The sequence below is a fragment of the Eleftheria terrae genome, from assembly GCF_030419005.1.
GTDB classification, from domain to species: Bacteria; Pseudomonadota; Gammaproteobacteria; order Burkholderiales; family Burkholderiaceae_C; genus Caldimonas; species Caldimonas terrae.
This window is the reverse complement of sequence record NZ_CP106951.1, coordinates 3683198-3794411: the sequence shown is the minus strand read 5'-3', so window position 1 is coordinate 3794411 and position 111214 is coordinate 3683198. Positions and strand designations below refer to the sequence as shown.

Below are 111214 nucleotides of genomic sequence, written 5' to 3'. Positions count from 1 at the left end.
ATCAGCGCGGTCAGCAGGTCGCTGTTGGTGTGGGGGTAGTAGGAGAAGTCCTGGTGCCACTCCACCACGCTGCCGACCTTGGGGCCCTTCATGTTGAGCTTGCTGTAGTGGAACAGCACGTTCTCGCCGATCAGGCCCTGGATGGCGTCGAGCAGGCGGTCGTCCTTGGCCATCTGCCAGAAGGTGGGGTGCTTCTTGGTGGGCGACCAGATGCGACGCACGGTCTGCGTGTCGCGCGGCTCCATCTCGTAGGCCTTCTCGGCGCGGCGCGGGTCGAGCACCTCGTCGATGGCCCGCAGGGCCTGGTCCACCTGCTCGCGGGAGAAGAGGTCCTTGGCCACCAGGTAGCCGTTGTCCTTGTAGAAGCGGATGTCGTCTTCGGAAATCATGGGGAGGGGATTCCTGTGTGGGAGCGGCGGGGCGGCAGGGGCTCAGGCCGTCAGCAGCGCGGGCTGCTGCGCGGGCTGCAGCTCTGCGGCCAGCGGGGCGCCGACTTCCTTGAACTGGATGCCCAGCTTCTCGAACTGCTCGAAGAAGTCCGGGAAGGAGCAGTGCACGTCGGCATAGCCTTCCAGCAGGTTGGGCTGGCGGCAGCGCAGCGAGGCGACGAACAGCGACATGAAGATGCGGTGGTCGCCCCAGCTCGACAGCGACACGCCGCCGGCATAGTGGCTCTCGCCATGGATCTCGAAGCCGTCGTAGACGTCGTCCTTGAACAGCGGCTTGATGTTGACGCCCATCTTGCCCAGCTCGCTCACCATCGCCTTGATGCGCGGCGATTTGTGCAGCCGGGTGATGGAGCCGCCCACCACGCGGAAGCGCCCCTTCACGAAGGCGCCGATGGCGGCCAGCGTGGGCACGATGTTCGGATAGTCGCTGGCGTCGAACTCGTAGTCGCCGCGCAGCTCGTCCTGGTCGTTCACGAGGGTGAGGGTGTTGCGGCTGTCGTCGAAGCTGACCTTGACGCCCAGCGCCTGCACCACGTCGATGATGGCGCGCTCGCCCTGCAGGCTCTGGCTGTTCAGATTGCCCAGCACGGTGGTGCCGCGGAAGATCGCCGCCGCCGCCACCAGGTAGGACGAGGACGTGTAGTCGCCACCGGCGCGGTAGTCGATCGGCTGGTATTCGCCCGGGTGCACCGTGACGGTGGAGAAATCGTCCGAATGCTCCACGCGGATGCCGGCGCGCACCATCGCCTCGATGGTCTGGCGGATGTAGGAAATCGACAGGATTTCGCCTTCGATCACGATTTCGGTCGGTGTCGAAGCCAGCGGCGCCGAAAACATGATGGCGGTGATGAACTGAGAGCTGACATTTCCCGGCAGCACGCAGCGCCCACCATTCAGGCCGCCGCCCCAGTTGACGACCGGCGCATGCCCTTCGTCGCCGATGCAGTGAATGCGCGCGCCCAGGTCGCGCAAGGCATTGAACAGCGGCGCCATCACCCGGCCGCGCAGGATGCGGTCGCCCGTGATGATGGCCGGCGATGCCGCAAAACAGCTCAGCGCGGTAAATACGCGGAATACCAGGCCGGAGCCCAGCGCATCGATGACGCGCTGGCCCGGACGCAGGTCGCGGCCGACACCGGTGATTTTCAGATAGCCGTCGTTTTCCTCGATGACCGCACCGACCGCACGGCAGGCATTTTTCATCGCGGTGGTTTCCGTGCAGCGCAGGTCATTGCGCACATAAGAGACGCCGCGCGCCAGGGTGGCGGTGAGAATGGCACGCTGGGTTTCCGGCTTGGAAGACGGAATGACGGCCTGGCCGGCCAGTTTCTGGGTGGGTGAGACTTGGAGACGCATATTCGTGGCAAATAATGGGGTTCAGAAAGCGGCAGGGCCGCGGCTCGGCAAGACGCATCCCTGCGCGACCCAAAGGCAACGCACGGTGTCCTGCAAATCACAGGGAGAACCGCCGGCGGTCAAGCCGCCGGCACATGTGACGCTGGTCAGGCCGCCAGCTTTTCCGGAATCTGCTGTTGATAAAGTGCCAGTGCATCGACCAGGCGGTCGGCGCCGAAATGAATCACGTCGGTGGCCGGCAGGCCGGTTTCTTCCTCGATCTGCCGGACATATTCGGCCGCTTCCTCCCTCCCCAGGCTGGCGCAGTTGACACTGATGCCCACCACCTTGGCCGGGCGCATGTGCGAGGCCAGCTGCTCGTAAAGGGCGATCAGTTCGTTGAGCGGCCGCAGCGGCACTTGCGGCCAGTCCTTGTGGTGCTGCAGCTTCGCTTCATGGCACAGCACCAGCGCCTGCGGCATCGCGCCGTGCAGCAGGCCCAGCGTCACGCCGCTGTAGGCCGGGTGAGAGATCGAGCCCTGGCCCTCGACGACGATCCAGTCGTGGTGCGGCGCGTTGTCCAGCACCAGCGCCTCGCTGACGCCGGCGATGAAATCGGCCGGCACGGCATCCACCGCCACGCCCGAGCCGCTGATGTAGATGCCGCTCTGCCCGGTGGCCGCGAAGCCGGCGTTGTAGCCCTTCTTGCGGGCCGCCTGCGTGATCTCGATGGCGGTGGTCTTCTTGCCGACACGGCAGTCGCTGCCCACCGTGTGCACCACGTAGTTGCCGAGCTGGCCGACCTTGGCGGCGCTGGTGCTCAGCGCCTCCGGCGGCTCCTTGGTGTCCCAGATGCGGCTGCCGGATGCGGCGGCCAGCGCTTCGAATTCAGGATCCTTGGCAATGCGGAAATGCAGGCCGCTGACCACGTCCATGCCGAGCTTGAGCGCCTGGACGATCTGCTCCCGCCATTCGGCCGGCAAGGCATTGGAGAACAGGCCGACGCCGATCATGAAAACGTCGGGACGATATTCGAGCGCCTCCGACAGCGAATTGACGATGGGAATACCGTGGCCGTAGCCGATGATGTCACCGACATCACGGCCGGCCAGCTTGGTGTCGATGACGGCCACGCAATCCGGGTGGCAATACCTCAGGTAAGACGTGGCGACTTTGCTGGTCGTGGGGCCGAAGCGGCCTTCCGCAAATATAGCGACTCGCCGGTTTTTCAAAGACAGCATTTATGACTCCGCGTGCGCTGGGTGCGTTGAATGATTTTGAGGAGTGGCCACACGGCTGCTTTTCACCCCTGACTGCCGGCCATTGGAGAAGCCGATTCAAAGGCAGTACCGTGCACTGCATGGAATTACAGCACCCCGTTTGGGGGAGTCGCTAGCTGTCAACGTTCTCACCTGCACCTTGGGACATTACTGTCAGCTCTGTCACCTATCGATGCAAATATCCTTACACGCAAGATCGCCGCGGCCGCAGGATCCCGCGCGATTCATGCCATTTTCCGTGACGGCAATATGACGCCGCCCCTCTTTAGCCCATTCAAGAAAGCCCTGCCTTCAAATGCTGACGGGATACTTACGGCGCCGCTTTTCCTTGCTGAATGATCCGGCTTTCACCAGCCTATTCATCCGCATGTTCTGCAACCGCGCGGCAGATGGAATCGTTTATGTGGTCACCGCCTGGTTGCTGCTGAAACTCACCGGCCAGGCGTCGTCGGTGGCGTTTCAGCTGACACTGACCTTACTGCCCAGCGCGCTGTTATCGCCGGTGGTGGGCGTATGGACCGACCGGATCAGTCGCCGCAGCATCGTGATGGCGGCCGACTTGTTCCAGGGCGGGCTGGTGCTGCTGACCGTCGTGCTGCTGATGTTCGATTTCAGCGGCGTCTGGTACGTCTACGCCATGACGGTGGCGGTGGGGATCTCGACGCTGCTGCACCAGATTGCCGCGCGCGCGCTGCTGCGCGAGATCGTCGACAAGGACCAACTGCTGCTCGGCAGCTCGACCATTTCGATCGCGTCGCAGGCCGGCGCACTGCTGGGACCGGTGGCCGGCGGCCTGCTGGCCGCCTACCTGTCCGAGCCCGGCGCGCTGGCCACTGCGGGCCTGCTGTCGGTGCTGGGCGGCCTGAGTGTCGCCCGCATTGCGGCCACCCCCCCGGCGCCGGCCACAGGCCCACGCACCGCCTGGAGCTGGGTCGCGGACTACCGCGACGGCCTGCTCATGCTGCACCGCCACCGCGTGGCGCGCCGGATGTTCCTCGCCTGCCTGGCCTTCTACGTCTCGGTGCCGCTGGTGAACTTCCTGCTGCCGCTATTGCTGGTGCGCCAGTTCCACCTCGACGTCACCGCTTTCGGGATCATCGATGCCCTGTTCGGTGTCGGCAGCATCGCGGCCGGGCTGGCGGTGCACGCGGTGGAACAGCGGCTGGGTGAGCGCCGCATGATGGTGGCGGGGGTCTTCGCCTACGGGGCGGTGCTGGCCGTCTTCCCCTCCTCGGCCCACACGGTGTGGCTGGGCATCACCTATTTCCTGGCCGGCGTGTTCTTCCACAGCGGTGTGGCCTTGATGAGCGAACTGCAGGGGTCGCTGCCGACGCAGGTCCAGGGACGCATCATTTCCCTCTACAACTTCCTGCTCTCGCTGCTGGCCACCGGCAGCATCCAGCTGATCAGCGTGGTCCTCGATGGCACGCCGGTGTGGTGGGCCTATGCGGCCTACGGGCTGATGCTGATGGGCTTCTCGCTGTTGTGCCTTGCTCGCTGGACGGCAGAGCCGGCACAACCGGTGGTCCAGCAGCGCTGAGGCGGGACATGCCCGATGCGGCCGCCCGGGGCAGATCCACCGATGCCCGGCAGGCTGCGGGGCGCACCGGCACTCGACGGGGAGCGGGCTCGCAGCCCGCACAGGCGGTCCCCCGCGAGGGGCGCTGCTTGATGGGCGATCAACGTCGTCCAGGCCCGCCCGGCGGCCCGCTCATGCGGCGAGCTGAAGGCCGGTCCTCCAGCACTGCCGGGCGCCTGCTCGTTCGAACAGAGGACAGCGTCGGCAGAAGCGGCGTTCGTCCGCAGCCGAGAAGCCGACGCCAAGCTTGGAAGAAGGTGCACCTCCGGCTGGCCGGCCCCGGCCGAGAATCGGCCAGCCGGCCCGGGCGGTCCCACCATTGACGAGGAACCGCGGGCACTGGCCGGCATGGCTTCCCGGATCGGGCCGACCCGCGAAGCGGTTAACCGATCTCGACGTTCACCAAGATCGCCCCAGGCCACCCGGCCCAGGCCGCCGGGGACAGCGTGCCGCGCTGGCCAAGCAGGCCCTGGCCCAGGTCTTCAAGCGCGACTGCAGGCCCGCCCCGTCAACCAGTGGCCCGGCATGAAATGCCGGGCGGACCGCAAGAAGCCGCGCACCGGCAGATCAGGCGCCACCCGGCGCCGCGCGCCCGGATCAGTGCAGCACGACCGGCTGCAACATCAGGGAGGAGAAGCGCTCGATATAGGCGTCGATGTCTTCCACCGTCGGCGAGGCCTCGATCAGCGCTTCCACGCCCTGCTTGAAGCTCTCGGCAAGCGCACCTTCTATATAGATCTCTTTGCGCTTGAACTTGTCGACGATCTCATAACCGCCCCGCGTGAGACTGCCCGGCTCGGCGTCGAACTCGGGCGCCGAGGTCGGCACCTCGAACTCGACCACAGCGAAGTTCTCAGAGTTGTAGAGCATTTGCATGACCGTACTCCTTGCAGGAGACCACCCTGCGGAGTGCCGGGGGTTCTCGCGACTCGACGTAGATGAAGCATGACACGCAAATTTCAAGCCACCCCCAGCATCCCGGGTATTCCCTCCCACCCAAGCGGGCAAAAGGCACGCAGCGGGAATTGCGCAGCAGGGGTCAGCTGTCGGTCTGCAACAAGAGTTCCAAGGGGTCACCGCGCCCATCGCTGAGGCGGGCACTGACCGGCAGGTGTTGCCGTGCGGGGTCCAACCACACTTCGGCGCGAGTGTCGTGCGGCTCGCTGCCCTGGCGCACCAGCTTCACTGCCTGCACCCGTTGCTCCCCCAGGGTGACAGGCTGCAGCCCTTCCGAGCGGAACACCCAGACAGCGGCATCGCCCCGTGCACCGACCACGTACATCGAAATGCTGCGGCCGGCGGCGACACGGCGCGGATCGGCCTGTGCGATGGCGGCCAGCTGCACCATCCAGCTCACCCGGTCCTGCGAACCCGGCAGCAGACGGTACTCGGCGTCGGCGGCGCTGAAGGTGATCTTGCCGCGGTCGCGGCGGAACTCGGCCGCCTGCTCCGGGCGGCCGCGGCGCCGGTCGGTGAAGCGGCTGGGTTGCAGGCCGGAAGCGCCCAGGAGCCCGGTGCTGACCTGCTCGATGACGGCACCGAACAGGGCCACCCGGCCTTCGATGCTCAACCGGTATGCGCCAGCCTGCGGCCGCCATGCCAACTCGCCAGTGCCACCCAGCGCGCCGCGCCGCAACTGGTAGACCCAGGTGAAGGCGGCCGGCAGGCGGGTCGAATACAGCGGCGGCGGCTTCACCTCGGCCGCACCACGGGCCGAACCCGCCACAGCCAGGACGGCTGCCGGCAGGGCCAGCAACAGGCGGCGTCGAGGCAGCAGGCCCGGCCGGCCAGAACGCGCAGGAGTCATTGCAGGCTCCTTGAAGGGGTGGGCGTGAGGCCGGGGGGCGCCGCCTCCATAAAATCGCGGGCTCGATACATCGGAACGTCAGACATGAAGCTCGCCACCTACAAGGATGGCTCGCGCGACGGCCAGCTCGTCGTGGTTTCGCGGGACTTGGGCATGGCGCATTATGCGAGCGGCATCGCGACCCGTTTGCAACAAGTACTGGACGACTGGAACTTCCTCCTGCCCCAGCTGCAGGACCTCTCCACCCAGCTGAACCAGGGCCGCGCCCGCCACGCCTTTCCCTTCGACCCGTCGCTGTGCATGGCACCGCTGCCGCGGGCCTACCAATGGATCAGCGCGGAAGCCTACCTGCAGCCCCTCGACGACCTGCGCCAGGCCGGCGCCGGCGAGCTGCCGCCGCCCGGGGGTGGAGAGCCGCTGCTGCTGCAGGGAGCGAGCGACGATTTCCTCGGGCCGTGCGACGACATCGTCGTGCGCAGCGAGGAAGGCGGCATTGATTTCGGCGCAGGGCTGGCCGTGGTCACCGGTGACATCCCGATGGGCGTCAGCCCGCCAGCGGCACTGGACGGCGTCCGCCTCGTGCTGCTGGTGAACGACGTCGGCCTGCGCCACCTTGGGCAGGCCGAGCTGGCGCGGGACCAAGCGCCGGTGCTTGGCCGGCCGGCGGCCGCCTTTGCGCCCCTGGCCGTCACACCGGACGAGCTCGGCAGCGCCTGGCAAGGCGGCCGGGTGCACCTGCCGGTGCGGGTCGACTGGAACGGCCGCAAGGCCGGCGCCTGCGACGCGGGTGCCGGCATGCATTTCCATTTCGGGCAGTTGATCTCCCACCTGTGCAAAACCCGCCGGCTGCGGGCCGGGGCCATCGTCGGCAGCGGCCGCGTGGTCGACAGCGACGCCAAGGCAGGCTATTGCAGCATTGCCGTCCAGCGGGCGAGAGAGCGCCTGGCGCATGGCGAAGCAAGGACCGGCTACCTGCGTTTCGGCGATTCGGTGCGCATCGAGGTCAAGGGGGAGGACGAGGTCTCGGTGTTTGGCGCGATCGACCAGGACGTGGCAGGCCTGGGTTGAAATACGGCCACAGAGGACCTCACTCGAACCATTTGTCGGCTAGCTGTTGCTAAGCCGCATCACTTGTGGACTGAAACGAGCGAATCCTGGGGCTTCCTCAGGACGCAGGCGAGGGGCCATTTTTACAATCGATTCACTCGCCTGCGACAGCTGCAGCTCGTCTCGGCAGCGCCGGCCGGTAGTGCTCCTTCAATCTCTCTCACTCTCTCTTGATAGGAAACGCACAATGAAACGAATCGCTCTCGCGGCCGTTCTGGCCGGCGCGGTAGTGGCTCCGGCCCTCGCGCAAAGCTCCCTGCAGGTTTATGGTCGGCTGAACACCACGATCGAGCGGCAGCGTGAACGAAATGAGACGGAAGTCCGGCTGGTGAACAACGGCTCGCGTCTCGGTTTCAAGGGCACGGAAGATCTGGGCGGCGGCCTGAAGGCCAACTTCCTGCTGGAGCACCGCTTCAATGTCGACGACGGCACCTCCGCGGACGTCTTCTGGAAAGGCGACAGCTGGGTCGGCTTGTCCGGTGGTTTCGGCGCCGTGCGTCTCGGCCGGCAAACGAGCGCGGTGTACTACGCCTCGGCCGACTATGTGAGCCTGCACAACCATGACACGGGCACCTCGTCGGACGCCCTGTATATGTTTGATTGGTCTCGCCCGACCAACAAGGTCTCCTATATCACGCCGAACATGGGCGGACTTCAGGCAGAACTGCAATACAGCCTGAAGGAAGCAGACGGCATCGACAACAACTGGGAAGTTGCCCTCAACTACGACCTCGGGCCCCTGCACCTCGGTGGCGGCTATGTGAAGTCGGGCGATGACAAGCTGGGCGTGGTGCGCGCCTTGTATGAATTCGGCGCCTTCACTTTCGGCGGCTACTACGAACGCGACGATGACGACGACCTGGGCAAGCGCAACAACTTCCGGCTCTCCGGCATGTATGCGATGGGCGCCTCGGAATTCCACCTGAACTTCGGTTTCGCGGACGACTGGGACGATTCCGACGACAGCAGCTCGAAGCAAGCGACGGTGGGCTACAACTACAACCTGTCCAAGCGCACGAAGCTGTACACCTTCTATACCCGGGTCCGCAACGACTCCAATGCTGCTTATCTGACGGGACGTGATGGCGGCGACTTCTCTTCCTTCGCCGTCGGTGTGCGCCACAACTTCTGATCGAAAGTTTTTCGTTCAGACTTTCAGAAGCGGCCCTGCGGGGCCGTTTTTGTTTGGCCATTTGCCGCCCAGGCCAGCGTTTCTGCCACAGAAGTGTTGCACTCTCGCGTCAGTTTCACCGCCTGTGTCCCCTCTTCTAGGGGTTCGTGCGGGGGAAAGCCCCATGTCATTTCTACAATCGGTTCACCGACCCGCGATGCGCTTCGGTGCAAGGTTCGGTCGGAACCTCTTCTCTAACTCTTGAGATACGAAAACATGAAACGAATCGCTCTCGTGGCTGCCCTGGCCGCCATCGCCGCCCCCGCGTTTGCACAAAGCACCGTCCAGGTCTATGGCCGCCTGAACACCTCGGTCGAGCGTCAAAAGGCTGGCGACACCTCCAAGACCGTGATGCAGAACAACAGCTCGCGTCTGGGCTTCAAGGGCTCGGAAGACCTGGGCGGCGGTCTGAAGGCCAACTTCCAGCTGGAGCACGGTTTCGGTGCGGACACTGGCGCAGCTTCTGGCGACATGTGGGGTCGTGAGAGCTGGGTGGGTCTGTCGGGCAACTTTGGTAGCGTGCGCCTGGGCAACATGACCAGCGGCGCTTACTACGCGCTGGCCGACTATGTCAGCCTGCACAACCACGATACCGGCACGTCCGCCGACAAGCTGTACGGTGACGACGCGATCGAGAAGAACCACAAGAAGGCCAACAAGATCTCGTACACGACGCCGTCGCTGAGCGGCTTCACTGCTGAAGTGCAATACGCACTGAAGGAAACCGGCGACGATTCGACCATCGATCTGGCCGCCAACTACGACATGGGCCCCCTGCACCTGGGCGCGGGCTTCATCAAAACCGGTGACGACAAGCTGTTCGGCATCCGTGCTTTGTACGAGCTGGGCGCCTTCACCTTCGGCGGCTACTACGAGCGTGACAAGCTGGACGACGACAAGCGCAACAACTTCCGCCTGTCCGGCATGTACACCATGGGTGCTTCCGAGTTCCACGTGAACTTCGGCGTGGCCGGTGACCTGGGCGACGCTGACGACACGGGCGCCAAGCAGTTCACCCTGGGCTACAACTACAACCTGTCCAAGCGCACCAAGCTGTACGCCTTCTACACGAAGCTGAACAACGACAAGAATGGCCTGTACAGCGCCGGCGGCGACAACGGCAACGTCGCTCCCGCTGACTTCTCGTCCTTCGCCGTCGGCATCCGCCACAACTTCTGATCCAGGCTTGCCTGTATCGACGCTAAAAACGGCCCCTCGGGGCCGTTTTTTTCATGGTGCGCCACGAATCTCGCGGCCGCCGGTCAGGGATAGGGGATGAATCCGCTCTCGTCAGGCACCGCGCCGAAGATCGCCTGGTCCTGCCGGTGCCATGCCGCCACCGCTGCCTCGATGCGCGCCTGCTGCGACGACACGAAATTCCAGCGCAGGTGGCGCGGCTGGCCGGCGGTGTTCTCGGGCCCCAGGTCGAGCGGATCCCCACCGAACAGGATCGCCTGGGTCTTCTCCAGCGCCCGCAGGCGCACCGGGCGCGGCGGCAGCACCAGCATCTCGCCGGTATCGAGCGGATCACCGTCCACGCTCAGCGAGCCGCTGGCCACATACACCGCGCGCTCGGCGTGATCCAGCGGCACTTCGATGCTGCTGCCAAACGGCATCTCGGCCGCGATGTAAAGCGTGCGGCTGGGCACCGGCACCGGCGAGCGCAGGCCGAAGGCTTCGCCCACCACCACCCGCAACTCCACGCCATGGGTGTCCAGCCGGGGCAAGGCGTCGGCGTCGACGTGGAAGAACTGCGGCGGCGACTGCTCCTCGGCCAGCGGCAGGGCCATCCAGGTCTGGATGCCGTGCAGGCGGTGGCCGGACGCCCGTTCGGCCGGTGGCGTGCGCTCGGAATGAGCGATGCCGCGGCCGGCGCTCATCCAGTTCACTTCGCCCGGGCGGATCTCGCGCACCGTGCCCAGGCTGTCACGGTGCAGAATCGCGCCCTCGAAGAGGTAGGTCACCGTCGCCAACCCGATGTGCGGGTGCACGCCGATGTCCATGCCTGCACCGGGCGGGAAGTCGGCCGGCCCGATATGGTCGAAGAACACGAAGGGCCCGACCGCCCTCACCTCGCGCGCGGGCAGCAGGCGACGCACCTTCAGTTCCGCGCTCAGCGCCTTGATCTGCGACTGCAGCCGCACCGGTTCCATGTACCCTCCCGTCCGCGGGCGTCCGCCCGCCCAGTCTTGAACAACCGCTTGCCGAGCTGCCATCATGAGTGAGTTCCCTCATACGCTCAAGATCGTCACCGTGTGGATGGTGGTCGGTCTGCTGATCTTCCTCGGCTTCAAGGTGCATGAGCACCGCCAGCAGCGCACCCGCTTCGAGGCGGATGGCGAGGTGGTCACCCTGCGCCGCGCGGCCGACGGCCACTACCACTGGCCGGGCACCATCAACGGGGTGCCGGTGGACTTCCTGGTCGACACCGGTGCCACCGGCACGGCGCTGCCCGCCGGGCTGGCCCGTGCCGCCCGCCTGGAGACAGGCGGCACGGTCACCTCCAGCACCGCCGGCGGCCTGGCCACCGGCACGCTGGCCACCGCCGACCTGGAACTGCAGGGCGGCGTGCGCGCCAGCCGGCTGCGGGTGGTGGTGCTGCCAGGACTGGACGGCGCGCTGCTGGGCATGGACGTGCTCGGCCGCCTGCGCATCTCCCAGCAGGGGGATACCCTCACCATCGACCTGCGCGACCAACGCTGACCGGGCGGGCACCGGATCTGCCTGTCCTCCCTCGTAGAAAACCTGGGGCCGGCCGGGCGCACACCGCGCGGTCGCTGGCGCACAATCGTTGCTGCACCCCACCCATTAGCAAGGAGACCCGGCATGAGCGACCCACTCCAAGGCATCGGCAAGCTGGTGCCCGGTTTCGACTTCCTGCAGGAGATGGTCAAGAGCGCCAACAGCGCGATGCCCAGCTTCACCCAATGGATCGCGCCCACGCTCGACCCGGCCGAACTTGACAAGCGCATCAGCGAGCTGCGCACCGTGCAGTTCTGGCTGGAGCAGAACGCCCGCATGCTGGCCGCCACGGTGCAGGCGATGGAAGTACAGCGCATGACGCTGTCCACCCTGCAGACCATGAATGTGCCGATGGACGCCCTGCGCGAGTCGATGAAGGTGAAGATGCCGTCGGCACCGCCGACTGCCGCCTCCGCGGCAAGCAGCAGCGGCGCCGGCGCCGACGGCCAGTCCGCAGCGGCCCCGCCGGCGGCAGCGGCCGGGCTGGTGGACCCGATGCAATGGTGGGGGGCGCTGACCCAGCAGTTCGCCACCCTGGCGGCCAACACGATGAACGAAGCGCTGAAGGACCGCGGCGCTGCTTCAGCCAGCCAGTTGATGCAGCAGTCCTTCGAAGCCGCCCAGGAAGGCTTGCGGCAAACCATGGCGCCCTTGACCGAGGCCGCCGCCAACGCCCAGCAGCCGGCAGCCGCCCGCAAGCCGGCCGCTCGCCGCGGCAACGGCGGCAAGGGCGAGCCGGACAGCCCGGACGCCAAGAGCTGATCGGATGCCCCCGCCGGGCGCCTGCCGCCCGGCGCTGCGGCACACTGCGACCATGAAGCGCTATCCCCACGCCCACGCCACCCACCCCGACTGGCGCACCGGCCTGTCGCTGGCCCTGGCCCAGCTGGACGGCCTGCTGCAGCAGGACCTCCATGCCGGTGTGCCCACACTCGGCTTCGTCTACCTCACCGACCACTACGCGGCACATGCCGACGAGATCCTCGCCGGCCTGCAAGCCTATGCGCCGGACGTGAGCTGGGTCGGCTCGGTGGGGATCGGCGTGATGGGAAGCGGGGTGGAGTACTTCGACGAGCCGGCCCTCAGCCTGATGCTCACCGACCTGCCGCGGCACAGCCACGCGGTGTTTTCAGGGGTGCAGCCGCTGCCGCCCGGTTTCGCGGCGCACAGTGCGCTGGTGCATGCGGACGGCGCCGCCCCCGACCTGCAGGAGCTGCTGGCGGAGCTGGCCGGCCGGACCGCCAGCGGCTACCTGTTCGGCGGCCTGGCCGCGTCCCGCACGCGCGCGGTGCAGCTGGCCGACCAGGTGCTGGAGGGCGGGCTCTCGGGCGTGGCCTTCGACGCTTCGGTGGCCCTGGTCTCGCGGGTCACCCAGGGCTGCCAGCCGGTCGGCCCGGCGCGGCGCATCACCGGCGTCGAGCGCAACGTGATCGCCACGCTCGACGGCGAACCGGCGCTGGACTGCCTGCTGCGCGACCTGCAGCTGGACCCTGACAACCCCCGACAGGCCCTGCCCCGGCTGCAGGCGACGCTGGTCGGGCTGAGCGATGCGGCCGTGGCACCGATCGCGCGCCACGGCCAGTTCGGAGCCGACACGCTGGTGCGGCACCTGATCGGCATCGACCCCCACGAGCGCGGCATCGCGGTGGCCGAGCAGCCGGAGGCCGGCATGCAGCTGGCCTTCTGCGCCCGCCATGCCGAGGCGGCGCGGCGCGACCTGGTGCGCATTTGCGCCGAGATCCGAGAGGAACTGGAGCCCGAGGCATGGCCGGCCGCCCCCGCCGTGGCGGCCTCGGCCTTCCATCGCGACGGCCCCGACGGCGCGATGCCGGCCGCGCCGGCCATCAAGGGCGCGATCTACGTGAGTTGTTCGGGCCGCGGCGGCCCCTATTTCGGGGCGCCTTCCGCGGAACTGCAGCTGGTGCGGCATGCGCTGGGCGAGGTGCCGCTGATCGGCTTCTTCGCAGGGGGCGAGATCGCTCGCCACCACCTCTACAGCTACACCGGCGTGCTGACGGTCTTCAGCGGCCCTTGAGCAGCGGCGGCTGCGTGCGGCGCTGTTGCAGCAGGCCGATCCACAGCAGCAGGGGCAGGCAAAGCTCCAGGGTTTCCTCCAGGCTGGCGCGTAGCGCGCTGAGCCATTCGGGGAACTGGAAGCCATAGTCCTCCAGCAGGACGTTCTCGGACCGGTCGATCAGCTTCGACAGGACGATGGTGCCGAAAAACACCGCCACCGTGATGGCCACCGGATGGCGGCGACGCAGCCCGTCGATGACCAGGCGCAGGTGCGCCAGCACCAGGTAGCCGAAGGCGGCGGCCACCGGCAGCAGCACCGCCAGCGCGACCAGCTTCTGCTTCAGCGGTGCGTCGTGCAGGTAGAAGCTCACCTTGAGCACGCTCATGCCGGTCCAGGCCTTGTGCAGGTCGAGCTCGCGCGCACCGAAGGCCAGCATGGCCAGGCTCAGGGCAAGGCGCCGCGGCAGGTCGAGGCCGGGCGCGGGCACGCCCCACAGCAGCAGGGCCGACAGGAAATAGAGCGCCGCGGTGCCACGCTCGATGGGCCCGGTCTCGGCCATGAAGGCCATCAAGGGGGCAAACGGCACCACCGCCCAGGTGGCCGTCGCCAACACGACCACGAGCAGCACGAACTGGACGGACAGATAGGGGCGCCAGGCGCCGGGATAGGAAGCAGCGTTCATCGGGAACTTGCGGGCCAAAAGCTGCCAGTGTAGTGAGGCCGGCAGCCGCCGGTTGGCGCTACAGTGGGCGGGAACGACTTTCCACCATCGACGTCTAAGGGCTCATGACCGCCTTGCCTTGCCTTCGCCCGCATCCGCTGCGGCGGCTGACGGCCCTCCTGCTGCTGGGACTCGCCTGCGCCAGTGGCCAGGCCGGGGAGCCGGCAGCCACCCGTTCGATCTACCAGCAGCGCTTGCCGGATGGCCGCATCCTGCTGACCGACCGACCCGGCGCCGGCACACCGGTGCAGCGCACCTGGACCGTGCCGGCGGAGCCCCCGCTCGATGCACAAGCCCAGGCCGAAGCGCAGGCCCGCCGCGCCGCCAGCCAGGCGGAAGCGGAGGCGGTGAACGAGCGCATCCGGCAGTCGCTCGAACGCCAGCGCCAGCTGGAAGCCGAGCTGGAGATCGAGCGCCTGCGTCGCGAACAGGCCGCTGCCACGCTGGCGGCCGAGCGGGAGCGAGCCGCCCGCGAGCGGTCCGAGCGCGAACGCATGGTGCGCCCCGACAGCGAGGTGCTGGTGCTGCCCGGCTGGCAGGGCCCGCCCTACCACCCGCGCCATCCCGGGCGCCATGTCGGCCGGCCGCCCTGGAAGCCGCCGGTCCAGGAGCCGCCGCCGAGCCGCCCGCCGGAACCGCCGATGAGCCTCAAGCGCTGAGCTGGAAGGAGACGAGGCCAGCGCGCCCTGCCGCCGCCCGGGCCGCAGCACCGTGCGTACGACCCGGTGGCCGACAGGGCCCGCCGGCCGACGGCGGCCGGGCCGGCATGTCGGCCAAACCAGCGACAACCGCGACACCGGCCGCGCTTTGGCGGTCGGAGTTCAGTCAGGTCTCAGCCAGGCGGCGGTACAGTCGCACCACCAGAGCCGCGCCACGAAGGCCGCACGACGGCTGCCCCGCCGTCAGCCGCCCTTGCCGACTTTCGCGCTGCGGCCGGACAGCCCCCAGAGGAGACACATCGATGAATGCCCCCGAGGCGGTGCAGCCCCCGAGCCTCGACTCCGGCACGGCGTCCCCCGCCGAGGCCGGGCTGCGCGAGCGGCAAGCCGAGGTGGTGCGGGCGCTGCGCGGCGTCCTGCCCGACTCCGCGCTGCTGTGGCGCCGCGAGGACACCACCCCCTATGAATGCGACGGCCTGACCGCCTACCGCGAGCTGCCGCTCGCGGTGGCCCTGCCGGACACCGAAACGCAGGTGGCGGCCGTGCTGCGCGTGTGCCACCAGCTCGGCGTGCCGGTGGTCGCCCGGGGGGCCGGCACCGGCCTCAGCGGCGGCGCCCTGCCTCACCGGCTGGGCGTGACGCTGAGCCTGGCGCGCTTCAACAAGATCCTGCAGCTCGATGCGCATGCCCGCACCGCGGTGGTCCAGGCCGGCGTGCGCAACCTCGCCATCAGCGAGGCCGCAGCCGCCTACGGTCTCTACTACGCGCCGGATCCCAGCAGCCAGATCGCCTGCACCATCGGCGGCAACGTGGCCGAGAACTCCGGCGGCGTGCACTGCCTGAAGTACGGCCTGACGCTGCACAACGTGCTGAAGGTGCGCGGCTACACGGTGGCCGGCGAGCCGCTGGAGCTGGGCGCCGATGCGCTCGACGCGGCGGGGCTGGACCTGCTGGCGGTGTTCGTCGGCAGCGAGGGCATGCTGGGTGTGGTCACCGAGGTCACCGTGCGCCTGGTGCCCAAGCCGCTGCTGGCGCGCTGCATCATGGCCAGCTTCGACGACATCCGCCAGGCCGGCCAGGCGGTGGCTGACATCATCGCCGCCGGCATCATCCCGGCCGGGCTGGAGATGATGGACAAGCCCATGACGGCCGCCGTCGAGGACTTCGTGCATGCCGGCTATGACCTCGCGGCCGAGGCCATCCTGCTGTGCGAGAGCGACGGCACGCCGGAGGAGGTGCAGGAGGAGATCGGCCGCATGGTCGACGTGCTGGTGGCGGCCGGCGCGACCCGGGTCGAGGTCAGCCGCGACGAGGCGCAGCGCCTGAAGTTCTGGAGCGGCCGCAAGAACGCCTTCCCGGCCAGTGGGCGCATGAGCCCCGACTACATGTGCATGGACTCCACCATTCCGCGCAAGAAGCTGGCCGACATCCTCCTCGCCATCGCCGGGATGGAAAAGAAGTACGGCCTGCGTTGCGCCAACGTGTTCCACGCCGGCGACGGCAACCTGCATCCGCTGATCCTGTTCGATGCCAACGACCCGGACCAGCTGCACCGCTGCGAGCTGTTTGGCGCCGACATCCTGGAAACCAGCGTCGCGCTCGGCGGCACCGTCACCGGCGAGCATGGCGTGGGCATCGAGAAGCTCAACTCGATGTGCGTGCAGTTCTCGCCCGAGGAGCGCGAGCAGATGCTGGCGCTCAAGCGGGCCTTCGATCCTGCCGGCCTGCTGAATCCCGGCAAGGTGATCCCGACGCTGCATCGTTGCGCCGAGTACGGAAAGATGCACGTCCGCAAGGGCCTGCTGCCTTTCCCCGAGCTGGAGCGCTTCTGAGCGCGCCGACCCCGAGACCGAACCTCCAGGCGCTTTCCGTGAGCAGTTTCCCGTCTTCCCCCGAACTCCAGGCGCTCGTCGAGCGCGTCCGTGCCGCCGCCGCGGAAGGCCGGCGCCTGCGCATCCAGGCGGGCGGCACCAAGGCCTTCTACGGCGAACCCGGCGAGGACGCCGAGCCGCTCGACGTGCGGCCGCTGGCCGGCATCTCCAGCTACGAACCGACCGAGCTGGTGGTCACGGCCCGCTGCGGCACGCCGCTGGCGGAGCTGGAAGCGGCGCTCGCCGAGAAAGGCCAGTGCCTGCCGTTCGAGCCGCCGCGCTACGCCGAGGGCGGCACCGTCGGTGGCATGGTGGCCGCCGGGCTGTCGGGCCCGGCCCGCGCGGCGGTGGGCGCGGTGCGCGACTATGTGCTGGGCGCCACCTTGCTGAACGGCCGGGCCGAGGTGCTCAGCTTCGGCGGGCAGGTGATGAAGAACGTGGCCGGCTACGACGTTTCGCGCCTGCTGGCGGGCTCGATGGGCGTGCTCGGCGTGATCCTGGAGGTGTCGCTCAAGGTCCTGCCGGTGGCCCCCGCGAGTGCGACCGTGCGCTTCGAGATGGACCAGGCCACCGCCATCCGCCGGGTCAATGAGTGGGCCGGCCAGCCGCTGCCGCTGCATGCCAGTGCCTGGTGGAGCGGCATGCTGGTGCTGCGGCTGAGCGGCGCGCATGCCGCGGTGCAGGCGGCGCTGCGCAAGCTCGGTGGCGAGCGGGTGCCGCCCGAGGCGGCCGCCGACTTCTGGGACGGCCTGCGCGACCAGCGCGACGAGTTTTTCCTGCAGGCACAAACGGCGGTCGATGGCGGCGCCAGCCTGTGGCGCCTGTCGGTGGCGCCCACGGCCGCGCCGCTGCAGCTCTCCGGCGAGCAATTGCTGGAATGGGGCGGGGGCCAGCGCTGGCTGTGCACGGCGGCGCCGGCCGCAGCGGTGCGCGACGCCGCACGGGCCGCTGGCGGCCATGCCACGCTGTTCCGTGGCAGCGAGCAGCGCCAGGGCGTCTTTGCGCCGCTGCCGGCACCGCTGGACCGCCTGCACCGCGAGCTGAAGAAGGCCTTCGACCCGCAACAGCTGTTCAATCCCGGCCGGCTCTACCCCGGCCTGTGAGCCCGGGGACACCCCACCATGCAGACCCATCTCGCTCCCGAGTTCCAGGACACGCCCGAAGGCGAGGAGGCGCAGGCCATCCTGCGCAGCTGCGTCCATTGCGGCTTTTGCACCGCCACCTGTCCCACCTACCAGCTGCTGGGCGATGAGCTCGATGGCCCGCGCGGGCGCATCTACCTGATGAAGCAGGTGCTCGAAGGCGAGCCGGTGACCCGCAGCACCCAGCTGCACCTGGACCGCTGCCTGACCTGCCGCAACTGCGAATCCACCTGCCCTTCGGGGGTGCAGTACGGCCGCCTGGTCGACATCGGCCGCAAGATCGTCGAGGAAAAAGTGCCGCGCCCGCGCATGGAACGGGCGCTGCGCACGGCGCTGAAGGAAGGCCTCACCTCGCCGCTGTTCGCACCGGCGATGAAGCTCGGCCAGGCGGTGCGCCCGCTGCTGCCTGCAGCGCTGAAGCACAAGGTGCCGGCGAGCGACCGCAGCGGCCGTGCCCACCTGTGGCCGACGCGCGACCATCCCCGCAAGGTGCTGATGCTGACCGGCTGCGTGCAGCCGGCCATGATGCCCAACATCAACAGCGCCACCGCCCGCGTGCTGGACGCCGCCGGCATCCAGACGCTGGTGGCGGACGAGGCCGGTTGCTGCGGCGCCATCCGCACCCACCTGAATGACACCGAAGGCGGCCTCGACGACATGCGCCGCAACATCGACGCCTGGTGGCCGGTGGTGGTGCGCGGCGGTGTCGAGGCCATCGTGATGAATGCCTCCGGCTGCGGCGTCACGGTGAAGGACTACGGCCACCACCTGCGGCACGATCCGGCCTATGCCGAGAAGGCCGAGCGCATTGGCGCGCTGACGCGCGACCTTTCGGAGCTGCTGCCCGAGCTGCTGCCGGCCCTGCGCCAGCAGCTGCACCGCTCGTCGGCGGCAGGCCCGCTGCCGAAGCTGGCTTTCCACCCGCCCTGCACGCTGCAGCATGGCCAGAAGCTGCGCGGCGGTGTCGAGGCGGGCCTGCGCGAACTGGGCTTCGAGGTGGAGCTGGCGGTGGGCGAGGCGCACCTGTGCTGCGGCTCGGCCGGCACGTATTCGGTGCTGCAGCCGGACATCGCCTACCGCCTGCGCGACCGCAAGCTGTCGCAACTGCTGCCGCACCAGCCACAGGCGATCGTGTCGGCCAACATCGGCTGCATCCAGCACCTGCAGACCGGCACCCAGACCCCGGTGAAGCACTGGATCGAGGTGCTCGACCAAGCGCTCGCCTAGCACGCAGCGCCAGGCCGGCGCCGCCGCAGCCGCGGCGCGCTGTGGGCATTTGTCCTACGCCTGCCGAGCTCCCCGGCCGACAGGCAGGGCGCGCCGCGGCGGGCAAAGTGAAGCTGTCGACGCGGGGCACCTGTCCCGTACGGCTGTGTCAACTTTGAAGAAAGGACTCGCCATGAACCGAGATCAAGTGAAGGGCCGGATGGAAGAAGCGAAGGGCAAGGTCAAGGAAGTGGCCGGCCAGGCCACTGACAACCACAGCCTCGAGGCCAAGGGCCGCGTGCAGAAGAACGCGGGTGACCTGCAGGCCGACTACGGCGACGCCAAGGAGCAGGTGAAGGATGCCCTTCATCGCCGCCACTGACACCCGGGGCACGGCGGCGGACGCGCTGCAGGCGCACACCGATCCGCCGCTGCCGCCGACGGTGCCCAGCCCGCCTCCGGCCCCGCCGGAGGTGCCGCCGCCCGGCCCGGACATACCGGCCCCGCCGGTGAGCGATCCGCCACCGCCGGACAACCCGGTGCCGGTGCACGAGCCGCCGGTGATGCCCACCCCCATGGCCTGAACCCGCCGCCCGCGGCCGCCCGCCTGGCGCGGCTGCCGCGGGCGCCTGCCTTCATTCATCACGGAGAAGCAAGCGATATGGCTCTGCTGAACGACACCTCCCCGCAGGAGCGCCTGTGGGACATGATCCGCGACATCCGCTTCGCGATGGTCACCACCCGCCACAACGACGGCCAGCTGCGCTCCCGCCCCCTGACCACCCAGAACCGCTCCATCGACGAGGGCGCGGTGCTGTGGTTCTTCATCTCGCGCAGCAGCGAGCTGGCGGCCGACCTGCGCGACGACGGCGCGGTGAACGTGGCCTACGCCTCGCCCGACAAGGACCGCTACATCTCGCTGGCCGGCTTTGCCCGCCTGTCGGATGACGCGGCCCGCAAGCAGGAGCTGTGGAACACCGCCACCCAGGCCTGGTTCCCGAACGGCCCGGACGACCCCGACGTCGCCTTGCTGGCGGTGCACATCGACCATGCCGAGTACTGGGATGTAGAGAGCAGCAAGATGGTCCAGCTCTTCAAGATGGCCAAGGCCGCCATGACCGGCCAGCGCCCGCACGACATGGGCGAGCACCGCGAAGTGCGGCTGTGAGCCCTCGCCGCAAATGCGGCCGCGGCCCGGCTCAGGGCCGGCGCTGCAGCGCCTCGCCGTCGCGGATGCGCCGCAGCGCGGGCGACGGCCGGGCCGCCTCGGCGTCGAAAGGGTGCACCGTTTCGCCTACCGCGGCCAGGATGCGGCGCACGTAGGCTCGCGTCTCGGCATACGGCGGCACGCCGCGGTAGCGCTCCACCGTGCCTTCGCCGGCGTTGTAGGCGGCCGCCACCAGTGCCACGTCCCCCTCGAAGTAGGCCAGCAGCCAGCGCAAGTAGGCCAGGCCGCCGCGGATGTTCTCCGCCGGGTCGTAGGGGTTGCGCACCTGGAAGCGGGCCGCCGTTTCCGGAATCAGCTGCATCAGGCCCTTGGCATGGCGCGGCGACAGCGCCACGGTGTCGAAGTTCGACTCGGCTTCGATGATGGCCAGCGCCAGCTGCGGCCAGACCCGGTATTGCGGCGCCATGCGGTTCACCAGCTCCACCACCCGGCGCGGCGCCGCCGCCGGGAGGCGGGCCGCAGCTGCGGTGCGGGCGGCCGGGCCGGGCAGCCGTGGCGCGGCCGGCGCGGCGACCCGCATGCAATCGGGCACCTCCGTCGGCGGGCCGCCCACCGCCTGCAACATGCGCTGCGCCTGTTCATGGCCCTGCTCGGCCGCGGCATGGAAGAAGAACGCCGCCGTCGCATCGCTGCGCTCCACCCCCCGGCCGTTGGTGTACATCCAGCCCAGGCTGAACTGCGATTCGGCGTCGCCCAGGCGGGCCGCCTCGCAGTAGAGCTCGGCCGCCTTGCCGCCGTCGCGCGGCACGCCGTCGCCGTGTTCGTAGGTCTGAGCCTCGGTGCGCAGCACGGCGATCAGCACCTCTTCCGGCGTGTCGCGGGCCCCGGCGGCGGATGGCTCGCCGGCCACCGCGGCCACCGGCAGGCCGGCGGCACAGCAGACCAGCGCCAGCGCGCCGCACCAGGAGGCAAGTGGTGAGGTCGTGAACGGCCGGAAGAAGACGGGCATGGGGGGGCAGCAGGGCGATGTGAGCGGATTGTCGCGGCGCAAGGCAGCGGCGCGTCCCCCCGGATCGCGGTGCCGCGCAGGGTCCGGCGGCTCCCCCGATTGGGGGCCCGGCCGGCAGGCGGGCGGCCACACCCGGTACGATGCGGCCTGCCGCCCGGCCCGCAGGGCCGCGGCGGACGAGCCGGGGCGCGGGACGCCTCGCCGACATACCTGAGGGTCGCATGAAAAAGATCGCTTCCGCGAGTGTCGTCCGCCGGCAGCCGCGCGCGCAGCAAAGCACGGTCGAGCTGATCGAGCTGGACCAGCCCGCCGAGGCTCGCTGCCTCGTCACCGTGCGCCGCGGCTTGCTGAGCGGCAGCGGCGCCCTGAGCGAACTGCAGGACGCCTCGCTGACCGTCGCCCCCGTCTCGCTGGCCGAGGCCCGCCGCCGTGCGCTCGATTTCCTGCAACGCCGCCTGGCCGCAGGCGACGAGCTGTTGCGCCAGGACGGCTTCGACGAGCTACTGGCCGCGGTGCCCCCACCCCTTGTGCCGCGTCCGGCGGCGCCCCCGGCGGCCACGCCAGCCCCGGTCTCTGCGCGCCTGGCGGCCCTGGTGGCCCGCTTCCAGCCCGACCGCTGGAAGCTGCTGCCGCCGGCCCACCAGGCCCGCACGGCCTGGCGCTTGGCCGAATGCGTCGATGCCGGCCGCGCGGCCGAGGCCGGCCAGCAGGCGCTGCGCGCCCTGGTGCCGCGGCTGGTGGACTTGCTGGGCAGCGGCAAGGACCTGCTCGACCTCTGCCTGGCGGTGGCGATCGCCCGCCTTGGCGATGCCGGCGCCGGCGAGGCCATGGCCGAGCTGTCGCGCCGCGGCCGCACGCCGGCCACCCGCCGGGCTGCGCACCAGGCGTGGTGGCTGCTGCTGGCGCCGACCGAGCGCGAGGCCCGCGCCGCCGCCCTGCTGCCGGACTGGCAAGACCTCATGCACCCCGAGGCCCCGGCCGAGGAACAGCTCGCCGCGCTCCAGCACCGCCTGGCCACTCGAGGCCAGGGCTGGACCGATCTGCTGCCGCCCTGGTACGACCTGGCGCTGGCGCAGCCGGCCCGCCATGCGGCCCTGCTGCGCCTGCTGAAGGTGCTGCCGCTGAAGGCCGGCTTCTTCCAGGCGGTGCGGCACCTGTACAAGGCCGCCGAGATCCGCCACGACACCGCCGTGCTGGCGGTGCTGCATGCCCGCTTCGAGAACACGCCGGCCAACTTTCACAACCATGGCGGCAGCGGCAGCTACGGCTTCTTCGCGCCCGACACGCAGCGCTGGGTGAACACGCCGGTGCGTGCCGAGATGGCCATGGCGGGCTCCCGCCTCGCCTACGGCAGCCGCACGCGCGACTACCTGCGCCGGCGTGGCTGGCGCCAGCTGCGCCGGCTCGCCGCGCTGGAGCACACGCAGGCGCCGGCGCTTGCGGTGGCGATGCTGCTGCAGCTGGACGATGCGGAACTGCCACCGGCCCGCGAGGAAAGCCGCTGGCACCACGTCGACGGCCGCTACACGCAAGTGCGGCGCCATTACGCCCCCAGCGCCGGCTGGCTGCTGGTGCCCAAGCTGCTGCTGGCGACCCATCCCGAGCCGGTGCAGCGCAGTGAACGCGCGCACCGCTGGTGGACGTCGCAGCCGCTGCCCACCGGCACGGCCATGCCGCAGCGCAGCGAGGGCCTGCGTGCCATGTGGGATGCCCATCCCGAGGCACTGCTGACGCTGGCCCTGCAGGGCCGCAGCGCGCTGGTGCTGTCGGTGGTGGCGCGGGCCCTGCAGGACCACGCCGACTTCATCACGCGCCTGGCGCCGCCGCAGCTCGAAGGCCTGCTGGGCAGCCGCCATGCCGCCATTGCAGCGCTCGGCTTCGAGGCGGTGCGCATCCGGCTGCAGGACAGCGGGCAGGACAGCGCCGCCGAGCTGCCCTGGCTCAAGCTGCTGGCGCGCAGCCCCCATGCCCCGGCGCGCGACTTCGTGCTGATGCGGCTGGCGGCCGACCCGGCGCGCTACAGCCTCCATGCCGACCTCGCGGTGGCCCTGCTGCTGAGCGCCGACGAGCGCCTGCGCGGCCAGGGTCGTGGCCTGGCCCTGCTGGCCGCCGCGGAGCCGCTGCTGGCCGAGCTGCAAAACGCCCTGCTGGCCGCCGACCCCGGCGCCCCCGGCCTGGACGACAGCGCCACGCTGATCGAAGCCCTGCTCGGCGACCGCCTCGCGCCGGCTGCCGAGCAACTGGCCCGCACCCGCAGCGAACCCCTGCTGTGCCTGCTGGGCCACCCGGCCACCAGCTTGGTCCGGCTGGCCGTCAGCTGGCTGCTGAAGCTGCCCGATGGCGCTTCCCGGGTGCCCGCCGCCACGCTGACCGGCCTGCTGGCCGATGCCGATCCCGCGCGGCGCGCCCAGGGCGTGCGCCTGCTGGCCGCCCTGCCCGACCGCCTGCTGCGCGGCCAGCTCGGGCTGCTGTCCGAACTGGCGGTGCACCCGCATGCCGCGATCCGCGCCGCGGTGGCGCCGGCCCTGCAGCGCCTGGCCATGCAGGACGCCGACCTGGCCCGCCAGCTGGCCGAGCCGCTGCACGTACGGCTGTTCAGTGCGGAGCCGGCCGAAGGCGTGCATGACGACATCCTGCGCTTGCTGACCGGCCCGCTCGCGCCGCAGGCGCCGGCGCGCGACCCGGCCAGCGTCTGGCGCGCGCTGCAGGCCCGCAGCGCCGGCGCCCAGCGCTACGGCGCCTGGGCCCTGGCGGCGCGCGAGGCCGGTGACTTCAGCCTGAAGCAGCTCGCCACGCTGACCCGGCATGCCGACGTGTCGGTGCGCCGCTGGGCCATGCAGGCCATCGACGACGCCCTGCGCCGCCTGGGTCGCCCGAGCGCCGGGCAGGCGGCCGAGCTGCTGCCGGTCGCCGACACCCTGTTCGACGACGCCCGGGCCTGGGGCCAGGCACTGTTCGGCGAGCGGCTGCCGGACGAGTCGCTCAGCGTGGAGCTGCTGATCGCCTGGATCGACCATCCACAGGAGTGGCTGCAAGCCCTGGGCCGCGCCCGGCTGGTGCGCCGCATGGACGCCGGCGAGGCGAGCCTGTGCCTGAGCCGGCTCAGCCAGCACCCGGGCATCCAGGTGCAGCTGTTCGTGACGCAGTGGCTGCTGGAGCTGCCAAGCGGCGACCCGGCCCGGCTGGCGCAGCAGCTGCGGGCGCTCAAGCCCTATTTCCTCACCGTGCTGAGCCAGGTGCACCGGGCCCGCGCCGCCAAGACCCGGGTGATCGACTTCCTGCGCCGCCAGGTCGGCGCCCCCGAGACCGCCGCAGTGGTGGCCGAGATCTTCGCGCGCCAGGTGGTCACCGCCAGCCTCACCGACAAGCCGCAGTTCATTGCCGGCCTGCGCGACATCGCCGCCCGGCATCCGCAGATCGAGCTGCCCTTCCTGCAATGGACGCGCCCCGCGCCCCTGCCTCGCTGAGGCCCGCCCGACATGGAATTCCGCTACAAGTACTTCGGCAGCACCTCGGTGGACGGCAGCGACACGGCCCAGTCCTTCAGCTTCGCGCCCGACACGCTGCGCCCGCCCACCTGGTTCGAAGGCACGCTGCGGCGCGACTCCAGCGCCCACCTGTGCTTTCGCGAGGCGCTGTCGGCGCTGCATGCGGTGGTGGTGAGCGACCAGCGCTATCGCGGCCGCGACCTGCGCGCCTACCGGGAATGGCTGGCCGGCAATGAAAGCGGCCTGCTCGCCCAATTCATGCAGCAGGCCGACACACTGGCCGCACACCTGCGCGAGGTCAGCGAGGAGCTGAAGCAGCTGCGCAGCCGCAAGCAGACGCTGCTGCGGCCGTTCTACCAGGCACGGCAGCGCTACTTCGACTGGCTGTACCAGGCCAACCGCGACGCCTGGTACGTGCTCGACCCAGTCATCACCGTGCACCCCGACCGCCTGCTGTTCGAGGCCTTCAGCCAGGACGAGTCGAGCTATTGCGCCGTCAGCGTCAAGCACGACGTCTTCGAGCGCACTGGCGAGATGGCCTGCGGCACCACCAACATCGACTACTCCGCCAGCCTGTTCGAGGAGTTCCAGAAGATCCGCAGCTACAAGGCCACCCGCTTCACGGTGGAGCCGGCAGGCTTCACGGTGGCCAGCGGCGACGACCCGGCCTTCCACGAGGAGAAGATCGACCTGCCCGACAGCTGGGTGCGCGGCTTCCTGCAGGTGTCCAGCGCGATGACGCTACCGGCCACCGTGCTGGAGCTGCATCCGATGGACCTGCATAACATCTGCGCCACGCTGCGCCAGCACAAGGAGCGTGCCGGCCCGCGCTCGCTGCGCTTCGAACTGCGGCCCGGCGCACCGGCCACCCTGGTGTTCGAGCCCTGGGGGCTGGCGCTGCAGGCGCGCCGCAGCAGCGTCGTCGGCCCGCCGCTGGCCGGGCCGAGCACCGTGCGGCTGTGGGGCCGGCGCCGGCTGCTGGTGCTGGAGCGGCTGATCGCACTGGCCACCCGGGTGCGGGTGCACCTGCTGGGCAGCGGCATGCCGAGCTTCTGGGTCATCGAGATGGACGACATCACCGTCACGCTCGGTTTGTCGGGCTGGACCGCCAACGACTGGTCGGCCGCCGGCCGCTTCGACCTGCTGCAGCCGCGCCACACGGTGGCCGATGCCACCAAGCACCGCATCGGCAGCGCGCTGCAGGCCGCCTGGCAGGCCACGCCGGCCGAGCTGGCACGCGACAGCGGGCTGCACGAGGCGGACGTGCAGGCCGCGCTGGCGCTGTGGGTGCAGGCGGGCCGCGCGGTCTACGACCTGCCGGCGCGCCGCTATGCCTGGCGCGAACTGTCGCGCGAGCCGCTGCCGCTGGAGCAGCTGCGCTTCAGCAGCCCGGAGGAAAGCGCCGCGCTGGAGCTGGTGCATGCCGGCGGCGTGCGGCTGGGCGAGATCCAGGCGGTGGGCAGCGGGCTGCAGATCACCGGCACCGTGAAGGACCACGGCCGGCCACTGGCACCGCTGCTGCAGCTCGACGCCGACCTGCGGCTGCGCGACGGCCGCTGCACCTGCAATTTCCACCAACAGAACCGCCTGCGGCGCGGCCCCTGCGCCCACATGCTCGCGCTGCGCCAGGTGGCGCAGCCCCGGCTCAACGACATGCAGGCACTGCAGAGCGCCTCCACGAAGGAGGCGATGTGAACTTTATGGTTAAACTGAGAGGGAGTGCAGCGCGTTGGCTCTTGCAACCCGGGCGGTGTTTCGCCGCCCCTGCCAACCGCCGTTCCATGCGCCACGGGTGCCGTCTTCACTGTGCCGCGCTGTCCCCTGGTGTGCACTGCCGGTATGGCTTGCCTCAAGCGCAAGTGCACACCAGGGGACGCGCGGCGTCGAGTGGACAGCCCCCGTCCTGCAAGCCCGTTGGGCTCTTCGACGAGAAACGCGCTGCACTCCCTTCTCACGCCGCTTCGGCCTCGCAAGGAGGCCGGCCATGAGCGAGCGGCAACCCACCCGAGCCGAACTGCTCGAACGCATCGAGGCCTCCAGCAAGGACGCGGTCGTGCTGGCCGAGATGCAGCGCCTGGGCTTCTGGCCGGCCGACAGCGGGCCGCCCGGCATCGAGGCGACACTGATCGAGCGCGAGGCCGAGCTGGCGCAGGCGCTGAACCAGCTGCAGGCGGAGCTGCACGAAAAGGGCGACCCGCAACGCGCACTCAAGGCCATGCGCCAGGAGCGCATGGCGCGCGCGCGCGAGCGCCGCGAGGCCACCGCCCAGGCGCGTGAGCGGCGCCGCCATGAACGGGCGCTGCGCTGGCACCAGGCGCGCCAGCAGCAGGCCGGCTACCTGGGCGCAGGGGTGTCGGGCGGCCTGCAGCCACAGGGCCTGGACGATGCGGCCCGCGAGAAGCTGCGCCGCCACGGGCTGCCCGAGCTGCAGACACCGCAGGCGCTGGCCGAGGCGATGGGCATCAGCCTGGCGGAGCTGAAGTTCCTGAGCTTCCACCGCGAGGTGGCCCGCACCACCCACTACCGGCGCTTCGCCTTGCCGAAGAAGACCGGCGGCGAGCGCATCATCTCGGCGCCCATGCCGCGGCTCAAGCGCGCCCAGTACTGGGTGCTGGACCAGCTGCTGGCCAAGGTGCCCTGCCACGAGGCGGCGCACGGCTTCCTTGCGGGCCGCAACATCGTCTCCAACGCCGCGCCGCATTGCGGCCAGACGGTGGTGATCAACCTGGACCTGAAGGACTTCTTCCCGAGCATCGGCTACCCGCGCATCAAGGGCGTCTTTGCCGGCCTGGGCTATGGCGAGGACGTGGCCAGCGTGCTGGCCCTGCTGTGCAGCGAGAACGCCTGTGACGAGCTGCAGGTGGACGGCGAGCGCTTCTACGTCGGCGGCAAGGGCCGCGACCGCGTGCTGCCACAGGGCGCGCCGACCAGCCCCATGCTGACCAACATCCTGTGCCGCAAGCTCGACCGGCGCCTGGCCGGGCTGGCCCGCAAGCTTGGCTTTGCCTACACCCGCTATGCGGACGACCTGACCTTCTCGGCCTCGGGCGAGGCTGCGCAGTCGGTCGGCCGGCTGCTGCGACAGGTGCACCACGTGCTCGAGGACGAAGGCTTCGTGCCACATCCCGACAAGCAGCGGGTGATGCGCGCCGGCAGCCGCCAGGAGGTGACGGGCGTGGTCGTGAACCAGCAGCCCGCCGCCTCGCGCGAGCAGCGGCGGGCCCTGCGGGCGGCGCTGCACCGCGCCCACACCGGCGGGCTGGACAGCGCCCGCTGGCAAGGCGAGCCGGCCACCCGCGAGCGCCTGCTGGGTTATGCGCAGTTCGTGCAGATGGTGAACCCGCGCCAGGGGGCGACGCTGCTGGCCCAGGCCCGGGCGCTGCCCACGGCCGCGCGCCCGGCCGCCAGGGCCCCGGAAATGTTCCGGCAGCATGCCGCCCGCGGCGAGGCGCCACCGCGCGCCAGTGGAGCCGCCTGGTGGCAGCCGGCGCCGCGGCCCGAACCGGTGCTGCAGCTGACGGCCGGCCAGATCAAGGCCCGGCGGGACGAGCGCCTGGCCCGCCAGCGTGCCGAGCGCGAAGGCCGGCCCGTCGAGGCGCCGGCCACCCCGGTCGCCGGCCGCGGCGCGATCGACCTGCGCAAGCCGGCCGACAGCGCAGTCGCCACGCCGCCAGCGGCCCCGCAGGACAAGCTGCCGCCCATCTCCTGGTGGCGCTACCTGCTGCAGGTGGGCCTGCTGGTGAAGCTGGCGGTGACGCTGAAAAGCCCGCTGCTGTTCATGCTCGGCGCCGTCTGGCTGGGCGTGTCGCTGGTGCAGCGCCGGCTCGGCTGGCCGCGCTACCTGCTGGGGCTCGCGCTGAGCGCGGCAGTGGCGTATGCGGTGGGGATGTAGGGCTGGCGAGTGGCCATGGCCATGGTCGTGGCCGCGCCCCGCCTGCAAGCCGGACGATCGCCGCGCCGGTGCCTTGCAAGCCCGGCAGGCGCCCTCACCTGTCGGGCTTGACCCATCCTCTGCGGCCTCCCATGAAGATCGATTTCGTTTCCGACATCTCCTGCCCCTGGTGCGCCATCGGCCTGCACTCGCTGGAGCAGGCCCTCGAGCGCCTGCCCGGCCCGGTGGAGGTCGACTGGCACTTCCAGCCCTTCGAGCTGAACCCGCAGATGGGACCCGAGGGCCAGGAGATCACCGAGCACCTGGCGCAGAAGTACGGCGCCAGTGCCGAGCAGAGCGAACGCACCCGAGAGCAGATCCGCGCGCGCGGCGAAGCGGTGGGCTTCACCTTCCGGATGGACAAGCGTGACCGCATCTACAACACCTTCGATGCGCATCGCCTGCTGCACTGGGCCGGCCTGGAAGGCCGCCAGCGTGAACTGAAGCACGCCCTGTTCGCTGCCTACTTCACCGAAGGCGAGAACCCGGGCGACGTCGAAGTGCTGGTGCGCGCGGCCGGGCTTGCCGGCCTGGACATCGCACGCGCCCGCGAGGTGCTGGACAGCGGCGCCTATGCCAGGGAAGTGCGGGAAGCCGAAAGCCAGTGGCTCGAGAACGGCATCAGCTCGGTGCCGGCGGTGATCATCAACGACCGCCACCTGATCCAGGGCGGCCAGCCGCCCGAGGTGTTCGAGCGCGCGCTGCGGCAGATCCTGTCGGAGCCTGCCGCCTGAGCCCCGGGCTCAGTGCTTGGTCGGGCGCTTGAAGGACTTGGGCGTGTAGACGTTGCCGTTCCAGCTGCCGCGACGGGCCCGCTCGATGGCTTCCTCGGCCACCCGGGCCGCGTCCGGCTGCGGCCGCGCACGCCGCTGGCGCAGCGAGTGCGCCCAGCTGCGAAGGCGCTGTTGCAGCGGGCGCAGCGCCGCATCCATGCGCTGGCGCCGCCGCTCGCCCATCAGCATGCGAAGCAGGAGGACCAGGCAGACGGCCAGGACAGTGCCGGCAAGCAGCTTCTCGAACATGGGTGGTACGCAGCGGTTGGATGGAAGCGCGCCGAAGCGGCCAGCGCGCATGCAGGCCCCATCCTAGCCGCCTTCGGCAGGCCAGGGGAAGGCACAAGCCGACACCTGGCGCCGCCGCGCTGCGGCGAAAGCCGCCATGCCGTGAAGAAGGCCACGGCAGCGGCCCGGCACGGCGGCCGCCGGCGCACCGCCAGCCGCCCCTGCGCCGGCTCACTCCGGCGCAATGCCGGCCTGCTTCACCGCCTTGGCCCACTTGACCGTTTCCTTCGCCGCGAACAGCCCGAGCTCCTCCGGCGTGCCGACCGTGACCTCGAAGCCGCCGGGCGCCAGCTTCTGCTGCGCGGCGGGGCTGCGCAGGCCGGCCGCGGCGGCCTGGTTGATCTTTTGCACGAGCGCCGGCGGCGTGCCGGCCGGGGCATAGAGCGCGAACCAGGCCGTCATCTCGAAGCCCGGCACCACGCTGGACAACGGCGGGATGCCGGGCAGCATCGGGTGCGGCGCCGCCGAAGTGACCGCCAGTGCCCGCAGCTTGCCGCCCTTGACCTGCGGCACCGCGGTGGACAGGTCGCCGAACACCAGCTGGATGCTGCCCCCCACCGCGTCCATGATGGCCGGCGGCACGCCCTTGTAGGGCACGTGCAGCATGTCGAGCCGGTTGGCGGTCACGAAGGCATGGCCCGGGATCAGGCTGCCGCTCGAGCCCGACCCCCAGGCCAGCTTGCCCGGGTTCTGGCGCACATGCGCCACCAGCGCAGCCGCGGTCTGCGCCGGCACCTGCGGGTTGGCCAACATCACGAAGGGAATCTGCGCGAGCCGGGTCACCGGCGTGAAGTCCTTGATCGGGTCGTAGGACAGGCGCCGGTAGAGCGAGGCATTGGCCGCGTGGGTGGTGCTGGTCGCCACCAGCAGGGTGTGTCCGTCAGGCGCCGCCTTGGCGGCCATGGCGGTGCCGATCATGCCGTTGGCACCCGCCTTGTTCTCGACGATCACCGGCTGGCCCAGGCTGCGCGTCATCTGCTCGGCCAGCACGCGGGCCAGCACATCGGTGGCGCTGCCGGGCGGGAACGGCACCACCAGCGTGACCGGCCGCTGCGGCCAGCTCTGCGCCTGCACGGCGGGCAGCAGCCCCAGCGAGGCCAGCAGGACAGCCGCACTGCGCAGCAGGCGGCGACGGGAGGACAAGGGGGACAGCATCGGGTTCTCCATCAAGGTGCACCGCCGGCGGCGCCGCGGGCGGTGGGCCTCAATATAGAGGAGCTGCCGGCTGGCTGCAGTGCAGTGCGGAGTGGCGTGGCCTGGCTGGCACGCCGCGATGAGACGAGCCACCCGGGAGGCCGGGCCCCAGCCCGGCCGGCCATGGCCGCATGGCAGCCGGCCCGGTGGCGCGCCGCCGCATGCCGGCGCCACCGCCGGTTCACTGCGGCGACCGCAGCGGCGCCAGCAGGGCCTGCAGTTCTTCGGCGCTGAACTTGGTGGCGCCCTCGCTGTCCTGCCCCAGCACGCCCTCGGCCAGTGCGGCCTTGCGGGCCTGCCATTCGAGCATGCGCTCCTCGATGCTGCCTTCCACCACCAGCTTGTAGACGAACACCGGTTGGTCCTGCCCGAGGCGGTGCGCCCGATCGGTGGCCTGCTGCTCGACGGCAGGGTTCCACCAGGGGTCGAAGTGGATCACCGTGTCGGCCGCCGTGAGGTTGAGCCCGACGCCACCGGCCTTCAGGCTCACCAGCATTACCGGCCGCTCGCGCGCCTGGAAGCGCCGCACCCGCTCGCCCCGCTCGGCCGCCGGCGTCTCGCCGGTGAGCACCAGGCAGGGCAGCCGCAGGCGATCCAGCTCGGCCTCGATCAGCGACAGCATCTCGGTGAACTGTGAAAACACCAGCACGCGGCGGCCTTCGGCGACCAGCTCCTGCAGCATCTCCAGCAGCCGCTCCAGCTTGGCCCGCTCCATGCCGGGCGGCAGGGCCGCGCCCTTCACCAGCTGCGGATCGCAGCAGACCTGGCGCAACTTCAGCAGGGCGTCGAGGATGCTGATCTGCGCCCCCGCGAAGCCCTGGCGCGCCAGGGCCCGACGCACCAGTTCGTCCGCCGCCACCCGCACGCTCTCGTACAGGTCGCGCTGGCGACCCTGCAGCTGGATCCGCTCGATCACTTCGGTCTTGGGGGGCAGCTCGCTGGCCACGTCCTGCTTGCGCCGGCGCAGGATGAAGGGCCGCACGCGCTGCGCCAGCAAGCGCGCACGCAGGGTCTCGCCATTCACTTCGATGGGCTTGCGCCACTGGCGGGCGAAGCTGCGTGCATCGCCCAGGAAGCCAGGCATCAGGAAGTCGAAGTGCGCCCACAGCTCGCCAAGGTGGTTTTCCAGCGGCGTGCCGGTGAGGCACAGCCGATGGCGCGCCTGCAGCTGGCGCAAGGCCCGTGCGCTGCGGCTGGCCGGGTTCTTCACCGATTGCGCCTCGTCGAGGATCAACAGGTGAAACGGCTGCGCCTGCAGCACCTCGAGGTCGCGCCACAGCAGCGGGTAGGTGGTGAGCACCAGGTCGTGGCGGGCGATGGCCTCGAAACCGAGCGCCCGCTGCGGCCCCTGCAGGGCCAGCACGCGCAGGCCGGGCGCCACGCGGGCCGCCTCGGCCTGCCAGTTGAACAGCAGCGAGGTCGGCAGCACCACCAGGGCTGGCCGGTCGAGCCGGCCGGCCTCGCGCTCCAGCAGCACATGGGCCAGGGCCTGTGCGGTCTTGCCCAGCCCCATGTCGTCGGCCAGGATGCCGGCCAGCCCCTGCTCGCGCAGGTATTGCAGCCAGGCCAGGCCTTCGCGCTGGTAGGGCCGCAGCGACAGGCCCAGCCCGGCCGGCGGCGCCACCGGCCGCGGGCTGCCGCTGTGCTGCAGGCGACGCGCCAGCGCCAGCAGCCCGGCCTCGCCCTGCAGCTGCCAGCCTCCTGCAGCGGCCCCGGCCGGCGCGTCCAGCAGGCCCTGCTGCAGCGCTTCCAGGCGATGCATGTCCCAGGGCGACAGCCGCAAGGGTCCATCGCGACGCTGCGGGTCGGTCAGCAGGTCCACCATGGCGCCGACGATGGCCTTGAGCGGCGCAGCCGGCGCCTCGATGCGTCGCCCCCCCGGCGCACGCAGCAGCACCACGGCCTGGTCGTCGATGGCGGCGATGCGGGATGCGTCCAGCCAGCGCGTGTCGCGCGCCAGCAGGTCGGCCAGCAGCGGCGCCAGGTCCATCCGCTGGCCGTCCACCTCGATGCCCAAAGTCACCAGCCAGGAGCCGGTGCGCCCCGGCAGGCGCAGGGCCTGCACGGTGCGACGAGGCGCCGCGGCGGGCCCGTCGATCTCCTTGCCCAGCACCTCGCCGCTGTCGGCATCGACCACCAGCCGCCAAGCCGTCACCGGCACGCTCTCATGCGCGAAGCCGGGGCAGACCACCACTGACCAGCCCGCGGCCCGCAAGGCCGGCACCTGCTCGGCCCAGAAATCGCCGAATCGTTCTTCCTGCGTCAGCGTCCACAGCGGCCCGCAGCCCTCGCCCGCCTCGCGGCTGCGCCATTGCAGCAGCTGCGCGGGCAGCGGCAGCAGGCCGGTGGCCCAGAGGCGATCCATCGCATCGGCCTCGGCGGCCCGGTCGCGCTGCAGCCACACCGGCCGGCCCTGCGGCCCGGGAACCCGCTCGACCGCTGGCGGCCGGCTGTTCAGCACCGACACCGGTGCCGCGGTCTCCCAGCGCAAGCCCGCATTGCCCCGGTAGGTCCAGTCGACCCGCGCAACGGTGACCGGGTCCCCGCGGGGACCGAAGGGACCGGAGGGCTTCAGGCCGAGCAGGCCGTCGCCCCGGCCGAGGGTCTGCAGCGTGAGGCGGGGCTGGAAACGCGCGGCCTCGGCCTCAGCGGTCCTTGGCCTGCCCGGCAGCGCGGGCGCCGATGCGGCCGGTGCTGGCGGAGTGGGCGCGGGCGCCTGGGGCGCAGGGGACTCGGCCGGCGCATCGGGCGCATCGGGCGCATCGGTCAGTGCCGTGGCCTCGCGCAGCAGGCCCAGCACACGCGCTGCATCGGCCGCATCCAGCTCCGGCAGCCGGCGCAGCTGCTCGCGGTCGGCGTGCAGGCGCAGCGCCTGCGCCCACGCCTGTACGGCGGCGCCGCGCTGCTCGGCATCGGCCCCTTCCTGCAGCCGCAACAGCACCGCCGCCGCATGCCGGCAGAAGCGCCCGACGCGGCAGCTGCAGCGGGCGCTGTAGTGCGGGCGGCCCTGCGCATCGCGGCCCGCGTGCACCGCCACTTCGTAAGGCCGATGGTCCAGGCCGTGCACCCGCGCGGTAGCGCCATGGGCATCCACCTGCAGCTCATGCACCGCACCACCTCCCAGTGCCCGGCCCCCCTGCAGCTCCACCGCGTCGAACAGCCGGCGCAGCATGCCGGCCGTGGGCGGCCACAGGCGCGGCTCGCTGTCGGCAGGCGCAGGAGGGTCTAGGAACTGAGACATCAGACGCGATTCTGCCGGCTGCGCCAGGCCAGCCGGCCTGCTTGCACAGATCGCTGCGCGTGCATCGTATTCACTAGGGATTTGTAGGGATAGCGTCCCATGCGGCCCTCGACGATGTTCAATGACGGAAGCCGCAGATCGCACAAGCGGCTTCTCAAGACAACAAAGACGATCTAGGTGCTGCAGCGTGTCTGCGTCAGGAGGGTGGGGGCCCTGGTCCGCTCCATCGTCACGGCATGCGGCAGTGCGTCCCACCTTCTTCACAAGGAGAACGCTCATGTCCGCCGAGAACCCACCATCACCGCCTGCCGCACCCCGAGCCACCCCCGTGCGCCGCCTTGTCCTTGGCTGGGATGGCCAGGCATGGCGGGTGGTGCGCGAGCAACGGCTCGAGCAGGTGCCGCTGCCGGACCCCCATGCCGAGCCCGAGCGCGGACCACATCCCTGTTTCTGGGTCGAAGCCCGGGACAACCGGGGCCGGGTGTACCACCGCATCGTGATGGACGACCCGTTGCCCGACAGCGGCTCCCCGCCGCCGCACGACCGGTTGCTGGAACTGCTGCTGCCCGATCTTCCCGAGGTGAGTGAACTGCACCTGGTGTCCTGGCCCGGCGGCACCGGGCAGGACGAGGCCGCCGCGGTGCGGCGGGTGCTGAGGCTGTCGCGCCTGCCGGGCAGTGGTGGCGGTGGCGGCGGCAGCGGGGGCACCGGCCAGTCCAGCCATTCAAGCGGCGAACCGCACTGAGCGGGGGGCGCTCGGCAGGCCGCCTTCGATGCGGCGCGGGTGAACGCCTGGCGGCAGTGGCCGCACAGCAGCCGCGGCAGTTCAGCGTCGACAGTTCCGTCTCGGCATTGCAGCAGTCGGCATTGCAGCGTGGGCACCGCGGCCGGAGCACGGAGGCACCATCGCCGGGTATCAGCGCTGGGTAAGAGTGCCGGGTAAGAGTGCCGGGTAAGAGCGCCGGGTGAGCACTGGGTATCAGCACTGGGTATCAGCACTGGGTATCAGCCACGAAGCCGGCGCACCGAAGGACGCACATCGCAAGGCCTCGACGTGGCCGCAACGCTTGGGTCGACCGGAGGAGGCGTGCACGACGAACCGGCCCGGCGCCTGCGTGCCGCATCGAAGCCGGCGGCGCCCCTTGCCGGGCGAGCCGGCCACCGCCCGTGCGAGGCGGCCGCGGCACGCTGCGTCGACACCGGGCGGCCTGCCTTGCCGCCGCCGGTCCTCTGCCGGCTCCTGCACATGGCAGGGCGGACACGTCCGCGAGCCCGCTGCCGGCAGCGGCGCGCGCGCCGAACCATGGCCTGCCGGCGCTCCATTAAGATGGCCCCGCCCCACCCGGGCGCGCCCGCACAGGCCGGCGCTGTTGGCCGCTGTCCACACGCAGCCGGCCAGCGCTGGCCTTGCCGCCACACCTGCCTGCCTCGGGCGGCCTTCGCCCGCATGCCGCATCGCCCTCGTCCAGGAGTCCCGCCCTTGCCAGCCACTGCCGTCGAACCGGTCGCCACACTGACCCGCCCCCACGCACTCGCCCCCCGCTTCGCGACCCATGCCCAGGAGCCGCAACGATGAGCACCGAGCGGTCCACCCTGCCCCTGGCCGGGTTGCGGGTGGTGGAGTTCACGCACATGGTGATGGGCCCGACCTGCGGCCTGCTGCTGGCCGACCTCGGCGCCGACGTCATCAAGGTCGAGCCCCTGCACGGTGACGGCACGCGCCGCCTGCTGGGTGCCGGGGCCGGGTTCTTCTCGCTGTTCAACCGCAACAAGAAAAGCCTGGCCGTGGACGCCCGTGACGCACGGGGCCGCGAGATCGTGCTCAAGCTGGTGGCCGGCGCCGATGTCTTCAGCGAGAACTTCAAGGCCGGCACGATGGCTTCGCTGGGCCTGGACCCGGCCTGGCTGTCTGCCCTCAACCCGCGGCTGGTCTATGTTTCGATGAAGGGTTTCCTGCCCGGCCCCTATGAGCACCGCACGGCGCTCGACGAGGTGGTGCAGATGATGGGCGGCCTGGCCTACATGACCGGGCCCGAGGGCCGGCCACTGCGCGCCGGCGCGAGCGTCAACGACATCATGGGCGGCCTGTTCGGCGCGCTCGGCGTGATGGCGGCCCTCGCGCAGCGCGAGAAGACCGGGCGCGGCCAGGAAGTGCAGAGTGCGCTGTTCGAGAACAACGTCTTCCTGGTCGCCCAGCACATGATGCAGTTCGCCGTCACCGGGCAACCCGCGGCGCCCATGCCGAACCGGGTGTCGGCCTGGGGCATCTACGACGTCTTCCAGGTGCAGGACGGCGAGCAGATCTTCCTGGCGGTGGTGTCCGACACGCAATGGGCGCTCTTCTGCGAGGCGTTTGAACTGCAGGCCCTCAAGGCCGACCCCCGGCTTGCCAGCAACAACCTGCGTGTGCAGGCGCGCGACTGGCTGCTGCCGCAGCTGCGCGACACCCTGGCCAGCCGCAGTGCAGCGGAGATCGCCGCGATCTTCGAGCGCCAGGGCCTGCCTTATGCGCCCATCACCCGGCCCGACGCGCTGTTCGACGACCCCCACCTGCGCGCCACCGGCGGCCTGGCACCCGTGCGCCTGCCGGCCGATGCCAGCAGCGCCGGCCAGGCCATCGACACGCACACCGCCTTGCTGCCGATCGCACTCGACGGCCAGCGCCTGCCCCTGCGCTCGCCGCCGCCGTCCACCGGCGAGCACACCACCGCCCTGCTGCGCGAACTCGGCTACCGAGATGGCGAGATCGCGGCGCTGCGCGAGGCCGGTGTCATCGGCCCCGGCTGAGGCGGGCCGCGGCCCTCAGGACGACGAGGCGCTGCCGGCGGCGGCCAGCCGCCCCAGGGCCGCGCTGGCCGCCTGCACCGCCTGGAGGCGCTGCGACAGGTACTCGGCCAGCCGCACATGCTGGCTGTAGACCACGTTGAAGCGCAGGTGGCCGTCGGCCGGTGCGGGCTCGGCGCGGAAGGTGGTGCCACCGGCCAGCAGGATGCCGTTGCGGTAGGCATCGCGCGTCAGCAGCCCCAGGTCCACGCCGTCGGGCACCCGGCCCCACAGCCACAGGCCGCCTTCGGCCGGATGATCCAGCACGATGCCGGCCTGCCGCAGCTGGCGCGCCGCCACCACGCGGGCGAGACCCAGCTTCTGCTGCAGCCGCTCGATGTGCTTGCGCAGGCGCCCGGTGCTCAGCACCTGCAGCAGCACCTGCTCGTTGAGCGCCGGTGTGGTGAGGATGGAGTACATCTTCTCGCGCAGCAGTGGCTTGAGCAGCTCCGGCTCGGCCGCCAGCCAGCCCATGCGCAAGGCCGGGCTCAGCACCTTGCAGAAGCTGGAGTAGTACACCACCCTCGCCAGGCCCGACAGTTGCGCCAGCCGGGTCGGCTGCCCGGGATGCAGCTGGCCGTGCGCATCGTCTTCGGCAATCAGCACGTCGTGCCGCTCGGCCAGCATCAGCACCCGGTGCAGGTTGGCGGCGCTGCAGCTCCAGCCGGTGGGGTTGTGCAGCACGCTCTGCACGAACATCAGGCGCGGCCGGTGCTCGATGCAGGCCGCCTCCAGCTGCTGCAGGTCCAGCCCCTCGGGGCCGCGCGCCACCGGCACGATGCGCACCCGGGCCTGCCTGAGCCGGCCGAAGAGCAGGTGGTAGCCCGGGTCTTCCACCACCACCGCGTCGCCCGGCTGCAACAGCGCCCGGCAGATCAGGTCGATGGCCTGGGTGCCGCCCTGGGTGGTCAGCACCCGGCTGGCATCGACCGCCACTCCGTTGGACCGCATCAACATCGCCAGCCGCTCGCGCAAGGCCGGCAGGCCTTGTGGCGGGCAGCGCGCCGCCATGCCGCCCACGCACTGCGCGAGCGCCCGGTGCACCAGCGAGGCCGGCACCGCGTCCTCCAGCCAGGCCGGCGGCAAGGCGCCGCTGCTGGCCAGCAGCACGCCGGCCGGCTGGTCGTGCGACTGCTGGGCCAGCCAGACCGCGTCCTGCTCTTCGCCAGCCTCCAGCAGGCCGTCGTGCACCCAGGCCGGGCCGGTTTCGCAAACGAAGTAGCCGGCGGTGCCGCGTGACTCGATCACCCCATCGGCCATCAGGCGGTCGTAGGCACTCACCACGGTGTTGGGGCTGACGGCCAGTTGGGCCGCCAGCTGGCGGATGGACGTCAGGCGCACTCCCGGCGCCAGGCGGCCGGCCTCGATGAGGGCACGCAGGCCGGCTTCGATCTGCTCGGCCAGCGGCACGGCGGAGCGACGGTCGAGCATCAGCATGGGCGCCTCGGCGGGGTGGGACAGCGAGGAAGCGATTGTGGCAAAGACCGCGGCCTCACCTCGGCAGTTGCTCCAGCGCAATGGGGGCGCTGCGGTCCAGCCAGCGCAAGCGGCGCTCCAGGTCGACCAGGTCGGTGGCGTTGCGCAAGAAGCGCTCCTCCGGCGTCATGCTGCGCTGGCGCAGCAGCTGGTACAGGTGCCCGGCAAGGCGGGCGGCGCGGCCGGGCGCGGGGGCGGGGGCGGTCAGCGTGGTGGCGGTCATGGCGGGCTCCTCTCATGGCAGGTGTCGCCACGATAGGCAGGCCCGGCCCGGGCGCGAAGGCACAGCCGCCCGGTACAGCCGCCCGACTGTGTCAGTGCCGGGACAGGTACAGCGGCCGCGCCGCCGGCTTCAGCCCTCCACCGGCTGCAGCGGCGTGTCCAGCACCCGCTGGTAGAAGGCCAGGTCGAGCCAGCGGCCGAACTTGTAGCCGGCCTGGTGCACGGTGCCGGCATGCTCGAAGCCCAGTTGCCGGTGCAGCGCGATGCTCGCCTCGTTGCTCGCGTCGATGCCGCCAACCATCACGTGCACCTCCTGCCGGCGGGCCCGTTCGATGAGCTGCTGCAGCAGCTCGCGGCCCAGGCCCTTGCCACGATGGTCGCGATGGATGTAGATCGAATGCTCCACCGTGTACTTGTAGGCCGGCCAGGCCCGGAAGGTGCCGAAACTGGCGAAGCCCATCAGCGCGCCGGACTCGTCCTCCATGCCGATCACCGGCCAGCGGCCCTGCCGCTTGGCCTCGAACCAGGCCGTCATCATCTCGGGCGTGCGGGCCCGGTAGTCGTACAGCGCGGTCGAATTCGCGATGGCGTCGTTGAAGATGTCCAGGATGGCGCCGGCATGGCGCTCGGGGGTGCAATCGACCAACTGCATGGGGCTCTGCGCGGAAAGCGTTCAGGAAACGGGACGGAGCCGCACTATACGCGCCAGGTGAGCATCGGTCGCGCCAGGCCAGGCCCTGCGCGGTGTGCAGGCCGGTCGCGGCTCGCCGCGACCGCGGTCGAAGCCACTGGATGGACGCGGGTCCGCGGCGGCATGGTGCAGGCAGGGTGGCCGGACCACGCGCATCCTGCCCCTGCCCCTGCCCCTGCCCTTGCCCCTGCCCCTGCCCCTGCCCCTGCCCCTGCCCCTGCCCCTGCCCTTGCCCTTGCCCTTGCCCTTGCCCTTGCCCTTGCCCTTGCCCTTGCCCTTGCCCTTGCCCTTGCCCCTGCCCCGGCACCGGCACCGGGTGCTGCAGCCACCCTCCCGCAGGCGGCAACGCGCTGCCCCGGGGCGCTGTCCACCGCTGCCGGGCACCCGCTCCGGTCGCGCCCCTGTACCACGTGCGGGAGCCTGCCTTCGCCCTCCGCCCTCCGCCCTCCGCCCTGCGTCTCCAGGCCGCAGGCCTGCCCGGGCATGCTGCTGACCTCCATCGAGCCCGCGCAGCGGAGGGCTGTCATAGCCGCCTGCCGCTTGGCCAGCCCCACCACGCCCACCAGCGCGCGGCCATGGCGCCCTGGCATGCCGAGCCAGGCAGGCAGCGCCCGGTGCCCGGGCGGCATGCCGCCACCGCGGGCGACCGGCGCCGACCACTCGGGCGTTCCGGCAGGGACAATGCCGCTCTTTTCCTTCTTGCCGCCCGGCGCAGCAGCAGCGGCGGTCCCCGAGCGATTCATGCCATACCGACTGGTCGCTTTTGATTTCGACGGCACCCTGGCCGACTCCTTTGCCTTTTTCCTCGGCGCCCTGGGCGAGGTCGCGCGCGAGCACCGCTTTCGCGCCCCGGCCCCCGAGGAAGTGCCGCTGCTGCGGCAATGCAGCACCCGCGAAGTGATGCGGCGGCTGCAGGTGCCGGCCTGGAAGCTGCCGGCGGTGGCGCGCAGCTTCATGGGGCGCATGCAGCACTCCAGCCAGCGGGTGCCCTTGTTTCCCGGCAGCGCCGAGTTGCTGCGCACGCTGGCGGCGCACCAGGTGCCGCTGGCCCTGGTCACATCCAACGCCCGGGTCAATGTGGAGGCGGTGCTCGGGCCGCAGCTGATGGCCTTGTTCGCACACGTCGATTGCGGTGCCTCCATCCTCGGCAAGGCGCCCCGGCTGCGCCGCCTGGCACGCCGCGCCGCTGTGCCAGGCGGCCAGGTGCTGTACATCGGCGACCAGGGCGCCGACGCCGAAGCGGCCCACCACGCCGGCATGGCCTTCGGCGCCGTGACCTGGGGCTACGCCACCCCGGAGGCGCTGGCTCAAGCGGGGCCCCGGCACCTGTTCGGCGAGATGCGGCATATCGCCGAGGTGGTGCTTGGCCTGCCGCCCGCTCAGCCGGCCGCGCCGGACTCCGACAGCAAGGCCGCGACGCAGCTCGCCTGAGCCTCGATCGGCGGCCATTCACCCGACCGCGAGCATTCCTGGTACCACACCAGCAGGCCGGGATCCTCCACCGCGTACTCGCCCCGCGGCGAGCGCCAGACCAGCGGCGGCGCATGGTCGCGCAGGCGCTCCAGCGCGGCGATCACCTCCAGCGACGACACCGACATGCCCGGACAACGCTGCTGGCAGAAGGCCTGGGTGTCGGCATCGTCCGGCCGAAAGCGCCGGCCCTCCTCCAGCAGGCGGCCGAGCACCGCCTGCTCCAGCGGGCGCAGCCCCAGGTAGTCGTCGCGGCGCCGCGCGGTCTCGGCAGCCTGCTCGCGCCCGGCCGCCGCCCGCACCTGGTGCTCGAAGCGCCCTTCGGCGTCGTTCAATGGGTTGAGTGCCTCGGCAATGGCCGCGCCGAAGCACCCCGGCCGTTGGCGGAAGGCGCGAAACGCCTCGGCCAGCAAGACCCCGTTCACCGGCCGCAACTCCGGCCGGCGTGCCTCGATGAGGCCCACCACATGATCCACATAGGGCACGCCCAGCTTGGGCAGGCTGTGGATGGTGGCGCCCTGGAACGGCGCGCCGGCGGTGTCCATCAGCCGCAGCAGCTTGTCGCGATGGGAGCCGGCGAGCACCAGTTGCAGCCGCACCGTGCCACGGCGGTTGAGCTCGCCGCTGGCTTGCTTCAACGACGCCATGGCGGCTTCGCCGGGCGGGCTGTCGAGCGCATGGTGGGCATCGTCGATCACCAGGGCGACCGGGCGGGCGCACAGGTCCTGCAGCGCACAGATGGCATCGGTCAGCGTGGTGCCGCCGGCGGTACCGGGCTGGGGGTCGGCGGCGTCCGGCCAGAAGGCCCGGCCCAGGGCGGCCAGCCGGGCCTTGGACACCGAGCCGGCCAGGGCTCGCAGCTGCCAGCCGAGGGCACGGGCAATGGCGTCCACGATGAGCTGCCCGCCGTCGCGGCGACGGTCGGCGCTCAGCTCCACATGCACCACCACCGCGCCGGCCCGCGCCAGCTGCGGCTCGAGGTCGCGGCGCAGGAAGGTGGAGAGGCCGGTGCCACGCGGCGCTGCGAGGAACAGGCCATGCTGCAGGCCACCGACAACGGCATCGCCTCGCAACTGGCGGGCCAGCTCGCTGGCGAGTTCGGGACGAGCGAAATGCATGCGCATGCACCCTTCTACAAGTGGTGCACTTTATGAAGGCTGCAATCCCCCCGTCAAACGGTGAAGGTGACAGGGGCGGCAGGCAAGAGCAGCTCGGACTGCAAGCGGCCGCCGCCGCCGCTGCGGTTGCGGTTGCGGTTGCGCAGACGCAGGCTGCCGCCGCAGCGCCAGCTCAGGTCGCGCGCGATGCGCAAGCCGAGGCCGGTGCCGCCACTGTTTGCAGTGCGAGAAGCCGCGAAGGCCGCCAGCCGGCGCAGCGCGCCGTGGCACCGGGCGGTGCTGGACCACAGCCGTTTTCAAGGTCGTGGGCCAGTCCCTGGCCGCAGGGACGATCGTCAGCGTGCAATGCGGGTCCTTCCTGCAGATGAAGAAGGGAAGAAGGCGGCTCGTCGCCGCCGGCCCCGCATTGCACGCCCGCCGCTGGCCCAGCATGTTGCCGCTGCGTGTCAGCGCCGACACACGGCCCCCGTTCGCCAGGGCTCAGGCGGTCGCCTCGACCTGGTAGCGCTCGGCCAGCGCCCGGCGGTGCAGTCCACGCTCCAGCAGCTGCGCCCGGGTCGCGCCAGCATCCTCGCCGAACAGCGCCTGCACCCGCTGCAAGGTGGCGTGGTGCTCGCGCACCGTGCGCAGCAGCCAGTCACAGCGCTCCAGCGTGCGCGGCGTGCAGGTGCGGCCGCTGAGGTCGTCCTCCAGGTCCAGCAGGTGCGAGCGCCAGCCTTCTTGCAGATAGAGCCCGTCCAGGCTGCCCTTCAGGCCCGCCTGCCAGTGCGCCACGATGCCACCCAGCCAGTCCAGCACCACGCTGCTGGCGCCGCGGGCCGCCAGCCCGGTGCGCAGGCGGCAGTAGGTGTCGATGGCGATCTCCTTCACGCGGGCGAAGCGCGCCAGCGCCGCGTCCTGGCCCTGCTCGCGCTCGACGCCCAGCAGCCAGCCGAACAGGTTGCGCGTCTCGATGCGCTCGGCCAGGTGGAACATCGGCCGGTCGTCGCCGCGGCCGGCCGAGTTGAACTGGTGCAGGGGATCGAAGCGGTACATGTAGCCGAAATCAAACAACCACAGCTGGCGACCATCGTCGAGCAGATTGCCGGGGCTCCAGTCCCATTCGAAGAACCCGTGCAGCAGCAGCTGCCGGCCGGTCTCGAAGGCCTGCTGCAGCTGCCGCTCGGTCCAGTCAGCGGGCGGGGCCCCGTCGATCCAGCGCGAGACCAACAGCCCTTGCCGCAGCGAGCCGTACAGCGGCTGCGAGATGCCGCCGAGCGTCGTGCCGGCTTCCCGCAGCCGGCGCAGCTCCAGGTGGCGCTGCAGTTCATTGACGAAGGAGGTCTCGCCGTCCCGGTTCTGCACCAGGCAGGCCGGCCGGGCCTGCTTCACGGCATAGGCGCCCGCAGGCCCCTCGACCCGGAAGACGCGCGCCGTCAGGCCGGACTCCACCACCGCGGCGGCCTCCGGCGCGCCGGGGGCGAGCCCGGCCAGCCGTTGCGGCGGCAGGGGGCAGTCGGCCGGATCGCCGAAGACCAAGTCGCGGCCTTCGGCCAGGAAACGAAGATGGGCCAGTTGTCGTTGCAGATCGAGGGAGGACATGGTGAGGTCGGGCAAGCGGTAGAGTCGCGGCATTGTGTCGGCCGCCTCGCCAGCGCGCATCCACCTTGGCGGTGGAGGCGTGCGGGTGGAGCCCTTCCTACCTGCCATGAGCCTTGTTTCCACCGTCCTCCACCCCCCAGGTGGCCCCGCCGGCCCGACGCACGACGGGCCGGTTGCGGCCTGCGCGCCGCTGGCCGACGGCTTTCGGCTGCTGTATGCGCCCGACCCGGCCGCGCTCGATCAGCGGCTGGACGGCGCCGCCGGCCCCGAGTGGACCTGCCTGCGGCTGGGCCGCTTGATCGAGCTGGAACAGCTGCCCCACGAGGCCATGCGGCGCCTGCCCGAGGCGGCGGGTGCGGCCGCGCCCTTGCAGCACTGGCTGCAGGCGCGCGCGGAGCAGATGTTCGACCATTTCGAAGCCGCCCTTACCCATGCCTCCCAGGTGCTGCAGGCCTGGCCGGGCGACCTGCACCCGCTGGCCGTGGCGGCCGGCTTCACCCGCGGCCTCTGCCTGGCCGAGCTCGGCCGCCCCGACGAGGCCTTGCCGGTGCTGCAGCAGGCGGTGCGGGCCGCCCGGCGCGACCGGCTGCGACTGCTCGAATGGCTGGGCCTGCATGCGCTGGCCCGCACCGCCGGCGACGCTGGCGACGACGCCCTGGCCGACAGCGCCACCGCGCTGGCGCTACAGGATCCGGCACCGGCCCTCGCCGCGTGGCCGGTGGGCCAGGCGCTGCAGCGGCTGCAGCTGCGGCGAACCCTCGGCCGGCTGCAACTGGAGGAGGCTCGCCGCCTGGCCGAGGCGCAGGCGCTGCCAGAGGGCTACTGGGCCTTCCCGGACCTTCTGCTGCGCGCCCAGCTCGACTTGGCCGAGGGACGGCTCGATGCCGGCCAGGCCGGCTGGCGGGCCCTGGAAAACCGGCTGCGCTTCGACTTCCACTGCCGCCGCTGGCGCTCCGACCTGGGCCTGCTGCGGGTGTGGTGCCTGGGCCTGCAGGACGACCGCAGCGCGCTGGCCCGCGAAGCCGGCGCCTTCCAGTTGCCGGCACCGGGCGCCGACCTGGCCGATTGCCATGCCGCCCTGCAGGCCCTGGTGGCTGACTGCTGGCTCGGTGGCGATGCCGTGCTGCGGCAGGCGCCGGCCCTGCTCGCCGAACTGCAAGGCCGTGGCCTGCGCCGGCTGGTGCGCCGCGTGCAGCTGCTGCAGGCGCTGGCCGGAGTGGCGAGCAGCCTGCGGTCCTGGCTCGAGACAGACGGCGAGCCGGACCGGCTGGAGGCGCTGTGGCTGGCGCCCCGGGTGCTGCCCTGCCTGCAGGCCTTCCTGCGCTCCACCGACAGCGCACGACACCCGGAGGCCCGCGAGCGCGCGCTGGCACTGGCTCAGCGCTTGGCCACCCCGGTGCCACCACAGCCCGCGCCGCCAGCCAACCGTCCACCGCCGGCCGGCCTGACGCCGCAGGAGTGGCGGGTGCTGCAGGCCATCGGCGACGGCTGGACCAACGAGCAGATCGCCACCCGCCTGCAGGTGTCACTGGCCACCGTGAAGAGCCATGTCAACCACCTCTACGGCAAGCTGCAGCTGAGCGACCGCGAGGCGGCGCGCGCCAAGGCGCGCCAGCTCGCCGCGCTGGTCGCCGCCCGGCCGCCGGGCGGGGCGCAGCGCTGAAGGAGGAGGGGCGGCCCCGCCCGGTGGCCGTGCCGGCCGGCAACGGGCTCAGGCCGGTGGCGGCGCGCGGGGCGACTCCGCCTCGTCCGGCACGTACTCGAGCAGGTCGCCGACCGGGCAGCCGAAATAGCGGCAGAGCTTGTCGACGATCTCGGTGCCGGTGCTGTAGCCGCGCTGGTTGAGGATCTTGGACAGCGTCATGCGGTTGACGCCGGAGCCGGCCGCCACCTCCTGCACGGTGATGTGGCGGCCTTCCTGGAACTGCTTCTTCTCGATCTGTTCGCCCAGTTTGAAGCGGATCACGGCATGCCCCGGACAGTGTTTGATGATCAGGCGGCGCTGGCGCATTGGCGGGCCGGTCCGGCTCCACACCCGATCGGCTCGGCAAGGTGCGAGTGACGCTGGGCATTATCAAAGAGCCCACCAACCACCGGGCCGGATGGCATGACTTGCAGCAGAGGCTCTCGAGCCGCGGCGTGCCCGGCGTGTCGCCCCCCGACGCCGCAGATTGCCGGCCTGCGTCGCGGGGGTGTCGAGCCGGCAGCGCGGAACGCCAAGCGGGGCCGCATCACCCGCATCGCGCGGACAAGGCGCCAACCGTCCGCATGCGGACATGGCCAGGAACCTGCCGGCAACCGCCGGGTGGCACGGCATGGGCCACGATGCGCCGCAGCGCATGCCGGCATGCCGCGGCGGTTGCCCCCGCCCGCCGGCGGCCCGCCGCCTCAGCTCGGGCGTGGTGCAGCGTCGGCGCGGGCCTGTGGATCGGTGGCGCCGCGGCCGTCGAGGACAGCGCGGGCACGCGCGTCCTGTGCTTCGCTTTCGGCGTCGACGATCAGGCGGTAGATGCCGCGGTGCACCGGATCGGCATAGTTGCTGTCGTAGGCGTCGGCCCCGCCTGCGCTTGGCTCGCCATTGCCCACCACGAAGTTGCCTTCGACGGGGCCGGCCTCGTCCCCGCTCACCGACAGGTGCACGGCGTCCGGCCTGAAGCCGGAGCCCAGCAAGGCCTGGCGCGCGGCCTCGGCGTCGTCGAATCGGTCATAGGTGCGGATCAGTTCGTGTGCCATCTCGGTACTCCATGCACTGCAGCCAGCGCGGCCCACCCAGCACGCCGCCAGCCCGGATCCAGCCGGACCGGCAAACCGTATTCCCATGCGCCGGCTCACGCCTCCCCTGGCGCGAGCCCCCGTGAGGGCACGGGCTGCAGGGCGACCACGGTACCGGCCCGCCGAGCCGGCGCGCGCCCGCTCCACCGGCGACGCGGCGGCAGCGCCACTCAGGCCGGCGTGTCGAAGGCCGGGCTGTCCCAGCCGAGCAGCTCGGCCAGGCGGCGCACGACCCACACCGCTTCGGCGGGTGCCACCCCCGACTCCGGCACGCACAGGCCCAGGTGGATGCGCCGCAGCACCTCGTCCTCGTTGATGCCCACGCTGAACAGCATGGTCTTGCCGTGCTCCACCAGGTGGTGGGCCAGGTCCTCGCAGATCTCGTAGCGAGCGCGCACCACCGCGAGCGGCTCCGTCAGGCGGCGGCGGGCGTCGGTGTAGACCTCGAAGAACGAGGGCGGGATATCGATCTGGTATTCGTCGGACATGCCGGGGTTGTACCGCAACTTGCTGCCACGCCCCGCGCAACGCCGGCCAACGCCGGTCCACGGCTGTCAGCCGCGGCCGCCACGGCGGTGGCCAAGGGCCCTACGGAAGCATCACGCCACCGCCTTTAAGCTCGCGGCATGCTGCAGTTGTCGCCATCCATCGATTTCGATGCCCCCGCACCCGAGGTAGCCCGCGCCCTCATTGGCGCCACCGTGCTGGTGGACGGTGTCGGCGGGCGCATCGTCGAGACCGAGGCCTACGACCGTGAAGACCCGGCGTCGCACACCTTCGCCGGCCTCACGCCGCGCAATGCCTCGATGTTCGGCCCCTCGGGCCATGCGTATGTGTACCGCTCCTACGGCATCCACTGGTGCCTCAACTTCGTGTGCCGGGAGGCGGGCCACGGTGCCGGTGTCCTCATCCGCGCGCTGGAGCCGACGGCCGGCCTGGACCGGATGCGGCAACGGCGCGGCATGCAGGACGTGCGCCTGCTGTGCGCCGGCCCGGGCCGGCTGTGCCAGGCGCTCGGCGTGGATGGCAGCTTCGATGGCCTGCCGCTCGACCGGGCGCCCTTCGAGGTGGTGGCGCCGGAGCAACCGAGCGACGTGGTGGCCGGGCCACGCATCGGCATTTCGAAGGCGATCGACGTGCCGTGGCGGTTTGGCGAGCGCGGCTCGCGCTTCGTGAGCCGGCCGTTCCGCTGAGGCCCGGCCGGCCCCTGCCGGGAGGCCGCCGGGCCGCCGTCAGGCCGGTGCCTGGCGCTGCAGCCGCAGGCCGGTGCTTGGCACCAGCAGGGCGCCGTCCGGCAGCAGGTCGACATGCTCGCCGGTGGCCAGCTTGTATTCCGACAGCCCGCTGGGCTCCCAGCGATCAAGTGCTTCGTTCAGGCTCGGGTCGCGCACCAGGTGCTCGTAGCCCAGCACCTTGTAGCTGCCCCCGTCGCTGCCCATGGCGGTGAAGCTCTCCAGCAAATGCAGCTTCTTGTCCATCCTGACCTCCGATCTCGATGGCATGCGGTCCAGCCCGACCGGCGGGCCACGTCGCAAATTCTGCGACTCGCCGCCGGTGGGGACCGGACCCGGCCCTCATCGCTCCGGGGGCTATGCGGTCGGCGCATCGACCGGCGCATTGGGGCTCCAGGCCGGCTTCTTGTCCAGCAACACCCCGTCGTCGATGGCGCCCGCGCCCACATAGCCACCGGCCGGCACCTGGATGACGATGTAGTCGAGCGGCGCCGCCCCGGTGGCGCGCCAGCTGCGGGCCGCCACCGGGTCCACCCTCACCACCGTGCCGGCGCGCACCCGGAAGTGTTCGTCGTCCACCTGGAACTCCCCCTCGCCGGCGATAAAGATGTAGATCTCCTCGTTGACGCGGTGCCGGTGCATGAAGGGAACCGCTCGGCCGGGCGGCATCCGGTTCATCGAAATCTCGGCACCCGTCAGGCGCATGGCTTCCCGCAGGAAGAGCTTGCCCGACGCGGCCCGGTCCAGAGCCGGGTGGAAGAACCGATGCTCCATCAGCGCCTCGAAGCTGCCGGGATTGGCGACGCTGAACCGCACTGCATGTTGGACGAACGACATAGACGGCCTCCTGCCGGGGTGGTGAGTGATGGTTTGGCGTGATTGCAGCAGCGCGGCCCTGTTTCGGCTATTGTCCCAATCGACAATTTCATTGCTGAACCTGCCATGCCAGACCTGACCATCGCCGTGTTGGACGGCGTGTTGCCGGCCGCCCTCGCCATCACGCTGGACACGCTCGTTGCCGCCAACCGTGGCGCCGACCGCCATGGACAGCGGCCGCTCACGTGGCGGGTGGTGGGCAGCCACCCGAACATCGACCTGGGCCAGGGACTGTCGCTGGCCGCAGAGCCACTGTCGCCGCGCATGCGCTTCGGCCGCTCCGTCCTGGTGGTGCCGGGGCTGCAGCCGGTGCCGGCCGGCCAGCTCACCGGTGGCATGGGGCAGCGCACCGCTGCCTTCCTGGCGGAGCGGCTGGCTGCGCCGGACGCGGCCTGCCTGGCCATGCTGATGCGGGCCCACCATGAACGCGGCGGCACGGTGGCGGCGTCCTGCACCTCGGTGCTGATGCTGGGCGAGGCGGGCCTGCTGGCGGGGCGGGCCGCTACCACCCACTGGGCGCTCGCCGGCCTGCTGCAGTCACGCTATCCCGATTGCCGGCTGGACATCTCGCGCATGGTGGTGGAGGACAGCCGCATCCTCACCGCCGGCGCCGCGATGGCCCAAATGGACCTGATGTTGCTGTTGCTGAGACGCTGCATCGGGCATGCGGTGACCGACAACGTGATGCGCTACCTGCTGCTCGACAGCCGCCCCTCGCAGGCGACCTATGCGATCTGGAGCCAGCTGGCCTCGCAGGACGAGATCGTCGGCCGCATCGAAGCGATTGTCGACGCGAGCCTGCCACAGCTGCCCACGCTGGCAGAGCTGGCCCGCCAGCTGCACGTGTCGGAGCGCACGCTGGCCAGGCGGGTGCAACGCGCCACCGGCCAGACGCCGCTGGCGCTGGTGCAGGCGGTGCGGCTGCGGCGCGCCCGGCACCTGATCGAGACCACCCCGCTGGCGCTCGCCGAAGTGGCGGCGCGGGTCGGCTACACCGATCCTTCCGGGCTGCACCGGCTGACCAGCAAGGTGCTGCAGAGCGCGCCCGGGCGGCTGCGGCCGACGCGCTGAAGCCGCCTCAGAGGCTGCGGCCGTCGAACGGGATGCGGCGCAGTGCCGCCAGGTCGACCGGATCGAGGCAGCGCACGTTGACCGCCCGCACCTCGCGGCCCTGCGGGTCCACCCCTTCGCCGAAGGGCTGGGTGCCGCAGTTCGCGCAGAAGCGGTGGCGGATCACGTGCTTGTTGAAGAGGTAGGTGGCGATCTGGTCTTCCGGCGTCGTGAGGCGGAACTGGTCACGCCCGACGAACCACAGCAGGAAGCCCTTGCGCTGGCAGTGCGAGCAATTGCATTCCATCACGTCACCCAGCTCGCCTTCGACCTCGAAGGCGATGCGCCCGCAATGACAACTCCCTTGGTATTTCATCAGCTTCGCTCCGTGCTGTTCCTGGGGGCGGCCCTGGGGCCCCAGGTGCAGGGCCGGCCGGGAGCCAAAGTGGCAAGGGTTGTACCGCGGGCGGGCGGGGCAGGCAAGCGTGGCGGCGACCATCCCGCCGCCGCAGCGCTGCAGCGGGCCTTGCGCCTCACCCCTCCACCGGCACCCAGATCTCCGTATGCAGCGCATCGGGCGCTGTCGTCGCCGGGTTGTTGATGCACAGCTCCAGCGGCGGCGCATCGCGCAGCCGCTCGCCCGAGGCCGGCAGCCAGTCGCGGTAGATCGCCGCCCAGCTCAGGTGCAGCGTCGTGTAAGGGCCCATGTGGGTGAACACCGCATGGCGACCCGGCGCCAGCGGCTGCCAGGCGAGCGTGCCCGACAGCGGCAGCTCGGGCTGCCGGCAGGTGCCGCTGCCGTCCGCCATCGCATAGCCGAACACCACGCCGGCCACGAAGCGGCAATGCGGATCGTCCGGTCCCTGCGGGTCGTCGGGCACGATGCTCACCAGGCTCCTCACCTGCGGCATCAGGCCGGCTGCTCCCACGGCGGGCATCAGCTCGCCAAAGGCCTGCTGGGCGGCACGGGTCATCTGGTGCGCGACGATGCCCCGCGCGGTGGCGGTCAGGGCGACGAGGCCGGGCGGCAGGATGGCGTGGCGGGTCACTTGCATGGGAACGTCTCCAGGTGATGACAGTGGGTCGGGCCCGGGCAGCCGGGCTGGCTGCAGCAGGCTGGTCCATGGCGCGGCAGCACCGCGGCGCACCGCGGTGGGGGTGGTGCCCAGTTCGCGCCGCATGGCCTTGGCCAGCGACTGCGCCGATTCGTAGCCCACGCTCAGCGCGATGTCGATCACCGGCTCCGGGCCGCTGGCCAGCAGGGCGCAAGCGCGCTGCAGCCGCCGCCAGGTGATGTAGCCGCCCACGCTGCAGCCGACATACGCGCGGAACATGCGGTGGAAGTGGTGGCGCGACATGGCCGCGCGGTCGGCCAGCGTGGGGGCATCCAGCGGCTGCTCGAGATGGGCGTCGATGTAGGCGAGTGCGCGGGAGATCAACTCGCCGCCCCGGTCGCCGGCAGGGCCGGGCCGGGGCTTGAGGTGGCGTGTGGTGGTGGTCATGCGCCGCATTGTGGGCAGCCCCCGGCCCACCCGCGTGTCCGCGTGTGCTCGATCGGCACCGGTGCGGCCGGCCGGTGGGCAGGAGGGGCGCGAAGGATCGTGCTCGCGACATGGCGCGCTTCCCAAGAACTGCGCGCGCGCCGTTCCCGGCCAATCGGCCACGGCCAGGTCGCAGCGAGGAAGGGCTGGCGCCGCCACGGCGCACGCCAATGAAAACCGCCCGCCGGGTGTCCCCGGCGGGCGGTTGATGGCGCTGGAGCGCCCGGGTGGCACGGCCCCGAAGGCCGGCGTCAGCGGCCGCCGAAGCGGTGGCCGACGCTCAGGCTCGCATCAGCGCACCTTGCCGTTCTTCCACGCTTGCAGCAGCGTGTCGTAGGCAATGGTCTCGCCCTTCGGCTTCTCGTTGGCCAGCTTCTTCCACGGGGCGGCCTTGTCGCTCAGGAACTTCTCCGGGTCGCCCTTCGGGTTGAGCTTGGGTGCGCAGGCGTTCATGCCGGCGCGCTCCAGGCGGGCCATCACGGCGTCCATCTCGTCGGCCAGGTTGTCCATCGCGGCCTGCGGGGTCTTCTCGCCGGTCACCGCGGTCGCCACGTTCTTCCACCACAGCTGGGCCAGCTTGGGGTAGTCGGGCACGTTGGTGCCGGTCGGCGTCCAGGCCACGCGGGCCGGGCTGCGGTAGAACTCGACCAGGCCGCCGTACTTCGCCGCGTTCTGGGTGAAGTAGTCGTGGCGGATGTCGCTGTCGCGGATGAAGGTCAGGCCCTTGATGGACTTCTTCAGCGAGACGGTCTTGCTGGTCACGAACTGCGCGTACAGCCAGGCGGCCGCCGTGCGGTTGGCATCATGGTCCTTGAAGAAGGACCAGGAGCCCACGTCCTGGTAGCCGTTCTGCATGCCGGGCTTCCAGTACGGGCCGTTCGGGCCAGGCGCCATGCGCCACTTGGGCGTGCCATCGGCATTGACCACCGGCAGGCCGGCCTTGGTCATGTCGGCGGTGAAGGCGGTGTACCAGAAGATCTGCTGCGCGATCTGGCCTTGCGCCGGCACCGGGCCGGCCTCGCCGAAGGTCATGCCCATGGCTTCCTTCGGCGCGTACTTCTTCATCCAGTCGATGTACTTGGTCAGCGCATAGACCGCCGCCGGCGAGTTGGTGGCGCCGCCGCGGGCCATCGAGGCGCCCACCGGGGTGCACTTGTCGGCCGCGACGCGAATGCCCCACTCGTCCACCGGCATGCCGTTCGGGATGCCCTTGTCCGCCGTGCCGGCCATCGACAGCCAGGCGTCGGTGAAGCGCCAGCCCAGCGACGGGTCCTTCTTGCCGTAGTCCATGTGGCCGTAGATCGGCTTGCCGTCGATCTGCTTCACGTCGTTGGTGAAGAACTCGGCGATGTCCTCGTAGGCGCTCCAGTTCAGCGGCACGCCCAGCTCATAGCCGTACTTGGCCTTGAACTTGTCCTTCAGGTCCTGGCGTGCGAACAGGTCGGCACGGAACCAATAGAGGTTGGCGAACTGCTGGTCGGGCAGCTGGTACAGCTTCTTGTCCGGGCCGGTCGTGAAGCTGGTGCCGATGAAGTCCTTCAGGTCCAGGCCAGGGTTGGTGTATTCCTTGCCGGCGCCGGCCATGTAGTCGGACAGCGACAGCACCTTGCCATAGCGGTAGTGGGTGCCGATCAGGTCGGAGTCGGAGATCCAGCCGTCATAGATCGACTTGCCGGACTGCATGGAGGTCTGCAGCTTCTCGACGACGTCGCCTTCCTGGATCAGGTCGTGCTTGACCTTGATGCCGGTGATCTCGGTGAAAGCCTTGGCCAGGGTCTTGGCCTCGTACTCGTGCGTCGTGATGGTCTCGGAGACCACCGAGATTTCCTTGACGCCCGCGGCCTGCAGCTTCTTGGCGGCTTCGATGAACCACTTCATCTCGGCCTGCTGCTGGTCCTTGCTCAGCGTGGACGGCTGGAACTCGCTGTCAATCCACTTCTTCGCTTCGGGCTCGCCGGCCCATGCAGCCTGCCCCATGGCCAGGGCGGCGGCGGCAAAGGCAACGGCACTCAAGCGCTGCTTCATGTAGGTCTCCTCATTCGTCTTCTTCCCGGGTCGCACAAGAACACAGGCCGCGGGAAGCACCGGCCCGAATTCCAAGATTCTTCCGTGGGGAACCACTCAGCCCTTGCGCATGATCAACACGAGCAGGGCCATCGAGATGCCGAAGCTGATCCACACCGTGGGCTCCTGCTCCAGCGAGAACCAGCTCACCATCTTCTCACCCAGGCCGACCCAGGCGAGGTTGACATACGCGGCGGTGAGCAGGCCGATGAAGAGGCGGTCGCCGCGGGTCGTCTCCATCGGCAGCCAGCCCTTGCGCGTCGTGGTCGGCGACTTGATCTCCCACACCGTCATGCCGATCAGCATCAGCACGATGCAGCTGAAGAATACGGCGACCGGCGGGGTCCACACCATCCAGGCAAACATCTATACGCTCCTTGGGCAATACGTCACACGCGACCCATCGCGAAGCCCTTCGCGATGTAGTGGCGAACGAACCAGATCACGATGGCGCCGGGCACGATGGTCAGCACCCCGGCGGCGGCCAGCAGGGCCCAGTCCATGCCCGAGGCCGACACCGTGCGCGTCATCGTCGCGACGATGGGCTTGGCATTCACGCTGGTCAGCGTGCGGGCCAGCAGCAGCTCGACCCAGCTGAACATGAAGCAGAAGAACGCCGCCACGCCCACGCCGGCCTTGATCAGCGGCAGGAAGATCTTGAAGAAGAACTTCGGGAAGCTGTAGCCGTCGATGTACGCGGTCTCGTCGATCTCGCGCGGGATGCCGCTCATGAAGCCTTCCAGGATCCACACCGCCAGCGGCACGTTGAAGACCAGGTGGGCCAGCGCCACGGCGAGGTGGGTGTCCATCAGGTTCAGCGTGGTGTACAGCTGGAAGAAGGGCAGCAGGAACACCGCCGGCGGCGTCATGCGGTTGGTCAGCAGCCAGAAGAACACCTGCTGGTCGCCCAGGAAGCGGTAGCGCGAGAAGGCGTAGGCCGCCGGCAGCGCCACGGTGACCGAGATCACCGTGTTGATCGCCACATAGATCAGCGAGTTGATGTACCCGTCATACCACGACGGGTCGGTCAGGATGGTCTTGTAGTTGTCGAGCGTGAACTCCTGAGGCCACAGCGCAAAGCCGCCGAGGATCTCGGTGTTCGTCTTGAACGACATGTTCACCATCCAGTAGATGGGCAGGATGGCGAACAGCAGGTAGGCGAAGAGGAACAGCGTCCGCTTCTGGAAGCGCTTCTCAACCATGAGCACCCTCCGTTTTGTCGACAGTACCGATGCGCTGCATCCAGGTGTACAGGATGAAGCTCACGAGCAGAATGATGAGGAAGTAGATCAGCGAGAACGCCGCCGCCGGGCCCAGGTCGAACTGGCCGACCGCCTTTTGCGTCAGGTACTGGCTGAGGAAGGTGGTGGAATTGCCCGGGCCACCGCCGGTGAGCACGGAGACTTCGGTGTAGATCATGAAGCTGTCCATGAAGCGCAGCAGCACCGCGATCATCAGCACGCCGCGCATCTTGGGCAGCTGGATGTAGCGGAACACCGCCAGCTTGGACGCGCCGTCGATGCGCGCCGCCTGGTAGTAGGCGTCAGGGATGGAGCGCAGGCCGGCATAAGCCAGCAGCGCCACCAGCGGCGTCCAGTGCCAGACGTCCATCACCAGCACCGTGATCCAGGCGTGGCTGGCCTCGCCGGTGTAGCTGTACTCGATGCCCAGCTGCTGCAGCGTGTAGCCCAGCAGGCCGATGTCGGTGCGGCCGTAGATCTGCCAGATGGTGCCGACCACGTTCCAGGGGATCAGCAGCGACAGCGCCACCAGCACCAGCACCGCCGACGACTTCCAGCCCTGGGAAGGCATGGCCAGCGCCAGCATGATGCCCAGCGGCAGCTCGACCGCCAGCACCGCCAGCGAGTAGGTCAGCTGGCGCAGCAGGGCGGCGTGCAGCTCCTCGTCGCGCATCACCATCGCGAACCACTCGGTGCCGACGAACACCCGCCGCTCGGGCGAGATGATGTCCTGCACCGAGTAGTTGACGACGGTCATCAGCGGCAGGATGGCCGAGAAGGCCACGCAGATGAACACGGGCAGCACCAGCAGCCACGCTTTTTGATTGACAGGTTTCATTCGATCGTCTCCGTCGCGCTCGGGCCCAGCCTCATGCGATGCGTTCCTCGTTCTTGTAGAAGCAGGTGTGCGAGCCCACCACCGACCACCACATCGTGTCGCCCACCGCGGGTGCGGCGCGCTCCGGGCTCAAGCGGGCCTTGAGCACGGCGGCGGCATCGCCCTGCCCCAGCCGGCCGGTCACCAGCCAGTGGGTGCCGATGTCCTGCACCTGGGTGACCTGCACCGGCAGCGCGCTGCCGTCCTCGGACTCGACGGCGGTGACGTACTCGGGCCGCACGCCCAGCGTCACGTCACCGGCCTGCTGCAGCAGCGCCGCCTTGCCGGCCGGCACGTCGAGCAGGCGGCTGCCGATCTGCAGCCGGCCGCCGGTGTAGCGGCCCTTCAGGAAGTTCATGCCCGGCGAGCCGATGAAGTTGCCGACGAAGGTGTGCTCCGGCCGCTCGAAGAGCTGGTCGGCCGAGCCCACCTGCACCGCGCGGCCGCGGGTCATCACCACCACCTCCTCGGCGAAGGTGAGCGCCTCCACCTGGTCGTGGGTGACGTAGACCAGGGTCAGCTTCAGCTCGTGGTGGATCTGCTTGAGCTTGCGGCGCAGCTGCCACTTCAGGTGCGGATCGATCACCGTCAGCGGCTCGTCGAACAGCACCGCCGAGACATCCTCGCGCACCAGGCCGCGGCCCAGCGAGATCTTCTGCTTGGCGTCGGCCGACAGGCCGGAGGCGCGCTGGTCGAGCTGGCCGCTCATCTCCAGCATCTCGGCGATCTTGCCCACGCGCTCCTTGATCTTGGCCGGGGCGACCTTGCGGTTGCGCAGTGGGAAGGCCAGGTTCTCGGCCACCGTCATGGTGTCGTAGATCACCGGGAACTGGAACACCTGGGCGATGTTGCGCTCCTGCGGGCTCAGCCGGGTGACGTCGCGGCCGTCGAACTTCACGCTGCCGTGCGAGGGCTGCACCAGGCCGGAGATGATGTTCAGCAACGTCGTCTTGCCGCAGCCCGAGGGGCCCAGCAGCGCATAGGCGCCGCCGTCGCGGAAGGTCATCTTCAGGGGCAGCAGCGCATAGTCTTCGTCACGCTGCGGGTTGGGGCGGTAGGCGTGCGCCAGGTCGAGGTCGATGCGGGCCATGTCAGCGGGCTCCTGCGGTGGGTTGCATGGCGCGCGCCGGCGCGACCAGCAGGCGGCCGTTCTCGTCGAACACATAGACCTGCGAGGGATGCAGGTAGAGCGTCAGCGAGGCGCCGAGGTCGAAGTAGTGCACGCCGGTCAGCTGGGCCACCAGCTCGCCGACCGCGGTGTGCACGTGCACGAAGGTGTCGGAGCCGGAGATCTCGGCCAGCTCCACCGTGCCCTGCAGTGCCACGTCGCCTTCGCGGGCGGTCTCGCGCAGTGCGAAGGCCCGCACGCCCAGCGTCACCTTGCGCGAGCCGGCGGCGGGCAGCGGCACATTGACCTGCACGCCCGACGGCAGCTGCACGCCCAGCGAAGCGGCTTCGCCCTCGATCAGGTTCATCGGCGGGTCGCTGAAGGCCCGCGCCACGCGGATGGACTGCGGACGGTGGAACACCTCGGCGGTGGGGCCGTATTGCAGCAGCTCGCCGGCGTCCATCACCGCCGTGTAGCCGCCCAGCAGCAGCGCCTCGGTCGGCTCGGTGGTGGCATAGACCACGGTGGAGTCGCCGGTGGCGAACAGCTGCGAGAGTTCCTCGCGCAGCTCCTCGCGCAGCTTGTAGTCGAGGTTGACCAGCGGCTCGTCCAGCAGCATCAGGGGCGCGCGCTTGGCCAGCGCGCGGGCCAGCGCCACCCGCTGCTGCTGCCCGCCCGACAGCTCGGACGGCAGGCGCTGCAGGAACTGCGCGATGTGCAGCTTCTCGGCCAGCTCCTTCACGCGGGCCTCGACATTCCCCTCGCCACGCAGCCGCAACGGCGAGGCGATGTTGTCGAACACCTTCATCGACGGGTAGTTGATGAACTGCTGGTAGACCATCGCCACATTGCGCTGGCGCACCGGCATGCCGGTGACGTCGCGGCCATCCACCCGCACGATGCCCTTGCTCGGCGTGTCCAGGCCCGCCATCAGGCGCATCAGGCTGGTCTTGCCGGCCTGCGTGGCGCCCAGCAGCACGGTGACGGCACCCGGCTGCAAGGCCATGTCCATCGGGTACAGGTGGGTCTGGGACCCGACCTGCTTCTCGATGCGTTCGAGCATCAGTTGCATGTTCTCTCCATCGTCGTCTTTATCGTCCGGCGCTTCAGCGCGCCGAGGCCAGCGAAGCCGGCTGGGTCGGCGCCGAACTGCGTTCGAACCACAGCGCCACCGCGTTGCGCTGTTCCGGGCTCAGGTGCAGCCCGAGCTTGGTGCGCCGCCACAGCACGTCGGCGGCGCTGCAGGCCCACTCGTGATTGCACAGGTAGCTCAGCTCCGCCACCCGCAGGTTGGGCGCCACCTCGTCGCCCAGATCTTCCAGCCGGGCCGCCTTGCCCAGCACCAGGTCGATGCGGCTGCCGTAGTTGCGCGCCAGGCGCCGGCGCAGCACCGGCGGCAGCCAGGGGTGGCGGTCGGCCAGCGCCTGGTCGAAACGCTCGAAGTCGGTGTCGGGCCGCTGCGGCGTGCCGATGTAGGCCCGCAGGTCGCCACCGGGCAGCGACTCGCTCGCGGTCCAGGCGGTGGAGCGGTTGCCAAGCGTCGGGCAGAGCCGGTCGGCCGCCTCCTCCGCCAGCTTGCGGAAGGTCGTGATCTTGCCACCCCAGACCGACAGCAAGGGCGCCTCGCGGGTGTCCAGCTCCAGCAGGTAGTCGCGCGTCACGGCCGAGGCGTTGCCGGAGGCGTCGTCCAGCAGCGGGCGCACGCCGGCGTAGCTCCAGGCCACGTCGGCCGGCGTCACCGGGCGCGCGAAGTAGCGGCTGGCCTGCTCGCACAGGTAGTCGATCTCGCCCTGGTCGATGCGGGCCTCGCCGATGGGGCCCTTGTGCTCGACGTCGGTGGTGCCGATCAGGGTGTAGTCCTGCTCGTAGGGAATGGCGAAGATGATGCGCTTGTCAGGGTTCTGGAAGATGTAGGCCATCGGGTGGTCGAACATCTTCTTCACCACGATGTGGCTGCCCTTCACCAGGCGCAGGCCCTTGCTGTCGGGCTGGTGGGCATGCTCGCGCAGGAACTGCCCGGTCCAGGGGCCGGCGGCGTTCACCAGCGCGCGCGCCATCACGGTGAAGGTGTCGCCGTCGCTGGCCTGCAGCACCGCCTTCCAGCCGTTGGCCGTGCGCTGGGCATCGACGCAGCGGGTGCGGGTGTGGATCTGGGCGCCGCGGGCCGCCGCGTCCAGTGCGTTGAGCACCACCAGGCGGGCGTCGTCGACCCAGCCGTCGGAATAGATGAAGGCCTTGCTGTAGACCGGCTTGAGCGGCTGCCCGGCCTCGTGGTGGCGCAGGTCGATGGCGGCGGAGCCGGGCAGCACCTCGCGCTTGGCCAGGTGGTCGTAGAGGAACAGGCCGGCACGCAGCATCCAGGCCGGCCGCATCGAGGGGTCGTGCGGCATCACGAAGCGCAGCGGCCACATGATGTGGGGCGCGCTGCGCAGCAGCACCTCGCGCTCGATGAGGGCCTTGCGCACCAGCGAGAACTCGTAGTACTCCAGGTAGCGCAGCCCGCCGTGGATCAGCTTGGTGGAGGAGGACGACGTGTGCTGGGCCAGGTCGTCCTTCTCGCACAGCACCACCTTCAGGCCACGGCCGGCCAGGTCGCGGGCGATGCCCACGCCGTTGATGCCACCGCCGACCACCAGCACGTCGCAGCTGGTGTCGCGCGCAAATGCCCCGGCGGCCGCCTTCACGGCGGAAGCGGACTGACGGCCGTGCGACGCAACGAGAGGCTCGGTCACCTCGTGTCTCCTTGGATGGGGGTGGGACAGACGCCGAACCGGTGCTTGCCTCGCTCGCATCGCCGGCCCTTTCTCGGGGGCCTGTTGGCGATGTTCGCTTTTGTTCGTTTGCGTCCTTCTTTTTTCGTTTTACCGGACAAGCGAAAGGAAAGCAATGCATCGCTTACCCTAATTCGTTTTCGCTTTGGTTCGCTTATGGTTCGCTGCGTTCGAATGGAATCATTCCGTCCCTTCCACCATCGCCTGAACGAACCGACCGCGCACGCCATGACGCCCAATCCACGCCAAGCCCAGCTGCTCGAAGAAGTGCGCGCCAACGGCGCTCTGTCGGTCGAGTCGCTGGCCGAGCGCTTCGGCGTCACGCTGCAGACGGTGCGCCGCGACGTGAAGCTGCTCTCCGAAGCCGGGCTGCTGGCGCGCTTCCACGGCGGCGTGCGGGTGCCCAGCTCGACGGTGGAGAACATCGCCTACCGCCAGCGCCAGAACCTCAACGCCGATGCCAAGCAGCGCATTGCCCGTAGCGTGGCAAAAGCGGTGCCGGACGGCTGCTCGCTGATCCTCAACATCGGCACCACCACCGAGGCGGTGGCGCATGAGCTGATGCGGCACCGCGGGCTGCGCGTGATCACCAACAACCTCAACGTCGCCGCCATCCTCAGCGACAACCCCGATTGCGAGGTGATCGTCGCCGGTGGCGTGGTGCGCTCGCGCGACCGCGGCATCGTCGGTGAGGCGACGGTGGACTTCATCCGCCAGTTCAAGGTGGACATCGGGCTGATCGGCATCTCGGGCATCGAGCCCGACGGCAGCCTGCGCGACTTCGACTACCGCGAGGTGAAGGTGTCGCGCGCCATCATCGAGCACTCGCGCGAGGTCTGGCTGGCCACCGACCACAGCAAGTTCAACCGCCCGGCCATGGTGCAGCTCGGCCACATGAGCGAGCTGGACATGCTGTTCACCGATGCCGCGCCGCCCGACCCCTACCCGCGCCTGCTCAGTGAAGCCGGCGTGCAGTGCGAGGTGGCGGCCTGAGCCGCCCACCTGCAACAGGAGCCCACGACATGACCTACCTGCTCGCCCTCGACCAGGGCACCTCCAGCTCCCGCAGCATCGTGTTCGATGCCGACGGCAACATCGTCGCCATGGCGCAGCGCGAGTTCCGCCAGATCTTCCCGCAGCCCGGCTGGGTGGAGCACGACCCGCGCGAGATCTGGAGCAGCCAGCTCGCCACCGCCCGCGAGGTGCTGACCAAGGCCGGCCTGCATGCCGACGAGATGGCGGCGCTGGGCATCACCAACCAGCGCGAGACCACGCTGCTGTGGAACCGCAAGACCGGCGAGCCCATCTACAACGCCATCGTCTGGCAGGACCGCCGGGCCGAGCCCGACTGCACCCGGCTGCGCGCCGACGGCCTGGAGCCGCTGGTGCGCGAGCGCACCGGCCTCGTGATCGACGCCTATTTCTCGGCCACCAAGATCCGCTGGATCCTGGAGCACGTGCCCGGCGCGCGTGCGGCGGCCGAGCGCGGCGAGCTGGCCTTCGGCACGGTGGACACCTGGCTGGTGTGGCAGCTCACCGGCGGCCGGCTGCACGTCACCGACGTCACCAACGCCTCGCGCTCCATGCTCTACAACATCCACCGCAACGAGTGGGACGAGGAACTGCTGCAGGCGCTGGCCATCCCGCGCTCGCTGCTGCCCGAGGTGCATCCGTCCTCCCACATCTATGGGGAGACCGATGCCGACCTGCTGGGCCATTCGCTGCGCATCGGCGGCATCGCCGGCGACCAGCAGAGCGCGCTGTTCGGGCAGGCCTGCTTCCGTGCCGGCCTGGCCAAGAACACCTATGGCACCGGCTGCTTCATGCTGATGCACACCGGCGAACGCGGCGAGCTGTCCACCAACGGCCTCATCACCACCGCCGCCGCGCAGTGCACGCCGCGGCCCTTGTATGCGCAGGAAGGCAGCGTCTTCATCGGCGGCGCGGTGGTGCAGTGGCTGCGCGACGGGCTGCGCGCCATCAAGGGCTCGGGCGAGGTGCAGGGCCTGGCCGAGTCGGTGCCCGACTCCGGCGGCGTGATGTTCGTGCCGGCCTTCACCGGCCTGGGCGCCCCCTACTGGAAGCCGCAGGCCAGCGGCGCCATCGTCGGCCTGACGCGTGGCAGCACGGTGGCCCACATCGCGCGCGCGGCGCTCGAATCCATCGCCTTCCAGAGCGCGGCGCTGCTGCAGGCCATGAGCCGCGACGCCCAGGCCGCCGGTGGCGCGCCGGTGGCCGAGCTGCGGGTGGACGGCGGCGCCTGCGTCAACAACCTGCTGATGCAGTTCCAGGCCGACCTGCTGGGCGTGCCGGTGGTGCGGCCCAAGGTGATCGAGACCACCGCGCTGGGCGCGGCCTACCTGGCCGGCCTGAGCTGTGGCATCTACAAGGGCGTGGACGAGCTGTCGGCGCAGTGGCAGGTGGAGCGGCGCTTCCTGCCCACCATGCCGCGCGAGCGTGCGCGCGAGCTGATGCAGCGCTGGGAGCATGCGGTGCGCCAGGCCACGCTGGAGTGAACCCGCCCGCGCCCGACGGATGAGGAGGCCGGCACGAGCCGGCCGCACGACAAGAAGATCGACAACAACAACACAACAAGAGAAGAAGATTCCACCAGGGGGGATGGTGTGGCGTCCGTGCACAAAGCGGACGCCTCGCCTGCCGCGGACGGCAGGCTGGACTGGAGGCCCGAGCGGGCCCCGCGCTGAGGAGACCCTTGTGATGAGACGCACCCTGACGGCCGTCGCCCTGGCCGTGCTCGCCTTCGCCCCTGCCGCCCACGCCGGCGAAGCCGAGGCCAAGAAATGGCTGGACAGCGAGTTCCAGCCCTCCAGCCTGAACCCGCGCCAGCAGATGCTGGAGATGCAGTGGTTCATCGAGGCGGCCCGCAAGCTGCAGGCGCGCGGCGTCAAGGAAATCCAGGTGGTGTCGGAGACCATCGCCACCCATGAGTACGAGGCCAAGACACTGGCCCGCGCCTTCGAGGAGATCACCGGCATCCGGGTCAGGCACGACCTGGTGCAGGAAGGCACGGTGGTCGAGAAGCTGCAGGCCTCGATGCAGTCGGGCAGCTCCATCTACGACGGCTGGGTCAGCGACAGCGACCTGATCGGCACCCATTACCGCTACGGCGCCATCCTGCCGCTGTCCGACTACATGGACGGCGCCGGCAAGGAATTCACCAATCCCTGGCTGGACCTGACCGACTTCATCGGCCAGCGCTTCACCCGCGCGCCCGATGGCAAGCTCTACCAGCTGCCCGACCAGCAGTTCGCCAACCTCTACTGGTTCCGTGCCGACCTCTTCGAGCGGGCCGACCTGAAGGAGAGGTTCAAGGCCAGGTACGGCTACGAGCTGGGCGTGCCGCTGAACTGGAGCGCCTACGAGGACATCGCCGAGTTCTTCAGCACCGACGTGAAGCAGATCGACGGCAAGCCAATCCACGGCCACATGGACTACGGCAAGAAGGACCCGTCGCTGGGCTGGCGCTTCACCGACGCCTGGCTGTCGATGGCCGGCACCGCCGACAAGGGCCTGCCCAACGGCCAGCCGGTGGACGAATGGGGCCTGCGGGTGGCGGCGGACGGCTGCACGCCGGTGGGCGCCTCGGTGGAGCGTGGCGGCGCGACCAACTCGCCGGCCGCGGTCTATGCCCTGACCAAGTACATCGACTGGCTCAAGAAGTACGCCCCGCGCGAGGCGGCGGGCATGACCTTCTCCGAGGCCGGCCCGGTGCCGGCCCAGGGCCAGGTGGCACAGCAGATCTTCTGGTACACCGCCTTCACCGCCGACATGACGCGGCCGGGCCTGCCGGTGATGAATGCCGACGGCACGCCCAAGTGGCGCATGGCCCCCTCGCCGCACGGCGCGTACTGGAAGCCGGGCATGCAGAACGGCTACCAGGATGTGGGCGCCTGGACCTTCTTCAAGAACCACAACGCCGACCGCACCGCGGCCGCCTGGCTGTATGCGCAGTTCGTCACGAGTAAGACGGTGTCGCTGAAGAAGTCCATCAAGGGCGTGACCTTCATCCGCGAGAGCGACATTCGCCACGAGTACTTCACGAAGAACGCCGCGCGCTATGGCGGGCTGATCGAGTTCTACCGCAGCCCCGCGCGTGCCGCCTGGACGCCCACCGGCACCAACGTGCCCGACTACCCCAAGCTGGCCCAGCTGTGGTGGAAGAACGTGGCCGCCGCGGTCGGCGGCGAGGTGACGCCGCAAACCGCGATGGACACCCTGGCCGACGAGATGGACCAGGTGCTGGCCCGGTTGGAGCGAGCCGGCATGGCCCAGTGCCCGCCGAAGCTCAACCCGCGGCAGGACGCGGCCAAGCGGCTGGTGACCTATGCCGCGCCGTGGAAGAAGCTGCCCAACGAGAAGCCCAAGGGCGAGACCATCGCTTACGAGCAGCTGCTCAGGGCCTGGAAGGAAGGCCGCGTGCAGTGAGGCGCGGAAGCCGGCATTAGCGGCAGGGCCGCGCCGGACTTTATAGGGGTTTGCGGTCCTCTTGTGCACGGCCGATCCTGCCGAAATCCGGACAGATGCCTCCGACTGCCGCCTGGTGCGGCCTGCGGAGGCCCTGTTCCAACGGCTCCCTCGCGGGGCATGGCGGTCGGCTCCGGAGGGTCGCATGTTTTCGTTCAGCAAGATGAAGGTGGGCCAACGGCTGGTCCTGGGCTTTGGGCTCGCGGTGGGCCTGATGGTGTTCGTGGCAGCCGGCGCATGGTGGGTGCTCGCTTCGGTGAAGTCCGGCGTGGACGTCATCGTCACCGAGAACAACCGCAAGACGGAGCTCGCCTGGCGCATGCGCGGCGAGCTCGACACGGTGGCCCGCGCGGTGCGCAACGTCATCATCTCGCGCCAGCAGGAGGTGCAGGCTGCGCAGCAGGCGGTGAAGGACCAGGCGCTGAAGAACTTCGACGCCGCCTACACCGAACTGGGCAAGCTGCTGGTGAGCGACAAGGAACGCGAGACCTACGCGGCCATCGACGGCTTCCGCAAGCAGGTGCTGCCGCTGTTTCAGGAGGCACTGGAGCAAGCTCTGTCGGGCCAGAAGGAAACCGCCGGCGAGACCCTGCTGGACAAGGTGCAGGGCCCGCAGACGCAGTGGTTCGATGCGCTGGGCGCCATGATCGCGCTGCAGGCGGCCGACACGCAGCAGAGCGTCGAGGGCGTCAACCGCGGCTATGCCGCGGCCAGCGCCGGCCTCTTGCTGGGCGTGGGGCTCGCGGTGGCGCTGAGCGCCGCCCTGGCGGCATTGATCACCCGTTCGCTGGTGCGCCAGCTGGGCGGCGAGCCGGAGTACGCCCGCTCGGTGATGCGGCAGATGGCAGCCGGTGACCTGAGCACCACCATCGTGCTGCGCGACGGCGACAGCCGCAGCCTGCTGGCGGCGATGAAGGAAACGCAGACGAGCCTGCGCGGTGTGGTGCAAGGCATCCAGGGCGCCGCCGAATCGGTCTCGCTGGCCAGCGGCGAGATCGCCCAGGGCAACCACGACCTGAGCAGCCGCACCGAGCAGCAGGCCAGCAACCTGCAGCAGACCTCGGCGTCGATGATGCAGCTGACCACCACCGTGCACACCAACACCGCCTCGGCACGCCAGGCCACCGAGCTGGCCGCGGCCGCCTCGGGCGTGGCGGCCAAGGGCGGCCAGGTGGTGGGCGAGGTGGTGCAGCGCATGCACGAGATCCAGACTTCGAGCCAGAAGATCACCGAGATCATCTCGGTGATCGACGCGATCGCCTTCCAGACCAACATCCTCGCGCTCAATGCCGCGGTGGAAGCGGCACGCGCCGGTGAGCAGGGTCGCGGTTTCGCAGTGGTGGCCGGCGAAGTGCGCAGCCTGGCGCAGCGCAGCGCCGAGGCGGCCAAGGAAATCAAGACGCTGATCTCCGACAGCGTCGAGAAGGTCGAGGGCGGCAGCCGCCTGGTCTTGAACGCCGGCAGCACCATGTCGGAGATCGTCGACCAGGTGCAGCATGTGGCGACACTGATCGGCGAGATCAACCGCGCCTCGGTGGAGCAGGAAAGCGGCATCACGCAGATCGGCCGCGCGGTCGACCAGCTCGACCACATGACCCAGCAAAACGCGGCGCTGGTGGAGCAGAGTGCCGCTGCCGCCGAAAGCCTGAAGGACCAGGCCGTCAAGCTGACGCAGACAGTGGCGGTGTTCCGCCTGGCGGCCTGAGGGGTCGGGCCTGCACGGCCCGGCAGGCCGGGCCGCCAGCGGCCGGGCACCGCCAGGCCGGCTCCAACGCCCGGGCCGCCCTCAGCACATGAGGCCCGTTATCAGCGGGCCCCCGCACGCCCCTCGTCGCGGCCGCCCTGCCCCGGCGCCGGCTGGCCGCGGCCGGTGATCTGCTGCAGCTCCTCGATGCGACGCGACGCCTCCGCCTTGGTGAGCTGGTCGTCGAACGGCTCCTTGGCTTCCTCCGACAGGGTCTTGAGATAGGAGCGCTGGGCCCCCGTCATCGGCTCTTCGCCGGTGACCCAGTCCTCCGGGTCCTTCTCCATGTTGCTGTGGTCCGCGCTGGCGGCGGTGCGCTTGTCGGTCATATCGGCTCCTCAGGATCAGGCGCGGCCCGGCAGGGGCCGCTCGCTACCCTTGCAGCATCACGTGTGCCCAGCCGGGGGCACGACGTGCCAAGATGCGGTCGCATGTCCCTTCCTGCCCTGCCCCTCACCCTGCTGGTGGCGCTGCACGCCTACATCGGCCTGCGCCTGGTGCCCGACCTGCCGCCCGCCGCCCAGCCGCTCGCTGCGGCGGGGCTGGCGCTTGAGTTCGCCGCGGTGTATTCCGGCCTCGGCCATGTGTACGGGCCCCGCCCCACCCGCGGGCTGCTGGCCTGGATCGGCCTCGGCGCCCTTGGCTTCTTCTCCAGCCTGCTGGTGCTGACCTTGCTGCGCGACGTGCTGCTGCTGGTGCTGGCGGCCGCGGGGTGGCTCTGGGCCGCCATCCCGGGCGCCGCCCAGGCCGCGCCGCTGACGGCTGTGGCCGTGCCGGCGCTCGCGCTGGCGGCCAGCCTGCTGGGCCTGTTCTATGCGCGGCGGCCGCCGCCGGTGCGGCAGGTGCGGGTGCCGGTGCCCGGGCTGCCGCCGGCTTTGCACGGGCTGCGCATTGCACAGATCAGCGACCTGCATGTGGGCCCCACCATCCGGGCCGACTTCGTCCACCGGGTGGTGGCGCGCGTCAATGCGCTGCAGGCGGACATTGTCGCCATCACCGGCGACTCGGTGGACGGCAGCGTGGCCGAGCTGGCGCCGCACACCGCGCCGCTGGGGCAGCTGCAGGGCCGCCTGGGCGTCTATGCCGTGACCGGCAACCACGAGTACTACTCCGGCGGGCCGGCCTGGATCGCCGAGTTCCGCCGCCTGGGCATCCGCGTGCTGATGAACGAGCACCTGCTGCTCGACATCGGCGGCGCGCCGCTGTTGCTGGCCGGCGTGCCCGACTACACCGCGCACCACTTCGAGCCCAGCCACCGCAGCGACCCGCAGCTGGCCCTGCGGGGTGCCTTGCCGCAGGCCGCGTTCAAGGTGCTGCTGGCCCACCAGCCGCGCACCGCGCCAGCTGCGGCCGAGGCCGGCTTCGACCTGCAGTTGTCCGGGCACACGCATGGCGGGCAGTTCCTGCCGTGGCGCTGGTTCGTGCCCTTGCAGCAGCCCTATGTGGCGGGGCTGCGCCGCCATGGGCGGCTGTGGATCTACATCAGCCGCGGCACCGGCTACTGGGGGCCGCCCAAGCGGCTCGGTGCCCCGTCGGAGATCACCGAGCTGCAACTGGTGCGGGAGGAGGCGCCGCTGGCGTGAGCCCCGGCGCCCACCGGCCTCACTTCCACGGCCGCGGCAAGGCGTCGCGCACGCTCCCCATCAGGTAGGCGCCGGCGCCCACCGCACCGGCTGCCATCACCAGCGCGCCCTCGGGGAAGGAGCGCAGCGCGCTCCAGCCCAGCTCGCCGGCCCGCGGGCCGAGCAGCTGCAGGCGGCGGCGCGCCATCTCGCCGCCCAGGCGGTGCAGGCGCTCGGGCATCAGGCGCTCGGCCTCCGGCAGCAGGGTGGTCTCTTCGTCGGCCACATGGTGCAGCACATCGCGCATCAGCTCGAGGAAGGTGCGGTCGTAGTCGGGATCGGCCGGTCGCATGCCACGCAGCAAGGCGATCTGCCGGCGCATCTCGTCATGCTCGGGATAGCTCTTGTCGACACCGGCCACATCGCTGGCCACCTCGCGCACCGCCGGGTAGAAGATCTCTTCCTCCAGCTGCGCATGCACCTCCAGCGCCAGGCAGACCGTGTCGACCAGCGCGGTCTTCTTGTCGACCGCCGTGCCGGGGCGGAACTGGTGGAAGGTCTCCAGCACATGGCTGTGGTCCATGCGGATCATGTCGGTGATGCTGGGCGAAAGCGGCGGGAGCAAGGCGGCCATGGCAGCGCAACAAGGAGGGTCGGTGATGCGGCAGGTGCGGCAAGCCGCATACCCGGGCGCGTCAGCGACGCACCGCCGGCAGCACGCTGCTGCCGTAGGCGTCGATGAATTCGCGCTGCGCGGGGCCGACATGGTGGATGTCGATCGCCGCCACGCCAAGCGCCGCGCAGGCCTGCAGGTGCTCCACATGGCGACTGGCATCGTTGCCTGGCAGCACATGGGCGTCGAGGTCTTCCGGGCGCATGTAGCGGGTGGCGCGCTCGAAGTCCTCCGGCTGGCGCAGCTCCCAGCTGGCATCGCCGCCCAGGCAGGCATAGCGCCAATGGCGGTGGGCCTGCAGCAAGGCGTCGGTCGCGCCGGCCGCCCAGCTGACGTCGAGCTTGACATGCACCGGCTTGCCCTCGCCGCCGCCCTCGCGGAAGGCGGCGATCACGCGCTGCAGCTGCTCGAGGTCGCGGCCCAGGGTCAGCAGGCCGTCGGCCCATCCGCCGAGCCAGCGGGCAGTGGCCTCGCTGGTGGCCGCGCCGAATAGTCGTGGCGGCTCGGCGGGGCGGTCCCACAGCCGGGCGTCGGCCACCTTCACGCTGGCATCGGTGCTCACCCGCTCGCCGGCCAGCAGCGCCCGGATCGCCTGCACGCCGTCGCGCAGGCGCGCATTGCGCTCGGCCTTGGGCGGCCAGGGCAGCCCGGTGAGCTGTTCATTGATCGCTTCGCCGCTGCCGAAGGCCAGCCACGGCATGCGCCCCGGGAACATCTGGCACAGCGTGCCGATGGCCTGTGCCAGCACCGCCGGGTGGTAGCGCCAGCCGCCCGGCACCGTGATGGTGGCGAAGCTCAGGCGGCGCGTCGCCTGCAGCGCGGCGCCGAGCCAGGCCCAGGTGAAACCGGAATGCCCTTGCGACACCGACCAGGGTTGCAGGTGGTCGGAGCAGAAGATGCCGTCGAAGCCGGCCGCCTCGGCGGCGACGGCGAGCGACAGCAGCTCGCCGGGCGAGAACTGCTCATGAGAGGCGTGATAGCTGTAGCGAACCATGGTGCTCCTGCGATGAGGCAAGCCGGGCAACCGGTGTGCCATGGCGTGCCAGGCCCGGCCACCGCCCGGTCCGTGGGCGGCCAGCAGCCCGCAAGGCGTGCTATGCGGGCGTGCTACGGGGGCGCCCTACCCAGCGTGGCCCCGGCGTGCTACAGGGCGCGCACCAGCGCGCGCAGGAAGGCCCGCGCCTCGTTGCCGTATTCCTGCCCCAGCCAGGCCACCAGCAGCACCGCCACGGCGGTGCAGGCGGCCACGATCAGCCAGCCCTTGAGCTTCATGCCGTCCTCCGTGGAGCTGCTCCGGGCCGGCTCCCGGCCGGTGTACCGATCATCGTCATCACTGGCTTGCCTTGTCTGTGGGTTGAAGTGGGCGTCGCACCAGGCGCCATGGTAGGGCGGCAGGCGCCGGACGCCGCCGCGGTGCCCCATGTGCCACCGCCAGCCTGCTGACAGAACGGTGTCAGGGGGCCCGCCGCACCATGCCGCTTCCCATCAACAACGATCAGGAGCCCCTTCATGCAGACCACCCCCACCCACGCCATCAACTGGTTCGAGATTCCCGTCACCGACATGGAGCGGGCACAGGCCTTCTACGAAAAAATGCTGGCCACGCCGCTCAAGCGGGAGCAAATGGGCGCCTACACAATGGCCGTCTTCCCGAGCGCCAACGGCGGCGCCAACGGCTGCCTGCTGCGTGGCGGCGACGCACCCGAGCCGGCGCAGTCCGGCACCCTCGTCTACCTGAATGCCGAGCCCTCGCTGGACGCCGTGCTGGCCCGCGTCGAGGCCGCTGGCGGGCGCATTGCCGCACCTCGCATCGACCTCCCCGGAGAACTGGGCTGCTGCGCCTACATCGTCGACACCGAAGGCAACCGGGTCGGGCTGCACGCGATGGCCTGAGCCGGCGAGGACAGGCGGCCGAGAGGCGCGGCGGCCCGCGTCGAACCGCCCCCCTGCCGCCGAGGACCGGAGGGCGCCCGCCGGCCCGCCGCAAGCGCGCCGGCAGCGCCGGCAGCACCGGCCGCCGCGGCGGTGCAGCGTCCCGCCATTGGCCCTAGCATTGCGCATCCCGACCGCCCTCCTGCCATGAAGCCACCGCGCCCATCCTCCCTTGCCACCCCTGACGGCCCGCCCCGCCATGCGACGCGCTGAACGCCTGTTCGAGCTGGTGCAGCTGATCCGCGGCCGCCGCCTGAGCACGGCCGCCTGGATCGCGACGCGGCTGGAGGTGTCGGAGCGCACCGTCTATCGCGACATCGCCGACCTGCAGCTGCAAGGCGTGCCGATCGAAGGCGAAGCGGGCATGGGCTACCGCATGCGGGCCGGCTACGACCTGCCACCGCTCATGTTCAGCGGCGGTGAGGCCCAGGCCCTGGCGGCCGCAGTGCGGCTGGCGCAAGGCTGGCTCGATCCGGCCCTGGCGCGCCAGGCCGAGACTGCGCTTGGCAAGATCATGGCGGTGCTGCCAGCCACCGCGCGGGCGGCAGCAGAGAGCCTGGCGCTGTACGCGCCACCGGTCGGCGACCCGGCCACGCTGCAGCGCCTGGCCGAGCTGCGCGAAGCGATCGAGTCACGTGCCAAGCTGCGCATCGGCTACCAGGATGTGCATGGCCAGTGCAGCGAACGCTGCGTGCGGCCGCTGGGCTGCTTTTACTGGGGCAAGGTGTGGACGCTGGGCGCCTGGTGCGAAGCGCGCGAGGACTTCCGCAGCTTCCGCATCGACCGCATCACCCGTCTCGAGTCGGCCGGCGAACGCTTCCACGATGAGCCAGGCCGCACGCTGGCCGACCTGTTCCGCCAGGTCGACAGCGAGCGCGCCGAATACGCCTGCGGCCCGCTCGGCGGCGCCAAGGCCTGAGCTACCGCGCCAGGCTTCGTTCTTGCTGTGGCGGCTCGGGCCTGCGCCCGCAGCGGCACGAAAACACCACCGCCAGGTTGGTGCCTGCCCACGCCGGGTTTCCCCTTCTGCTCGACCGCAACAGCGCTCCCTATAGTCGCCAGCGGTGGAAACGAACGATCGTTCGCTGACCTCCCACGATCGCAGTTCATCGAAAGAGGAAACCCATGCCTGCCATGCGCACCTGCGGCCCGCTTGCCGCGGCCACCCTGTTTCTCGCCGCCTGCGGTGGCGGCGGTGAAGACGCGCCTCCGTCCGAGCGCGGCAACGTGCTGGCCGCCTCGCTGGCGGCCCAGGTGAGCACCGCCCAGATCGACGCGGGCACCGCAGCCAGCGGCCTGCAGGCCCTGTCCGGCCCGGCGGCCTGCAACGTCGACGTGCGCTACGTGCTCTACACCACGCGTGACCCGAAGGGCGCGCAAGCCACGGCCTCGGCCGGCGTGCTGGTGCCCAGTGGCAGCGGCAGCCAGTGCAGTGGCGAGCGCCCGGTGCTGCTCTACGCCCACGGCACCACCACCAGCCGCGCCAAGAACATGGCCGACGTGCGCAACGACAAGGAGGCCAGCCTGCTGATGGCCATGTATGCGGCGCAGGGCTACATCGTGGTGGCCCCCAACTACCTGGGCTACGAGAAGTCCAGCCTTGCCTGGCATCCCTACCTGAATGCCAAGGCCCAGGCGGTCGACATGGTGGACGGCCTGCGCGCCGCCAAGACCCACCTGAAGGACGCCAAGAGCGGCAGCACCGCCTCGTCACAGCTGTTCATCGCCGGCTATTCGCAAGGCGGCCATGTGGCACTGGCCACGCAGCGCGAGATCCAGACCGAGCATGCCGGCGAGTTCAGCGTGACCGCCGCGGCCGGCATGTCGGGGCCCTACAACCTCAGCGGCTTCGCCCGCGTCGTCAACGCCCCCGCCAGCGAGGGGGGCCGCGTCAATGCCGGGGCGCTGCTCTTCACGCCGATGCTGCTGACGTCCTACCAGAACAGCTACGGCAACGTCTACGCCAAGGCCAGCGACGCCTACCGCGAGCCCTATGCCAAGACCATCGAGGCGCTGCTGCCGAGTGACGAGGCGCTGGAGTCGCTGCTGGACGACACCCGCCTGCCGAAGGACCCCACGCTGACGCGGCTCTTCGGCGAAGGCGGCCTGCTGACCGACAGCTTCCGGCAGGACTTCCTGACCAACGAGAACAACGGCTTCCGCAAGGCCCTGGTCGCCAACGACCTGACCAGCTTCAAGCCCAGCCGGCCGGTGGCCCTGTGCGGTGGCAGCCAGGACCCGACGGTCTTCTACAGCATCAACACCGGCGCGATGCAGGCACAGATCAACGAAGGACGGCCGGTGCAGGCCCAGGTGCCGGCCTTCGACCTGGAGAACCGCGCGACGCTGCCACCCGGCACGGCGGTCGACCTGATGGCGCAAAAGTTCGCCGACAACAAGGCCGCACTGGCGGCCGCAGGCGGTCCGACCGAGGTGGCCAAGCAATACCACGGCAGCCTGGTGCCGCCGTTCTGCAACGCGCTGGTGCGCGCCTTCTTCCAGCAAGTGGCACAGCAGCCGGGCCTTTGAGCCCCGGAATCCGGAAGGACCCCTGCCATGAACACCGCATTCCCGCTGCTGGCAGCCGCCCTTGCGCTGTCGGCCGGTGCCGCCTGCGCCCAGGACCAGAACGTCTACATCGGCGGCGGCTACATCAACATCGATTCGAAGTCGGACCCGCTGGTCGGCGGCGGGCCGGGCGTGACGCCGCCCAACTCGCGGCTGGATGTCGACGATGCCCGCACCATCATCTTCGGCTACCAGCGCTACTTCGACGACCACTGGGGCGTGGACCTGGCGCTTGGCCTGCCGCCCAAGCACCGCGTCTATGGCCGCGGCACGCTTGAAGGCTTCAAGCAGATCTCGTCGTCACGGCAGCTCGCGCCCACGCTGTTCGCCAACTACCGCTTCGGCAGCGCCGGCGACAAGCTGCGGCCCTTCGTCGGCGTCGGCATCAACTACACCCGCTTCATCGACAGCAAGAGCACCACCTCCGGCGACTGGGCCAGCGGCGGCAAGACCGAGCTGGACCTGTCCGACTCCTGGGGCCTGGCGGCACAAGCCGGGCTCAGCTATGCCGTCACGCCGGCCTGGTCCATCAATGCAACCGTGGCCACCGCCAAGGTCAAGAGCGACCTCAAGGCCACCACCACCCGGCCGGGCGGCTCGGTGGTGGAGCGGCGCACCACCATCGACTTCAACCCGACGGTGTTCACCTTGTCGGCCGGCTACCACTTCTAGGTCCCGCGCTGCCGCCGGGCGGCGCGAGCTTTGACGGTTCATCCTCCTGGCAGGCGCGAGAGCGCCTGCTTTTTTTCTTGGGACGCCGCTGGCGCCCGCCCGCCGGGTGGGGCGGCCCGGGGCCGGACGGTCGAGTGGAGGCGTCCGGCCGCAAGGCCCAGACGCCGAACGCCGGTGGCGTCGCCGCCTGTTTCACAATTTGTTTCATTTGCCGCTATCAAGTCAGCCGGCAAAGCGCCGTTTATCTCAGCATCGCACCGGTGAAAGACGCTCAGGCGCCAGTCTGACAACACCGTAGCGGGAAGACCGAGGCAGCGTCCGCCAGGACGCCACACCGACCGCAGTTGGTAACCCTCGATCGCGCGCCCGCTTATTTGTCCAAACACCCCGTCCCTTTGATCACGCCGCAAGGCGCGAGGCGGAGCTTGTTTGGCCATTCATTCAGCACATCAGACTGGAACAGAGAATGAATTCGAGCGTCTACCGTTGGGCCGTGTCTTTCAGCGTCGTCCTGCTTGCAGCATGCGGCGGCGGCTCCGGCACCGAGCAAAGCGAAGTGGCGGCCGATGTGGCGGCCGGGCAAGACAGCGTGGCCGCGGCCGAGCAGCCGGTGGCCATCGAAGCGGCGGCCCCGCTGCTGCTGCAACCCAACACCACCCCGGTGGAGCGGGCCCAGGCCGTGGCCAGCTACGGCGCGGCGGCGAGCCTGAGCGGCGCGCTGGCGCTGCCGGTGGCCGGCGGCGCCTCGGTCACCGTGACCCCGGTGGCGGGCTCCGACTTCGAAGGCAGCTGGAGCAAGACCGCCCCGGGCTGGAAGATGAACATCTGGGGCAGCCCGGCGGGCACCTTCGAGACCGAGCGCGAGACCCGCAGCGGCTATGTCTACGCCGGTGCCACCTCGCAGCGCTTTCGCATGCTGTCCAGCGGCGGCGGCGGTGGCCACCTGACCTTCCCGTTCGCCTTCAAGAAGGGCCGGGCCTACCGTGCCAGCGCCTATGTGCGCTCGGACGGCAATGCCTCGGTGGAACTGCTGATCCGCCGCGACGCCCACCCCTGGGACGCGGCAGCCGCCAAGACCGTGCAGGTCGGCACCAGCTGGCAGAAGATCGAGATCCAGGGCACCTATGTCGGCGACGTGCTGGGCACCCTGCGGGTGAACTCCAAGACGGCCGGCGCCAACGTGTGGATCGACAACATGAGCATTGCCGAGGTCGACTACAACGAGATGGCCCCCGTCAGCAAGGCCGCGGCCCCGGACACCCTGTTCGGCGTGCACGTGAACAAGCTGGGCGAGCACTCCAACTGGCCGACGCTGGGCCAGGGCATCGTGCGGCTGTGGAACACCGGCACCACCTGGGCCGACCTGGAGCGCGCCAACAACGTGTGGGACTGGAGCGGTGGCCACGGCCTGCGCCTGGACATGTACGTGGACTACGTGCGCCGCAACGGTGGCCAGATGCTGTACACCCTGGGCCAGACGCCGACCTGGGCCTCGGCCAACCCCAGCTCGGTGGGCCAGTACGGCATGGGCGCCAACATGCACCCGGCCAACATGGACGACTGGCGCGACTATGTGCGCACCATCGCCCGCCGCTACGCCGGCAAGATCAAGTACTACGAGCTGTGGAACGAGCCGGACTTCTCGGGCACCTACAAGGGCACGATGGAGAAGATGGTGGAGATGGCCCGCATCGCGCACCAGGAGATCAAGGCCGCCGACGCCACCGCCGTGCTGGTGTCCCCCGGCCTGACGCTGGGCCAGGGCTACCCGTGGCTGGACCGCTTCCTGGAGCTCGGTGGCGGCCAGTGGGTGGACCACATCGGCTTCCACTTCTACTACAACAACAAGCCCGAGCTGCTGGGCTCGCAGATCCAGAACGTGCGTGAAGTGATGCGCAACCACGGTGTGGAGAACAAGCCGCTGTGGAACACCGAAGGCGCCTTCATCTGCGACCCCTCGTTCCAGCAGTGCTCGACCTGGGAAGCCACCGCCGCCGAGAAGAACAGCGTCAATGCACGCGCCCTGATGATGATGTGGGGCAAGGGCATCAGCAACTTCAACTACTACTACTGGGAACGCAACAAGGAAGGTGCCGGCTCGCGCATGGTGGAAGCCGACTACCGCACGCCGACCGCCGCGGCCACCTCCTACGCCGAAGCCATCCGCTGGGTCAAGGGTGCCAGCCTGGTCGACTCCTACCAGGTGAACCACAACGTGTACGTGTTCCGTGCCACCCGCGGCGGCGAGAGCTTCGTGATCGCCTGGGCCACCACGCCGAACACGGTGGTGTCGCTGCCGGCCGAGTGGGGCGTGTCCAAGGTGCGCACCCTGGCTGGCCAGGAAAGCGGCATCTCCGCCGCCACCGTCACCCTGGGCTTGGAGCCGGTGCTGCTGAAGTAAGGCGCTCGCCGCCGGTCCCGGCCCCGCAAGGCGCCGCGCCGGCCGCCTGCCCAGCCTGCATGACGAAGGTCATGCAGGCTTTTTTGCTGGGTGCCCGTCATGCCGGGCGGGCCCCCACTGACTGCACCGGCGGACTGGCTTTTGCGATCGGGTGGTCTATATAGAGCTATTGCATCCACCGCGCAGCGGCCGGCTGGCAACACGGCTCACGCCGCCAGAGCCACCGCCCGTGCGCAAGGGCTGCTGCCCACCCCGCCCCTCGCCTTGCCCGGCATGCCATGACGCCACCCACTTCTGCCCCGAAGTTCCGGCCCTACACCCGGCACACCATCTCCACCGCACCGCAATGGCGCCAGCTCGACCCGGCGCTGCGCGAAGCCACGCTGGTCATGGCGCGCGTGCTGCCGTTCCGCACCAATGCCTATGTGCTCGACGAGCTGATCGACTGGCAACGGGTGCCCGACGATCCCATCTACCGCCTGTGCTTCGGCCATCCCGACATGCTGCCGGAGCCCGACTACCACCGCCTGCGCAAGCTGGTGCTGCAGCAGCGCGACGAGGCCGCCATCGAGCAGGAAGTGCACCGCCTGCGGCTGGCCATGAACCCCCACCCGGGTGGCCAGATGACCCACAACGTGCCCTCGCTGGACGGCGAGCCGGTGCCGGGCATCCAGCACAAGTACCGCGAGACGGTGCTGTTCTTTCCGAGTGCCGGGCAGAGCTGCCATGCCTATTGCAGCTTCTGCTTCCGGTGGCCGCAGTTCGTCGGGATGCAGGCGCTGAAGTTCTCGGCGCCCGACACGACGCAGCTGGTGACCTATCTGCGCCGCCATCCGGAAGTCAGCGACGTGCTGATCACCGGCGGCGACCCCCTGGTGATGGGTGCCGCCGCCCTGGCCCGCTGCATCGAACCGCTGTTGATCCCGGAGCTGTCTCATGTTCAAAACATCCGCATCGGTACCAAGGCACTGGCCTGGTGGCCGCACCGCTTCGTCAGCGACCCCGATGCGGACGAGCTGCTGCGGCTGTTCGAGCGGGTGGCCGCCTGCGGCCGCCACCTGGCACTGATGGTCCACCTCAGCCACCCGGCGGAGTTGCGCCCGGCCATTGCACAGCAGGCCATGGCCCGGCTGCGCGCCACCGGCGCGACGCTGCGGCTGCAGGCGCCGCTGGTGCGCCATGTCAACGAGGCGCCTGAGGACTGGGTGGAGCTGTGGAGCACCGGGGTGCGCCTGGGCGCCATTCCGTACTACCTCTTCATCGAGCGGGACACCGGGGCCAGCGACTATTTCAGCCTGCCGCTGGCGCGGGCCCATGCCATCTTCCAGGCGGCCTATCGCTCGGTGTCCGGCCTGGCACGCACGGTGCGCGGCCCGTCGATGAGCACCTTCGCCGGCAAGGTCCTGATCGACGGCATCGCCACGCTGGCCGGCGAGCCGGTGTTTGCGCTGCAGTTCCTGCAGGCCCGCAATGCAGACTGGGTGCGCCGCCCCTTCTATGCCCGCTTCGATGCCGCTGCCACCTGGTTCGACCAGCTGAAGCCGGCCTTTGGCGAGCCGCGCTTTTTCTTCGAGGCCGAGGGCCGCAGCAGCACGGCAGCCCGCATCGTGCCGCTGCGGGCCGAGCCGCGCGAAGCCGCCCGGCTCACGCCAGGCCCGCACTGAAGCGCACCGGCCCTGCCTCACTTCCCTTTCCCCACTCCGGAGGCTCTGGCATGCAAGTCTTCATCGACGGCCGTTTCTATGCGCCCCAGGATGCCAAGGTGTCCGTCTTCGACCACGGCTTTCTCTACGGCAACGGCGTGTTCACCACCCTGCTGGCCACCGAGCGCGGGCCGCTGTTCATCGACGACCACCTTGATCGCCTGTGCGAGTCGGCCCGCCTGGTGCGCATTCCGGTGCCCTGGAGCCGGCAGCAGCTGCGCCGCTGGGTGATCGACACCCATGAGCACAACTGCCACCCCCCGGGCCGGCGGCGACTGCGCATCAACATCTCGCGCGGCGTCGGGCCCGATGTGCCGATCGACCACGCGCGGCAGTGCCGGCCCTCGCTGAGCATCATCGCGTCGCGCTGCCCCGAGGTCAGCGAGCAGGTGGCGCGTGACGGGTTGCGCGTGTGCAGCATCGCCTGCGAGCGGGTGCTGCCGCGTGCCAAGAGCTTCAATTTCCTGCCCAGCGTGCTTGCGCTGGAGGAAGCGCATGAACGCGGCTACGACGATGCACTGCTGGTCGATCGCCATGGCCATGTCACCGAAGCCACCACCGGCAACGTCTTCCATTTCGACCAGGGCGTGCTGCACACGCCCGCGCTCGGCATGCTGGAAGGCATCACACGCAAGCACCTGATCCGCATCGCCCGGGAACTGGGCCTGCAGGTGGAGGAAGGCTGCTACGGCGTGGCAGCCCTGCAGCGCGCCGACGAGGTGTTCCTGACCGGCACCACCAAGCTGATCCTGCCTGTCACCCGCATCGACGGCCGCGCCATTGCCGGCGGGCGCTTTGGCGAATGCACGCTGGCGCTGAAGGAAGCGATGGCGGAGCGGCTCTTTCCCGCCTGGCCCGGCTGAGCCGAGCCAGGCCGGTTCAGCGGCGCGGGGCCGCCTGGGCGGGCTGGCCAGCGCACCGGCCGGGCAAGCCCTACACTCGGGCTCCCCCCTCCTGCGCTGCGCCATGCCCCCGTCCCACCTGCTGCTTGCCCTGGCCGTTGTTTTCGTCTGGGGCACCAACTTCGTTGTCATCAAGCTGGGCCTGGCGGAGCTGCCGCCCTTCCTGTTCGCGACCCTGCGCTTCACGCTCTCGGCGTTTCCCTTCGTGCTGTTCATCCGCCGGCCGCCGGTGCGCTGGCGCAGCCTGGCGGCCTTCGGCGTGCTGCTGGGGGCCGGCGAGTTCGGGCTGCTGTACTACGCGATGCGCAGCGACATCTCGCCCGGGCTGGCGTCGCTGGTGATTCAGACGCAGGTCTTTTTCACCATCGGCCTGTCGATGCTCTTGCGCGGCGAGCGGGTGCGGCCGCTGCAGGGGGTGGCGCTGGGGCTGGCCGTCGGCGGCATCGCCTTGATCGCCGCGCGCATGGATGCCTCGGCCACCGCCTGGGGGCTGGGCCTGGTGTTGATGGCGGCCTTCTGCTGGGCCTGCGCCAACCTGGTGGCCCAGTCGGCCGGCAAGGTGGACATGCTGGCCTTCATGGTCTGGTCGAGCCTGTTCGCGGTACCGCCATTGCTGGCGGCCAGCCTGCTGCTCGAGGGGCCGGCCGCGCTCACAGCCAGCCTGCAGCAGGCGAGCGTGGCCGCCTGGGGCGCGGTGCTGTGGCAGGCGCTCGGCAACACGCTGTTCGGCTATGGCGCCTGGAACTGGCTGCTGTCGCGCCATCCGGCCGCCACTGTGACGCCCAATGCCCTGCTGGTGCCGGTGTTCGGCATGACGGCCTCCGCCTGGTGGCTGGCCGAGCCGCTGCCCGGCTGGAAGCTGGGCGCTGCGGCACTGGTCATCGCGGGCCTGGCGCTCAACGTGCTCGCCAGCCGGCTGGCCGCCTTGCGGGCGGTGCCGGCCGGCGCCGTCCGCTAGCCGCGGTTCCCGGCCTCACCCCAGGCGCCCGGCCCAGTGCGCCGTGAGCGGCGTGTGCTGCTTGCCGGGGCCGCGGGCGGCCAGCAAGGCGCGGCCCAGTTCGCGCTGGCCGTCGGCTGCGGCCGCGGCCAGCAGGGTCTGATCGATCAGGTCGCGCTGGGCATGGCTGCCGCCAATGCGGGCGGCCTCCGCCCGGGCTGCCTGCAGCGAGCGCACGGCCGCACCCCACTCGCCGCGGGCCTGCTGCAGCAGGCCTTGCATCAGGTCCAGGCCGGTGGCGGCCGCTTGGCCGCGGGCCGGCCCTTCGCGCTCGTGCAGCGCCGACGTCGCCGTGCGGACCTGCTGCCACCAGCGTTCGGCACGGCCGATGTCACCACAGCCCAGCAGCGTCACCATCAGGTGCAGGTCGTTGAAGGGTGACCAGCCGGCCGCCGCGTCGCTGCAGTCCCAGCCGGCCGCCAGCGCCTGCCAGCGAGCCCCGCAGTCCACCCCCAGCAGCGACAGCCGCCACAACAGTGCAGCGGCATCGAGGCGTTGCAGGGCGATCTGCACCGCGTCGCCGCTCAAGCGCTGGTCGTAGCGTTGCAAGGCTGCGCCGGTATCGAGCCGCTCCAGGTCGAACAGCGCATGGTGCCACCAGAGGTGCACGGCAAAGCCGTTGTCCTGCGACCAGTGCGGCTCGTGCCCGGCGAGCCAGGCCGAGCCTTCGTCACAGCGGCCTTGCATCTCCATCACATGGGCCACCGCATGCACCGCCCAGGGCACTCGCACCTCGGCCTGCAACGCCTCGCGGCCGACCGCCTCGGCTTCGGCGTCCCGGTGCATCTCCTCCAGGCCGAAGGCCAGCATGCCGCCCACGTAGGGCCGCAGCGGATCATCGGCGGCCCAGGCGGGCAGCACCTGCTGCACCCGGCCCAGCAGGCGGGCCGGGTCGCCGCGATGAAAGTCGAACAAGTGCGCCCACTGCAAGGCCAGCAGGTCGCGCGGATGAGCGGCCAGGACTTCGCCCCAGCAGTCGCACGCGGCCTCCCAGCCGCCTTGCCAGCCCAGCCGCACGCCGGCGAGCAGGGCCTGTTCGCGCGGATGGGCGCCGGCCAGCAACCGGTCGGCGCCGGCCAGCGCCGCTGACGCCTCGGCCTGCCAGGCGCGCTCCGTCAGCGTGAGCAGGAAGCCGGCCCGCATCACCGGCGGCAACAGCCAGCCGGGATCGGCCGCGGCAGCCGCATCGAGGTCGGGCAGCGGGTTGCCGTAGAACGACACCATGCGCCAGAGCGCCTGCTCGGCATGCCGCAACGCCTCGGGCGAGCGGGTGCTGACCGGGTTGCCACGCGGGTCCTGCATCGCCGCTGGCCTACCCGAGCGCGCCGGGTGGTGCCGGCCAGGGCCGCTGCGCCGGGCGCATCTGTTCCCAGGCCTGCGCCATCTGCAGCACGCCCAGGTCGTCGAAGCGGCGGCCGGCGATCTGCAAGCCGATGGGCAGGCCGTCGCCGGTGTAGCCGCAGTTGATGGACGCGGCCGGCTGCTCGCTCATGTTGAAGGCGAGTGTGAAGGCGATGTGGTCGAAGGGCCGCGTCACGTCGTCGGTGGGGCACGGCAGCTCGGCGGCGAAGGCGGGCATCGGCGCGGTGGGCGAGAGCACGTAGTCGAAGTGCCGGGTCGCTGCCACCGTGGCGGCCCGCAGGTTGAGGGTTTCGCTATAGCCCTGGAAGACCGCCTCGCCGCTGTGCTCGGCGCCGCCTTCCGCCCAGGCGCGGATGAAAGGCAGCACCCGGGCGCGGCGCTCCTCGGGCAGCCGGCTCATCTCGATCCAGAAGCGGGTGCGCCAGAAGCGGTCGATGCCTTCGATGACCGAGCGGTCGGCCCAGGGCGCCAACGGCTCGACGATGGCACCGGCGGCCTCGAAGGCGCGCGCGGCCGAGCACACCGCTTCGGCGACTTCGCCCGCCACCGCGGTGCCCCAGCCGGCATCCAGCCAGAGGCCGATGCGCAGCCCGCGCAATGGGCGCTCCAGTTGCAGCCAGTCGATGCGCTCGTAGGGCAGGCTCATGTGGTCGCGCCAGTCCGGCAGTGTCAGCGCCTGCATCATCAGCGCGGCGTCGCGCACGGTGCGGGTCATGGGGCCGGCGACCCGCGCCGGGTACGGCGGATCGATCGGGATGCGGCCCAGGCTCGGCTTGAGGCCGAAGAGGCCGCACCAGCCCGCCGGCAGGCGGATGGAGCCGCCGATGTCGGTGCCGACATGCAGCGGCGCGTAGCCGGCCGCCGCGGCGGCCGCGGCGCCCGAGCTGGAGCCGCCCGGGTTGCGGTCCAGCTGCCAGGGGTTGCGGGTCAGCGGATGGAAGCTGGACAGCCCGGAAGACAGCATGCCGTAGTCCGGCATCGTGGTCTTGCCGAGCAGCACGGTGCCCGCCTCGCGCAGGCGGGCGGCCGGCGGGGCGTCCTCGGCGGCGGGCCGCAGCTCGGTGGCGGCGGTGCCCAGCGGCACCGGCACGCCGCGGGTGGCGATGTTCTCCTTCAACATGGCCGGCACACCGTCGAGCGGGCCCTGCGGCTCGCCACGCAGCCAGCGTGCCTCGGCGGCAGCGGCCTGCGCCAGCGCGGCTTCGGGGTCGAGCGCATAGGCGGCCCGCAGGTGCGGCTCCCAGCTCGCGATGTGCGCGAGCGCCGCGCGTGTCACTTCCACCGGGGAAGCGGCCCGGCGGCGGTACAAGGCGGCCAGCTCGGCCGCGGTCAGCAGGTGCGGGGCATCGCTCATGTCCACCCCCTCATTGCCAGGACACTGCCGCCATGTCGTTGGCGAAGATCGGCGAGCTGCTCCACAGGCCCTTGAGCCGCTTGTTGGCCACCACGATCTGCGGCAGCTGGAACAGGTAGATGTTGGCCGCATCGCTGGCCAGCTGGCGCTGGGCATCGCCAATCAACCGCAGCCGCTCCTGCGGGTTGATGGCGGCGTTGTACTTGTCCATCAGCGCCCGGAAGCTGGGCGAGTCGTAGCCGAAGTAGTACTGCGGGTTGGTGTAGATCATCAGGTCCAGCGGCTCGACATGGCTGATGATGGTGAGGTCGAAATTGCCCTTGAAGGCACCCGACAGCCACTGCGCCCATTCGACGTTCTCGATGCGGGCGTTGATGCCCACCTTGGCCAGCTGCGCCGCGACCACCTCGCCGCTCTTGCGCGCGTACTGCGGCGGTGGCAGGGTCAGCGTGACATTGAGCGGCGTGGCCACGCCCGCTTCCTTCAGCAGCGCACGCGCCTTCTCGGGGTTGTAGGGATAGACGCCGGTCAGGTCCACGTAGCCCGCGTCGCTCGGCACCATGTGGCTGCCGATGGGCGTGCCGAAGCCGTCCATCGCGCCGGCCACCACCGCCTTGCGGTCGATGGCATGCGACATGGCGCGGCGCACGCGCACGTCGTCGAAGGGCTTGCGCCGGTGGTTGATGCTGACGATGGTCTTGCCGTTGGAGCCGCCCGCGGTGACGCTGAAGCGCGGGTCCCGGCGGAACTGCTCGACGCTCTGCGAGGCCTGGAAGCGCGGAATGGCATCGACGTCACCCGCCAGCAGCGCCGCCACCTGGGCAGCCGCATCATTGATGAAGCGGAAGGTCACCTTCCTGAGCTTCACCTCGGACGCCGCCCGATAGCCGCTCCAGGCGCTCAGCGTCACGGCCGACCCCTTGGCCCACTGGTCGAACTTGAACGGCCCGGTGCCGATGGGCCGGGTGGCCGTGCCGGCGGCGCTTTTCGGGTCGAGGATGACGGCGGTGTTCTCGCCCAGGCGGAACAGCAGCGTGCCGTCGGGCTGGGCCAGCGTCAGGATGACGGTGTTCGCGTCGGGCGTGTCGATGCGCGAGATGTTGTCGAACACCGCCTTCTTGGCCTTGTTGGTGCTGCCCTCGGCCTTGGCACGCTCGAAGCTGAACTTCACGTCGGACGCATCGAAGGCCTCGCCGTCATGGAAGCGCACGCCGCGCCGCAGCCGGAAGGTGTAGCTGCGGCCATCGGGCTCCACGCTCCAGCTCTCGGCCAGCAGCGGCGTGACGCTGCCGTCGGGATGGATCTTGGTCAGGCCTTCCAGCACGTTGTAGTGCACGATTTCGCCGATGGTGGAGGCGGCACCGGTGGTGGGGTCCAGCCCCGGCGGCTCCAGCGTGATGGCGAGCACTGCCGAGGTCTTGCCCGCCTGGGCCACCGCCATGGCCGGCACGGCGGCCAGCAGCGCGGCGGCGAAGGTGTAGCGCATCTTCATGACAACTCCCGAAACATCGAAGTCCGCTGCCGCGCAAGCGCCCGGCCGACGGCGCTCATTCCATCACGTTTTGCCGGCCATCGCGCGGCGTCCGCGTGCATGGCCCGCGCCCGGCGCCAGCCAGGCGTCGAGCAGTTCCAGGGTGTACGGGTGGCGGGCAGCACTGAACAGCTGCTGCGGCGTGCCCTGCTCCACGATGCAGCCCGCCTGCATCACGGCCACCTCGTCGCACAGGTGCTCCACCACCGCCAAGTCGTGGCTGATGAAGAGGTAGCTGAGGCCGAACTGCTGCCGCAGGTCCTGCATCAGGTTGAGCACCTGGGCCTGCACCGACACATCGAGCGCGCTGACCGGCTCGTCGGCCACGATCAGCCGTGGCCGGGTGATGAGGGCACGTGCGATGGCGATGCGCTGGCGCTGGCCGCCGGAGAACTGGTGCGGGTACTGGTCGAGGTCGCTGCGCCGCAGGCCGACCGCCTCCAGCGCGTCGGCCGCCCGCTCGTGCATCTCCTCGCGCCGGAGGCCGCCGAGCGCGGCCAGCGGCTCGGCCACGATGCGGCCGACCCGCTGCCGCGGGTCGAGCGAGCCATAGGGGTCCTGGAACACCATCTGGAAGTCGCGCCGCGCCTGCCGCAGCTGGCTGGCGGGCAGGCGGTGCAGGTCCTGCCCCAGCAGGTGCACACTGCCCGCACTGGGCGCCTCCAGCGCCATCACGAGCCGTGCCAGGGTGGACTTGCCCGACCCCGATTCACCGACGATGCCCAGGCTGCGACCGGCCGGCAGGCTGAAGCTGACGCCTTTCAACGCCGCCACGGTGGGGGCGGGCTGCAGCAGCCGGGTGCGTGGCAGACGGTAGTGCTTGGCGAGGTCGCGCACCTCCAGCAGCGGTCCGATCATGTGCTCACCTCCGGCAGCCGGATGCAGCGCGCCCGGTGGCCCGGGCCGACCTCGAAGGCCGGCGGCAGTGCCGCCTGGCAGGCCGGCAGCGCGAAGGCGCAGCGGTCGGAGAACGGGCAGCCGGGCGGCAGCAGGCCCAAGGCGGGCACCCGCCCGGCAATGGCCGGCAGCCGCACGCCATGGCCGACGCCGATCTGCGGCCGGGCCGCATGCAGGCCACGGGTGTAGGGATGGGCCAGCCGCGCGAACACCTCGCCGGTGGGCCCGGACTCGACGATGTGGCCGCCGTACATCACCAGCATGCGCTCGACGTTGCGCGCAATGACGTTCAGGTCGTGCGAGACGAGCAGCAAGGCCATGCCGCGTTCCTCCACCAGCTCCGCCACCAGGTCGAGGATCTCGCGTTGCAGCCGCACGTCCAGCGCAGTGGTGGGCTCGTCGGCAATCAGCAGCTCGGGGCCGCAGGCCAGCGCCATCGCGATCATCACGCGCTGGCGCTGCCCGCCCGAGAGCTGGTGCGGCCAGGCATCGAGCCGCTGCGCCGCATCGCCCAGCCGCACTCGCTGCAGCAGGCGCAAGGCCTCGGCGCGGGCCGCACGGCGGCTGAGCCCGCGGTGCAGGCGCAATGGCTCGGCCACCTGCTCGCCAATCGTGTGCAGCGGGTTGAGCGCCGTCATCGGCTCCTGGAACACCATGGCGATGCGGTTGCCCCGCAGGCGGCACAGCGCCGCTTCGTCCAGCCCCACCAGTTCCTGCCCGGCCAGCCGGATGCTGCCCGAGACCTGCGCGCCTTCGGGCAGCAGCCCCATCAGGGCCAGCGCCGTGAGCGATTTGCCGCTGCCCGACTCGCCAATCAGCCCCAGGCTGCGGCCGGCCTCCAGCGTGAAGTCCAGGCCCTGCAGCGCCGGCACCGGGCCGCGGGCCGTCGGCAGCGTGACGCCGAGCCCGGCGACCTCCAGCAGCGGCCGGCTCATCGGGCGGCCTCCGCCCGCCAGCGCGCGCGGCCCGCGCGCTGGCCGTGAGGGCACCTGCCGGCCACCGGTCGCCTCATGCGCCCCCCCTGCTGTGAGCGAGCCGGGGATCGAGCAGGTCGCGCAGGGCGTCGCCAAGCAGGTTCAGGCCCAGCACCGACAGCGCAATGGCGAGGCCCGGATAGACCGCCAGGCGCGGCGCCTGGAACAGCTGCGTCTGCGCCTCGTTGAGCATGCGGCCCCAGGAGGGCTGCGGCGGCTGGGTGCCCAGGCCCAGGTAGGACAGCGCCGCCTCGGCCAGGATGGCGGTGGCGAACTGGATGGTGGCCTGCACGATGAGTGCCGCGGCAATGTTGGGCAGCACATGCTCCAGGGTGATGCGCCAGGCCCCCTTGCCGCAGGCGCGCGCCGCCATCACGAAAGGCCGCGACCAGACCTGGCGCGCCGAGGCCCGGGTGACGCGGGCGAATACCGGGATGTTGAAGATGCCGATGGCCACGATGGAGGTGAACAGCCCCGGTCCGTAGACCGCGCTCAGCATCAGCGCTGACAGCAGGGCCGGAAAGGCGAAGGTGAAGTCGGCCAGCCGCATCACCAGCTCGTCGACCCAGCCCTGCCGTGCGGCAGCCAGTGCGCCGAGCGACACGCCGGCCAGCAGCCCGATGCCCACCGCCACCACGCCCACCGCAATGGAGTTCTGCGCACCGGCCAGCAGCAGCGAGGCGATGTCGCGGCCCAGGCTGTCGGTGCCCAGCCAGTGGGCGGCCGAGGGCAGCGCCAGCTTGTCGGCGATGTCGAGTTCGTCCGGCGGATAAGGCGTCCAGGCCAACGACAGCGCGGCACCCGCCAGCAGCAGCAGCACCAGCAGCCCGCCGGCCACGAAGCCGGGATGGCGCAGTGCACGCTGCCCGAAGGCGATGCCGGCGGAAGCGATGGGCCGGCTCAAGCGTCGCTCGCCTTCAGCCGCGGGTCGATCCAGGCATGCAGCAGGTCGACCGCCAGGTTGATCAGCACCACCGCAGCGGCCAGCAGCATGATCACGTTGCGCACCACCACCAGGTCGCGGTTGGCGATGGCCTGGAACACCAGGCGGCCGAGGCCGGGCAGGTAGAAGACGTTCTCGACCACGATGGTGCCGGTGAGCAGGTTGCCAAACTGCAGCCCCATGATGGTCAGCACCGGCACCATCGCATTGCGCAGCACGTGGCCCCACAGCACGGCACGCCGGCCGAGGCCCTTGGCCCGCGCGGTGCGCACGAAGTCCTCGCGCAGCACCTCGAGCACCGCCGAGCGCGTCACCCGCGCCAGCACCGCCGCCTGCACCGCCGCCAGCGAGACCGCCGGCAGCACCAGCGCCTGCAGCCCGGGCAGCAGCCCGCCGCCGTCCTCGGCCCGCCAGCCGGGAAAGCCGCCAGCCGAGAACCACTGCAGCTGCACCGAAAACAACAGGATCAGCAGGATGGCGAACCAGAAGCTGGGCACCGCGATGCCGAGCTGGCTGAATGCCATCACGGCGAGGTCGCCGGGCTTGTTGTGGTGGGCCGCCGCATACAGCCCAAGGGCCAGCGCGAGCACGACGGCGAGCGCCATCGCCAGCACCGCCAGCGGCAGGCTCACCACCAGCCGCTCCAGGATCAGCGCCGCCACCGGGGTGTCGTAGGCGGCGCTGTGGCCCAGGTCGCCCTGCGCCATGCCGGCCAGCCAGTCGCCATAGCGCTGCAGGGCCGGACGGTCCAGCCCCAGCTGCCGCGCCAGCGCGTCCACCGCCTCGGGGGTGGCGGTGGGGCCGAGCATGACCTGCGCCGCATTGCCGGGCAGCACCTCCAGCACCGTGAAGATGACGGCCGATGCGCACAGCAGCGTCGCCACGAAGATGGCGAAGCGCTTGAGCAGGAAGAGGCTCATCGGAGCGCAGGCACCCCGCCTGGGGGGCCGCAACGACGGGCAAGGGGCGTGGGACGGTTCATCAGTCGCGAGCAGGCTAGCGCGCCATGCCGCAGTTGGCAAGACGCTGCAGTGCAGCATGACCGCCGGGCACCGGCGCCCCGCCACCGCGGGCGGCACCGCACCATGCCAGCCAGCCGGCACGACGGGCGCCGGCGCCGCCCGGCAGCGCGCTCGTCAGGCCAGCACGGCCGCCATCGCGACGGCGACCTGCTCGACGTTGTGCTGGTTCAGCCCGGCCACGCACATGCGGCCGGAGCGCACCAGGTAGACCCCCTGCTCCTCGCGCAGGCGGTCGACCTGCTCGGGCGTCAGGCCGGTGTAGCTGAACATGCCGCGCTGGGTCAGGAAGTAGTCGAAGTTGCGCCCCGGCAGCTTCTCGCTCAGCACGGCATGCAGCCGGCTGCGCATGGCCTTGATGCGTTCGCGCATCGCGCCGAGTTCCTCCGCCCAGCGGGCCCGCAGCTCGGGCGTCAGCAGCACCTTGGCGACGATCTGGCCGCCATGGGTGGGGGGGCTCGAGTAGTTGCGGCGCACCGCGGCCTTCAGCTGGCCCAGCACCAGCTGGGCCTGTGCCGCGTCGGGGCACACCACGCTCAGTCCGCCACAGCGCTCGCCATAGAGCGAGAAGCTCTTCGAGAAGGAGCTGGCAACGAAGAAGCTGAGGCCGGCGTCGGCCAGTGCCCGGATCGCCCAGGCGTCTTCCTCGATGCCGTCGCCGAAGCCCTGGTAGGCAATGTCGACATACGGGATCAGCCGGCGCTCCTGGATCACCGGGATCAGCTGGCCCCATTGTTCCTGCGACAGGTCGACGCCGGTGGGGTTGTGGCAGCAGGCATGCAGCAGCACGATGCTGCCGGCCGGCAGCGTCTTGAAGGCGGCCAGCATTTCGTCGAACTTCACGCCACCGGTGGCCGCGTCGTAGTACGGATAGGTGTTCACCGTGAAGCCAGCGCCTTCGAACATCGCGCGGTGGTTGTCCCAGGTGGGGTCGCTGACCCAGACCTGGGCCTCACCGAAGTAGCGCTTCAGGAAGTCCCCGCCTACTTTCAGGCCGCCCGAGCCGCCCAGCGTCTGCAGGGTGGCGATGCGGCCGCTGGTCACGGCCTCGTGCTGGGCACCGAACAGCAGCTGCTGCACCGCGCTGCGGTAGTTGGCCGCACCCTCCATCGGCTGGTAGGGGCGCGCACCGATGGTCTGCAGCAGGCCGGTCTCGGCTTCGCGCACCGCGGCCATCACCGGCAGGCGGCCGGCGTCGTCGAAGTAGATGCCGATGCTGAGGTTGATCTTGTTGGCCCGCGGATCCTTCTGGAAATTCTCGTTCAGGGTCAGGATGGGGTCGCCGGCATAGGCATCGACGTGCTGGAACATGGAAAGGGTCCTCGGGCTGGTACTGACAGAAGAAGCAGCGATTATCCCGCCCTCGCCGGCCGGCCCCACCGCTGGCCGGCGTCGCCGGCCGGCCAGCACCCGGCGTTTGAGGTGAGGCCGGCTGCGCGGCCGCCCCCTACCGGCCGGCGCTCAGGACGCGAGCGCCGCCTCGATGTCGGCCTCCAGCGACTTGGGCGCGTCGGTCGGCGCATAGCGCTTGAGCACGCGGCCGTCGCGGGCCACCAGGAACTTGGTGAAGTTCCACTTGATCGATCGCGTCCCGAGCAGGCCCGGCGCTTCGCCGGTCAGCCAGCGGTAGAGCGGATGGGCCTGCGCGCCGTTGACATCGACCTTGCTCATCATCGGAAAGCTCACGCCGTAGTTCACCGAGCAGAACGAGGCGATCTCCTCCTCGCTGCCCGGGTCCTGGGAGCCGAACTGGTTGCAGGGGAAGCCCAGCACCACCAGGCCGCGCGCCTGGTGGCGCGACCACAGCTCCTCCAGCCCGGCGAACTGCGGGGTGAAGCCGCATTTGCTCGCCGTGTTGACAATCAGCATCACCTTGCCCCGGTAGTCCGAGAGTGGCACCGGCCGGCCGTCGATGCCGGTCGCCTCGAAGTCGTAGATGCTGCTCATTGCAAGCTCCCTGCGGATGGGAATGGCCCCCGGCCACCGCGGCCACAGCGGCGCGCAGCGGCCATGGAACTGCGCGCGAGGCGCATCCTATCCCCAAGGTGCGGGCTTGACGGCCTCAGTGAGGGCCTGCAAACATGCTGTTACGCCGGGCAGGCGGGACAGCAGCTGCAAGACGCGTCCCGGCGCCGCGGGCCGCTCCCGGCATCGGGGCCGGGCCGGCGGCGGAGCGGGTGGCGTGTCGCAGGAGCTGTTTTCATGAGCGTCCCTTATCGGGTGGCGGTGCAAGGGTTCAACCAGGTCGAGCGGGCGACGCTCGATGCCTTCTTCCGCCTTGCGGCCCGGCGCTCGCCGGCCTACCGCCAGGTGAGCGAGCTGCACGCCTGCGACTACGTCATCGCCGATGCCGACGCGCAACCCGAGCTGGTGCACGACGTCCTGCGCAGCGCCGGCCGCTGGGATGTGACGCTGTTCGTCGGGGCCGGCGAGGCCCGCGGCGCGCTGGCCCGGCTGCCCAGGCCGCTCAACCCGGCCCATGTGCTGCGGGTGCTGGACGAAGCGGTGCGCCAGGGCGGCGAGCGGGCCCCGCCCCAGGAGCCAACGCCGTCGCCCCACCGCTTGCCACCGCCGGCGCTGCCGCCGCTGTCGGCCCACCCGCTCCGGCGTTCGCCGGCGGACGCCCGCCTGCGCGACTTCCAGCACAGCAGCACCTTCAGCAATTCGGTGCTGATCGAAGGCGACGACAAGTACGAACACATCCTGGTGGTGGATGACAGCGAGTTGTCGTTGCGTTTCATGCAGTCACGCCTGAAACGCTTCGGCTTCAAAGTCCACCTGGCCCACGGCGGCGAGGAAGCACTGGCGCTGCTGGAGCAACGGCAGTTCGACTTCGTCTTCCTCGACGTGATGATGCCGGGGATGGACGGCTACCAGACCTGCCGCAGCATCAAGCGCCGCGCGTTGCCGCCGGGCCAGCAGATGCCGGTGGTGGTGCTGCTGAGCAGCCGCGCTGGCGCCATCGACAAGATCCGCGGCACGCTGGCCGGCTGCGATGCCTATCTCACCAAGCCGCTGGACGAGCAGGAACTGGTGCGCGTGATCGGCAGCCACCACGAGGTGTTCCAGCGGGCCTTCGACAGCACCCAGGGCATCAGCACCACCCGCCCGGCCGCGCCGTGAAGCGCCGCGGCAGCGGCCGCCGGCTGCCGCCATCGCCCCCGGCAGCCCGGGCGCCGGGGCGGTTGGGCCCGGCCACGGCTGCGGCTTCGCCGCAACTGCCCGGCCTGCCCCCGGCAGCCTCACCCTACACTGCGCACTGGACATGACACCCAGACCGAGCCCCGTGGAGCACCCTGCACCTTCCCCATCGCATGCCGCCGCTGACGGCCCCTCGCCCGCCCTGGCCCAGGGAGTGCAATGCGGCCCGTGGTGGCTGGCCTTCCCCTTCAGCTGGGCGCGCAGCATCGTCGAGGAGCTCCAGCTGTCGGAGGTGCCGCACGCGCCGCCGTGGCTGGCGGGCGCCGCCAACGTGGATGGCAAGGTGGTGCCGGTGTTCGACCTGGCCCTCTATCTCGACCCGGAGCTGCCGCCCACCACCGGCCCGGGCGCCCTGGCCTTGTTGGGCGGTGAAGGGGAGCAGGTGGCGGCCATCGCCTTCCGTGGGCTGCCGGCCATGGCGCGGCCCCAGGCCGGCCTGGAGGCGCCTGCCACCCCGGCGGCGCTGGCCGAGTTTGTCGTCGGTGCCGCCACTGACGAGGGTGGCCGCGCCTGGGCCCTGATCGACGCCGCGGCACTGATGGAGGCCTTGTCGGCCGAACTGGCCCTGGCCTGAGACCCCGGCCGGCGAACAAGGGAGGGCACGAGATGAATCTCCGCCTGAAACTGCTGTTGAGCAGCGCAGGCCTGGGCGGCCTGGGCGCCCTGCTGGCGGCCGCGCTGCTGTGGCAGGGCGTGCAGGACGGCGCGCAGCGGCAGGCCGTCGCCGACCTGCAGCAGGCCCTGCTGCTGCAGCGCACTGCCCATGCCGCAGCCGTGCAGCGCGAGTTCGCCACCCGCGTGGCCGGCCTGCGCCTGCTTGCCGCGCAGCGCAGCACGGTGGACGCGCTGCGCCAGTTCAAGGCCGCCATGGCGGAGCTCTCCGCCGATGCGGGTGCCGGCACCTCGAGCGCCGCCATGCGGGAGGAAATGCTGGGCTGGCTGGGCCAGCAGTTCAAGCCCGAATGGGCTCGCAACAACCTGGCGCCGCTGCCGGAGCTGACCGCCGCGATGGACGCACGGGCCCTCGTCACCGCCGCGCTGCAGCAGGAATTCATCGTGCGCAACCCGCAGCCGCCGGGCCGCAAGGACCTGCTGGTCTATCCCGACACGCCTACCCCCTATGGCCAGGCGCATGCGCAGCACCACCGAGCCTTCGACCGCGCCCAGGACCAGTTGCAGGTGCAGGACCTGGTGCTGATCGACAGCGACACCGACCAGCTGGTCTACACCGTCGCCAAGGACCTGGACTTCGCCAGCAACGTGCACAGCGCCCTGCTGCTCGGCTCGCCGATGGCCACCGCCTACGCCGAGGTGAGGCGCGCGCGCTCCGCGGACGCCCTGGCGTTGTCCGATGCACGGCCCTACCTGCCGGCAGCCAACCGCCCGGTGGTGGTGGCGGCCGTGCCGGTCTTCGACGGCGAGGTGCAGGTGGGCGTGCTGGCCTGGCGGGCCAGCCTGGACCAGCTCGCCGCCCCCTTGCGCGCCGCCCCGGATGCCGCCGCCGAGAGCCTGCTCTTCGGCGCTGACAAGCGCTTGCGCAGCGAGCCGCGCGCGGCCCTGCTGGCGGCCCTGCCGCCGGCAGCGGCCGCTTCGCCCGCGGTCGACCCCAGGGCACTGGCTGCGCACCGCCGCAGCGCCGCGACGCTGCTGGGCCTGGACACGCCTGCGGTCGCGGCGTCACTGCAGGGACAGAGCGGCAGCGCCAGCTTCCGCGACGCAGCCGGCCGCGCCTGGCAGGCCGCCTATCAACCGTTGCAGCTCGAAGGCCAGCGCTGGGCCCTGCTCAGCGTGGCGCCCGAGCCGGACGCGGCGGCCACCACCGCGGCCGGGTCCTTTTGGTGGCGGGCGCTGCTGGCCATGCTCGCCGCGCTGCTGCTGGGCGCCGGCGTGGCCGCCGCGCTGCTGCGCGGCTGGCTCAAGCCGCTCGGCCAGCTGCACCGCACCCTGGCGCGGGTGCAGCGCGGCGAGCTGTCGGCCCGCACCGGCCTCGGCCCGCACGACGAGCTGGGCCGGCTCGGCCAGGCGCTCGACCGGCTGCTCGACGGCCGGCTGAGCGCCCTCGACACCGCCGCCCGCGAGAACGAGCGGCTCAACGAGTCGGTCGTGCGGCTGCTGCAGACCGTGTTCCAGATGGCCAACAAGGACCTGAGCGTGCGCGCCGAGGTCGGCGAGGACCTCATTGCCACGCTCGCCTCGGCCGTCAACCAGCTCGGCGACGAGATGAGCGCGACGCTCTCCGAAGTGAGCGCCATCGCTGCCCGGGTGCGCAGTGCCAGCGAATCGGTCGGCGAGCAGGCGGTGCGCGTCGACGAGACCGCGCATGCCGAACGCGAGGCGCTGGAGGCCATGGCCGACGCACTGAACCAGGCCACCTACCAACTGGCCCAGGTCGGCGCGCTCTCGCACAACAGCAGCGAAGCGGCCGAGCACGCCTCCGCCGCGACCGAAGCGGCACTGGCCGCGGTGGACAGCGCCGTGCATGGCACGCACACCCTGCGCGAGGCCATCGTCGAGCTCGAGAAGCGCTTCAAGCGGCTGGCCGAGCGCAGCCAGGAAATTTCGGCGGCGGTGAACCTGATGAGCGGCATCGCCGAGCGCACCCATGTGCTGGCCCTCAATGCCGCGATGCAGGCCGCCGGCGCTGGCGAGGCCGGCCGCGGCCTGGCCCTGCTGGCCGACGAGGTGCGGCGGCTGGCCGACTCGGCCCGCCAGGCCACCGGGCAGATCGTGCAGCTGGTGCAGGGCGTGCAGGTCGAGACCGGCGACACGCTGCTGAGCGTGAACCGGCTCATCGTGCAGGTGGCACACCAGTCGGCCACCACCCAGCAGGCCGGCCTGCAGATGGCCGGCACCCGCGAGACCACGCAGCACCTGGTCGGCCTGGTGCGGCAGATCGCCGCCTTCTCCAGCCAGCAGTCGGCCCTGGCGCACGAGCTGAAGCTGCGCGTCGACCAGCTGCAGCGCGGCTCGGCGCACACCATCCTGGCCGTCGAGCAGCAAACCGAGTCGACCGCCACCCTGGTCGACTTCGCACGCCGGCTGTCGGAATCGGTCGACCAGTTCCAGCTTCCCCCCCCTCCCCCACTTCCTGCGCCAGAGGACACCATCCCGTGAGCACCCCCATCCACGAACTGCTGCATGTGCTGCAGGAAGAGTTCACGCTGGCGGCCCCCGACATCGACGCCGCGCTGATGCAGTGGCTCAGCGACCCGGCCGCCGGCCCCCGCCAGGCCGAAGTGGCCGGCCAGCGCTTCGCCCGGCTGGCACAGGCGGCGCGGATGATCCAGCTCGAAGGCCTGGCCATCGTGCTGGAGTTGCTGCGCGACAGCGCGCTGGTGTTCGCCGAGCTGGACGGCACCGACCTGCACGAGGCGCTGGGCTGGCTGCTGCGCTGGCATCGCCCGCTGGCCGCCGTCTTCGAGCAGCCGGGCGAGGAAGCCGCGGTGCGCGAGCTGGGCCGCTTCGTGGCCGGCGGGCCGGTGGCGCCCACCGGCGAGCAGCTCGACGAGCTGCTGCGCCTGCTGCGCCTGCCGCCCAGCGTGCCGCCCGAGATGGAGGCCGCCGCACCGAGCGCGGCGCCGCAGCCGCTGGACGACCGCGAGGTGTCGCTCGAGGTGCCGGACGACGTCGACCCGACCTTGCTGGACGCCTTCCTCGACGACGCCCCCATCCAGCTCGACGCACTGGCGCGCGGCGTGCGCGCGCTGGCCGACGGCCGCGCCGACCTCGAAACGCTGCAGGCCGCCCGGCGGGCCGCGCACACCTTCAAGGGCAGCGGCAACGTGGCCGGCATCCGCGGCATCGGCCGGCTGGGCCAGCGCATGGAGGAGCTGCTCGACCATGCGGTGGGCCGCCAGGGCGAGGTGCCGGTGGCGATGGCCCGCGACCTGGAGCAGGCGGTGGCCTGCCTTGACCAGATGGTGCAGTCGCTGCGCGGTCATGAAGCCGCGCCCGACGATGCGCTGGCCTGGCTGGAACGGCTGGGCGACTGGGTGCGCGCCATCGAGCAAGGCAGTGTCGAGCGGCTGTCGCTCGACACCTTGCCGGCGGCGCTGGCACTGGCCGCCTTGCCGGCCGCCCCGCGCGAGGCCGCCGCCCCGGGCGCTGCGGTGGATGCCGCACCCGAGCAGCCCAACGCGGCACTGGCCAGCCTGCGCATCGGCGTGGACCGGCTCGACCGGCTGGTGCGCTCGGCCGCCCAGGGCCTGCTGCTGCACGGCCGGCTCGAGGAGCACCTGCGGGTGATGGACGACCGGCTGGAGCAGCTGGAAGCCAGCAATGCCCAGCTCAAGCTGCGGCTGGCCCAGCTGGCCGCCGCCATCGACGGCCATGCGGCGCCGGACACCGAGCAGCGCAGCGAGCTGCAAGCCCTGCTGCGCTTCGCCGAGGAAATGGCGGCCGACGAGCTGGAGCATGCCCAGGCTGCCCGCGGCGAGGCGCGCGCCGCCCAGCAGGCGCAGCGCCAGCAGGGGCAGGCCCTGGTGCAGCAGCACCGCGAGCTGATGGCCGCACGGCTGGTGCCGGTGCGCCAGGTGGTGGCGCGGCTGCGCCGTGCGCTGGCCCAGGCGGCCACCGTCATGGGCAAGCAGGTGCGGCTGGAGGTGGAGGGCGAGCAGGTGCAGGTCGACACCGAAGTGCTGGACCGCCTCACCGAGCCCCTGCTGCAGCTGCTGCGCAATGCGGCCGACCACGGCATCGAGCCGCCCGCGCGGCGCAGCGCCGCCGGCAAGCCGGCGGCCGGCACGGTGCTGCTGCGCTTCACGCGCGAAAGCCAGCTGGTGCGGGTGGAATGCCATGACGACGGCGCCGGCCTCGACCTCGACGCCATCCGCCGGCGCGGTGTCGAGCTGGGCCTGCTGTCCGCCGAGGCGCAGCCGGGCCTGGACGAGCTGGCCCGGCTGATCCTGCTGCCCGGCTTCTCGACCAAGCCCGAGGTGACCGATGTGTCCGGCCGCGGCCTGGGCCTGGACGTGGTGGCCGACCGGCTGCGTGCCATGAAGGGCCGCATCGACATCAGCAGCGAGCCGGGCGCCGGCACCCGGATCTGCCTGCAGGTACCGGCCAGCACCGGCCTGCAGCATGCGCTGCTGGTGCAGGTGGAACAGCAGGTGTATGCGCTGCCGAGCGATGCGGTGGTCGAGGCGCTGGCCCCCGGCCAGGGCAGCGTCGTCATGACGCCGGCCGGCACGGTGTTCCGCCATGGCGGGCGCGAGTGGCCCTACCAGAAGCTGGCCACCTGGCTGGGGCTGGCCGGCGGCGAGGGCGCCGGCGGCGCCCGGCCGGTGGTGCTGGCTCGCGCGGCGCATGGCGAGATTGCGCTGGAGGTGGACCGCATCATCGAATCGCGCGAGCTGATCCTGCAGGACATCGGCCGCCTGCTGCGCCGGCTGCGCGGCGTGGCCGGCGCCTCGCTGCGCCCGGACGGCAAGGTGCTGTTCCTGCTGGACCTCGATGCGCTGGAGCAGGCGGCCGCCTCGCCGGTGCGCCGCGAGGCAGCCGCCCAGCTGCGCAAGCGCATGAAGGTGCCGCGCAAGCATGCGCTGGTGGTGGATGACGCGATCTCGGTGCGCAAGACGATTGCGCAACTGCTGCGCGGCGCCGGCTATGACGTGACCACCGCGCGCGACGGCTACGACGCGCTGGACGCCCTGGTGCGCCGCCGCGCCGACATCGTGCTGACCGACCTGGAGATGCCCAACCTGAACGGACTGGACCTGACCCGGCGGCTGCGCGAGTCCCGGCTGTGGAAAGACCTGCCGGTGATGATGATCACCTCGCGCGCCACCAACAAGCACCTGCGCCATGCCGAGGAGGCCGGCGTCAACGTCTTCCTCAGCAAGCCCTATGCGGACGACGAGCTGCTGGCGGAGATGCGGCGGCTGCTGGCGGGGCCGGAGCGGTAGACATCCCGGAAGGCCCGCGTGGGCGCCTGCTCGGCGTCCTCAGCCTGCCTCGCCACTGCGCCCCGGCCCCAGCGCTGCCATCGCCGCCGCTGCCACGATCAAGGCCCCGCCCAGCAGCACCTGCGGGGTCAGTACCGCGCTGCCGAAAGCCACCGAACTGCCCGAGGCGAAGGCCACCTCGGTCAGCATCACCACCGAGGTGACGGCCGCCGGCAAGCGGGCCGCCCCGTATTGGTAGGCCAGGTTGGACACCAGGAACAGGCCACCCAGCATCCCCACCACCAGCAGCCATTGCGGCTGCGGCGCCGGTGGCCAGGCGATGCTGCCGCCGGCGGACAGCAGCGTGGCCAGCGCGCCGGCGGTCAGGATGCCGCCCAGCAGCATCGCCACCGCCCGCCCCTCTTCCCGGGTGTGCGGCGCCATGCGGCGCAACATCACGCTGTTGAAGGCGAAGCACAGGCCGCCGAACAGGCCCAGCCAGTCCGACAGGCTGCCCGGCAAGGGCCAGTCGGCGCCCGGCGGCTTCAGCACGATGGCCGCCCCGCCCAGCGCCAGCACCATGCGCAGCACGGTGCGGGTAGTGAAACGCTCGTGCAGCAGCACGCGCGCGAACAGCGCACTCCACAAGGGCATCAGGTAGAACAGCAGCACCACCCGCATCACGTCACCGGTGCTCACCCCCCAGTTGAAGGCTGCATTGGTCGAGCCTGCGGCCAGCGACAGGATCCACAGCTGCGGCTGCGTCGCCAGCTGGCGCAGCCCGCCCGGCCGCCAGGCCAGCAGCACCAGCGTGGCCAGCACGAAGACCAGCACCGTGGCCCACAGCGGATGCAGCCCGGCCGTCGTGTGCAGCAGGCGGAAAGGCCACCATGACAGGCCCCACACCAGGGCGTTGACCATCAGCGCGAGGATGGGAAGGGTCGCCGCCGGGGTGGCAGCAGGCAAGGCAGCGGGAGCGGACATGGAAACAGTGGGACGGGGCGCCGCCAGGGCGCGGGCCGGCCGGGGTTCGAAGGGATGCGGGGGGTCAGTGGTGGTCGCTGCGGGCCAGGGCCATCAGCTGCTCCACCTCGTCGGCATGGCGCACCAGGTTGCGTTGGTGCCAGCGCCTGATCAGCCACATCGTGCCAGCCACGCCCAGGCCGAAAATGGTGATGGCGCCGAAGGCCGACATGTTGAGCTTGGTCATCGCGGTGTAGAACGCGCCCAGCCCCAGGATGCAGGCCTGTTCGTTGAAGTTCTGCACCGCCACCGAGCGGCCGGCACCCATCAGGTTGTGGCCGCGGTGCTGCAGCAGCGCGTTCATCGGCACCACCAGGTAGCCGCCCAGCCCGCCAAGCAGGATCAGGAAGGGCGCCGCCACATAGACGTTGTCGATGAAGTTCATCACGATCAGCAGCAGGCCCATCGCGATGCCGAGCGGGATCACGCCCGGGGCCCGGTCCAGCCGCACGCCGACCGAGGCGGCCACCGCGCCCGCGGCCGTGCCGACCGCCACCACGCCCACCAGCAGCGAGCCCTTCGTGGTGTCGTAGGCAAGCGCCGCCGCGGCCCAGGCAAGCACGATGTAGCGCAGGTTGCCCGAGACGCCCCAGAACAGCGTTGTGGTGGCCAGCGAGATCTGGCCCAGCTTGTCCAGCCACAGCCGGCGGTTGCAGGTGCGGAAGTCGCGCACCAGCTCCATCAGGGTGCCGGGCAGCGGCTGCAGCAGTGCCGAGGTGCGGGGAATGTAGAGATTGAAGCCGGCCGCGAGGATGTAGAGCAGGATGACCGAGGCGATGGCCGCCTCGGCCGGCTGGTCCACGCCGGTATCGACCAGCGGCAGGTCGATGGCCAGCAGCAGCGCGCTCATGTCCGGCCCCAGCAGCTGCCCGCCCACCACCACGCCGAGGATGATGGAGGCGATGGTCAGCCCCTCGACCCAGCCATTGGCCTTGACCAGCTGCGACGGCGGCAGCAGCTCGGTGAGGATGCCGTACTTCGCCGGCGAGTAGGCGGCCGCGCCAAGGCCGACGATGGCATAGGCCATCAGCGGGTGGGTGCCGAACAGCATCATCAGGCAGCCGATGACCTTGATGGTGTTCGAGATGAACATCACCTTGCCCTTGGGCACGCAGTCGGCGAAGGCGCCGACGAACGGGGCCAGCACGACGTAGAACAAGGCGAACATCGGCACCAGGGCCGCACGCTGCCATTCAGCAGCGCCGCTGGTGCGCAGCAATTCGACCGCGGCGACAAAAAGCGCGTTGTCGGCCAGCGAGCTGAAGGACTGCGCCGACATGATGGTGTAGAAGCCTTTTTTCATTCAGTCACTGCTTGCTCGCGGCTTCTCCAGGCTGCCGTGTGAGGTCCCCTCGGCTGGTATGGCGCCGGGCAGGCCTTCCCCGAACGGCGCGCCCGGGTTTATAGCATGGCGGACGGGCGGCTTTCCCGCCCGCGCGGGCGACCGCACGCCATGCGGCGAGAAGCCGCCGGAACCGAAAAAGCCTCCGTGGAGCGGCTGGCACAATCGATGCATGCCACGTCCGATCCAAGCCCTCATCCACACCGATGCCCTTGCCCACAACCTGCGGGTGGCCCGCGCGGCCGCACCGGATGCCAAGGTCTGGGCGGTTGTCAAAGCCAATGCCTACGGGCATGGCATTGAGCGTGCCTACCCCGGCCTGCAGAGCGCCGACGGCTTTGCGCTGCTGGACCTGGCCGAGGCCGAGCGGGTGCGCGCGCTGGGCTGGCGCGGCCCCATCCTGCTGCTGGAAGGCTGCTTCGAAGCGCGCGACCTGGAGCTGTGCTCGCGCCTGAACCTCTGGCACACGGTGCACACCGACGAGCAGATCGACTGGCTGGCCACCCACAAGACGACTTGGCCGCACCGGGTCTTCCTCAAGCTCAACTCCGGCATGAACCGGCTCGGCTTCCAGCCGGCCGCCTTCCGCACCGCGTGGATGCGGCTGAGCGGCCTGACGCAGGTCGACGAGATCACGCTGATGACGCACTTCTCCGACGCCGACGGCCCGCGCGACGTGGCGCACCAGATGGCCGCCTTCGAGGCGGCCTGCGAAGGCCTGCCGGGCGAGCGCACGCTGGCCAACAGCGCCGCCACGCTGCGGCTGGCGGCCAGCCGGCCGGAGGTGCGCGGCGACTGGGTGCGCCCCGGCATCGCGGTCTACGGCTCCTCGCCCGACTTCCCGCAGCACAGCATTGCCGACTGGGGCCTGCGGCCGACCCAGACGCTGCGCTCCCGGCTGATCGCGGTGCAGCAGCTGCAGGCCGGCGCCAGCGTCGGCTATGGCAGCACCTTCACCGCCGCGTCCAGCATGCGCATCGGCGTGGTGGCCTGCGGCTATGCCGACGGCTACCCGCGCCACGCGCCCACCGGCACGCCGGTGCTGGTCGACGGCGTGCGCACGCGGCTGGTGGGCCGCGTCTCGATGGACATGATCACGGTCGACCTCACGCCGGTGCCCGATGCCGGCTGCGGCAGCGACGTGACGCTGTGGGGCCAGGGCCCGCATGGCACGCAGCTGCCGATCGACGAAGTGGCCCGTGCCGCCGGCACGGTGGGCTACGAGCTGATGTGCGCGGTGGCACCCCGGGTGCCGGTGGCCAGCGCCGACTGACGCCGGGGCGGCAGGCGCTGGCCTGCAGGCCGGCGCCCCTGGCCTCCAGCACCGCGGGCAGGCGGTCCGCCAGCCAGGGCCGCTGCCGCCGGGCTGCTAGGCCGGCACCTCGCGGTAGTCCGTGGCGCGGGCGGGGGACGACGCCAGCGGCAAGGCGGTGCCTTCGGATGCCTCCATGGCGGCGTCGCGCACCGGGCCGGCCTCGGCCAGGCGGCTGACGATCTGCCCCAGCTTCTGCAAGGCCGCCTCGATGCGCGGCGACCACGGCTCGCCGTACTGCAGGCGAATGTAGTGGTCGAAGCGGCGGCCGCAGCTGAAGGCCGCGCCGGGCGCCACGCCGATGTGCTCCCGCTGTGCCAGCGCAAATACCTGCCGGGAATCGACATGCCGCGGCAGTTCGATCCACAGCATCAGGCCGCCCTGCGGCCGGCTCAGCCGGCAGCCGGGCGGGAAGTGCCGCGCAACCGCGTCCGCCATCTGGTGTGCCTGCGTCTTGAGCGCGGCGCGCAGCTTGCGCAGATGGTGGTCGTAGCCACCGTCCCGGATGAACTGGGCCAGCACCTCCTGCTGCAGCAGCGGGCAGGCCACCGAGGTGCGCACCTTCAGTGCCTGCGTCTTCAGGAAGTGGCGGCCCGGCGCCACCCAGCCGATGCGGTAGCCCGGCGCCACCGTCTTGGTGAAGGCCGAGCAGAGGATGACGTCACCCTCGGTCTCGAAGCTCTTGAGCACCGGTGGCCGCTGCTCGCCGAAGTACAGCTCGCCATAGATGTCGCTCTCGATCAGCGTGATGCGGCGCTCGGCCATCATGCGCACCAGCCGCCGCTTGTGGGCCACCGGCATCAGGCTGCCCATCGGGTTGGGGAAGTTGGGCAGCAGCACGCAGGCCTTCACCGCCCCCGGCACCTGGGTGGCGAAGTCGAGCGCCTCCAGCGAGATGCCGTCGCGCGGATGGCTGGGGATCTCCAGCACCCGCATGCCCAGGCATTCGATGGACTGCAGCAGGTGGAAATAGGTGGGGGACTCCAGCACGATGGTGTCGCCCGGCGAGGCCACCGACTTCAGCGCCAGGTAGACCGCCTCCATGCCGCCATTGGTGATGACGATCTCGTCCGGATGCAGGTGCACGCCCGAGGTCACGGCCCGCCGCGCAATCTCCTGGCGCAGCGCCGGGCTGCCGGCCATCTGGTACTTCGACGCGTATTCCGGATGGCGCCGGTTGACCCCCGCCAGCAGGTGCTGCAGCTTCGCCTCAGGCAGCAGCGCGCGGGCCGGCGCGGCATTGAAGGACGGCGCGGCGAGCGGATGGTCAACCATCGTCAGGAACTCGTGCAGCACATGGTCCATGCTGACGAAGGAGGCGCCCGCGATGCTCAGGTCCACCTGCGGCTCGGGCAGCGTGTAGCGGCGCGGCGCGACGAAATAGCCCGACTTGGGCCGCGCCAGCACCAGGCCGCGGTTTTCCAGGTTGCGGTAGGCCTGCAGCGCGGTGGTCAGGCTGACCTCGTGCTGCTGGCTGAGCTGGCGCACCGATGGCAGGCGGTCGCCGGGACGAATGGCGCCGCCGGTGATGGCGCGTTCCAGCGAGGCGGCGATGCGCAAGTACAGCGGCACGGCCGGGTCACCTGCGTCGGGAGCCGCAGTGGGTACAGAAGCGCCAGTCGAACGAGCCGTATCCATGCATTCATTGTGCGGGCCGGCGGAGGGAGCGCACAGGTACAGATGTGCCGTTCTGTCGCCAGTACAGACACACGGCAGCGCATCTGTACTGCCCTGTTTTGGCGCAGGCTGCGCCTTACCGATCGGCTGGCGCTTGCGAATACTTGGCAGCACACCGCCTCGTTGTCCAGACGCCCGCCAGAAAGGAAGCCGCCATGTCCCAGCCCTCGCCCCACCTCACGCTACAGCTGTCGCCCGGGCAGCTGATGCACCTGCCGCTGTCGCGTACCACCACGCTGGAGGTGGTGCACGGCCGCATCTGGATCACCCGCAGCGGCGACCTGCAGGACCATTTCCTGCACGCCGGCGATCGCCTGCAGCTGCTGCCGGGCAGCGGCACCCTGCTCGGCGCCGAGACCGAGGCGGCGCTGGCGGTGGCCGGTCCCGCGGGTCGCCCCTGGCCCGCACGGCTGCTGAACCGCATCACCGGCCTCTTCACCCGGGCGGCGGCCGCCGCCGGCCCGGCACCCGCACCGGCCGGCTGACGGGCGAGGCGGGCGGCCGCCGCCCCGCCATCGCCCGCGGGGATGGCGGTATTTCATGCACAGGTGAAGCAATTGCTCGGAGGCGCCACAATCGAACCCTCACCGTTTTCGCCGCCGAAGGCCGCCGCCCCATGGACCTGCCCAGCCACCAACTGTCGATGACCGTGCTGATGACGCCCGACATGGCCAACTTCTCCGGCAATGTGCACGGCGGCACCATCCTGAAGCTGCTCGACCAGGTGGCCTATGCCTGCGCCAGCCGCTATGCCGGGCGCTATGTGGTCACGCTGTCGGTGGACCAGGTGATGTTCCGCCAGCCCATCCACGTCGGTGAGCTGGTCACCTTCCTGGCGTCCATCAACCACACCGGCACCTCCTCGATGGAGGTGGGCATCAAGGTCATCGCAGAGAACATCCGCAACCAGGTGGTGCGCCACGCCAACAGCTGCTTCTTCACCATGGTGGCGGTGGACGACGAGGGCAAGCCGGCCGCCGTGCCCCCGCTGTCGCCGTCCACCGCGGAGGAAGTGCGCCGCAGCGAGGCGGCCAAGGTGCGCAAGCAGCTGCGCCAGGAACTCGAGCAGCGGTACCAGGGCCTCAAGGCCGCCGCGCCGACCTGAACGGCACCCGGCCATCGCCGACAATGTCGGCATGGCGAAAGAAAAGACGGTCTACACCTGCAGCGAATGCGGCGGCACCAGCCCCAAGTGGCTGGGCAAGTGCCCGCACTGCAATGCCTGGAACACGCTGGAAGAAACGGTGGCCGAGGGCGGCAGCCGCCAGCACCGCTTCCAGGCGCTGGCGAAGTCGGCCCCGGTGGCCAGCCTCGGCGACATCGAGGCGGTCGACATCGCCCGCACGCCCACCGGCATCGACGAGCTCGACCGCGTGCTCGGCGGCGGCATGGTGCCCGGCGGCGTGGTGCTGATCGGCGGTGACCCGGGCATCGGCAAGTCGACCTTGCTGCTGCAGGCGCTGGACGCCTTGTCGCAGCACATGAAGGCGCTGTACGTCACCGGCGAGGAGTCCGGCGCGCAGGTGGCCCTGCGGGCACGGCGGCTCGGGCTGGACGGCTCTCGGGTGCGGGTGCAGGCCGAGATCCAGCTGGAGAAGATCCTGGCCACCGTCGAGGCCGAGAAGCCCGCCGTGGCGGTGATCGACTCCATCCAGACGGTCTACTCCGAGCAGCTCACCTCCGCGCCCGGTTCGGTGGCCCAGGTGCGCGAATGCTCGGCCCAGCTGACCCGCACCGCCAAGGCCACCGGCACCTCGATGGTGCTGGTGGGCCATGTCACCAAGGAAGGCGCACTGGCGGGCCCGCGCGTACTGGAGCACATCGTCGACACGGTGCTCTATTTCGAAGGAGACACGCACAGCGCCTTCCGGCTGGTGCGGGCCTTCAAGAACCGCTTCGGCGCGGTCAACGAGATCGGCGTGTTCGCCATGACCGAGCGCGGCCTGAAGGGCGTGGCCAATCCCAGCGCCATCTTCCTGTCGACCCACGGCGAGCCGGTGCCCGGCTCCTGCGTGCTGGTGACGCTGGAAGGCACACGGCCCATGCTGGTGGAGGTGCAGGCACTGGTCGACAGCTCGCCCATCCCCAGCCCGCGCCGCCTGAGCGTGGGACTGGAGCAGAACCGCTTGGCCATGCTGCTGGCGGTGATGCACCGGCATGCCGGCATCGCCTGCTTCGACCAGGACGTGTTCGTCAACGCGGTCGGCGGCGTGCGCATCAGCGAGCCGGCGGCCGACCTGGCGGTGATGCTGGCCATCCAGAGCTCGCTGCGCGGCCGGCCGCTGCCGCGCGGCTTCCTGACCTTCGGCGAAGTCGGCCTGGCCGGCGAGGTGCGGCCCGCGCCGCGTGGCCAGGAGCGGCTGAAGGAAGCTGCCAAGCTGGGCTTCGGCATCGCCGTCGTGCCCAAGGCCAATGTGCCGAAGAAGCCCATCGAAGGGCTGGAGATTCACGCGGTGGAGCGGGTCGAGCAGGCCATCGACCTGGTGCGGGAGCTGGCCGCATGATGGCAGGCGCCCGGGCAGCCTGTCCCGGGCCGGCGCCCGGCGCGCACGCACCCGGCGTGCGCGGTCCCGACACCCGGCTCAGGGCTGCACGACCGCCAGCGTGAACTGGTCGACCGAGCCCATCGGCACCCGCTCATCGAATTCGAAGTCGACATAGCTCGCGTCACCCTTGGCGATCTTCACCTTGGCGGTGCTGCGCCCCACCTCGGCACCGGCCGACAGCGCCAGCAGGCGCAGCGTCGCATTGACGCCCTCCTCCGACACCACATAGACGCTCATGCCCTTGCTCTTGCCGCCTTCCGCGGCCGGCGGCATTTCCTGCGCGCGGGTGACCTGCACGGCCTTGGCCACCGCGGGGTCGGCCAGCCGCACCGGCTTGGCCTGGGTGGACACGTCGATGCCCTTGCCGAGGCCCGTCACGACATTGCCCACGCCCTCGCCCACGGTGCTGCCCAGGTCCTTGCCCTGGCCCTTGACGACATTGCCGATGCCTTGCACGAAGTCGAGCTTTTCCTTCGCCAGGTCCTGGCCCTTCTCCTGCGCGGTGCGGCTGTCGCAGGCAGCCAGCAGCAGCGCCGCCGTGCCGAGCAGCGCGAGTTTCTTGAACATGGGAACGACCCTCTCCGTCTTCATTCGAATGGTGCATGCCACGCCGGCCGCAGCCAGCGGGCGTGCCGGCATGCTAGAGCTTTCCCGGTGGCAGCTCCATCCCCCATTTGCACTGGCTCGGCCTACACTTTCTGCATGAGCCCGTTTGCCAGCACGCCCGCCGCCCCCTACTACGCCGTGATCTTCAGCAGCCTGCGCACGCCGGGGGATGCCGGCTACGGCGAGATGGCCGAGCGCATGGCCGAGCTGGCCGCCGGCCAGCCCGGCTACCTCGGCGTGGAGAGCTGCCGAGGCGCCGACGGCTTCGGCATCACCGTGTCCTACTGGCGTTCGCTGGACGACATCGCCGCCTGGAAGGCGCATGCCGAGCACCTGGAGGCGCAACGCCTGGGCCACCAGCAGTGGTACAGCGGCTTCGAGTTGCGCATCGCCCGCGTCGAGCAGGCCCGCAGCAAGCCGGCGCGCTGAGCCGCCGCCCCGGCGCCGGCCGAACACCCCATTTGCGCTTCCGAGGAGGATGGCCATGCGGTTCGCAGTCGTGTCCGACATCCACGGCAATCTGCCGGCCCTGCAGGCGGTGCTGGACGACATCGCCGCGAGCGGGGCAGACGCCATCCTCAACCTGGGCGACATCGTCTCGGGCCCGCTGTGGCCCTGCGAGACGGCCGACCACCTGATACCGCTGGCCCTGCCGACCATTCGCGGCAACCACGAGCGGCAGGTGCTGCGCCCGCTGGACGGCATGGGCGCCAGCGACCGCCATGCGGCCGAGCGGCTCACGCCGCCGCAGCGCGCCTGGCTGGCGTCGCTGCCGGCCGCACTGCGCTGGCAGCAGGAGGTGCTGTGCTGCCACGGCACGCCCTCCAGCGACCTGCAGTACTTCCTGGAAACAGTGGGCGCCGACTTCGGCGAGCGCGGCTCGCGCGGCGTGCGGGCGGCCACGCATGCGGAGGTGCTGGCGCGCGCCGGCAGTGCCGAGGCCGCGGTGATCGTCTGCGGCCACACCCACATGCCGCGCATCTGCCGGCTCGACGACGGCCGGCTGGTGGTCAACCCCGGCAGCGTCGGCCTGCCAGCCTATGACGATTCGCACCCGCACGAGCACCTGATGGAGACCGGCAGCCCCCACGCCCGCTACGCCATGCTGGAGAAAGGCCGGCACGGCTGGTCCGCGCAGCTGCGCGCGGTGGCCTATGACTGGGACATCGCGGCCCGGCAGGCCGAAGCCCATGGCCGCGGCGACTGGGCCGACGCGCTGCGCACCGGGCGGGTCGGCCGGCGCGAGGCCGAAGCCGTCGCCACGGCCCGCCGCCCGGGCTGAGCGGCTGCGGCGCCGGCGCCGCCGCGGCGCCGGCCTGCGGTCATCCACAATCAGTTCCCGCGGCACACGCTCTACCATCACGCCATGAACCCCTGGATCGGATGGGCCCTGGCCCTCGCGGCACTCGTGATCGGCTGGCGCAGCTACGGCTGGCAAGGCCTGCTGCTGGCCTTCAGCATGATCGTCTTCTGGCTGATCCTGCAATTCAACAAGGCGGTGCGCGTGATGCGCCAGGCCGGCAGCGCGCCGATCGGCTACATCGACAGCGCAGTGATGCTCAATGCCCGCCTGCACCGCGGCATGCGCATGATGCAGCTGGTGCTGCTGACCCGCAGCCTGGGCGAGAAGCTCGGTGATGCGCCCGAGCGCTACCGCTGGTCGGACCCGGGCGGCTCGCAGGTGACGGTGGAGGTCAGGGGCGGCAAGGTGCAGGCATGGGAGCTGAGCCGGCCCGGGGCGCAGGACCCGGCCTCGATGTGAGGCGGGCCCGAAGCCGCCTCAGCGCGCCGCCGATGCGGCGCCGGCTACCGGGGACGCATCGGTCGGGTCGAAGCGCTGCCTGAGCTGCTCCGCGATCCGTTCAGCAAGCGCCTGGATGCCACGGTCGAAGCCCTCGACCACTTCGTCGGGGCGAGCCATCAGGGCCTCGAAGGTGGCGTAGCGGTATTTCGCATCGCTCGGCAGGCTCCAGTACTTCTCGCCCCGCGCGTCAGCGCCGTAGTAGAAATCCTCGGAGAACAGGTCGTCCTCAGATTTCGGCTTCATCAAGCCGGCCCAGACGTTGATGCGCGGCAGGTAGTACAGCGAAAGCTTGCTTGAATACATACCCATGTCTTGGATCGTCACATGCAGGACAGGCAGGGGCGTCGCCAGCCGGGCGTAGTCCACATGTCCCGGGTCGTCCGGCGGAGCTGGCGGCGACTCGGCCAGCTCTGGCGCGAAACCCTGCTTGGAAAGCTGCTCCATCAAGGCGGTGGTCAACTTCCGGCCGCTGGTCGCCGACATCTCGCTCATCTTCTCCGCGAACACACTGCTCTTGTAGCGGTTGTCCAGCCATGCCACGCCCCAGCCAACCATCAGGTTCCGGTTCTCCGTGCTCAGCTGCCCCGGCGGGAGCACCGGGAGCACGGCCACCCGCTTCAATGGGGGCTTCGGTGAATGGTCGGGGACCGAGGAGGTGGCACAGCCACCGAGAAAGGCCACGGCCATGACGGCCGACAGCAACGCGGGACGCAAGAAAGACAAAGGCACGACAGGTTCTCGAAGAGTTGCAGGCCAGCGTGGCGCGGCCCCGGCCGCATTGTCGGGGATGCGCTGCGCCACGGGGGTGGCCCGCACGCCAAGCGACGCATCAAAAGCAGCTCGATGGAGGATGACTGGCAAAAGTAGAATGACCCGCTTCGAGACCCGATAGATTGAGGAGCCCGTGATGTCGATGGACGACCGCGACGGAAAGATCTGGATGGACGGCCAACTCGTGGAGTGGCGCGACGCCAAGATCCACGTGCTGTCCCACACCCTGCACTACGGCTGCGGCGCCTTCGAGGGCGTGCGGGCCTACAACACCGCCAAGGGCACCGCCATCTTCCGCCTGCGCGAGCACACCGAGCGCCTGTTCAACAGCGCCAAGATCCTGCGCATGAACATCCCCTTCACCCAGGAGCAGGTGAACGAGGCACAGAAGGAAGTGGTGCGCGCCAACCAGCTGGCCAGCTGCTACATCCGCCCGCTGACCTGGATCGGCTCGGAGAAGCTGGGCGTCAGCCCCAAGGGCAACAAGATCCACCTGATGATCGCCGCCTGGGCCTGGGGCGCCTACCTGGGCGAGGAAGGCCTCAAGCGCGGCATCCGCGTCAAGACCTCCAGCTACACCCGCCACCACGTCAACATCACGATGACGCAGGCCAAGGCAGTGAGCAACTACACCAACTCCATCCTGGCCAACATGGAGGCCACCGACGAAGGCTATGACGAGGCCCTGCTGCTCGACACGGCCGGCTTCGTCAGCGAGGGCGCCGGCGAGAACCTGTTCGTCATCAAGAACGGCGTGGTCTACACGCCCGACCTGTCGGCCGGTGCGCTCAACGGCATCACCCGCAACACCATCTTCGCCATCTGCGCCGACCTGGGCCTGAAGATCGTCGAGAAGCGCATCACCCGCGACGAGGTCTACATCTGCGACGAGGCCTTCTTCACCGGTACCGCCGCCGAGGTCACCCCGATCCGCGAGCTGGACCGCCTGCCCATCGGCGCCGGCCAGCGCGGGCCGATCACCGAGAAGATCCAGAGCGCCTTCTTCGACATCGTCAACGGCCGCAACGCCAAGTACGCCGAGTGGCTGACCCTGGTCTGACCCCCATAAGGACGCCCCCCGATGAGCGAATTCGTCAAATCCGTCGTTGAAGTGAGTGCCAAGGACCTGCAGGGTCCCGGCGTCGTCTTCTGCCCCAACCCCAAGATGCCGCTGTGGAGCAACCACCCCCGGGTGTTCCTCGACGTGGCCGCCGATGGCGAGGCGCGCTGCCCCTACTGCGGTACGCTCTACAAGCTGAAGGCCGGCGAGAAGGTGCACGGGCATTGACGCGCCACGCCGCCGGCCGGTGCCACCCGGCCGGGCCCTGGCACGCAGCGCGGCCCGGGCAGGCGCGATGAGCTATTCGCGCATCAAGCAGCTGCTGCTGTCGCTGCGGGACCTGATCCCCGCGGCAGCGCCCTTCATCGTGGTGGCGCTGGTGCTGATGGCCGGTGCCTACTGGGTGCTGGACCCCAACCCGCCGAAGCGGCTGGTGATGGCCACCGGCAGCGCCCAGGGCGCCTACGAGGTGCTCGGCCGGCGCTACCGCGACCTGCTTGCGCCCTATGGCATCACCGTGGAGCTGCGGCCCTCGGGCGGCTCGGCCGACAACCTGCAGCTGCTGCAACGGCCCGATTCCGGCGTCGATATCGCCTTCGTGCAGGGCGGCACCTGGCGCCGCCCGAGCGGCGACGCGGAGCCGCCCGACCTGGGGCTGGTCTCGCTCGGCAGCCTGTTCTACGAGCCGGTGTGGCTGTTCTACCGCGAAGACAGCGCCCGGCGCCTGTTGAAGCGTCCCCGCCTGCAGTCGCTCACCGAGCTGAAGGGCTGGCGCCTGAACGGCGGCTCGCCCGGCAGCGGCGTGCAGGTGCTGGCCGAGGAACTGCTGGAGCTGAACGCGCTCGACCCGCACAGCCTGAAGCTCTCGCACCTGGAGAACACGCCGGCGGTGGTGGACCTGCTGGAAGGCCGTGCCGACGCGATGCTGTTCGTCTCCGCACCTGATTCGCCGCTGATCCAGATGTTGCTGCAGACGCCCGGCATCCGCCTCTTCAGCTTCTCGCAGGCACAGGCCTATGCGCGCAAGCTCAAGCACCTGTCGGCCGTGACCCTGCCGCGCGGGGTGGTCGACCTCGGCCGCGACCTGCCCGGCCAGGACACCCAGCTGATCGCTCCCACCGCAACCCTGGTGGCCCGCGAAGGCGTCCACCCCGCCCTGGTGCAGCTGCTGATGCAGGCGGCCGGCCGCATCCACGGCGAGGCCGGCTGGTTCGCCCGGGCCGGCGAATTCCCCAATGCCGTCAACACCGACCTGCCGGTGGCGCAGGAAGCGCAGCGCTACCTGCGCAACGGCGCGCCCTGGCTGCAGCGCTACCTGCCGTTCTGGGTGTCCAACCTGATCGACCGCATGTGGGTGGCACTGCTGTCCATCGTGGCGGTGCTGATCCCGCTGTCGCGGCTGGTGCCGCCGCTCTACGAGTTCCGGGTGCGCTCGCGGGTGTTCCGCTGGTACGCCCGCCTGCGCGAGATCGAGGAGGCGCTGGCACGGCCGGAGACCCGCACCCAGGAGCTGCTGGAGCAGCTCGACGAGGTCGAGAACCGAGCCGCCCACATCAGCGTGCCGCTGTCGTATGCCGACGAGCTGTACGCGCTGCGCCAGCACATCGACCTGGTGCGCGGCAAGCTGCGCCAGGCCATCCGGGCCCGCCAGACGCAAGCCGAGGCGTCCTGAGCCGGCGCGCCGGCCGGGCCCGCGGCCGGCCGGCTTCTACAATCCCGGCTCCAGAAGGCCATCCTCATGAACCCGTCCCGAGAATTCATCCTGACCCTGTCCTGCAAGGACGCCAAAGGCATCGTGTATGCCGTCTCCGGCCTGCTCTACCAGGCCGGCTGCAACATCATCGACTCTCAGCAGTTTGGCGACGTGCAGGATGCGGACGGCACCGGCCTGTTCTTCATGCGGGTGCACTTCGAGGCGCCGTCCCACCTGGCCGATGTCGCCACGCTGGACCGCCTGTTCGTCAATGTCGCCCAGCAGTTCGGCATGGACGCGCGCTTCCACGCGCTGGCGCGCAAGCCACGCCTGCTGATCATGGTGAGCAAGCACGGACATTGCCTGAACGACCTGCTGTTCCGCTGGCGCTCCGGCCAGCTGCAGGTCGACATCCCGGCCATCGTCTCCAACCACCCGGACTTCGCCTCGCTGGCCGAGAGCTACGGCCTGCCCTTCCACCACCTGCCGCTGCCCAACGGCGCCTCGGCCGAGGCCAAGCGGGCACAGGAGCAGCAGGTGGAGCAGCTGGTGAGCGAGCACGAGATCGACCTGGTCGTGCTGGCCCGCTACATGCAGATCCTGAGCCCGCAGTTCTGCGACTTCCTCAAGGGCCGCGCCATCAACATCCACCACAGCTTCCTGCCCAGCTTCAAGGGTGCCAAGCCCTACTACCAGGCGCATGAACGCGGTGTCAAGCTGATCGGTGCGACGGCTCACTATGTGACAGCCGACCTCGACGAAGGCCCGATCATCGAGCAGGATGTCGAGCGCGTCGACCATTCGCTGAGCCCGGAAGACTTCACCGCCGTCGGGCGCGATGTCGAATGCGTGGTGCTCGCACGGGCCGTGCGCTGGCATGTCGAGCGTCGCGTGCTCATGAACGGCCGCAAGACCATCGTCTTCCCCTGACCTTCCCTCCGCCCATCGCCTCGCCATGCTGCAACCGATCGCCCTGCTCGCCTCGCCCGAGGACACCGAAGCCCAGTTCTACGAAGCACTGCAGCAGGGCGACATCGACAAGCTGATGGCGGTGTGGTCCGACGACGACGAGATCGTCTGCGTGCACCCCGGCGGCCCGAGGCTGGTCGGGGCGGCCGCCATCCGCGCCGCCTTCGAGCAGATGTTCGGTGGCGGCGGTGCCATCCACGCCCGGCCCGACAAGGTGAGGCGCATCCAGACCCTCACCACGGCGGTGCACAGCGTGCTGGAGAAGGTGGAGTTCAGCAGCGCCGACGGCCCACGCACCGCGCACGTCGTCGCCACCAATGTCTATGTCAAGGGCCCGCAGGGCTGGCGCCTGGTCTGCCACCATGCCAGCCCGGGCAGCGCCCAGGAACTGCAGGACCTGGCGACCCCCCAGGCGGCCCTGCTGCACTGAGCGGGCGCCCATGCTGGCCTACCGTGCACCGCGCTGGCTGACCGGCTCCGGGCCGGTGGGCGGCAATGTCCAGACCATCTGGCCGGCG

General features: G+C 70.5%; 101 protein-coding genes and 1 pseudogene (2 of these 102 cut by a window edge). 54 read left to right on the top strand and 48 right to left on the bottom strand.

What is annotated here, in order from left to right:
• From N7L95_RS16825 to N7L95_RS16815, 3 genes are all read right to left on the bottom strand, one after another.
• Positions 1–389 carry the 5' end (the start) of a phytanoyl-CoA dioxygenase family protein gene (locus tag N7L95_RS16825; RefSeq protein WP_301256415.1) on the bottom strand. Its footprint begins 469 nt before the window's first position, so only the first 389 of its 858 coding nucleotides appear in the window; it begins with the start codon at positions 387–389; its stop codon lies off the left edge, out of view.
• A 42-nt stretch (positions 390–431) separates the two neighbouring features.
• Entirely contained in the window at positions 432–1805 is a 1374-nt protein-coding gene (aroA, locus tag N7L95_RS16820; RefSeq protein ID WP_301256414.1) for a 3-phosphoshikimate 1-carboxyvinyltransferase, read from the bottom strand.
• 146 nt (positions 1806–1951) lie between these two features.
• A complete protein-coding gene (locus N7L95_RS16815) occupies positions 1952–3025 on the bottom strand; it encodes an N-acetyltransferase DgcN family protein (RefSeq protein ID WP_301256413.1) in 1074 nt (357 codons plus the stop codon).
• A gap of 334 nt (positions 3026–3359) precedes the next feature.
• On the opposite strand from N7L95_RS16815, the gene N7L95_RS16810 reads away from it, so the two are divergent.
• Positions 3360–4604 (top strand): MFS transporter, encoded by a 1245-nt coding sequence (locus N7L95_RS16810; protein ID WP_363324843.1) that lies wholly within the window; start codon positions 3360–3362, stop codon positions 4602–4604.
• Between the two features lie 636 nt (positions 4605–5240).
• On the opposite strand, the gene N7L95_RS16805 is transcribed toward N7L95_RS16810, so the two are convergent.
• Together N7L95_RS16805 and N7L95_RS16800 are read right to left on the bottom strand one after the other, a co-directional pair.
• Positions 5241–5519 (bottom strand): BTH_I0359 family protein, encoded by a 279-nt coding sequence (locus N7L95_RS16805; protein WP_301256411.1) that lies wholly within the window; start codon positions 5517–5519, stop codon positions 5241–5243.
• Between the two features lie 163 nt (positions 5520–5682).
• Positions 5683–6450 carry a DUF3108 domain-containing protein gene (locus N7L95_RS16800; protein ID WP_301256410.1) on the bottom strand — a complete coding sequence of 256 codons (768 nt, stop codon included), beginning with the start codon at positions 6448–6450 and terminating at the stop codon, positions 5683–5685.
• Positions 6451–6534: 84 nt separating this feature from the next.
• Here N7L95_RS16800 and N7L95_RS16795 point away from each other — a divergent pair, with 84 nt between their 5' ends.
• From N7L95_RS16795 to N7L95_RS16785, 3 genes are all read left to right on the top strand, one after another.
• A complete protein-coding gene (locus N7L95_RS16795; RefSeq protein ID WP_301256409.1) occupies positions 6535–7518 on the top strand; it encodes a fumarylacetoacetate hydrolase family protein in 984 nt (327 codons plus the stop codon).
• A 226-nt stretch (positions 7519–7744) separates the two neighbouring features.
• A complete protein-coding gene (locus tag N7L95_RS16790; RefSeq protein ID WP_301256408.1) occupies positions 7745–8689 on the top strand; it encodes a porin in 945 nt (314 codons plus the stop codon).
• A gap of 255 nt (positions 8690–8944) precedes the next feature.
• A complete protein-coding gene (locus N7L95_RS16785; protein ID WP_301256407.1) occupies positions 8945–9907 on the top strand; it encodes a porin in 963 nt (320 codons plus the stop codon).
• Between the two features lie 83 nt (positions 9908–9990).
• Here the strand turns inward: N7L95_RS16785 and N7L95_RS16780 are convergent, their stop codons facing one another.
• Entirely contained in the window at positions 9991–10881 is an 891-nt protein-coding gene (locus tag N7L95_RS16780; protein WP_301256406.1) for a pirin family protein, read from the bottom strand.
• 64 nt (positions 10882–10945) lie between these two features.
• Here N7L95_RS16780 and N7L95_RS16775 point away from each other — a divergent pair, with 64 nt between their 5' ends.
• From N7L95_RS16775 to N7L95_RS16765, 3 genes are all read left to right on the top strand, one after another.
• Complete coding sequence (locus tag N7L95_RS16775) at positions 10946–11431, top strand: retropepsin-like aspartic protease family protein (protein WP_301256405.1); 486 nt, start codon at positions 10946–10948, stop codon at positions 11429–11431.
• Positions 11432–11554: 123 nt separating this feature from the next.
• Positions 11555–12232 carry a PhaM family polyhydroxyalkanoate granule multifunctional regulatory protein gene (locus N7L95_RS16770; protein WP_301256404.1) on the top strand — a complete coding sequence of 226 codons (678 nt, stop codon included), beginning with the start codon at positions 11555–11557 and terminating at the stop codon, positions 12230–12232.
• 52 nt (positions 12233–12284) lie between these two features.
• Positions 12285–13505 carry an FIST signal transduction protein gene (locus tag N7L95_RS16765; protein ID WP_301256403.1) on the top strand — a complete coding sequence of 407 codons (1221 nt, stop codon included), beginning with the start codon at positions 12285–12287 and terminating at the stop codon, positions 13503–13505.
• On the opposite strand, the gene N7L95_RS16760 is transcribed toward N7L95_RS16765, so the two are convergent.
• Complete coding sequence (locus N7L95_RS16760; RefSeq protein WP_301256402.1) at positions 13492–14169, bottom strand: hypothetical protein; 678 nt, start codon at positions 14167–14169, stop codon at positions 13492–13494. The two genes, N7L95_RS16765 and N7L95_RS16760, sit on opposite strands and share 14 nt — an antisense overlap.
• Positions 14170–14273: 104 nt before the next feature.
• Between N7L95_RS16760 and N7L95_RS16755 the strand changes: the two genes are divergently transcribed.
• From N7L95_RS16755 to N7L95_RS16725, 7 genes are all read left to right on the top strand, one after another.
• A complete protein-coding gene (locus N7L95_RS16755) occupies positions 14274–14867 on the top strand; it encodes a hypothetical protein (RefSeq protein ID WP_301256401.1) in 594 nt (197 codons plus the stop codon).
• Between the two features lie 302 nt (positions 14868–15169).
• Positions 15170–16699, top strand: a complete 1530-nt coding sequence (locus N7L95_RS16750) for an FAD-linked oxidase C-terminal domain-containing protein (protein ID WP_301256400.1) — start codon at positions 15170–15172, stop codon at positions 16697–16699.
• 38 nt (positions 16700–16737) lie between these two features.
• Positions 16738–17841, top strand: a complete 1104-nt coding sequence (gene glcE / locus N7L95_RS16745) for a glycolate oxidase subunit GlcE (RefSeq protein ID WP_301256399.1) — start codon at positions 16738–16740, stop codon at positions 17839–17841.
• 18 nt (positions 17842–17859) lie between these two features.
• Complete coding sequence (gene glcF / locus N7L95_RS16740; RefSeq protein WP_301256398.1) at positions 17860–19107, top strand: glycolate oxidase subunit GlcF; 1248 nt, start codon at positions 17860–17862, stop codon at positions 19105–19107.
• A gap of 172 nt (positions 19108–19279) precedes the next feature.
• On the top strand, positions 19280–19468 hold the full coding sequence (locus N7L95_RS16735; RefSeq protein WP_301256397.1) for a CsbD family protein: 189 nt from the start codon (positions 19280–19282) through the stop codon (positions 19466–19468).
• A complete protein-coding gene (locus N7L95_RS16730; RefSeq protein ID WP_301256396.1) occupies positions 19446–19670 on the top strand; it encodes a hypothetical protein in 225 nt (74 codons plus the stop codon). Before N7L95_RS16735 ends, N7L95_RS16730 begins: the two co-directional genes overlap by 23 nt.
• 77 nt (positions 19671–19747) lie before the next feature.
• The gene (locus N7L95_RS16725; protein ID WP_301256395.1) at positions 19748–20254 is read left to right on the top strand and encodes a pyridoxamine 5'-phosphate oxidase family protein; all 507 of its coding nucleotides are present in this window, start codon (positions 19748–19750) and stop codon (positions 20252–20254) included.
• Positions 20255–20285: 31 nt separating this feature from the next.
• Here N7L95_RS16725 and N7L95_RS16720 read toward each other — a convergent pair whose 3' ends face one another.
• A complete protein-coding gene (locus N7L95_RS16720; RefSeq protein WP_301256394.1) occupies positions 20286–21263 on the bottom strand; it encodes a transglycosylase SLT domain-containing protein in 978 nt (325 codons plus the stop codon).
• A gap of 221 nt (positions 21264–21484) precedes the next feature.
• On the opposite strand from N7L95_RS16720, the gene N7L95_RS16715 reads away from it, so the two are divergent.
• From N7L95_RS16715 to N7L95_RS16700, 4 genes are all read left to right on the top strand, one after another.
• Entirely contained in the window at positions 21485–24730 is a 3246-nt protein-coding gene (locus tag N7L95_RS16715) for a hypothetical protein (RefSeq protein ID WP_301256393.1), read from the top strand.
• Between the two features lie 12 nt (positions 24731–24742).
• Positions 24743–26446 (top strand): SWIM zinc finger family protein, encoded by a 1704-nt coding sequence (locus tag N7L95_RS16710; protein ID WP_301256392.1) that lies wholly within the window; start codon positions 24743–24745, stop codon positions 26444–26446.
• 289 nt (positions 26447–26735) lie between these two features.
• A complete protein-coding gene (locus N7L95_RS16705; RefSeq protein ID WP_301256391.1) occupies positions 26736–28643 on the top strand; it encodes a reverse transcriptase family protein in 1908 nt (635 codons plus the stop codon).
• 131 nt (positions 28644–28774) lie between these two features.
• Positions 28775–29416, top strand: a complete 642-nt coding sequence (locus tag N7L95_RS16700) for a DsbA family oxidoreductase (RefSeq protein ID WP_301256390.1) — start codon at positions 28775–28777, stop codon at positions 29414–29416.
• Between the two features lie 9 nt (positions 29417–29425).
• On the opposite strand, the gene N7L95_RS16695 is transcribed toward N7L95_RS16700, so the two are convergent.
• The 3 genes from N7L95_RS16695 to N7L95_RS16685 all read right to left on the bottom strand — a co-directional run bounded on the left by N7L95_RS16695 (position 29426) and on the right by N7L95_RS16685 (position 34178).
• Positions 29426–29704: a hypothetical protein gene (locus tag N7L95_RS16695; RefSeq protein ID WP_301256389.1), complete on the bottom strand. Its 279-nt coding sequence runs from the start codon at positions 29702–29704 to the stop codon at positions 29426–29428.
• A 210-nt stretch (positions 29705–29914) separates the two neighbouring features.
• Positions 29915–30898, bottom strand: coding sequence for a Bug family tripartite tricarboxylate transporter substrate binding protein (locus tag N7L95_RS16690; RefSeq protein ID WP_301256388.1), 984 nt, complete (start codon positions 30896–30898; stop codon positions 29915–29917).
• A gap of 220 nt (positions 30899–31118) precedes the next feature.
• Positions 31119–34178, bottom strand: coding sequence for a DEAD/DEAH box helicase (locus tag N7L95_RS16685; protein WP_301256387.1), 3060 nt, complete (start codon positions 34176–34178; stop codon positions 31119–31121).
• Positions 34179–34455: 277 nt separating this feature from the next.
• On the opposite strand from N7L95_RS16685, the gene N7L95_RS16680 reads away from it, so the two are divergent.
• The gene (locus N7L95_RS16680) at positions 34456–34923 is read left to right on the top strand and encodes a hypothetical protein (RefSeq protein ID WP_301256386.1); all 468 of its coding nucleotides are present in this window, start codon (positions 34456–34458) and stop codon (positions 34921–34923) included.
• 827 nt (positions 34924–35750) lie between these two features.
• Positions 35751–36953, top strand: a pseudogene (locus N7L95_RS16675) (CaiB/BaiF CoA transferase family protein); the annotation flags it as partial.
• Positions 36954–36980: 27 nt separating this feature from the next.
• Here the strand turns inward: N7L95_RS16675 and N7L95_RS16670 are convergent.
• From N7L95_RS16670 to N7L95_RS16660, 3 genes are all read right to left on the bottom strand, one after another.
• Positions 36981–38438, bottom strand: coding sequence for an aminotransferase-like domain-containing protein (locus tag N7L95_RS16670; protein ID WP_301256384.1), 1458 nt, complete (start codon positions 38436–38438; stop codon positions 36981–36983).
• Between the two features lie 55 nt (positions 38439–38493).
• Positions 38494–38700: a DUF3563 family protein gene (locus N7L95_RS16665; RefSeq protein ID WP_301256383.1), complete on the bottom strand. Its 207-nt coding sequence runs from the start codon at positions 38698–38700 to the stop codon at positions 38494–38496.
• A gap of 129 nt (positions 38701–38829) precedes the next feature.
• Complete coding sequence (locus N7L95_RS16660) at positions 38830–39351, bottom strand: GNAT family N-acetyltransferase (protein WP_301256381.1); 522 nt, start codon at positions 39349–39351, stop codon at positions 38830–38832.
• 780 nt (positions 39352–40131) lie between these two features.
• On the opposite strand from N7L95_RS16660, the gene N7L95_RS16655 reads away from it, so the two are divergent.
• Entirely contained in the window at positions 40132–40821 is a 690-nt protein-coding gene (locus N7L95_RS16655; RefSeq protein ID WP_301256380.1) for an HAD hydrolase-like protein, read from the top strand.
• Here the strand turns inward: N7L95_RS16655 and N7L95_RS16650 are convergent.
• Both N7L95_RS16650 and N7L95_RS16645 read right to left on the bottom strand, forming a co-directional pair.
• Complete coding sequence (locus N7L95_RS16650; protein WP_301256379.1) at positions 40770–41984, bottom strand: ATP-binding protein; 1215 nt, start codon at positions 41982–41984, stop codon at positions 40770–40772. The two genes, N7L95_RS16655 and N7L95_RS16650, sit on opposite strands and share 52 nt — an antisense overlap.
• 474 nt (positions 41985–42458) lie before the next feature.
• Positions 42459–43559, bottom strand: a complete 1101-nt coding sequence (locus tag N7L95_RS16645; protein ID WP_301256378.1) for a protein kinase family protein — start codon at positions 43557–43559, stop codon at positions 42459–42461.
• Between the two features lie 106 nt (positions 43560–43665).
• Between N7L95_RS16645 and N7L95_RS16640 the strand changes: the two genes are divergently transcribed.
• Positions 43666–45222 carry a LuxR family transcriptional regulator gene (locus N7L95_RS16640; RefSeq protein WP_301256377.1) on the top strand — a complete coding sequence of 519 codons (1557 nt, stop codon included), beginning with the start codon at positions 43666–43668 and terminating at the stop codon, positions 45220–45222.
• 48 nt (positions 45223–45270) lie between these two features.
• Here the strand turns inward: N7L95_RS16640 and N7L95_RS16635 are convergent, their stop codons facing one another.
• The 3 genes from N7L95_RS16635 to N7L95_RS16625 form a co-directional block, all read right to left on the bottom strand.
• Complete coding sequence (locus N7L95_RS16635) at positions 45271–45525, bottom strand: helix-turn-helix domain-containing protein (RefSeq protein WP_301256376.1); 255 nt, start codon at positions 45523–45525, stop codon at positions 45271–45273.
• Between the two features lie 422 nt (positions 45526–45947).
• Positions 45948–46292 carry a hypothetical protein gene (locus N7L95_RS16630; protein WP_301256375.1) on the bottom strand — a complete coding sequence of 115 codons (345 nt, stop codon included), beginning with the start codon at positions 46290–46292 and terminating at the stop codon, positions 45948–45950.
• A gap of 209 nt (positions 46293–46501) precedes the next feature.
• Entirely contained in the window at positions 46502–46819 is a 318-nt protein-coding gene (locus tag N7L95_RS16625) for a hypothetical protein (RefSeq protein ID WP_301256374.1), read from the bottom strand.
• Positions 46820–46957: 138 nt separating this feature from the next.
• Between N7L95_RS16625 and N7L95_RS16620 the strand changes: the two genes are divergently transcribed.
• Complete coding sequence (locus N7L95_RS16620; RefSeq protein WP_301256373.1) at positions 46958–47524, top strand: DNA-3-methyladenine glycosylase; 567 nt, start codon at positions 46958–46960, stop codon at positions 47522–47524.
• A 39-nt stretch (positions 47525–47563) separates the two neighbouring features.
• On the opposite strand, the gene N7L95_RS16615 is transcribed toward N7L95_RS16620, so the two are convergent.
• Positions 47564–47809, bottom strand: coding sequence for a hypothetical protein (locus tag N7L95_RS16615; protein ID WP_301256372.1), 246 nt, complete (start codon positions 47807–47809; stop codon positions 47564–47566).
• 111 nt (positions 47810–47920) lie between these two features.
• A complete protein-coding gene (locus N7L95_RS16610; protein ID WP_301256371.1) occupies positions 47921–48400 on the bottom strand; it encodes a cupin domain-containing protein in 480 nt (159 codons plus the stop codon).
• Between the two features lie 105 nt (positions 48401–48505).
• Between N7L95_RS16610 and N7L95_RS16605 the strand changes: the two genes are divergently transcribed.
• Complete coding sequence (locus tag N7L95_RS16605; RefSeq protein ID WP_301256370.1) at positions 48506–49510, top strand: GlxA family transcriptional regulator; 1005 nt, start codon at positions 48506–48508, stop codon at positions 49508–49510.
• A 7-nt stretch (positions 49511–49517) separates the two neighbouring features.
• Here the strand turns inward: N7L95_RS16605 and N7L95_RS16600 are convergent, their stop codons facing one another.
• From N7L95_RS16600 to glpD, 9 genes are all read right to left on the bottom strand, one after another.
• Complete coding sequence (locus N7L95_RS16600; RefSeq protein ID WP_301256369.1) at positions 49518–49865, bottom strand: GFA family protein; 348 nt, start codon at positions 49863–49865, stop codon at positions 49518–49520.
• 157 nt (positions 49866–50022) lie between these two features.
• On the bottom strand, positions 50023–50991 hold the full coding sequence (locus N7L95_RS16595; RefSeq protein WP_301256368.1) for an AraC family transcriptional regulator: 969 nt from the start codon (positions 50989–50991) through the stop codon (positions 50023–50025).
• Between the two features lie 330 nt (positions 50992–51321).
• Positions 51322–53055: an ABC transporter substrate-binding protein gene (locus tag N7L95_RS16590; RefSeq protein WP_301256367.1), complete on the bottom strand. Its 1734-nt coding sequence runs from the start codon at positions 53053–53055 to the stop codon at positions 51322–51324.
• A gap of 96 nt (positions 53056–53151) precedes the next feature.
• Entirely contained in the window at positions 53152–53460 is a 309-nt protein-coding gene (locus N7L95_RS16585) for a DUF2160 domain-containing protein (protein ID WP_301256366.1), read from the bottom strand.
• A 23-nt stretch (positions 53461–53483) separates the two neighbouring features.
• Entirely contained in the window at positions 53484–54296 is an 813-nt protein-coding gene (locus tag N7L95_RS16580; protein WP_301256365.1) for a carbohydrate ABC transporter permease, read from the bottom strand.
• The gene (locus N7L95_RS16575) at positions 54289–55173 is read right to left on the bottom strand and encodes a carbohydrate ABC transporter permease (protein ID WP_301256364.1); all 885 of its coding nucleotides are present in this window, start codon (positions 55171–55173) and stop codon (positions 54289–54291) included. Before N7L95_RS16575 ends, N7L95_RS16580 begins: the two co-directional genes overlap by 8 nt.
• Before the next feature lie 31 nt (positions 55174–55204).
• Positions 55205–56302, bottom strand: a complete 1098-nt coding sequence (locus N7L95_RS16570; protein ID WP_301256363.1) for an ABC transporter ATP-binding protein — start codon at positions 56300–56302, stop codon at positions 55205–55207.
• 1 nt (position 56303) lies between these two features.
• Entirely contained in the window at positions 56304–57392 is a 1089-nt protein-coding gene (locus N7L95_RS16565; protein WP_301256362.1) for an ABC transporter ATP-binding protein, read from the bottom strand.
• A gap of 34 nt (positions 57393–57426) precedes the next feature.
• The gene (glpD, locus tag N7L95_RS16560; RefSeq protein ID WP_435870024.1) at positions 57427–59112 is read right to left on the bottom strand and encodes a glycerol-3-phosphate dehydrogenase; all 1686 of its coding nucleotides are present in this window, start codon (positions 59110–59112) and stop codon (positions 57427–57429) included.
• Positions 59113–59319: 207 nt separating this feature from the next.
• On the opposite strand from glpD, the gene N7L95_RS16555 reads away from it, so the two are divergent.
• The 4 genes from N7L95_RS16555 to N7L95_RS16540 all read left to right on the top strand — a co-directional run bounded on the left by N7L95_RS16555 (position 59320) and on the right by N7L95_RS16540 (position 65281).
• The gene (locus N7L95_RS16555; RefSeq protein ID WP_301260168.1) at positions 59320–60084 is read left to right on the top strand and encodes a DeoR/GlpR family DNA-binding transcription regulator; all 765 of its coding nucleotides are present in this window, start codon (positions 59320–59322) and stop codon (positions 60082–60084) included.
• A 29-nt stretch (positions 60085–60113) separates the two neighbouring features.
• The gene (gene glpK, locus N7L95_RS16550) at positions 60114–61607 is read left to right on the top strand and encodes a glycerol kinase GlpK (RefSeq protein ID WP_301256361.1); all 1494 of its coding nucleotides are present in this window, start codon (positions 60114–60116) and stop codon (positions 61605–61607) included.
• Between the two features lie 202 nt (positions 61608–61809).
• Positions 61810–63537, top strand: a complete 1728-nt coding sequence (locus tag N7L95_RS16545; protein WP_301256360.1) for an ABC transporter substrate-binding protein — start codon at positions 61810–61812, stop codon at positions 63535–63537.
• A 184-nt stretch (positions 63538–63721) separates the two neighbouring features.
• Complete coding sequence (locus tag N7L95_RS16540) at positions 63722–65281, top strand: methyl-accepting chemotaxis protein (RefSeq protein WP_301256359.1); 1560 nt, start codon at positions 63722–63724, stop codon at positions 65279–65281.
• 101 nt (positions 65282–65382) lie between these two features.
• Here the strand turns inward: N7L95_RS16540 and N7L95_RS16535 are convergent, their stop codons facing one another.
• Positions 65383–65649: a DUF3072 domain-containing protein gene (locus tag N7L95_RS16535; protein ID WP_301256358.1), complete on the bottom strand. Its 267-nt coding sequence runs from the start codon at positions 65647–65649 to the stop codon at positions 65383–65385.
• Between the two features lie 102 nt (positions 65650–65751).
• On the opposite strand from N7L95_RS16535, the gene N7L95_RS16530 reads away from it, so the two are divergent.
• Positions 65752–66903, top strand: coding sequence for a metallophosphoesterase (locus N7L95_RS16530; protein WP_301256356.1), 1152 nt, complete (start codon positions 65752–65754; stop codon positions 66901–66903).
• Between the two features lie 19 nt (positions 66904–66922).
• Here the strand turns inward: N7L95_RS16530 and N7L95_RS16525 are convergent, their stop codons facing one another.
• The 3 genes from N7L95_RS16525 to N7L95_RS16515 form a co-directional block, all read right to left on the bottom strand.
• Entirely contained in the window at positions 66923–67516 is a 594-nt protein-coding gene (locus N7L95_RS16525; RefSeq protein WP_301256355.1) for a hemerythrin domain-containing protein, read from the bottom strand.
• 61 nt (positions 67517–67577) lie between these two features.
• Positions 67578–68549, bottom strand: coding sequence for a TIGR03885 family FMN-dependent LLM class oxidoreductase (locus N7L95_RS16520; protein ID WP_301256354.1), 972 nt, complete (start codon positions 68547–68549; stop codon positions 67578–67580).
• Between the two features lie 149 nt (positions 68550–68698).
• Positions 68699–68827, bottom strand: coding sequence for a hypothetical protein (locus N7L95_RS16515; protein WP_301256353.1), 129 nt, complete (start codon positions 68825–68827; stop codon positions 68699–68701).
• Positions 68828–69064: 237 nt separating this feature from the next.
• Between N7L95_RS16515 and N7L95_RS16510 the strand changes: the two genes are divergently transcribed.
• The 8 genes from N7L95_RS16510 (at position 69065) to N7L95_RS16475 (ending at position 78691) form a co-directional block, all read left to right on the top strand.
• On the top strand, positions 69065–69448 hold the full coding sequence (locus N7L95_RS16510) for a VOC family protein (protein ID WP_301256352.1): 384 nt from the start codon (positions 69065–69067) through the stop codon (positions 69446–69448).
• A gap of 238 nt (positions 69449–69686) precedes the next feature.
• Positions 69687–70406, top strand: a complete 720-nt coding sequence (locus N7L95_RS16505; protein ID WP_301256351.1) for a helix-turn-helix transcriptional regulator — start codon at positions 69687–69689, stop codon at positions 70404–70406.
• A gap of 206 nt (positions 70407–70612) precedes the next feature.
• A complete protein-coding gene (locus N7L95_RS16500) occupies positions 70613–72016 on the top strand; it encodes an alpha/beta hydrolase family protein (protein ID WP_301256350.1) in 1404 nt (467 codons plus the stop codon).
• 27 nt (positions 72017–72043) lie between these two features.
• Complete coding sequence (locus N7L95_RS16495; protein WP_301256349.1) at positions 72044–72727, top strand: OmpW/AlkL family protein; 684 nt, start codon at positions 72044–72046, stop codon at positions 72725–72727.
• Positions 72728–73193: 466 nt separating this feature from the next.
• Positions 73194–75128: a glycosyl hydrolase gene (locus tag N7L95_RS16490; RefSeq protein ID WP_301256348.1), complete on the top strand. Its 1935-nt coding sequence runs from the start codon at positions 73194–73196 to the stop codon at positions 75126–75128.
• Between the two features lie 278 nt (positions 75129–75406).
• The gene (locus N7L95_RS16485; protein ID WP_301256347.1) at positions 75407–76792 is read left to right on the top strand and encodes a KamA family radical SAM protein; all 1386 of its coding nucleotides are present in this window, start codon (positions 75407–75409) and stop codon (positions 76790–76792) included.
• A gap of 50 nt (positions 76793–76842) precedes the next feature.
• Positions 76843–77694 carry an aminotransferase class IV gene (locus N7L95_RS16480; protein WP_301256346.1) on the top strand — a complete coding sequence of 284 codons (852 nt, stop codon included), beginning with the start codon at positions 76843–76845 and terminating at the stop codon, positions 77692–77694.
• Between the two features lie 103 nt (positions 77695–77797).
• Entirely contained in the window at positions 77798–78691 is an 894-nt protein-coding gene (locus tag N7L95_RS16475) for an EamA family transporter (protein WP_301256345.1), read from the top strand.
• A 15-nt stretch (positions 78692–78706) separates the two neighbouring features.
• On the opposite strand, the gene N7L95_RS16470 is transcribed toward N7L95_RS16475, so the two are convergent.
• The 9 genes from N7L95_RS16470 to N7L95_RS16430 form a co-directional block, all read right to left on the bottom strand.
• The gene (locus tag N7L95_RS16470; protein ID WP_301256344.1) at positions 78707–80032 is read right to left on the bottom strand and encodes a tetratricopeptide repeat protein; all 1326 of its coding nucleotides are present in this window, start codon (positions 80030–80032) and stop codon (positions 78707–78709) included.
• 10 nt (positions 80033–80042) lie between these two features.
• A complete protein-coding gene (locus N7L95_RS16465) occupies positions 80043–81446 on the bottom strand; it encodes an amidase (protein ID WP_301256343.1) in 1404 nt (467 codons plus the stop codon).
• A 10-nt stretch (positions 81447–81456) separates the two neighbouring features.
• Entirely contained in the window at positions 81457–82938 is a 1482-nt protein-coding gene (locus N7L95_RS16460; protein WP_301256342.1) for an ABC transporter substrate-binding protein, read from the bottom strand.
• A 63-nt stretch (positions 82939–83001) separates the two neighbouring features.
• On the bottom strand, positions 83002–83835 hold the full coding sequence (locus N7L95_RS16455; RefSeq protein WP_301256341.1) for an ATP-binding cassette domain-containing protein: 834 nt from the start codon (positions 83833–83835) through the stop codon (positions 83002–83004).
• A complete protein-coding gene (locus tag N7L95_RS16450; protein ID WP_301256340.1) occupies positions 83832–84809 on the bottom strand; it encodes an ABC transporter ATP-binding protein in 978 nt (325 codons plus the stop codon). Before N7L95_RS16450 ends, N7L95_RS16455 begins: the two co-directional genes overlap by 4 nt.
• 73 nt (positions 84810–84882) lie before the next feature.
• Positions 84883–85752 carry an ABC transporter permease gene (locus N7L95_RS16445; RefSeq protein ID WP_301256338.1) on the bottom strand — a complete coding sequence of 290 codons (870 nt, stop codon included), beginning with the start codon at positions 85750–85752 and terminating at the stop codon, positions 84883–84885.
• Complete coding sequence (locus N7L95_RS16440; protein WP_301256337.1) at positions 85749–86711, bottom strand: ABC transporter permease; 963 nt, start codon at positions 86709–86711, stop codon at positions 85749–85751. The genes N7L95_RS16445 and N7L95_RS16440 overlap by 4 nt, the downstream gene beginning before the upstream one ends.
• A 216-nt stretch (positions 86712–86927) precedes the next feature.
• Positions 86928–88121, bottom strand: a complete 1194-nt coding sequence (locus N7L95_RS16435) for an amino acid aminotransferase (RefSeq protein WP_301256336.1) — start codon at positions 88119–88121, stop codon at positions 86928–86930.
• Between the two features lie 150 nt (positions 88122–88271).
• Entirely contained in the window at positions 88272–88757 is a 486-nt protein-coding gene (locus N7L95_RS16430) for a glutathione peroxidase (protein ID WP_301256335.1), read from the bottom strand.
• 255 nt (positions 88758–89012) lie between these two features.
• Here N7L95_RS16430 and N7L95_RS16425 point away from each other — a divergent pair, with 255 nt between their 5' ends.
• The 4 genes from N7L95_RS16425 (at position 89013) to N7L95_RS16410 (ending at position 95914) form a co-directional block, all read left to right on the top strand.
• The gene (locus N7L95_RS16425) at positions 89013–89933 is read left to right on the top strand and encodes a response regulator (protein ID WP_301256334.1); all 921 of its coding nucleotides are present in this window, start codon (positions 89013–89015) and stop codon (positions 89931–89933) included.
• A gap of 142 nt (positions 89934–90075) precedes the next feature.
• Entirely contained in the window at positions 90076–90585 is a 510-nt protein-coding gene (locus tag N7L95_RS16420) for a chemotaxis protein CheW (RefSeq protein WP_301256333.1), read from the top strand.
• Positions 90586–90617: 32 nt separating this feature from the next.
• Positions 90618–93125: a methyl-accepting chemotaxis protein gene (locus N7L95_RS16415; RefSeq protein ID WP_301256332.1), complete on the top strand. Its 2508-nt coding sequence runs from the start codon at positions 90618–90620 to the stop codon at positions 93123–93125.
• Positions 93122–95914, top strand: coding sequence for a hybrid sensor histidine kinase/response regulator (locus tag N7L95_RS16410; RefSeq protein WP_301256331.1), 2793 nt, complete (start codon positions 93122–93124; stop codon positions 95912–95914). Before N7L95_RS16415 ends, N7L95_RS16410 begins: the two co-directional genes overlap by 4 nt.
• Before the next feature lie 39 nt (positions 95915–95953).
• Here N7L95_RS16410 and N7L95_RS16405 read toward each other — a convergent pair whose 3' ends face one another.
• Both N7L95_RS16405 and lplT read right to left on the bottom strand, forming a co-directional pair.
• Complete coding sequence (locus N7L95_RS16405; RefSeq protein ID WP_301256330.1) at positions 95954–96877, bottom strand: DMT family transporter; 924 nt, start codon at positions 96875–96877, stop codon at positions 95954–95956.
• 64 nt (positions 96878–96941) lie between these two features.
• On the bottom strand, positions 96942–98219 hold the full coding sequence (gene lplT / locus N7L95_RS16400; RefSeq protein ID WP_301256329.1) for a lysophospholipid transporter LplT: 1278 nt from the start codon (positions 98217–98219) through the stop codon (positions 96942–96944).
• A 211-nt stretch (positions 98220–98430) separates the two neighbouring features.
• Here lplT and alr point away from each other — a divergent pair, with 211 nt between their 5' ends.
• On the top strand, positions 98431–99531 hold the full coding sequence (gene alr, locus N7L95_RS16395) for an alanine racemase (protein ID WP_301256328.1): 1101 nt from the start codon (positions 98431–98433) through the stop codon (positions 99529–99531).
• Between the two features lie 96 nt (positions 99532–99627).
• Here the strand turns inward: alr and N7L95_RS16390 are convergent, their stop codons facing one another.
• Entirely contained in the window at positions 99628–101142 is a 1515-nt protein-coding gene (locus N7L95_RS16390) for an aminotransferase-like domain-containing protein (protein WP_301256327.1), read from the bottom strand.
• Between the two features lie 260 nt (positions 101143–101402).
• Between N7L95_RS16390 and N7L95_RS16385 the strand changes: the two genes are divergently transcribed.
• From N7L95_RS16385 to radA, 3 genes are all read left to right on the top strand, one after another.
• Positions 101403–101732: a DUF2917 domain-containing protein gene (locus tag N7L95_RS16385; protein WP_301256326.1), complete on the top strand. Its 330-nt coding sequence runs from the start codon at positions 101403–101405 to the stop codon at positions 101730–101732.
• A 131-nt stretch (positions 101733–101863) separates the two neighbouring features.
• Complete coding sequence (locus N7L95_RS16380; RefSeq protein WP_301256325.1) at positions 101864–102352, top strand: acyl-CoA thioesterase; 489 nt, start codon at positions 101864–101866, stop codon at positions 102350–102352.
• A 31-nt stretch (positions 102353–102383) separates the two neighbouring features.
• Entirely contained in the window at positions 102384–103751 is a 1368-nt protein-coding gene (radA, locus tag N7L95_RS16375; RefSeq protein ID WP_301256324.1) for a DNA repair protein RadA, read from the top strand.
• Between the two features lie 78 nt (positions 103752–103829).
• On the opposite strand, the gene N7L95_RS16370 is transcribed toward radA, so the two are convergent.
• Positions 103830–104360 carry a hypothetical protein gene (locus N7L95_RS16370; protein ID WP_301256323.1) on the bottom strand — a complete coding sequence of 177 codons (531 nt, stop codon included), beginning with the start codon at positions 104358–104360 and terminating at the stop codon, positions 103830–103832.
• Positions 104361–104495: 135 nt separating this feature from the next.
• Between N7L95_RS16370 and N7L95_RS16365 the strand changes: the two genes are divergently transcribed.
• The 3 genes from N7L95_RS16365 (at position 104496) to N7L95_RS16355 (ending at position 106161) form a co-directional block, all read left to right on the top strand.
• Positions 104496–104828 (top strand): antibiotic biosynthesis monooxygenase family protein, encoded by a 333-nt coding sequence (locus N7L95_RS16365; protein ID WP_301256322.1) that lies wholly within the window; start codon positions 104496–104498, stop codon positions 104826–104828.
• Positions 104829–104883: 55 nt separating this feature from the next.
• The gene (locus N7L95_RS16360) at positions 104884–105681 is read left to right on the top strand and encodes a metallophosphoesterase family protein (RefSeq protein WP_301256321.1); all 798 of its coding nucleotides are present in this window, start codon (positions 104884–104886) and stop codon (positions 105679–105681) included.
• 84 nt (positions 105682–105765) lie between these two features.
• Positions 105766–106161, top strand: a complete 396-nt coding sequence (locus N7L95_RS16355) for a hypothetical protein (RefSeq protein ID WP_301256320.1) — start codon at positions 105766–105768, stop codon at positions 106159–106161.
• An 18-nt stretch (positions 106162–106179) separates the two neighbouring features.
• Here the strand turns inward: N7L95_RS16355 and N7L95_RS16350 are convergent, their stop codons facing one another.
• The gene (locus tag N7L95_RS16350) at positions 106180–106932 is read right to left on the bottom strand and encodes a hypothetical protein (RefSeq protein ID WP_301256319.1); all 753 of its coding nucleotides are present in this window, start codon (positions 106930–106932) and stop codon (positions 106180–106182) included.
• 178 nt (positions 106933–107110) lie between these two features.
• Here N7L95_RS16350 and N7L95_RS16345 point away from each other — a divergent pair, with 178 nt between their 5' ends.
• The 6 genes from N7L95_RS16345 to N7L95_RS16320 all read left to right on the top strand — a co-directional run.
• Entirely contained in the window at positions 107111–108034 is a 924-nt protein-coding gene (locus N7L95_RS16345) for a branched-chain amino acid transaminase (RefSeq protein WP_301256318.1), read from the top strand.
• 21 nt (positions 108035–108055) lie between these two features.
• Complete coding sequence (locus N7L95_RS16340) at positions 108056–108262, top strand: zinc-finger domain-containing protein (RefSeq protein ID WP_301256317.1); 207 nt, start codon at positions 108056–108058, stop codon at positions 108260–108262.
• 67 nt (positions 108263–108329) lie between these two features.
• Positions 108330–109706, top strand: coding sequence for a TAXI family TRAP transporter solute-binding subunit (locus tag N7L95_RS16335; RefSeq protein ID WP_301256316.1), 1377 nt, complete (start codon positions 108330–108332; stop codon positions 109704–109706).
• Positions 109707–109772: 66 nt separating this feature from the next.
• A complete protein-coding gene (purU, locus tag N7L95_RS16330) occupies positions 109773–110657 on the top strand; it encodes a formyltetrahydrofolate deformylase (protein WP_301256315.1) in 885 nt (294 codons plus the stop codon).
• 25 nt (positions 110658–110682) lie between these two features.
• Positions 110683–111126, top strand: a complete 444-nt coding sequence (locus N7L95_RS16325) for a YybH family protein (protein WP_301256314.1) — start codon at positions 110683–110685, stop codon at positions 111124–111126.
• 10 nt (positions 111127–111136) lie between these two features.
• Positions 111137–111214 carry the 5' portion of a YheT family hydrolase gene (locus N7L95_RS16320; RefSeq protein WP_301256313.1) on the top strand. 918 nt of this gene lie beyond the right edge of the window, so only the first 78 of its 996 coding nucleotides appear in the window; the start codon lies at positions 111137–111139; its stop codon lies beyond the right edge, outside the window.

What these genes read in the sequence shown, in the direction of transcription:
- aroA (WP_301256414.1), bottom strand. Translation starts at nt 1,805, where the DNA reads ATGCGTCTCCAAGTCTCACCCACCCAGAAACTGGCCGGCCAGGCCGTC.
- N7L95_RS16815 (WP_301256413.1), bottom strand. Translation starts at nt 3,025, where the DNA reads ATGCTGTCTTTGAAAAACCGGCGAGTCGCTATATTTGCGGAAGGCCGC.
- N7L95_RS16810 (WP_363324843.1), top strand. Translation starts at nt 3,360, where the DNA reads ATGCTGACGGGATACTTACGGCGCCGCTTTTCCTTGCTGAATGATCCG.
- N7L95_RS16805 (WP_301256411.1), bottom strand. Translation starts at nt 5,519, where the DNA reads ATGCAAATGCTCTACAACTCTGAGAACTTCGCTGTGGTCGAGTTCGAG.
- N7L95_RS16800 (WP_301256410.1), bottom strand. Translation starts at nt 6,450, where the DNA reads ATGACTCCTGCGCGTTCTGGCCGGCCGGGCCTGCTGCCTCGACGCCGC.
- N7L95_RS16795 (WP_301256409.1), top strand. Translation starts at nt 6,535, where the DNA reads ATGAAGCTCGCCACCTACAAGGATGGCTCGCGCGACGGCCAGCTCGTC.
- N7L95_RS16790 (WP_301256408.1), top strand. Translation starts at nt 7,745, where the DNA reads ATGAAACGAATCGCTCTCGCGGCCGTTCTGGCCGGCGCGGTAGTGGCT.
- N7L95_RS16785 (WP_301256407.1), top strand. Translation starts at nt 8,945, where the DNA reads ATGAAACGAATCGCTCTCGTGGCTGCCCTGGCCGCCATCGCCGCCCCC.
- N7L95_RS16780 (WP_301256406.1), bottom strand. Translation starts at nt 10,881, where the DNA reads ATGGAACCGGTGCGGCTGCAGTCGCAGATCAAGGCGCTGAGCGCGGAA.
- N7L95_RS16775 (WP_301256405.1), top strand. Translation starts at nt 10,946, where the DNA reads ATGAGTGAGTTCCCTCATACGCTCAAGATCGTCACCGTGTGGATGGTG.
- N7L95_RS16770 (WP_301256404.1), top strand. Translation starts at nt 11,555, where the DNA reads ATGAGCGACCCACTCCAAGGCATCGGCAAGCTGGTGCCCGGTTTCGAC.
- N7L95_RS16765 (WP_301256403.1), top strand. Translation starts at nt 12,285, where the DNA reads ATGAAGCGCTATCCCCACGCCCACGCCACCCACCCCGACTGGCGCACC.
- N7L95_RS16760 (WP_301256402.1), bottom strand. Translation starts at nt 14,169, where the DNA reads ATGAACGCTGCTTCCTATCCCGGCGCCTGGCGCCCCTATCTGTCCGTC.
- N7L95_RS16755 (WP_301256401.1), top strand. Translation starts at nt 14,274, where the DNA reads ATGACCGCCTTGCCTTGCCTTCGCCCGCATCCGCTGCGGCGGCTGACG.
- N7L95_RS16750 (WP_301256400.1), top strand. Translation starts at nt 15,170, where the DNA reads ATGAATGCCCCCGAGGCGGTGCAGCCCCCGAGCCTCGACTCCGGCACG.
- glcF (WP_301256398.1), top strand. Translation starts at nt 17,860, where the DNA reads ATGCAGACCCATCTCGCTCCCGAGTTCCAGGACACGCCCGAAGGCGAG.
- N7L95_RS16735 (WP_301256397.1), top strand. Translation starts at nt 19,280, where the DNA reads ATGAACCGAGATCAAGTGAAGGGCCGGATGGAAGAAGCGAAGGGCAAG.
- N7L95_RS16730 (WP_301256396.1), top strand. Translation starts at nt 19,446, where the DNA reads ATGCCCTTCATCGCCGCCACTGACACCCGGGGCACGGCGGCGGACGCG.
- N7L95_RS16725 (WP_301256395.1), top strand. Translation starts at nt 19,748, where the DNA reads ATGGCTCTGCTGAACGACACCTCCCCGCAGGAGCGCCTGTGGGACATG.
- N7L95_RS16720 (WP_301256394.1), bottom strand. Translation starts at nt 21,263, where the DNA reads ATGCCCGTCTTCTTCCGGCCGTTCACGACCTCACCACTTGCCTCCTGG.
- N7L95_RS16715 (WP_301256393.1), top strand. Translation starts at nt 21,485, where the DNA reads ATGAAAAAGATCGCTTCCGCGAGTGTCGTCCGCCGGCAGCCGCGCGCG.
- N7L95_RS16710 (WP_301256392.1), top strand. Translation starts at nt 24,743, where the DNA reads ATGGAATTCCGCTACAAGTACTTCGGCAGCACCTCGGTGGACGGCAGC.
- N7L95_RS16705 (WP_301256391.1), top strand. Translation starts at nt 26,736, where the DNA reads ATGAGCGAGCGGCAACCCACCCGAGCCGAACTGCTCGAACGCATCGAG.
- N7L95_RS16700 (WP_301256390.1), top strand. Translation starts at nt 28,775, where the DNA reads ATGAAGATCGATTTCGTTTCCGACATCTCCTGCCCCTGGTGCGCCATC.
- N7L95_RS16695 (WP_301256389.1), bottom strand. Translation starts at nt 29,704, where the DNA reads ATGTTCGAGAAGCTGCTTGCCGGCACTGTCCTGGCCGTCTGCCTGGTC.
- N7L95_RS16690 (WP_301256388.1), bottom strand. Translation starts at nt 30,898, where the DNA reads ATGCTGTCCCCCTTGTCCTCCCGTCGCCGCCTGCTGCGCAGTGCGGCT.
- N7L95_RS16685 (WP_301256387.1), bottom strand. Translation starts at nt 34,178, where the DNA reads ATGTCTCAGTTCCTAGACCCTCCTGCGCCTGCCGACAGCGAGCCGCGC.
- N7L95_RS16680 (WP_301256386.1), top strand. Translation starts at nt 34,456, where the DNA reads ATGTCCGCCGAGAACCCACCATCACCGCCTGCCGCACCCCGAGCCACC.
- N7L95_RS16670 (WP_301256384.1), bottom strand. Translation starts at nt 38,438, where the DNA reads ATGCTGATGCTCGACCGTCGCTCCGCCGTGCCGCTGGCCGAGCAGATC.
- N7L95_RS16665 (WP_301256383.1), bottom strand. Translation starts at nt 38,700, where the DNA reads ATGACCGCCACCACGCTGACCGCCCCCGCCCCCGCGCCCGGCCGCGCC.
- N7L95_RS16660 (WP_301256381.1), bottom strand. Translation starts at nt 39,351, where the DNA reads ATGCAGTTGGTCGATTGCACCCCCGAGCGCCATGCCGGCGCCATCCTG.
- N7L95_RS16655 (WP_301256380.1), top strand. Translation starts at nt 40,132, where the DNA reads ATGCCATACCGACTGGTCGCTTTTGATTTCGACGGCACCCTGGCCGAC.
- N7L95_RS16650 (WP_301256379.1), bottom strand. Translation starts at nt 41,984, where the DNA reads ATGCGCATGCATTTCGCTCGTCCCGAACTCGCCAGCGAGCTGGCCCGC.
- N7L95_RS16645 (WP_301256378.1), bottom strand. Translation starts at nt 43,559, where the DNA reads ATGTCCTCCCTCGATCTGCAACGACAACTGGCCCATCTTCGTTTCCTG.
- N7L95_RS16640 (WP_301256377.1), top strand. Translation starts at nt 43,666, where the DNA reads ATGAGCCTTGTTTCCACCGTCCTCCACCCCCCAGGTGGCCCCGCCGGC.
- N7L95_RS16630 (WP_301256375.1), bottom strand. Translation starts at nt 46,292, where the DNA reads ATGGCACACGAACTGATCCGCACCTATGACCGATTCGACGACGCCGAG.
- N7L95_RS16625 (WP_301256374.1), bottom strand. Translation starts at nt 46,819, where the DNA reads ATGTCCGACGAATACCAGATCGATATCCCGCCCTCGTTCTTCGAGGTC.
- N7L95_RS16620 (WP_301256373.1), top strand. Translation starts at nt 46,958, where the DNA reads ATGCTGCAGTTGTCGCCATCCATCGATTTCGATGCCCCCGCACCCGAG.
- N7L95_RS16615 (WP_301256372.1), bottom strand. Translation starts at nt 47,809, where the DNA reads ATGGACAAGAAGCTGCATTTGCTGGAGAGCTTCACCGCCATGGGCAGC.
- N7L95_RS16610 (WP_301256371.1), bottom strand. Translation starts at nt 48,400, where the DNA reads ATGTCGTTCGTCCAACATGCAGTGCGGTTCAGCGTCGCCAATCCCGGC.
- N7L95_RS16605 (WP_301256370.1), top strand. Translation starts at nt 48,506, where the DNA reads ATGCCAGACCTGACCATCGCCGTGTTGGACGGCGTGTTGCCGGCCGCC.
- N7L95_RS16600 (WP_301256369.1), bottom strand. Translation starts at nt 49,865, where the DNA reads ATGAAATACCAAGGGAGTTGTCATTGCGGGCGCATCGCCTTCGAGGTC.
- N7L95_RS16595 (WP_301256368.1), bottom strand. Translation starts at nt 50,991, where the DNA reads ATGACCACCACCACACGCCACCTCAAGCCCCGGCCCGGCCCTGCCGGC.
- N7L95_RS16590 (WP_301256367.1), bottom strand. Translation starts at nt 53,055, where the DNA reads ATGAAGCAGCGCTTGAGTGCCGTTGCCTTTGCCGCCGCCGCCCTGGCC.
- N7L95_RS16585 (WP_301256366.1), bottom strand. Translation starts at nt 53,460, where the DNA reads ATGTTTGCCTGGATGGTGTGGACCCCGCCGGTCGCCGTATTCTTCAGC.
- N7L95_RS16580 (WP_301256365.1), bottom strand. Translation starts at nt 54,296, where the DNA reads ATGGTTGAGAAGCGCTTCCAGAAGCGGACGCTGTTCCTCTTCGCCTAC.
- N7L95_RS16575 (WP_301256364.1), bottom strand. Translation starts at nt 55,173, where the DNA reads ATGAAACCTGTCAATCAAAAAGCGTGGCTGCTGGTGCTGCCCGTGTTC.
- N7L95_RS16570 (WP_301256363.1), bottom strand. Translation starts at nt 56,302, where the DNA reads ATGGCCCGCATCGACCTCGACCTGGCGCACGCCTACCGCCCCAACCCG.
- N7L95_RS16565 (WP_301256362.1), bottom strand. Translation starts at nt 57,392, where the DNA reads ATGCAACTGATGCTCGAACGCATCGAGAAGCAGGTCGGGTCCCAGACC.
- glpD (WP_435870024.1), bottom strand. Translation starts at nt 59,112, where the DNA reads ATGCGAGCGAGGCAAGCACCGGTTCGGCGTCTGTCCCACCCCCATCCA.
- N7L95_RS16555 (WP_301260168.1), top strand. Translation starts at nt 59,320, where the DNA reads ATGACGCCCAATCCACGCCAAGCCCAGCTGCTCGAAGAAGTGCGCGCC.
- glpK (WP_301256361.1), top strand. Translation starts at nt 60,114, where the DNA reads ATGACCTACCTGCTCGCCCTCGACCAGGGCACCTCCAGCTCCCGCAGC.
- N7L95_RS16545 (WP_301256360.1), top strand. Translation starts at nt 61,810, where the DNA reads ATGAGACGCACCCTGACGGCCGTCGCCCTGGCCGTGCTCGCCTTCGCC.
- N7L95_RS16540 (WP_301256359.1), top strand. Translation starts at nt 63,722, where the DNA reads ATGTTTTCGTTCAGCAAGATGAAGGTGGGCCAACGGCTGGTCCTGGGC.
- N7L95_RS16535 (WP_301256358.1), bottom strand. Translation starts at nt 65,649, where the DNA reads ATGACCGACAAGCGCACCGCCGCCAGCGCGGACCACAGCAACATGGAG.
- N7L95_RS16530 (WP_301256356.1), top strand. Translation starts at nt 65,752, where the DNA reads ATGTCCCTTCCTGCCCTGCCCCTCACCCTGCTGGTGGCGCTGCACGCC.
- N7L95_RS16525 (WP_301256355.1), bottom strand. Translation starts at nt 67,516, where the DNA reads ATGGCCGCCTTGCTCCCGCCGCTTTCGCCCAGCATCACCGACATGATC.
- N7L95_RS16520 (WP_301256354.1), bottom strand. Translation starts at nt 68,549, where the DNA reads ATGGTTCGCTACAGCTATCACGCCTCTCATGAGCAGTTCTCGCCCGGC.
- N7L95_RS16515 (WP_301256353.1), bottom strand. Translation starts at nt 68,827, where the DNA reads ATGAAGCTCAAGGGCTGGCTGATCGTGGCCGCCTGCACCGCCGTGGCG.
- N7L95_RS16510 (WP_301256352.1), top strand. Translation starts at nt 69,065, where the DNA reads ATGCAGACCACCCCCACCCACGCCATCAACTGGTTCGAGATTCCCGTC.
- N7L95_RS16505 (WP_301256351.1), top strand. Translation starts at nt 69,687, where the DNA reads ATGCGACGCGCTGAACGCCTGTTCGAGCTGGTGCAGCTGATCCGCGGC.
- N7L95_RS16500 (WP_301256350.1), top strand. Translation starts at nt 70,613, where the DNA reads ATGCCTGCCATGCGCACCTGCGGCCCGCTTGCCGCGGCCACCCTGTTT.
- N7L95_RS16495 (WP_301256349.1), top strand. Translation starts at nt 72,044, where the DNA reads ATGAACACCGCATTCCCGCTGCTGGCAGCCGCCCTTGCGCTGTCGGCC.
- N7L95_RS16490 (WP_301256348.1), top strand. Translation starts at nt 73,194, where the DNA reads ATGAATTCGAGCGTCTACCGTTGGGCCGTGTCTTTCAGCGTCGTCCTG.
- N7L95_RS16485 (WP_301256347.1), top strand. Translation starts at nt 75,407, where the DNA reads ATGACGCCACCCACTTCTGCCCCGAAGTTCCGGCCCTACACCCGGCAC.
- N7L95_RS16480 (WP_301256346.1), top strand. Translation starts at nt 76,843, where the DNA reads ATGCAAGTCTTCATCGACGGCCGTTTCTATGCGCCCCAGGATGCCAAG.
- N7L95_RS16475 (WP_301256345.1), top strand. Translation starts at nt 77,798, where the DNA reads ATGCCCCCGTCCCACCTGCTGCTTGCCCTGGCCGTTGTTTTCGTCTGG.
- N7L95_RS16470 (WP_301256344.1), bottom strand. Translation starts at nt 80,032, where the DNA reads ATGCAGGACCCGCGTGGCAACCCGGTCAGCACCCGCTCGCCCGAGGCG.
- N7L95_RS16465 (WP_301256343.1), bottom strand. Translation starts at nt 81,446, where the DNA reads ATGAGCGATGCCCCGCACCTGCTGACCGCGGCCGAGCTGGCCGCCTTG.
- N7L95_RS16460 (WP_301256342.1), bottom strand. Translation starts at nt 82,938, where the DNA reads ATGAAGATGCGCTACACCTTCGCCGCCGCGCTGCTGGCCGCCGTGCCG.
- N7L95_RS16455 (WP_301256341.1), bottom strand. Translation starts at nt 83,835, where the DNA reads ATGATCGGACCGCTGCTGGAGGTGCGCGACCTCGCCAAGCACTACCGT.
- N7L95_RS16450 (WP_301256340.1), bottom strand. Translation starts at nt 84,809, where the DNA reads ATGAGCCGGCCGCTGCTGGAGGTCGCCGGGCTCGGCGTCACGCTGCCG.
- N7L95_RS16440 (WP_301256337.1), bottom strand. Translation starts at nt 86,711, where the DNA reads ATGAGCCTCTTCCTGCTCAAGCGCTTCGCCATCTTCGTGGCGACGCTG.
- N7L95_RS16435 (WP_301256336.1), bottom strand. Translation starts at nt 88,121, where the DNA reads ATGTTCCAGCACGTCGATGCCTATGCCGGCGACCCCATCCTGACCCTG.
- N7L95_RS16430 (WP_301256335.1), bottom strand. Translation starts at nt 88,757, where the DNA reads ATGAGCAGCATCTACGACTTCGAGGCGACCGGCATCGACGGCCGGCCG.
- N7L95_RS16425 (WP_301256334.1), top strand. Translation starts at nt 89,013, where the DNA reads ATGAGCGTCCCTTATCGGGTGGCGGTGCAAGGGTTCAACCAGGTCGAG.
- N7L95_RS16420 (WP_301256333.1), top strand. Translation starts at nt 90,076, where the DNA reads ATGACACCCAGACCGAGCCCCGTGGAGCACCCTGCACCTTCCCCATCG.
- N7L95_RS16415 (WP_301256332.1), top strand. Translation starts at nt 90,618, where the DNA reads ATGAATCTCCGCCTGAAACTGCTGTTGAGCAGCGCAGGCCTGGGCGGC.
- N7L95_RS16405 (WP_301256330.1), bottom strand. Translation starts at nt 96,877, where the DNA reads ATGTCCGCTCCCGCTGCCTTGCCTGCTGCCACCCCGGCGGCGACCCTT.
- lplT (WP_301256329.1), bottom strand. Translation starts at nt 98,219, where the DNA reads ATGAAAAAAGGCTTCTACACCATCATGTCGGCGCAGTCCTTCAGCTCG.
- alr (WP_301256328.1), top strand. Translation starts at nt 98,431, where the DNA reads ATGCCACGTCCGATCCAAGCCCTCATCCACACCGATGCCCTTGCCCAC.
- N7L95_RS16385 (WP_301256326.1), top strand. Translation starts at nt 101,403, where the DNA reads ATGTCCCAGCCCTCGCCCCACCTCACGCTACAGCTGTCGCCCGGGCAG.
- N7L95_RS16380 (WP_301256325.1), top strand. Translation starts at nt 101,864, where the DNA reads ATGGACCTGCCCAGCCACCAACTGTCGATGACCGTGCTGATGACGCCC.
- radA (WP_301256324.1), top strand. Translation starts at nt 102,384, where the DNA reads ATGGCGAAAGAAAAGACGGTCTACACCTGCAGCGAATGCGGCGGCACC.
- N7L95_RS16370 (WP_301256323.1), bottom strand. Translation starts at nt 104,360, where the DNA reads ATGTTCAAGAAACTCGCGCTGCTCGGCACGGCGGCGCTGCTGCTGGCT.
- N7L95_RS16365 (WP_301256322.1), top strand. Translation starts at nt 104,496, where the DNA reads ATGAGCCCGTTTGCCAGCACGCCCGCCGCCCCCTACTACGCCGTGATC.
- N7L95_RS16360 (WP_301256321.1), top strand. Translation starts at nt 104,884, where the DNA reads ATGCGGTTCGCAGTCGTGTCCGACATCCACGGCAATCTGCCGGCCCTG.
- N7L95_RS16355 (WP_301256320.1), top strand. Translation starts at nt 105,766, where the DNA reads ATGAACCCCTGGATCGGATGGGCCCTGGCCCTCGCGGCACTCGTGATC.
- N7L95_RS16345 (WP_301256318.1), top strand. Translation starts at nt 107,111, where the DNA reads ATGTCGATGGACGACCGCGACGGAAAGATCTGGATGGACGGCCAACTC.
- N7L95_RS16340 (WP_301256317.1), top strand. Translation starts at nt 108,056, where the DNA reads ATGAGCGAATTCGTCAAATCCGTCGTTGAAGTGAGTGCCAAGGACCTG.
- N7L95_RS16335 (WP_301256316.1), top strand. Translation starts at nt 108,330, where the DNA reads ATGAGCTATTCGCGCATCAAGCAGCTGCTGCTGTCGCTGCGGGACCTG.
- purU (WP_301256315.1), top strand. Translation starts at nt 109,773, where the DNA reads ATGAACCCGTCCCGAGAATTCATCCTGACCCTGTCCTGCAAGGACGCC.
- N7L95_RS16325 (WP_301256314.1), top strand. Translation starts at nt 110,683, where the DNA reads ATGCTGCAACCGATCGCCCTGCTCGCCTCGCCCGAGGACACCGAAGCC.